This window comes from Salinirubrum litoreum (genome assembly GCF_020567425.1).
Lineage (GTDB): Archaea > Halobacteriota > Halobacteria > Halobacteriales > Haloferacaceae > Salinirubrum > Salinirubrum litoreum.
On sequence record NZ_JAJCVJ010000001.1, the window covers coordinates 1236334 to 1347150 of the forward strand.

The window sequence follows — 110817 nt, forward strand, 5'->3', positions numbered from 1 at the left end:
TCAGTGCGTGAGAACTCGATCGAACGCGGCGGCGGTCAGTCGTGGACCGCACTCGCCGCGCGCACGATGGTCTCCTCGCCGAACTTCGGGCCGATGAGTTGCAGGCCGACCGGGAGGCCGTCCGTCTCGCCGGCCGGCACCGAGATGGCCGGGACGTTGGCGAGGTTCACGGGGACCGTGTTCGCGTCCGCGAGGTACATCTGCAGGGGGTCGTCCAGACTCTCGCCGAGTTCGAAAGGCGTCACCGGCATCGTCGGCGAGGCCAGCACGTCCGCGTCCGAAAGCGCGTCGTCGAAGTCCTGCTTCAGCCACGCGCGAGCGTCCTGTGCCTGCTTGTAGTACTTGTCGTGGTACCCCGCCGAGAGGGCGTAGGTGCCGAGCAGGATGCGGCGCTTGACCTCCGGCCCGAAGCCCTCGTCGCGGGCCTTCGCGAAGGATTCGTTCCAGTTGCCGTCGTAGCCACCGGAGACACCGTAGCGCACGCCGTCGAAGCGCGCGAGGTTCGAGGACGCCTCGGACATGGCGATGACGTAGTAGGCCGCGACCGCCGTCTCTACCGAGGGCATGCTGACCTCGTGGTACTCCGCACCCTGTGCTTCGAGGTCGGCGATGGCGTCCCAGAACGTCTCGACGACGCCCTCCTCGGCTCCTTCGATCAGTTCGGTCGGGACGCCGATGGTCAGGCCGTCCACGTCGCCGTCCGCGGCGGCGGCGTAGTCAGACGCTGCTCCCTCGTCGTGGGTCGTCGCGTCACGCTCGTCCGGGCCGGCGAGCACGTCGAGTAGTCCGGCGGCCCCCTCCACCGTGGGTGCGATGGGACCGATCTGTTCGAGACTGTTCGCGTACGCGACGAGGCCGTACCGCGAGACGAGACCGTAGGTCGGCTTGATGCCGACGACGCCACAGAAGGCGGCCGGACACCGGATCGACCCGCCGGTGTCGGTGCCGAGTGCGAGGTCCGCCTCGCCGCCGGCGACCGCCGCCGCGGAGCCACCCGAGGAGCCACCGGGCACGCGGTCGGTGTCCAGCGGGTTGCGCGTCGGGCCGAAGTGGGAGGTCTCCGTGGTCGTGCCCATCCCGAACTCGTCCATGTTCGTCTTCCCGACGATGGTCGCGCCCGCCGCCTTCAGGCGCTCGACGACCGTGGCGTCGTACGGCGGGACGTAGTCTTCGAGCATCGCCGACCCGCAGGTGGTGCGCACGCCCTCGGTCGAGATGTTGTCCTTCACCGCGACCGTGGTGCCGGAGAGCGGTCCCTCGTCGGTCGGGTCGATCTCGGCGTCGGTGACGAAGGCGTTCAGATCCGTGCTCATCTACGACACCTTCGGTCCTTTGAAGAAGCCGTCCTCGGTCTCCGGGGCGTTCGCCAGCGCCTCCTCCTGGCTGAGGCCCTCACGGACCTCGTCTTCTCGCATGACGTTCACGAGGTCCGGTTCGGACTCCACTTCCGGCACCTCGTCCAGCGCCTCGAAGTAGTCCAGGATGTCGCCGAACTGGTCGGCGAACTCCGCGACCTCCTCGTCGGCGAGGTCGACGCGCGCCAACTCGGCGACGTGGCGCACGTCCTCGGCGTCGACAGACGATTCGCTCATACTTCGGGCGTGCCCCGGACCGGGAGTAAGGGTTTCGGTCGGTCTCCGAGGACGGCCACGCCGACTCACGAGGGACAGATTCATACGACCGTGCCGACTCGGTACTGGAAACCGTCCGTTACACCCATGACCGCAACCGTCACCAGCCAGTCCGGGTATCGCCGCCTGTACGTGCTCAGTTGGGTCCTCGGGACCGCCGGCTACGTCGGCCTGCTGTTGGCTGGGCAGGTCGTCGCCGGGGTCGTCGTCTTCCTCCTCGGTGGGGCGGCGGCGGTCGCGCTCTCCCGTCGGGCCGGCACGACGCTGTTGGACGAACGCGACGCCTCGGTGCTCGAGACCGCCAGCGCGAACACGCTACTGCTCGTCGGCGTGGCGTCGGCCGTCACCTTCCCGACCGTCGTGGTGTTGGACGCCCTCGGGAGACTCACGTTCCCGGCGTGGCTCGCTCCCGTCGGACTGTTCGTCGCCGGACTGTTCGGCCTGTGGGCCGTGATGCTGCTCCTCGCACGGGCGGAGTACCGATGAGAAACAGGGTTCGCGCCCGTCGGACCGAGGCGGGCCTGAGTCAGGCCGACCTCGCCGAGGCGGTCGGCGTGACCCGACAGACGATCAACGCCATCGAACGCGAGCGATACGATCCCTCGCTGGATCTCGCCTTCGCACTCGCGGCGTTCTTCGAGACGGAGGTGGAGTCGCTGTTCACACCCGAGAATCTGCCGGAGCGAACCGTCTCCGAACTCGAGTAGCGTTTCCCACGAAGGTCGCAAGTCACGCGCTCGTCAGGGCCAGTTGCCGCCCTGCGTGTACGCTCGGACGACACGCTCGATGGCGACGACGTACGCGGCGGTCCGGAAGTTCGGCAGGTCGTTCGTCTCGTAGGCGTCCACGAGGTCGTCGAAGGCGCTCGTGATGACCGTCTCCAGTTCGTCGTTCACTCGCTCCTCGGACCAGTAGAACCGCTGGCGGTTCTGGACCCACTCGAAGTACGAGACCGTCACGCCGCCCGCGTTGGCGAGGATGTCCGGGAAGACGTACACGTCGCGGTCGGTCAGCACGTCGTCGGCGTCGGGGGTGAGGGGGCCGTTCGCGGCCTCGACGATCACGTCGGCCTGCACGTCTTCGGCGAGGTCGCCGTCGATGGCGTTCTCGAGGGCGGCCGGCACGAGCAGATCGACGTCCAGCGTCAGCAACTCGTCGTTCGTCAGTTCCTCGTCGGCGTCGGCGTAGCCAGTGACGCTCCCGGTCTCGTTCTTGTAGTCCTTGACGGCGACGGCGTCGAGTCCCTCGGGGTCGTAGATCGCCCCGGAGGAGTCCGAGACGGCGACGACGTTCGCGCCGAGGTCCTCGACGAGTCTGGCGAAGACAGACCCGGCGTTCCCGTAGCCCTGCACCGCCACGCTCGCACCGTCCATCTCCTTGCCGAGGTAGTCGAAGGCCTCGCGGGCGGTGAACATCGTGGATCGGCCGGTCGCCTCGACGCGCCCCTCCGATCCGCCGGAGTCGAGCGCCTTCCCGGTGATGACGCCGGGGGCGGTGGTATTCTCCAGTGTCTCGTAGGTGTCCTTGATCCAGTTCATCTCCCGGCCGCCGGTGTTCACGTCCGGCGCGGGGATGTCTTTGTCCTCGCCGATGAACGGGCGGAGTTCTTTCGCGAACGAGCGGGTGAGTCGTTCGAGTTCGGCCTCGCTGTAGTCGTCGGGGTCGACGACGATACCGCCCTTCCCGCCGCCGTAGGGGATGTCGACGACGGCGCACTTGTAGACCATCCACCCGGAGAGGGCCTTGACTTCGTCGCGGGTGACGCCGGGGTGGTAGCGGATGCCACCTTTGTAGGGACCGCGGTCGCCGTTGAACTGCGAGCGGAAGGCTTTGAACACCTCGACGGTGCCGTCGTCGCGTTCGACGGAGAGGTTCGTCTCGAGCACGCGTTCGGGGTGTTTCAGGCGGGTCAGTACGTCGGGGGCGACGTCGAGGTACGCCGCCGCGTCGTCGATCTGCTCTTGCAGACTCTCGAACGGGTTCGCTTCCTCGGACATACTCGCAGAAGGCAGGGGGGAGCCGATAAACGTGCCGAATCTATACCAATCTTTAATCCTAATATTCCTTATACAGATCCGCCGGCGTCGAGGTGGTCGGCTCAGACCAGTTGCGACACCTGCGCCATCAACTCGTCCGGCGTCGTCGCCGACCTGACCTCCTCGCCGCGCACCACGGAGGCCCCCCCGGCCGACAGGCCCTCCTCGACATCGGCCGAGAGCAACTCTGCCACGTCCGTCGCCTCGGGCACGACCACCTTCTCGTGGTCAGCGACCCGGAGGGCGGCCCGATGCAGGTCCGACCCGGACGGTCCGGCGACTGCAATCACGAGTGGTGCCCGACAGCACCGGGCGGCGACACCCCCGTAACCGGCGACCTGCGCGCCCATCCGGTCTGCCGCACCGGCGAACGCGCCGACCGTCTCCTCGGCGACCGCACGGTAGCGCTCCTCGCCGGTGACGCCCGCCAGTTCGAGCAACGCGTCGGCCATCTCGACGTTCCCGTCGAGTGGGCGGAGCGGACGATCCAGCAGACCCGCGCCCTCGGCCGGTCCGTCGCGGAACGACCCCGACTCGTGGAGGGTCTCGATAGCGTGGTCGGCGACGGACCGCGCGGTGGCGAGTGGCTCCGGAACCGCGTCGGTGCCGAGCACCTGCCGCGCGCGGACGAACGCCGCGACGACGCGCGCCTGATCCTCCAGCAAGCCCGCCTCGACGACCGGGTCGGTCCCGGCGTCCGCCGCCGTCGCGTCTCGGTTGGGGTCGTGGACGTGGGTCACGACGCCGTCGTCGATCAGTTGCTCACGGAGGAACTCGAGGATGCGACCCGCGTACTCGCGGGCGCGGTCGTCGTCGGTGTAGGCGTGGTAGGTGAGCAGGGCGTCGGCCGCGAGGGCGTTCCCGCCGGCGTAGGCTGTCAGGTCTCTCCGGGGCGACCGCATCGCCGCTCGCTGCTCGGCGTCAGCGGCGTAGTAGTCCCGGCCCTCGCCCGGTCCCTCGCTGCCGCCGACCGCGACGCCCGACCAGAGGTCGTCCGTGAGATACCGGACCGTCCGGCGTGCCGGGTCGCGGTAGGCGTCCTCGCCGGTGTAGCAGTACGCGTGGGCGAACGTCCGCAGGAGCGAGGCGTTGAGGTCGGCGACCTTCTCGTAGTGGATGCCGCCCCAACTCCGACTGTCGGCGTACCGGAAGAAGCCACCCGCCACCGAGTCGTGGAGGTGGTCCCGGATCGCGTCCAGCGTCCGGAGTGCCTGCTCGCGGTCGCGCTTGAGGGCGAACTCCACCGTTCGGGGGAGCGGGAACTTCGCGTCGGTCCCCCACCCGGCGAACTTCTGGTCGAACTGCCGGTCGAGTTGCCCCGCGACGTACTCCTCGATCTGTGGCGTCACCTCGCCGGCCGGCGTCGGTTCGTCGCCGAGAGCGCGCGGAACTCTGCCGGCGGACGCACCCTTCGCGTCCCAGACCTCCCGGACGCGGTCGAGGATGCCCCGGAAGCTCTCGGGGTCGAGGTAGCCCGCGCCGGTGATGACCTCGCCGGCGGGCGTGGTGAAGACGGTGGAGGGGAACCCGCCCATGTTGTAGCGCTCCCGGACGCGCGGGTGGCGGTCCACGTCGACCCGGATCGGGACGAAGCCGTCGTTGACGTTCGCCGCGATACGCGGGTCGGCGTAGGTCTCGGCGTCCATCTCGTGACAGCCGTCACACCACGTCGCGGTGAGCGCGAGGAGCACCGGTTTCCCGGCCTCGTCGGCCTCGTCGAACGCCGCCCGGCCCCAGTCGCGCCACTCGACGCGCGTCCCGTCGTCTGTCATACCCGACGCTCGGGAACGCGGGAGGGTAAGGGCTTCGAGTCGCCGAGATGCTACAGGTATTTAGCCTGACAGAGCGTATCACGTGGTATGCACGATCAACACAATCCGTCGGACGTTCACGTCCCCGCGCCCGACTTCGCCCCCGCCGAAGTCGTCTCGCTCCACCTCGACGCGTTCGGGCGGGTCGGCGTGGCCGACACCGGCGCCGATCCGGCGACGACTCGCGGTCTCGACGACGCGGCGGTCCAGACGGCGTTCCGCTTCGCCAGCCCCGCAGTCCGGCGTCGGATCGGGTCGGCTGGGAACCTCCGGACGCTGCTGCTCAGTCGACTGTACGAGCCACTCGTCACCTTCGAGCGGTCCGCGACCGCACCGATCGAGGTGACCGGCGACCGCGCCAGACAGGAGGTGACGGTGATGACGCCGGACCGCGCGGAGGCAGTCTACGAGTTCCGCCTGGCCCGCGCCGACTCGGGACCGGAGGTCGGCTGTTGGTTGGTCGACGCGGTGGATCGGATCGCGTGACGATGACCGGCGAGCCACCTGCCCGCCCGGACGGCGGGTCCGCGACCGACGGCGAGTCCGCGACCGACGGCGACGTGACGGGCGGCGAGAGCCCGCCGTCCGAGCGCTCCGCGACCGACGGCGACGACGCACTCCCACCCGAGGTGCCCGGCGAGTCGGTGTACGTCGAGACGAACGGGATCACCCTCCACACGGTGCAGGCCGGGCCGGAGGACGGCCCGCTGGTGGTCCTGCTCCACGGCTTCCCGGAGTTCTGGTACGGCTGGCACGACCAGATTCGGCCCCTCGCGGAGGCGGGGTTCCGGGTCGTGGTCCCGGACCAGCGCGGCTACAACCTGAGCGACAAGCCGGAGGGCGTCGACGCGTACCGCATCGACGAACTCGCGGCGGACGTGGTCGGCCTGATCGACGCACAGGGGCGCGAGCAGGCGGCGGTGGTCGGCCACGACTGGGGCGCGGCGGTCGCGTGGTGGACCGCACTCCACCACCCCGAACGCGTCTCGAGACTCGTGACGGTGAACGTCCCACACCCCTCGATCATGAGTCGGACCCTCCGTCGGAGTTGGACCCAGCGGTTCAAGAGCGTCTACATGCTGTTCTTCCAGGTGCCGGTGCTGCCGGAACTGGTGTCGTCGGCGCGCGACTGGGAGACGGTGGTCCGGACGCTGAAGCGCAGCAGTCTGCCGGGGACGTTCTCGGAGACCGACCTGGAGCGCTACCGGGAGGCGTGGTCACGGCCGGGGGCGTTCCGCGCGATGCTCAACTGGTACCGGGCGATGGTCCGCCGGCGCGACAGCCCGCGAACCGAGCGCGTGACGGTCCCGACGCTGGTGCTGTGGGGCGCACAGGACCGGTTCCTGAGTCGCTCGATGGCCCGCCCGAGTGCCGACCTGTGTGACGACGGCCGGGTGACGTTCTTCGAGGACGCGACCCACTGGGTGCAACACGAGGAACCGGTGAAGGTCGCGGCGGCGCTCGTCGAGTTCCTGTCGGAGTGACCCTGCGACTGCACGGCGACCGCAGACCACGACAGCACAGCGACCGCCACCCGTCGTCCCCGACCGATTCGACCGAGTGCTCTCCGACGTACCAGTTACTCCACCCTCACGTTCACCACAGAAACGCACACACCAGACCGAACTCAGATCACACCGGTCACGCTCGCCACCTCGCGGGCGGCCGACTCGCTCATCCCGTCGCCGAGGATGGTGTACCGGTCCCGGATCCGGTGTGCCGTCGTCAGCGCCTCGATCACGGTCTCGCCGTCGATGCCCAACTCGTCGGCGGTCGTCGGCGCGTCGATGCTCGTCAGCGCGCGCCGGATGTCGTGCCACTCGCCGTCCTTCCCGCCGTGGAGGTACGCCGTCATGATCGACCCGACGCCGACCTGGTGACCGTGGAGCGCCGCGCCGGGCGCGATCCTGTCGAGTTGGTGCGAGAAGAGGTGTTCCGCGCCCGAGGCGGGTCGGGAGGAACTGGCGATGGACATCGCGACGCCCGAGGAGACCAGCGCCTTCACGACGATCCAGGCCGACTCCTCCAGTCCCGGCTTGATCGAGTCCGCGCTGTCCACCAGCATCTCGGCGGTCATCTCCGAGAGGGCGGCGGAGTACTCCGAGAACTCGACGTTCTTCAGCCGTTTGGCGAGTCGCCAGTCCTTGACAGCCGTGTAGTTCGAGATGATGTCGGCACAGCCGGCGGTGGTCAACTCCCACGGCGCGTTCGCCAGGACCTCGGTGTCGGCGATCACCGCCAGTGGCGGGTCTGCGGCGACGCTGTGGCGGGTGTCACCCTCCGGGACCGACCCGCGCCCGGAGACGATGCCGTCGTGGCTCGCGGCGGTCGGCACCGAGACGAAGCCCATCCCGAGGTGGTCCGACGCCATCTTGGCGATGTCGACCGGTTTCCCGCCGCCGACACCGAGCAGGTAGCCCGCGCCCTCGGCGCGGGCGGTGTCGATGACCCGCTCCACGGCGGCGAAACTCGCCGTCTCGACCGTGACCGTGATCGGTTCGGCGTCGGCGAACTGTGCCCGGATGCTGTCGCCGACCATGTCGTCCGGCGTCGGACTCGTGACGATCAGCGGTCTGCCCGTGACCGGCAACTCGTCGACCGCCTCGCGCAACTCCTCGACGACGCCGTGCCCGACCACGACGTTTCGCGGGAGTTTGATCCACGTGGTCTTTTCGAACATACTGGATCGTCTCACGGAGTGCTTGAAACAGTTTGGCCTTCGGTCCCCGGTCGGCGACCTCGGCACGGTGCCGCCCGGCGAGACTCTCGCCTGCTGTCGGTCACTCGCTCCACAGCGACGCGAAGGAGTCGAAGAAGTCCGCGCCGGTGTCCACCAGCACGTGGTCGGCCCGGAGCGTGTCGGCGCGTTCGGCCACGTCCTCAACGTGTGCCTGAAGTCGGTCGCGGTACGACTGTGCGAGCGACCCGCCGAAGTAGGTCCGGGTCGTCTCGTCGGTCTCCGGGTCGTGGAAGACCGTGTCGCCGGTCGCGTCCGGATCGAGTTCTGCCGGCGAGAGCACGTGCGCGAGGAGGGTGTCGTTACGGGCCAGCGCCCCGACGCCGGCGTCGATCTCGTCTGCGTCTTCGAGAAAGTCGCTGACGATCACGACGAACGCCCGCGAGTGGATCGACTCGGCGTACTCCTCGAAGACGCTCCGGAAGTCGGCTTCGCCCGCCGGGTCGGTCTCGTTCAACAGGTCGATGATCTGCATCAGTTCGGCCCGGTTCGACTTCCCGGTGTCGAGGCGTTCGAGGTCCGCGCCGAACGTCGAAAAGCGGAAGTCGTTGTTCTCCTCGGCCGTGAGGTACGCGAAGCCGAGGCCGAGTTTCGCGCCGTACTCGAACTTGTTCGTCTCGCCCTCGCCGAACGCCATCGACTCGCTCCTGTCGAGGAGGACGTGGACCGTCAGACTGCGCTCCTCCTCGAACTGTTTGACGAAGTACTCCTCGGTCCGGGCGTACAGTTTCCAGTCGATGAGTCGGGTGTCGTCGCCGGGGGCGTACCGGCGGTAGTCGGAGAACGTCAACCCCTCGCCGAGGTTGCGCGACTCCTGTTCGCCCTGCTGGATCGAACTCGCCTCGCGCTTCATCGCGGACTCGAAACGGTCCAGTTCGTCGAGGAAGTCGGGATCGATCATCGTCTCCCCCTCCTCGTCGCCACGACCGGGTCGGTCATGCTCGCTCTCACTCCAGTCCCGCCACCATCCGCGAGACCACCTCGTCGGTCGTCAGCCCCTCACGTTCCGCGCGGAAGTCGAGGATGATCCGGTGGCGCAACACCGGCGGTGCCATCGCCTCCACGTCGTCCCACGAGACGTGGCTCCGACCCTGCAGGAACGCCCGCGCCTTCGCCGTCAGGACGAGTGCCATGCTCGCACGCGGAGACGCGCCGTACTCGATCTGGTCGTCGCTCCGCGTCTGCTGGACCAACTCGACCGCCCGGTCGCGGATGTCGTCGGCGACGGGCACCTCCCGGGTCAACTGCTGGGCCTCCTGGATCTCCTCGCGGGTCAGGACCTGTTCGACCGGTTGCTGTGGTTTGCCGGTCGTGTACATATCGACGATGGACACCTCCTCGTCGAAGGAGGGGTAGTCGACGAGAATCTTCAGCAGGAAGCGGTCGGTCTGTGCCTCCGGGAGCGCGTAGGTGCCGCCCTGGTCGATGGGGTTCTGGGTCGCCAGCACGAAGAACGGGCGCGGGAGGTCGTACGTCTCGCCGGCCGCCGTCACCTGCTTCTCCTGCATCGCTTCCAGCAGGGCGGCCTGCGTCTTCGGGGTCGCGCGGTTGATCTCGTCGGCCAGCACGACGTTGGCGAAGATGGGGCCACGCTCGAAGACGAAGTCCCGACCCGAATCGGTCTCCCGGATGATCTCGGTCCCGGTGATGTCCGAGGGCATCAGGTCGGGGGTGTTCTGGATGCGCGAGAACTGGAGGTCCGTCACCTCGGAGACGGTCCGGATCATCGAGGTCTTGCCGAGTCCGGGGTTCGACTCCAGCAGGGCGTTCCCGTCCGCGAGGATGCAGACGAACAACTGTTCCAGTACGTCTGTCTGGCCGACGATGCGTTTGCCCACCTCCTCGCGCGCAGCGCCGAGTTTCCGCTGGAGGTCGTCGATGCGATCCGTCGTCACGCCGTCTCGTTGGTCTGTCATGGTGTCGTCCCGTCCTGCGTCGTGAATCGCGTGGTCATTCCTCGTCGTCCTCCTCTCTGATCGCCAGGTTGTACTCCCGGATCAGGTCGGCGTCCTCGATCTCCTCGTCCGGCGCGAAGCCGGCCTGCTGGCTCTCGACCGCCCGGTCGCCGGCGAACCCGCCGTCGTCGTAGGAGGCGGGCGACTCGCCGCCCTCGTTCGATCCCGCCCCACTCGATCCGACCGAGACGTTCTGTTCCGTGTCGCCCGCGCTCACGTCCTCGGGGTCGCCGAGCACCTCGCTCCCGTCCTGCAGGCCGCCGAACTCGTCGTCCACGCCACCGCCGCCACCGCCGGTGACGCCGCCGCCGCCCAACTGGAGGTCGACGACCGCGACCTGCACCGTCAGCACGCTGGCGAGCAACAGCAGGACCATCGGGATCGCGAGTCGCTTCCCGTCGAGCAGACCGACGCTGGAGGTCTGCTTCAGTCGGGTCAACACGTCCCGGTAGAGCCGAACCGCCATCGCCGACTCCGCGCCGTCCTCCACGGCGTCCCGGGCGGTCCGGAGCGCCTCGCGCACCTCGGGGTTCGCACGCTCGAACAGTTCGACTGCGGGCCTCCGCGCCCGGTAGACGAACTCGCCGACCCCCACGACCAGGCCGAGTCCAGCACCGATCACGGTGCTGGTGGCGATCCGAACCGGGCCGAACTGTCGGCCCGCGACACGCTCCGCGAGACCGACGAGGACGCCCGGCACCGACACCTCGGCCGGAAGCGCGTCGAGTGCGAGCACCGTGAGCAGGAGGTTGACGACCAGTGCGACCGCCGCCGCGTCGATGACGGCGTAGACGGCCGCGAGTTTGTAACCCTCTCTCCGGACCTCCTCGATGGCTTCGCGGACGCGCTGGGAATCGGATTTCGTCTCGGGCATCAGCACTCACTCGGGAGCGGTTCGTCGTTCGGCCACTGGTTACAGACGCTGTTCAGGTCGTCTTCGAGGTCGTCCCGTTCGTTCTGCAACTGCGTGATCTCCGTGTTCAGATCCTCGATGTCCTCGTTGAGCCGTTCCTTGTCGCGTTCCAACTCGGTGACGCTCTCCTCCAGTTCCTCGACGTCGTTCTCCAACTGGTTCCGTTCGCTCCGGAGCTGTGACACCTGCGCTTCCAGCGTGTCGGACCGACTCTGTGCCTCCCGGAGGTTCTCTCTGGTCGCCTGGAGGTCTTCTTCGGTCTCCGCGAGGTCGTCGCGTGTCTCTTTCAGGTTCTCCGAGACCTGCGAGACGTCGCTCTGGGTCGTGTTGAGTCGTTGCTGGAGTTCGGAGAGGCGCTGTCGGCGCTGGTCGAGTTCCGACTGCGTGTCGTCGAGTCGGCTACTCAGTTCCGCGTTCCGGTCACGCAACTCCTCGTTCTGCCGCTCCAACTGCTCGACCGACCGCTGGTAGAACATCGTCGCGCCGGCCGTGCCGACGACCGAGGCGACGATGAGGAGGACCAGCAGGAGGTTGATCGACTTGCCGATGTAACTCACGGGAGACCACCTTCGTTCCGAGTGCGACCCCTGTAGACTTGAATCCGGCGGGCGACCACCTCCAGCAGGTACAGGAGCAGCGCGGCCGTCAGCAGCGCCCACGTCAGGTCGGTCTCGACGCGCCGGACCCGCGTCGACTGCTCACGTGCGTACTCGGCGATCTGACTCGCCTCGTTCGGGGCGAACGTCCGCCCGTTCGTCGCCGCGACCGCCTGCGACAGCGCCGGATCGCTCCCGAAGCCCGCGTACTCCGCCTCGTAGTTGGCGGCGTACTGCGCGTCCAGCACGTCGACGAAGCCGGTCTCCTCGGGTGTCACCGACGCGCGGTAGACGCCCTCGCTCGTCTGCCGGAAGTCGATCCCCTCGGCCTCCGGACGCTGGTCGCCCCGGTAGACGACGACCGTCTCCTCGCCGACGCGCGTGTCGCCGATCTCGGTGACGCCGGTCGCGCGCCGCTCCGGATCGCCGATTGCGTAGTTCGTCGATTTCGTCAGGAGCAGCGAGTCCGGCCGGGAGAGGAGGCCGTCGAGCGTCCCGTCCTCGCCGTAGGCCGTGATCGTGACGACCCGACCGAGGCCGTAGCGCCACGAGGCGACCGCCGGAGTCCCGTCGTCCGACGCGACGAGGAAGTCCCCGCCGGGTTTCATCGACACGTCGTTCACGCGGGCGGGACTGGCGGTCAACTCCACGCCGGAGGTGATGAACGTGTTCCCGTCCACCACGGTCAGCCCCTCGCCCTCGAACTGGCGAGAGGCCCCCCCGAACAGGAGGCGGAGGCGATCGGTCTCGGTCGCCCGGAGATACGACCCGCCGGACTCGCGGGCGATCTCGCCGAGCACCTGCCCGTTCGGACTCGGACCGGTCCCGACCGAGACGACGCGGGTCCCGGCGGTCCCGAGTTGGGAGGCGATCCGGTCCGAGTTCGAGGCGGTGTCGGCACCGTCCGAGATCAGGATCACGGTCCCGCGGTCGCCGCCGAGCATCTCCTGTGCGCCCTGCAGGCCGAGGGCGATGTTGGTCGCCCCGCCGGCCTGCAAGCGCCTGATCCGATCCTCTAACTCGCCGCGGTTGTCCGAGAGCGACCGGATGTCGGCGACCCGGTAGGCGTTCTGGTTGAACGCGACGAGGCCGACCCGGTTCTCGTCGCCCAGTTGGTCCAGCACGTCCAGCGACACCGCCTTCTGGACGGTCATCCCCTGTTCGGCACTGCCGGAGACGTCGATCAGCAGGACGATGTTGGAACTGCCGCCGCTCCCCTCGCCGACTCGCACCGGGAGCATCGACGCGACCGGCGACTGGTCGTAGTCGCCGCCCTCGAAGGCGTTGTCGCCGCCGACCATCAGCAGGCCCCCGCCGTCGATGACGAACCGCTGGAGACTGTCGACGTTGCCGAGGTCACGCGCGGCGGTGTCCTGCACGACGACCGCGTAGTACGGCGAGAGGTCCTCGGGCACCGAGTCGGCACGCTCCACGTCGTACAGGTCCGAGAGGTAGCTCCGGAAGGGGTACGAGCCACGCGAGACGTAGAGGATCTTCGGGCGCTCGACGACCCGGACCGACTTGTAGAACACGTCGTTCGTGTCGAACTGGTCGCTGGTGGCGACCTCGGCCCGGATCTCGTGTGACCCCACGTCCTCGAAGGTGTGGGTGAACTCGACGCGCCCGCCGCCCTCGGTGAGTGGTCGCTCCAGCACCTGCTGGTTGTCCACCTCGACGCGGAGTGTCGCGTCGCCGGCCGGCAGGTTCACGCCGTCGACCGACACGAGGAACTGGCTCTCGATGCCGACGCTGGTCTTCGCCGGGCCGTTGACCGTCACGTAGCGCTCGGTGCGCTCCGGTTGAATCCGGACACGACTGATCGTCGCGTTCAGTCCGCGAGCGCGGTCGGCAGTTTCGGCAAGGGTTCGCCCACCGGTGACGCGACCGTCCGAGAGGACGACCACGGTCCCGTTCTCCCGCAGGTTCGCGCCGATCGCGTCCCCGAGTCGCGAGTCGGTCCCCTGGCCGATCGTGGCGGTCCGGACCGGGACACCCTGGCTCTCGATCCCCTCGGCCAGTGCCGCACCGTCGGCGTCGGTGACGCGCATGCTGTCGGACTCGTCGACGAGGAGCGTCACCTGCGGTTGGCCGGCGGTCTCGCGGGTGGCGACTGCGTAGGGTGCAGTCGCCGAGAGCACGACGAGCACGACGATCAGCAGTCGGCTCACGGCGAGCAGTCGTCGGCTCCGGGTGGACGCGGAGCCGATTCGTCGGTCGCCGTCCTCGGCGTCGTCTCGCCGGAGGATCAGCAGGTACAGCAGACCGACCGCGACCGGGAGCGCGAGCAGGGGCCAGAGCTGTTCGACCCCGACGGTGACGCCGTTCGGGAGGGTGTAGGTCGTCTGCAAGGGGAGTCCGTCGAGGCGTGTCGGGAGTACCGACCGCATCACAGATCACCCCGCCGACGCAGGTAGGCCAACTCGCCGAGTGCGACCACCAGCGCCCCGAGCGCGAGGTACTCGGTGATCGGATCGGGGACACTGCGTTCCTCGGTCCGTGCCCTGACACCGGCCTCGCCGCCCGCCACGTCCGGCGCGGTGACGGTCGACTCCGGTTCGCTCAGCAGGGCGACCGCGATGCGTCTCCCCTCGACGCCGGTGTCTGCGCTGGTGTCGCCCGCGCCGGGGCCGGCACCGTCGCCAGCAGTCGGCGTCGTGGTCGTCTGTTGTCCCTCACCACCACCGGTCGCACTCCCGATCCGGTAGAGGCCGACCTCGGTCAGCGGGACCGTCGTCGCGCTCACCGATCCGGAGGGTGTCTCGACGCGTCGCTCTGCGGTGAAGTCGAGACTGCCGCCGGTCTCGCGGTTCAGCGTCGGGAGCGTCTCCCGGTCGGCGAGGTAGAAGACGGCACGCTTCCAGAACACCGGGTACTGGTAGTTGAACTTGAACGACGACGACGCCTCGATGTAGCCGTAGTAGAGCAGGCGTCCCTCGCCGCGGTCGGCGGTGGCGAGCAGGGGGTCACCGTCGTTGACCGCCACTTGGAGCGTCCCCTCCCGGAGCGTCCCGTCGACGTACTCGGTCGGGGCCTGGAAGTCGATGCCTCGCGTCAACTCGGTCTGTGCCCGGATCTGGGTCGTGGAGCCGGTTCGAAGCTGGCCCGGTTCGATCAGGAGCAGGTCGCCGTACTGGCTCGGGAACGGCTCCTGTGCCTGGATCGCCACGCCGCCGCCGCGCTCGACCGTCTCCCGGCCGGCGGCGACGTTGCCCGGCAGGAGTTCGTCGGGGTCGACGTTGCTGTAGACGATCACGTCGTACTCCTCGCTGACGGCGGTCGGCGGGTTCTTCACCGTCAACTCCACGTCGTCGATGACCGACAGCGCGGTCGTCAGGTAGCGGTTCCGGTCGTTCGTCAACACCAGCACGTCCACGGTCGGGTCCTCGGGCGCGGACAGCGGGAGTCTGTCGTCGGTCGGGAACGAGTCGCCCGGCGTCAGTCGAACCTCGCTCGCGCCCGCCGGGACGGTGAAGGTCCGGGTCGTCACGTCGTCCGGTTCGAGGGTGACGGTCGCGGTCTGCTGGCCGAGTTGGAGTTGGCGTGTCGCCTCGCTGTCGCCGAAGTTCTTCACCGAGACCGTCACCTCGGTCCCGGAGAACCGTCGGTCCACGATGCCGACGTTGTCGGTCCCGCCGCCGGCGAACTGCCGGAGTTCGACGAGGAGGTCGCGGGCGCGGGCCGTCTCGACGGCCGACTGCCAGTCGGTGTCGTCCGCGAAGTCGCCGACGACGACGATCCGGGCGTTCTCGCCGGCGACGGCCGTGGCCTGCGAGATAGCGGCCCGGAGGTTCCCTTCGGTCGCGGTCGGGGCGAGTCCGTCGAGCGTGGTTCGCGCCTCGTCTGCGGTTCCGCCGCGGAGGGCAACGTCGGCGTCCGGGGCCGTGACCACCACCGAGGTCGTCCCGCTGACCGCGCTTCTGGCCGACGCGAGCGCCTGCCCGAACCGGGTGTCGCCACCCGCCTCGGTCGCCATCGACGCGCTGGTGTCGACGACGAGCACGGTCTCCTCGACGGTCGACTCCTCCGAGACGGTGACGTAGGGGGACGCGAGCGAGACCGCCAGCAGGACCAGCACCGCGATCTGGAGGAAGAGGAGGAGATTCCGGCGTAACTGTTCGAGCAGGGGGTTGGTCGTATCCTGTCGGGTCTGTTCGACCAGAAAGCGGAGTGTCGGCAGATCGACCTCCATCGGGTCGGGGCGGATCAGGTACAGCAGGATCACGGGGATCACCGACGCGAGGGCCAGGAGACCGAGGGGGGAGAGCACGAAGTCGGAGAGGGCCATCGTCCACCGTGAGAACCCGGGGGCCTATGGCTGTTGTGCTGGTAGCCCCCGCCTACGACTGCGGACGACGACGGCTCAGTACAGTTCGTCGAGTTCGTCTTCGACGTGGCTGTGTTCCTCGGCCGGGTACGCGCCGGACTCGACCGCCTCCTTGTAGCCGGCGACCGCCGACGCCATCTCGCCGCGCACGTCGCCGAACTGCTTCGAGAAGGGGGCGGCCGACTCGCTCAACCCGATCACGTCGTTGACGACGAGCACCTGCCCGTCACAGTCCGGCCCGGCACCGATGCCGACGGTCGGGATGTCGATGCTCTCGGTGATCTGCCGGGCGACGTTCGCCGGCACGTGTTCCAGGACGAGCGAGAAGGCCCCCGCGTCGGCGTGCTGGCGCGCGAGGTCCAGCATCTCGCGGGCCTCGTCGCGGGTCGTCCCCTGCCGGAACAGGCCCGTCTCCTTCACGTGCTGGGGGGTCAGACCGAGGTGGGCCTGTACCGGGATGCCGAGTCGGACGAGCGTCTCGGTCAACGCGACGGTGTGCGGTCCGGACTCCAGTTTGACCGCGTCGGCGTCCGCTTCCTTCAGCATCCGGCCGCAGTGCTCGACGCTCTGGGCCTCGCTGACGCCGTAGGAGAGGAAGGGCATGTCGGCGACGACGAGGGCGTCGTCGGTCGCGCGGGCGACGGCGGCGGTCCGACTCGCCATCTCCTCGACGGTGACCGGGAGCGTGGAGTCGTAGCCGAGCGCCTCGTTGCCCATGCTGTCGCCGACGAGGATCACGTCCACGCCGGCCTCGTCGACGACCCGGGCGGTCGGGGCGTCGTAGGCCGTCAGCATCGTGATCGGCTCCTCGCCCGCCTTCGCGCGCAGTGATCGGACGGTGGTCATACTCGGCAGAGAGACGGCCCGTGTGGTAAACTCATGCGATTCCGGGGCGTGCCGACGCGGGTCGGAGGGTCGGCGCGGAGCGGACCGGACGCCGGAGACCGGCAGACCTTAGCCGGTTCGCCCGAAGCGTCGACCGTGCCCACACGAGTCGAGACCACCGATCCGGAGGGCGTGGACTACGGCTGGGTGATGCAGGTGACGTTCGTCGTCACCATCCTCCTCGGCGCGCCCGTGGTCGCGCTGGCGTCGACAGCCGTGACGCTCCCGACGTGGGGCGCTCGGGTCGGCTTCGTCCTCCGGGTCGGCGCGGTCGTCTGGATCGTCGTCGCGGTCGGCGTCTTCCTGTACGCGAAGCGGACCGACGCCGGGGACGGTGGCGACGACCCAGACGAGATCGAGTCGGCGGACGACACCGGACGCGAGTCGACCGATAGCGAGTCCGACGTGGGGAGTGGGACCGGCGACCGCGAGACGGCCGCCGGAGAGTCGGAACGTCACCCCGACGCCTGACGGTTCTCTCCGGTATTTTTAATACCGAAACGCGAGGTGTTCCCGATATGAGTGGCCGACCGCTGGACGTACTCGAAGAGTCGCTGAACACCACCGTCACCGTCGAGTTGAAGGACGGGTCGTCGTACTACGGACTGCTGGCCGGCTACGACCAGCACATGAACGTCGTGCTGGAGGCCGCCGAGAGTGACGTGGCCGCGGACGACGCCACGCTGGGCGAGTTGGACGTGGAATCGGTCGAAGACACAACGATTATACGCGGCGATAACGTCGTCACGATCAAAGCATGACGGGCGCAGGTACTCCCAGTCAGGGCAAGAAGAACAAGAAGACGCACGTCAAGTGTCGACGCTGCGGCGAGAAATCCTACCACGTGAAGAAGAAGCAGTGCTCCTCGTGTGGCTTCGGCAAGTCGGCGAAGCGACGCGAGTACGCGTGGCAGTCCAAAGCGGGCGAGTAAGCGACGTTCTCTCTCCGTTTCAGCACCTCCCGAGCGACCGCGCCGACGCTCTCCTCCGACGGCCGTGCCGGTTGCTCTCGACCCGGTCGACGTCACCGTGGATGTCCACGAACGTGCACATCTATCGCCGACCCAACCGGTGATTCGACCACGAAGGCGTACGTTTTTACGGGTGGACTGCACAGCCTCGCGCATGGATCACGGGCGGGATCAGACGGGTGGCCCGCGAGAGAAGTGCGGTGTCGTCGGCGTCTCGCTGTCGGAGCGAAGTGCCGCGCGGCCGCTCTACTACTCGCTGTACGCGCTCCAGCACCGGGGCCAGGAGTCGGCCGGCATCGTCACTCACGACGGCTTCCAGCAGCACAGCCACGTCGAGATGGGACTGGTCGGCGACGTGTTCGCCGAGGACGACCTCGACCAACTGAACGGGACGGCCGGCATCGGGCACGTCCGGTACCCCACGGCTGGCGGGGTCAACACCTGCTGTGCCCAGCCCTTCTCGGTGTCGTTCAAGTCCGGGTCGCTCGGCTTAGCCCACAACGGGAACCTCGTCAACGCCGACGAGATCCGGGACGAGTTGGAGGGCCTCGGTCACGCGTTCACCTCGACCGGCGACACCGAGGTCATCGCCCACGACCTCGCGCGGAACCTCTTGGAGGCCGACCTCGTTCGCGCCGTCAAGAAGACGATGGAGCGTATCCACGGCTCCTACTCGCTGACTATCTCCCACGACGACGTGGTGCTGGGTGTCAGAGACCCCGAAGGCAATCGCCCGCTGTGTATCGGCGAACTGGACGACGGCTACGTGCTCGCCTCCGAGTCGGCCGCCATCGACACACTGGACGGGGACCTGGTCCGGGACGTCCGACCGGGTGAACTGGTCGTCCTCGATCGGGACGGCACAGGCTTCGACTCCTACCAACTCGTCGACCGCGACAACACGGCGCACTGCTTCTTCGAACACGTCTACTTCGCTCGCCCGGACTCGGTGATCGACGACTCGCTCGTCTACGAGGTCCGGCGGACGCTCGGCCGGAAACTCTGGGAGGAGTCCGGCATCGAGACCGACGTGGTGATGCCGGTGCCGGACTCCGGGCGCGCCTTCGCCTCCGGCTACGCCGAGGCCGCGAACGGCACGACCGCAGAGGGCGAGGAGCGTCCCGAGGGCGACGACGGCGTCGAGTTCGCGGAGGGACTGATGAAGAATCGGTACGTCGGCCGGACGTTCATCATGCCGACGCAGGACGAACGCGAACGCGCGGTGCGACTGAAGCTGAACCCGATCAAGTCCACGGTCGAGGGGAAGACCGTCACGCTGATCGACGACAGCATCGTGCGCGGGACGACCTCGACGCAGTTGGTGGAACTGCTCCGGGACGCCGGCGCGGAGGAGGTCCACCTGCGGATCGGCGCGCCGCCCATCGTCGCGCCGTGTTACATGGGCATCGACATGGCCAGTCGCGAGGAACTGATCGCGGCCGGCCAGTCGGTCGACGACATCGGCGAGCAGATCAGCGCGGACAGTCTCTCGTACCTCTCCATCGACGCGGTCGCCGAGGCGCTGGGTGAGTCGCGGGCGGACCTCTGTCTCGGCTGTGTCACCGGCGAGTACCCCTACGACATCGAGGGCGAGACCACCGATCGGGACGTCGAGCGCCCGCAGATCGGGGACACGTCGCTGGTCGCCGACGACTGAGTCGTACTCGATCTGGTGGTTTTCTCGGTGACTGTGCTGATGGATAGGGTTCTGGTCGACAGTTCCAGACGGGAGCGTGTACTTGTGACCGATACTGCACCGCAGACCGCGACCACGACAGCACCGAACTGCATCGACGACCGCGACAGCACGGCAACCGCGACTCGTGCGAGGCGAGGAACCGCGACCGCAGACAGCACCGCGACAGCCACCGCAGACGACACCGCCACCGGCACCGCTACGATTGCTAGCGCACGGAACCGCCACCGCACAGCACCGCACCTCGGTCCTCCCCAGCCTCGCGGGGCGCACGAGAGCGCCCCGCTCCCTCGCACGCGTCGGAGTCGCGCGCGCCGGATTTTGAGTCGAATTACACGCAACTCGGGGTTTATAAGCATCCTCGAACGTCTTATTCCTCTGACAGACGACCGGCTCGTCACCCGTTCCGGCCAACTTCGGAACCCCGACAGGAAGCGATCTGCTGGCGACCGACACCGAGCAGTGTCCGAGCGACAGTGAGGACCTGCTCGCAGGTCGCGTCGCCAGCAGTCGGGGAGGTTCGGGGACGACTGCGACGACCGGGTTCCGAACCTTCCGACGACTCGCCGGGTGACGACCAGTGACGACACGATGGGGTCGCACATCTCGGGTGGGACTGAAAGGGGCCGACCGCTCGATCCATCCCGGACGACGCAAGCCGGGCGGGACCGGAGGTCCCGCTGGAAACCGGCGCGCCGCGCCGGTGACAGAGCGAGACCGGAGGTCTCGCCAGCAGTCGGGCGACTCTCGGGTCGCCCGACGACACTGGACTGAGGGCGGTCAGCGAGCTGACCGCCCGAGGGAAGCGCGCAGTGGAGTCCCGGATGCCTTCGTGAGTTTGCGAACAGGGCGAGAGCGAAGCCCTCGCCAGCAACCGGCGCGGAGCGCCGGTGACGAAGGCTCGGGAGAGCTTGTCTCTCCCGGTGGTCGAGCGGTCGGGGGCTTTCACCGCTCGTCGTCGTCGACCGACCTAACCAAGTTCGCTTCGACCGACTCCACAGAGTTCTCTACGACCGATCCAACCGACTTCATGTCGCAGACCAACTCGACCGAGTTCACGTTTCAGACGTATCCACCCGAGGTCACCCAGAAGTCTCGACAGCTTTACGCCGGCGTCGGCCGGCGGTGCACGTATGGCCGAGGACCACGCTGACGGCGAGCGAACCGACTCGGGACTCCTGCCCGGTCGCTGGGTCGAGTACTACCTCGGAAACGGGCCGAGTCTGGTCTGGCTCCTCGTCGTCAACGCCACCGCGTTCCTCGTCGGAGTGAGCTTCTACGTCCACTCCGACCCCTCGCTCCGGGAGATTCCGACCTTCCTCTACCCGCTGTTCGGCGACTCCCCGACCGCGCTGGCGCTCGGGACGCTCTCGCTGGTCACCCTCCTGCCGACTCTCGGGTTGCCGGTGCGGGACGCTCCACAGAACCGGGCGCTGGCGTACCTCCACACGCTGGCGTTCGTCTGGCTGGTGAAGTACGGCGTCTGGACCGTGATCGCGCTGAACCTCCGGCCCGAACTGTACATCGGCTTCTCCGCGAGCGCGCTGTGGGACTACTGGGGCATCATGCTGACCCACGCGCTGTTCCTCCTGGAGGCGGCCGTCATCCCGCACTTCGGCCGGACGACGCGGGGCGCACTCGCCTTCGCACTGGTGCTCGCGCTGGTGAACGACGTGTACGACTACGGCTTCGGCTTCTACCCACCCCTTCGGTACGACGCGTCGGCGACGCTCCTCCCGGCGATCACGGTCGGTCTGTCGATTCTCTCGGTCGCGCTGGCAGGTCGCGTCTTCGACCGGTTGTGAGGCGGTGCCGACCGACCGGACACCCGTACCGACACGGCGGTAATCGCACCTTTTCCGGACCGCGACAGTGGAACGGAGAGCGTACCGGCCGTCCCGCGCCGTTGTCGGCGACTGAACGGAACGAACGAAGCTCCGACTTTATGTGTGGTGACGAGTAAGCGTCTCACGATGAGAGTGTCTTCGGTGCTACTGGTGGTCCTCGCGGTCTGTCTCGCGGGCGTCACCGTGCCGGTCGCGGCGGTCGGCGGGTCGTCGGGTGCGTCTCCGGCGACCGCCTCGCCGATCGCACCAGCGACCGCGCAGGCCGACGCTCCGCAGGTCGCACAACAGGAGACGCCGAACGGAACGAACGAGACGACCGACGAGGGCTCGGACGGTTCGACCGCCGGCGAGGAGTCGGCCGGCTTCGGGAGTCGAATCTCGTCGTTCATGCAGTCGAGTTCGACACAGACGAGCGGTGCAGTCGAGAGTCGCCTCTGGGAGGTCCGGGTGAACCGCACCGCCGGTGAGATCGGGACGACCGACGGCGGTGTGTCCGGTCCCGTGGTCGAGCGCCGAGTCTCGGTGCTGGAGTCCCGCCTGACGGAGGTCCGAGAGACGAGACAGCGACTCGCCGAGGCGCGGGCCAACGGGAGCCTCTCTGCGGTCGAGTATCGGGCACGGCTCGCTCGCGTGAACGGACAGCTCTCGGCGCTCGAAAGCGCCGTGGATCGAACCCGCCCGGTCGCGGTCGACGCAGGGCTGAACGAGACACGGCTCTCCGACCTCAGCGCAGAGATCGAAGCCGAACGCGGACCGCCTGACTGGGCCGGCAACCGCTCCGCCGGAGACGAGTCGGAGGGAAACGGGAACGGGCCGCCCGAGGGTGGTGACGGTGGTCCCGGGAACGGTGCCGGGCCACCCGGAAACGGGAACGGTGGCGACCGTGGGAACGCCGGCAACGGAAACGGGAACGACAACGCCGGCAACGGGAACGGCGACGACCGTGGGAATGCCGGAAACGGGAACAGCGGAAACGACGGGAACGGCAACGGTGGCGATCGCGGCAACGGCGGCGGTCCCGAAAACGGACGTCTCGGTCCGACCGGGAACCGCTGAGTCTCACGTCGACCGGCATCGTCCACGAGGTAGTCAGCCTTTTCACTGCACGTAGCGTAGAAGGGCCGTATGGATTCCGCCGTCCTCCTCGATCTCCTCGGCAACGAGAACCGGCGGCGTATCCTCCGGCTACTGTCGCACAAACCGTGTTACGTGACCGAGATCAGCGAGTATCTCGGCGTCAGTCCGAAGGCGGTCATCGACCACCTCCGGAAGCTGGAGGACGCCGGCCTGGTCGAGAGCCGCACCGACGACCAGCGCCGGAAGTACTTCCACATCTCCCGGAACCTCCGCCTCGAAGTGAACGTCTCTCCCTACGGCTTCGGCGCGAAGAGCGCCTACCCCGCGAACCCGAGTCTCGACATGACCGGCCGGTGTCCCCACCTCACGCTGGACGCCGACCTCTGTGAACCCGACGACGGCGGCGAGGACGTGACGGAACTCGCCGACGAACTCGCCCGTCTCGAAGAGTTGGAGAACGAACTCTCACTCGCCAAGCGGTGGGTCCACGGCCGGATGACCGACGTGCTCGACCGACTGAACGAGAAGGTCGGCGCGGAGGCCGACAGCCGGTTCTACGCCGACGTCCTCGCGGCCATCGCTCGCGGCAAGCGCACCCCACGCGAGATCGACGGCGACGTGGACGCACCGCCGGAGGCCATCGAGTCGGCACTCGGGACGCTCGCCGACCGTGGACTGGTCGTCGAGCGAAACGGTCGCTGGCGACTGCGCTGACGGACGGCCGGGCCGCCTCAGGGAATCTCGCGGGTCAGACCGCTCCGGAGATCACGGCCGAAGTAGACGCCGATCAGCGCCGCGACCGCACCGATGCCCGCGCCGACGGCCGCGAACTGCAGGCCGACGTCGCTGACGAAGGTGAACAGCACCGCGTTGGCGACGAACGCGAGGCCGGCGGCGGTCGCGCCACCCAGCGCACCTTCGAGGTATCTGCGGCGCTTCGCACCGAGTCCGAGGACGAAGCCCGCGAGAAAGACCCCGAGGAAGCCGAGGAACTGTCCGACGAGCGGGAGTTGGCCGAGGATGGGTACCGACTGGCCGAGCGCGAGCCCAGCGACCGAGAGCAGGAGTGCCGCGAGGAACGCACGCGGGGAGAAGACGCGACCGAGTCTGGTGCGGAGCCCCTCCGAGTCGGCGGCACCGTCCGACCCGGTCGTCGCCTCGGAGTCGCCCGTCGCGGTGGTGTCGCCGGTCGACTCGGTCTCGGCGGCCGTCTCGCCGAGGGAGGTGTCGGCGAACACGTCGGTCTCGAGGGCGGCGAGGTCGTCGTCGGCCGACGACTGTTCGTCACTGCGTTGCATACGCCGGGGTACGATGCCCCGAGGCTTGGGTGTTGTGCCGGCCGTGGGGCGACGACTCACAGACCGACGCCAGTCCTCGTGTCGTCGACAGCGCGCGGGCGGTCGGCCTGTGAGTCGTCACTCGGCGGGTTCTGGCGCGGCCGAGGTTCGATGCGACTCGGGGTCAGCGCAGGTCCGGTGCGTCCAGTTCCGATGCGTGGTTTCGGGTCTTCCCGGTTCTTGTTCCGGTCCTCCTGATCTTCGGCGCGCGCGAACAGTCGTCCTCGTGAGCTTGCGAACAGGGCGAGACCGAGGGTCTCGCTGGCAGTCGGCGCGGCGCGCCGACGACAGACCGGGACCTTCGGTCCCGCCGGCAACCGGCGCGAAGCGCCGGTGACGAGGGTCAGCGAGAGCGTGTCTCTCGCCGGACGTGCGAAGGAAGGTCGCGTGCGGTGCGGAACGCGACCCGAGGCTGGGGAGGGACCGAGGAGCGGTGCCGGTGCTGTTGCAGTGCGGTCGTGGTGGTGCTGCGGTGGCTGGTAGGCTGCCGGTGCGGTCGTGGTGCCGGTGCTGCTGCGGTGGCTGGTAGGCTGCCGGTGCTGTTGCGGTGGCCGGTGTGGTCGCAGCCGAGAACTCTGCCACACGTACCACCACGGTTCGGTCGGCCCGTGCTCGATCCGTCGCCACCCGAGCCACGCTTCCACCGGAGACACCCGACACCGTGCGATTGATAGCCACGACGGCACACCCCCCGCTATGGACGACAGCCCACGGGAGTTCCTCTACGAGTTGCTCGACACGCCAAGCCCCTCCGGGTTCGAGACGCCCGGTCAGCGCGTCTGGGTCGAGTACGTCCGCGCGTTCGCCGACGAGGTCCGGACCGACGACTACGGCAACGCGGTCGCGGTCCACCACGGCGCGGAGGACGCCCCCGAGATCGCATTCGCGGGCCACGCCGACGAGATCGGCTTCATCGTCCGGCGGATCACCGACGACGGCTTCCTCCGGATCGGCCCGATCGGCGGCTCCGACCGGACCGTCTCGAAGGGGCAACACGTCACGGTCCACGCCGAGAGTGGTCCGGTCTCGGGCGTCGTCGGCCAGACCGCGATCCACATCCGCCGGGAGGCGGACGACGAGTACGACGACCTGAAAGAGCAGTTCGTGGACGTGGGCGCGACCGACCGCGCCGAGGCCGAGTCGCTCGTCGAGGTCGGCGACCCGATCACCTTCTCGACGACCACCGAGTCGCTCCACGGCGACCGCATCGCTGGCCGGGGCATCGACAACCGCGTGGGCACCTGGGCCGCCGCCGAGGGACTCCGACAGACCGTCGAGTCCGACGCCGACGCGACCGTCTACGCGGTCAGCACCGTTCAGGAGGAGGTCGGTCTGCAGGGCGCGCAGATGGTCGGCTTCGATCTCGCGCCGGACGCAGTCGTCGCGGTGGACGTGACCCACGCGACCGACTCACCACAGTTGAAAGAGTGGGAACGTGGCGCGGTCCAGCTGGGCGCGGGACCGGTGATCGGTCGCGGGAGCGCGAACCACCCGACGGTCGTCCGGGTGGCCCGCGAGGCGGCGAGCGAGGCCGGTATCGACGTGCAGTTGCAGGCCGCCGGGGTGCGAACCGGCACCGACGCCGACGCGTTCTTCACTGCGCGGGGCGGCATCCCGTCGCTGAACGTCGGCGTTCCGAACCGGTACATGCACACGCCGGTCGAGGTCGTCGACACGGGTGACCTGGACGCGGTGGCCGACCTCCTGGGGGCGGTCGCCCGCGCGGCCGGGGACGTGGAGACGTTCGGCGTCGACCTGTAGCCGGCGGAGTCGGGGGCCGGGACCGCCTCGTGACGGTCGGCGTGTATCGCGCTCCGACGACTCGCCGTATCGGGCGGTATCTCAAACTTTTACTACCAGCCGAAGAACGATCGGGTATGGGAGTCGACTACTCGGACCTTCACGATCCGAACGCGGAGTACACGATGCGGGAACTCTCCGCCGAGACGATGGGTGTCACACGCGAGCGCGGCGGCGGGCGCGACGTCGAGATCACCGACGTCCAGACGACGATGGTCGACGGGAACTTCCCGTGGACCCTCGTGCGCGTCTACACCGACGCGGGCGTCGTCGGCACCGGCGAGGCCTACTGGGGCGCGGGCGTCCCGGAACTCATCCAGCGCATGAAGCCGATGATTATCGGCGAGAACCCGCTGGACATCGACCGCCTCTACGAACACCTCATCCAGAAGATGTCCGGCGAGGGCACCGTCGAGGGCGTGACGGTCACCGCCATCTCCGGCATCGAGGTCGCACTGCACGACCTCGCGGGCAAGATTCTGAACGTCCCCGCCTACCAGTTGCTCGGCGGGAAGTACCGCGACGAGATGCGGGTCTACTGTGACTGCCACACCGAGGAGGAGGCCGACCCCGAGGCCTGCGCCGACGAGGCAGAACGCGTCGTCGAGGACCTGGGGTACGACGCCCTGAAGTTCGACCTCGACGTCCCGAGCGGCCTGGAGAAGGATCGCGCGAACCGCCACCTCCGACCGGGCGAGATCCGCCACAAAGCCGAGATCGTCGAGAAGGTCACCGAGCGCGTGAAGGACCGCGCCGACGTCTCCTTCGACTGCCACTGGACGTTCTCGGGCGGTTCGGCAAAACGGCTCGCGGACGCCATCGAGGACTACGACGTCTGGTGGCTCGAGGACCCCGTGCCGCCGGAGAACCTCGAGGTGCAGGAAGAGGTCACGAAGTCCACGACGACGCCCATCTGCGTGGGCGAGAACCGCTACCGCGTGACCGAGGAGCGTCGCCTGATCGAGAACCAGGCGGTCGACATGATCGCGCCGGACCTGCCGAAGGTCGGCGGGATGCGCGAGACCCGGAAGATCGCGGACGTGGCGAACCAGTACTACGTCCCGGTCGCCATGCACAACGTCGCCTCGCCGGTCGCCACGATGGCCGCCGTCCACGTCGGCGCGGCCATCCCGAACTCGCTGGCGGTCGAGTACCACAGCTACGAACTCGGCTGGTGGGACGACCTCGTCGAGGAGACGATGATCGAGGACGGCTACATCACGGTGCCCGAGAAGCCGGGACTGGGTGTCACGCTGGACATGGACGTCATCGAGGAGCACATGGTCGACGGCGAGACGCTGTTCGACGAAGCGTAAGCGAAGGCGAGCCAGCGAATCCCCGATTCGCTCTGTTCGACTGAGCGAAGCGAACTCAAACTCGAAACTCTCCGAGTTTCGGTGTTCAACGAGGCGTAAGGGGATTCTCGTCCGCTCCGAGGACACAAGACACTTTGTTCGGACACGATTCGAGTCGGTGTGACAAACCGCCGAAAGGCCCTCGCCCTGCTGTTCGTCGGTCTCCTCCTCGTTTCGCTGCCGGTCGTCGTCCCGGCGGTCGTAGACGTTCACCCCGAACCGGAGTACCCCGGCGTCGTGAGTGCCGACGTCGTCGATCCGACCGACCCGGACGATCAGCGGACGGTGATCCGCAGCAACGGGGAGGGGATCGTGCTGGACGTGTCCGACCTCCGGAACGAGCGAGAGTCTCGCCCGATTCCGGTAGACGCCCCGAACGAGACGACCGAGACCCTCCGGAACGCGACGGTCCGAAACGTGACCACCAACGACGAGACCGTGGCGGGCGACCTCCGGCGGATCGACACGGAGTACGAGTTCTACACGGGCGGTGACGAACGCCGGTGGTATCGACTCACCGTCACCGAGACAGAGAACGGAACCGCCGTCTTCGGGCGTGCGGTGGACGGGGAGGACGTCACCCGACACGTCATCGACGAGCGAACCGTTCCGGCGAGTTCGCTGACCGCCGCCGAGCGTCGAACGCTTGATCGCGTGATCGACGGCGGTGACGGGTCCTACGACGGCTACCGGCCCGACGCCGACGACCCGCTGCTCGACGACGTTCCTGCGCTCGTCGAACGCGACGGGACGGTCTACTGGGTTCGCACGACGGTCCACATCGACGACTTCGGTCCGTCACCGGCGCAACTCGTCCTGTTACTCGCCGGCGGCGTCGGTGTCGTCCTGCTGCTGGCGTCGGTCGCAGTGGCGGTCACCGATCTCCGTGCAGATCGGTAGCGGCTGGTGTCTCTCCCCTCGTTCGACGGACTCCCACGGTCCCGACACGCTTATACCGATGTACGGATTTGTACATCGTAAGACGAACTCGTACATCGGTGACTCACAATGCAGGACTACATCGAACGCGTGACCGAGGGACAGGACCTGACACTCGACGAGGCGCGCGACGCCGCGCGCCTGATCTTCGAGGAGGCGACCGAGGCGCAGATCGGCGCGCTCCTCACGGCACTCCGGGCGAAAGGCGAGACCGAGACCGAGATCGCCGGTTTCGCACAGGGGATGCGCGACGCGGCGCTGACCATCGACCCACAGCGCGACCCACTCGTGGACACCTGCGGCACCGGCGGCGACGACTACGACACGATCAACGTCTCCACGACCTCCGCCATCGTCGCCGGCGGGGCAGGGGTCGCGGTCGCCAAGCACGGCAACTACTCCGTCTCCTCCTCCTCCGGCAGTGCCGACGTGTTGGACGTGGCCGGCGTGAAGGTCGACGCCGAACCACCGGCCGTCGAAGCGGGGATCGAGCGCGACGGGATCGGCTTCATGCTCGCGCCCGTCTTCCACCCGGCGATGAAGGCCGTCATCGGTCCGCGAAAGGAACTCGGGATGCGGACCATCTTCAACGTGCTCGGACCGCTGACGAACCCCGCCGGGGCCGACGCGCAGGTGCTCGGCGTCTACGATCCCGACCTCGTGCCGGTGATCGCTCGCGCGCTCTCACACATGCCGGTCGAGCACGCGCTCGTCGTCCACGGCTCCGGGATGGACGAGATCGCCATCCACGACGAGACGGCCGTCGCCGAGATCCACGGTGGAGAAATCACCGAGTACACCCTGACGCCGGCCGACATCGGAATCGACCGCGCACCCATCGAGGCGGTCACGGGCGGGACACCCCAGGCGAACGCGGACGACCTCGTCGGCATCGTCGAGGGCGACGTGACAGGCCCGAAACGCGACATCATCCTCGCCAACGCCGGCGCGGCCGTCTACGTGGCGGGCCTCGCAGACAGCATCGAGGAGGGTGTGACGGTCGCAGCGCAGGCAATCAACTCCGGCGACGCCGCGGAGAAACTCGACGCCCTGCGGGACGGGAGTCGGCTCGGCGGGGACGCGGTCGACGCGCCGGCGGATGCTCCGGAGGCGGTGGAGGCCGACGAGTCGTGACGCGCGTCAAACTCTGTGGGGTCACGAGCGCGGCGGACCTCTCGCTGGTCGCCGACGCCGGTGCGGACGCGGTCGGCGTCATCAGCGAGGTCCCGGTCGACAGCCACCGCGAGGTGGCACCGACGACCGCCGCCGAACTCGTCGCCGCCGCGCCGCCGATGCTGACGACGACGCTCGTGACGATGCCGGAGGAACCGGGCAACGCGGTCGGTCTCGCCGGCGCGATCCAGCCCGACCTGCTCCAGCTCCACGCCGACTTCACGCCCGACGAACTCCGGGGCATCCGCGCCGAGACCGGGACGAAACTGGTCGTCACGGTCGACGCCGACGACCCGGAGCGCGCCCACGAACTCGACGGGGTGGTCGACGCCGTCCTGCTCGACTCGACGACCGAGGAGGGTGCCGGCGGCACCGGCGAGACACACGACTGGGCGGCGGCCGGGGACCTCGCGGCCGACCTCGACACGCCGGTCGTCCTCGCCGGCGGGTTGACCCCCGAGACGGTCGGCGAGGCGGTCGAGACCGCCCGGCCCTACGCGGTCGACGTGGCGAGCGGTATCGAGGGCGACGACGGGACGAAGGACGCAGAGACCGTCGAACGATTCGTCCGGCAGGTCCGGGAAGCGGACGCGAGACTGGCCGAGACCGACTCGCCGGAGGCCCAGGGATGACGTTCGACCTCACCCGTGCCGAGTTCCGGGACCTGGCCTCGGAGGCGGACGACGACAGGCCGGTCGTCGTGCGACTGTCCGCCGACCTGGACGTAGGTGTGACGCCACTGTCGGCGTACGACGCACTGTCAGACCGGAGCGAGTACAACTTCCTCCTGGAGAGCGCGGAGAAGGTCGCCTCCAGCGACCCGGACGGCGCGTTCTCGCCCGACGGACAGGGTGCCGACAGACACGCCCGGTACTCGTTCGTCGGCTACGATCCGGAGGCTGTCGTCAGCGTCGGTCCCGAGGGAACCGAGGTGCGGACACTCCGCGACCGACTGGACGACCTGCTGGCGACCGACGGGGCGACCGCCGACGGAAGGGCGGGCGAATCGGCCGGCGACGCCGGCGACACACTCGACACGCTCCGGCGTGTGATGCCCGACGTCCGACTGGCCAACTTCCCCGACTCCGAGCGTCAGCAACTCGCGGGCGGACTGGTCGGCTTTCTCGCGTACGACGCGGTGTACGACCTCTGGCTCGAAGAGGTGGGCGTCGAGCGCCCGGAGACGTCACTGCCGGACGCGCAGTTCGTGGTGACGACCCGGACGCTCGTCTTCGACGACGCGGAAGGCTCTGTGTCGCTGGTCTGCACGCCGGTCGTCCGGCCCGAGGACGACCCGGACGCGGTGTACGACGACCTCGTCGCGGAACTGACCGAGGTCGTCGACAGTCTGGGGAGCGCCGAGCGGACAGCGGCCACCGGCGCGGGCGACGACAGCGAAGGTGGCGACCCGGGCTTCGTCCGGACCGGCGAGACCGCCGGGCCGCGTGAGGAGTACGAGGACGCGGTCCGCCGCGCGAAGGAGCACGTCCTCGACGGCGACATCTACCAGGGCGTCATCTCGCGGAAACGCGAACTGACCGGCGACATCGACACGCTCGCCTTCTACCGGTCGCTCCGGGCGGTCAACCCCTCGCCGTACATGTACCTGCTCCGCTTCGGCGACCGGTCCATCGTCGGTGCGTCGCCGGAGACGCTGGTCTCCGTCGGCGGGGAGCGTGTCGTCGCCAACCCCATCGCGGGGACCTGTGCGCGTGGCTCCTCGCCGGTCGAGGACCGCCGTCTCGCGGGGGAGATGCTCGCCGACGCGAAGGAGCGGTCGGAACACACGATGCTGGTCGACCTCGCCCGCAACGACGTGCGGCGCGTCTCCCGTCCGGGGAGCGTCCGCGTCGAGGAGTTCATGAACGTCCTGAAGTACAGCCACGTCCAGCACATCGAGTCGACCGTGACCGGGCGACTCGCGCCGGACTGTGACGCCTTCGACGCGACGCGGGCCGCGTTCCCGGCCGGGACGCTCTCGGGCGCGCCGAAGGTCCGGGCGATGGAGATCATCGACGCTCTCGAACTGACCCCGCGCGGGTTGTACGGCGGCGGCGTCGGCTACTACTCGTGGACGGGCGACGCCGACTTCGCCATCGTGATCCGGACCGCGACGGTCGAACACGGCGTCGAGACCGAACGCGGCACCGAGGACCGCGTGACGGTGCAGGCCGGCGCGGGCATCGTCGCCGACAGCGACCCGGCCAGCGAGTACGAGGAGACCGAGAAGAAGATGGGCGGGGTGCTGGACGCACTGCTCCGCATCGAGGGCAACGGGGGAGACGCCGACGGCGACGACCCGGGTGCTCCCACCGAATCCACCCCGGAGGCGGGCCGATGAGACTACTCGTCGTCGACAACTACGACTCGTTCACGTACAACCTCGTGGAGTACTTCTCAGAGCAGACGGTCCCCGGCACCGACGAACCGCTCGACATCGAGGTGCTGAAGAACACCGCCACGCTCGACGACGTTCGGGCGTTCGACCCGGACGCCATCGTCGTCTCGCCGGGGCCGGGCCACCCGAAGAACGACCGCGACGTGGGCGTCACGAACGCGGTCCTGACCGAGATCTCGCCGACGGTGCCGACCCTCGGGGTCTGTCTCGGACTGGAGGCGGCCGTCTACGCCTACGGCGGGCACGTGGGCCACGCGCCGGAACCGATCCACGGGAAGGCGTTCCCGGTCGACCACGACGGGCGTGGGGTCTTCACCGGTCTCGAACAGGGCTTCCAGGCCGGGCGCTACCACTCGCTGGTGGCGACCGAGGTGCCGGACTGCTTCGAGGTGTCGGCCACCACGGACCACGACGGGACCGAACTCGTGATGGGCGTCCGGCACCGCGAGTACCCCATCGAATGCGTGCAGTTCCACCCCGAGAGCGTCCTGACCGCGGTCGGCCACGACGTGATCCGGAACTTCCTGGAGTACTGTGTGCCCGACGAGGGACGGGTCGAAGCCGAGTAGATCGTCCCGGAACAAGTCGCGGCTGACCGATCTCGGCCGGATCGCCTCAGAACCCGCCGAAGAAGAAGGTGAAGAGCAGAATCGCCCCGAGGACGACGGCCGCGATGGTGACGAGTCGCCACGCGACCTTGAGGACGATGCGCCCGACGAGGACGACCAGTCCGATCACGACGACGACCGCGAACAACTGGCCGACGAGGCTGTCGAGCAAGCCGCCGAGTTGGAGAATCGGCGCGAGGAGTGTCGGGTCCATGCGCTGGAGAAGTACCGGACGGGCGATAAATCTGTGGGCCGGACGCGGACGGTGGTGTGGGTTTCGTCGACGAGTGGTCGGTCGAGTATGTCACCAACAACGAGCGGTGAAAGCCCCCGGCGTCTCGACCGGCCGCGACTTGGTGTCGTTCGAGAGAGCGAAGCTCTCTCGTGATGACGAGAGACGCCGACGACGTCTCTCGAACCACGCTCCTCGGTCGGCGAGCCAGCAGGCTGGCTCACCTCCCTGCGGTGCTGACGGGCGAGCCTCGCCCGTCTGCTGGCGAGACCTCCGGTCTCGCTCTGTCACCGGCGCGGCGCGCCGGTTTCCAGCGGGACCGCCGGTCCCGCCCGGCTTCCGGCGTCGGGGCCGGACCGAGACGCCGGCCCCGTTCAGTCCCGCCCGGTGTACGCTGTCGAGGCGCACGCAACTCTGACAGACCAGTCGGTTTCAGCGCGAGCGCCTCCCTGTAACCGTCGGCTCGCCTGAGGCGGGTGCATCCCGCCGAAGTGCGCGACACGAGGCTCGCCCGAGGCAGCCCTACGCCGCCGAGGTGTGGTGCCCGAGGCGACCCTCCGTCGCCGAAGTGTCGCGCCCGCCCGTTCGACTGGTCGCGTGTCGTCTGCCGTCTCTCTCGCCGTCCGACCGAGACCGACGACAGTTAACCCACGTCGCCACAATCGGCGGGTATGACCCAGCGTCTCGTCTTGTCGACGATCACTCGCCCGCGCCGGGAGGGTCGCGCCTGATGCGCGAGGCCCACCCCATCGAACAGGCGGTCGGGATGGAGTTCTACGTCAGCGACGGCGACGGCATCGGCGGCCACCTGCGGGAGTCACCCGAGGACTTCCGGGTCCGCGAGTTGGAAGCGTTCGACTGGCACCCGCTCGAGGCCGACCCCGGCGACTTTCACCACCTCGTCTTGCGGGCGACCCTCCGGGGCTGGGACACCAACGACTTCGCCTCCCGGCTCTCCGATGCACTCGGCATCAGCAGAGAGCGCGTCTCGTGGGCCGGGACGAAGGACAAACACGCCGTCACGACCCAGTTGTTCACCGTGAAGGGTGCCGACCCCGAGGCGCTCCCGGACGTCTCCGGCGTCGAGATGGAACTGCTCGGCAGGGCCGGCAGAGGCCTCACCTTCGGCGACCTCGCGGGGAACGCCTTCGGTATCGTCGTCCGGGGACCCGAGGCTCCCGAGCACCTCGACGCGATCACCGCCGACCTCCGGCAGTTCGCGGGCGACGGACCGGCCAGCGACCCCGGCGACACCGTGACGACGCTCGCGGGGGCAGTCACGGCAGACGACGCGGTCGCGGCCGCAGAAGCGGAGACCGGAAGCGACGCCGACCTCGTCCGGATCGGCGTGCCGAACTACTTCGGCCAGCAACGCTTCGGGAGCCAACGGCCCGTCACCCACAGAGTCGGACTGGCGGTCCTCCGGGGCGACTGGCGCGAGGCGGTCCGGCGGTACGTCGGCGACCCGGCAGAGACCGAACCCGAGGGCACGCAGGAGGCCCGCGCCGTCGCGGACGAGCAGTTCGCCGCCGCACAACCAGACTGGCAGACTGCCCTCGACGCGATGCCCGGTCGCCTGCGCTACGAGCGATCCATGCTCCACCGCCTCGCGGAGACGAACGCCGGCCGTGACGACGAGACCGCACCCCCCGCGAGCGCCGACGCAGATGACCCCTTCCGCTACGCGCTGGAGGCGGTTCCGTCGAACCTGACGCGCCTGTTCGTCAACGCCGCGCAGTCGTTCGTCTTCAACCGCATCCTCTCGGAGCGTCTTCGCAGAGGACTCCCCTTCGACCGCCCGGTCGCGGGCGACGTGGTCTGCTTCGCGGACCGCGAGGCCCCGGCCGGCCTCCCCCTGCCGGACACCGACCGCGAGCAGCGTGTGACCGACGAGCGAGTGGACACGGTCACCCGGCACTGTGAGCGCGGGCGGGCCTACGTCACCGCGCCGCTGGTCGGCACCGACACCGAACTCGCAGACGGTGAGCCGGGTGCGATCGAACGGGAGATTCTGGCCGACCTCGACCTCGCGCCCGCCGACTTCGACCTGCCGGGCGACTTCCGGTCGCGGGGGACGCGCCGGGCGGTGCTCTGCCGGACCGACCTGCTCGTGACGCGCGACCCGGTGCGGTTCGAGTTCGCCCTGCCCCACGGGAGCTACGCGACTGCGGTCCTCAGGGAGTATCTGAAGTCCGGACCGCTGTCGTTGTGATCGGGACTCGATCGAGTCGACAGGTACGCTGACTTCCAGTTCTGCGACGACACGAAACCAGTCAGACGGGCTGGCGCGAGTTCATTTCGCGCCGATGGTTGCAGGTAGGCCATCGCTGAAACCGACTGGTCCACCGCAGTTGCGTGCGCTTTCACAAATTCGGGTGGGACTGAAAGGGGCCGACCGCTCGATCCACCTCCGACGATTCAAGCACTGGACTGAGGGCTGGCGGGCTTGTCCCGCCAGCCCGAGGGAAGCGCGCAGAGAGTCGCAGGTGGTCGAGCGGTCGGGGGCTTTCACCGCTCGTTCTCTGCGACCGATTCGGCAACCCTCACGTCTCCAACTGATTCGACAGCATCCACATCATCGACCGATTCGACCGAGTTCACACCTGCTTTCTACCCACCACCAGACCCGTCTTCACAGTCCTTCCGAGCAGTAAGCGGTTGTCTCGACACCAGATCACAGTCGAACGCCGGATGCTCGACGAAGTGCCGCAGGAGGATGTGCCGCCGACCACCGGTCACCCCCGACCGGCCGACAGTCTCGGCGGTGAACTCGGTCGGCAACTCGGCGAAGAGCGCCTCCAGGGCGGCGAAGCTCTCGAAGACCTTGCTGTGGCCGGCCGACTCTGCGCGTCGGCGCGCGACGACGTAGCTCCCGTCGGGGCGGTGCTCGCCGGTAGTGCGCAGGAACTCACGCCGGCCGGTCAGCGCGTCGGCCAGTTCGTCTCGGAGCGCGGTCGCGGCGCGTCTGGAGAGGTGGTGTGTCTCGCCGGCGAGCGTGACCGCGACCGTCTCGCTGTCGCTCCGGGTCTCGACGGAAGACTCGGCGTCTGCGTCGCCGTCGCTGGACGGTTCGGCTCTCGTGTCGGTCGATACGGCAGTCGCAGTGTCTGACTCGGCGTCCGGCGCGTGCGTACCGGCCGAGTCGAGGGTCTCACTGCGGGAGAATTTCTCGATCAGGAGCGTGGGTACTCCGTTGCATGTGCAGCTATCTCTGTCGGCACCCGACAAAACGGTTCGGGTCGGACAGATCGACTGTCGGACCGCCGTGGCGACCCGGAACGACGGGACCACCGGGTCCGAACCGTCACGCGAGGACCGTCGAGACGCCCACTCGTCACGGTGCTGTTTTACCGCCGCCGATCCAACCGCCGAGCATGAAGATTCGGGGTCAGCGCGAGTGCACGTCCTGCGGGACACGGTGGTCGTACTACGACACCGGGAGCGTCGAGTGTCCGAACTGCGGCGCGCTCCGGAGCGTCGGCGTCGACGACCGGACGCGCCACACCGCCACGCCCACCGACCTCGATCTGTCGGCACACCGCCACGCGCTCGACGACGGCGAGATTCCGGACATCGCCGACGACGTGAAGTCGGACTGCCGGGCGTACGTCCGCGAACGCGGGTTCATCCACGGCGGCGACCTCCTCCCGCTGGACGACACCTTCCTCTCCGCCAGCGAGTTGATCCACGTCGTCGACCTGTACGCCCGTCTGCGCGACCCGACCGACGCCGAACAGCTCTACGTCCTCGATCTGCTCCGCGGCGCCGATCAGGACGAACGCCCGCCGGCCGACCGCGTGCCGGACTCGCTCGCCGAGGGGCGTGGACTCGGCTACGCCGAGGCCGTCGACGAGTACCGCCGGGAGGTCGTGACGTGGCTGAACGACAACCCCGATCCGGCCGCCCGGCGGACGCTCGGGACGGTCGCCGAGCAGGTGAAACGCGTCGAAGCGCTCCAGGGCGACGTGACGCCGGCGACCGCAGAGGCGCTCGTCACCGCGACCCGTGAGATCGTCCGGTATCTGATCGACGACGACGAGACCGCGCTGGCGTCGGCGCAGGACCGGCTCGCACGACTCGGCTGACCGCTCCTTCTGGTTGCGACGCTGTTCAGAGATCGCCAGCGACGTCGGTCAGGATGGTTCGGCCGGCCGGTACCGACCACTCACCGAGCATACTCGCCGCGCCGTGAATCTGGTCGGGGTAGTGGTGGTGTGTGACGCCGACCCCGGACTCGGCGAGTGCCTCGGCGTAGGCGATGCCCTCGTCCCGGAGCGGGTCGAAACCGCAGGTGACGACCGACGCTGGCGGGAGGTCGCCGAGATCGGTCGCCTCCAGGGGGCAGGCGTAGGGATGGTAGCGGTCGAGGTCGTGGCCGAAGTACTGGTCCCCGAACCAGCGCATGTCCGGGCGATCCAGTCCGTACCCCTCGCCGTTCTCCGTGAGTGAGTCCCAGTCGTTCCGTCGGCTGACGGTCGGGTATATCAGGAGCTGTCGGTCGAGTTCGGGGGCTGACTCGCCGTCTCGCCGGCGGTCGCGTGCCCACAGACCGACCGCCGCCGCGAGGTTCGCGCCGGCGCTATCGCCCGCGACGACCAGTCGAGGTTCCTCGCTGGATACGCTCACACCGTCGCGGTCGCCGATCAGTCGCCGGGCGTTGTCGGCGACCCACTCGGTCGCGGCGCAGGCGTCGGCGACCGGTTCCGGGAAGGGGTGTTCCGGCGCGCGTCGGTAGGCGACCGAGACGACTGTCGCACCCGACTCGCGGGCCAGTACACGACAGAGTTCGTCGTGACTGTCGAGACTGCCGACGACCCAGCCGCCGCCGTGGAAGTAGACGAGGACGGTCGACTGGCTGTCGCCGTCGTCGCGGTTCGCGTCCCCAGCGTCGGACAGCGGTCGGTAGACCCGCGCCGACAGGTCGACAGCCTCGTCACCGCCGGGGACGGACAGATTTTCGACCGACGCCATCGGCGTGGGTTCCGGCACGCGGTGGACCGGATCGGCGTCGAAGCCGGCGCGGAGTCGGCCGAGTGTGACCTCGGCGATCGGACCGTCACTGCGCTCGGCTTGCTTGGCGAGGACGGCCCGCGCGTCCGGGTCCGGTTCGTCGCTCCGGAGCGGGCCCGTCACACCGGCGTCGTCGGAACTCGTCATGACGCGCGGTTCCGGGGCCGTCGGGATAAACCCGGACGTCGGCGACTCGGGGGATCAGTCGGTGGTCGTCCCCGTCGATCCGTCGTTCGCCTGGTCGAGTGCCGCCACCAGTTCCGCTGCTCGCGCAGAGCCGACGTGAACCGGCCGCCCGTCGGCGCGGTCGACGTGGACACACTCGCCGTCGCCGACGCCGTAGGTGATCGAATCGAGCCACCAGGCGTGCCGGCCGCTGCCGAGCGCGATGCCGTGGCCGGTCGGCGTGTCCGGTTCGACGCGGTAGTCGGTGATCTCGGCGTGCGTGACGGTCAGCGGCCGCCTGTCGAACGGTTCGACGTGGACCGTGAGGCCGTCGTCGTCGACGGTGACCACGAGTCGCGTCGCGTAGGCGAACGCGAGGCAGGCGGCGACGACGAGGGTGATGGCGGCGAGGCCGGCGAGCGCTCGCGGGTCGGTCGGGGCGCTCCACAGGACCGCGCCGGCGACGAGGACGAGTGTGGGGAACAGGGTGACGAACAGCGAGACGAAGAGGTCGGTGTCGCGGACGCGCTGGACGTCGCTGAACCGGGGGGCCGGCGGGGGCGACGGGTGCTCGGAGTCGGCCGACGACGGAGTGGCGTCGGCTGATACGTCGGGGTCGGCTGGCACGTCGGGGTCGCCCGGACTGTCCGAGTCAGCCGAGGTGTCGCCGTCTGCGAGGAGTCGCCGGGCGTCACGTCTGGAGGACCGCATCACCCGACAGTTCGACAGTCGGGAACAAAAAGCTCCGCCGGAGGCGTTGGTGAGAGTGAGCCGGTGTGGACGTGCCGCGACCGACTACGGGAGGTCGACGGCCACGCTCGCGTCGTCTGCGGCGGCCTTCACGGTGTTCCACAGGAGCATCGCGCGGGTCATCGGCCCGACGCCGCCGGGGACCGGCGTGATGGCACTCGCCTTCGCCTTCGCGCTCTCGAAGTCCACGTCGCCGACGAGTTCGTAGCCCTTCTCCGTGTCGGCGTCGACGCGGTTGATCCCCACGTCGATCACGGTCACACCCTCCGAGAGCATCTCGCCGTCGATCATCTCCGGGACGCCGGCGGCCGCGACGAGGATGTCGGCCTGCCGGGTCTTCGCGGCGAGGTCGGCGGTCCGGGAGTGACAGACCGTCACGGTCGCGTTGCCGCCCGCGGCCTTCTGCACGAGGAGGTTCGCCATCGGCTTGCCGACGATGTCGGAGCGACCGACGACCACGGCGTCCTTCCCCTCGGGGTCGACGCCGACCGAGTCGAGGAGTTTGACGATGCCGTGGGGCGTGCAGGGGATGAATCGCGGGTTGCCGGCGACGAGGCGACCGACGTTTTCGGGGTGGAAGCCGTCGGCGTCCTTCGCGGGGTCGATGCGCCGGAGGACCTCGCGCTTGTCGACGTGCTCCGGCACGGGCATCTGGACGAGGATGCCGTCGACGTCGTCGTCGGCGTTGAGGTCGTCGATGGTGTCGTACAGTTCCTCGGCGGGTGCCTCGGGGTCGATGTCCACGTCGACGGTCTCGATGCCGACCTCCTCGCAGTCACCCTGTTTCATCGAGACGTAGGTCTCGCTGGCGGGGTCGTCGGTCATCAGCACGGTGGCGAGTGTCGGGCGGACGCCCGCGTCGGCGAGTCGGTCGATCTCCGAGGCGAGGTCGGCCCGGATCGACTCCGCGACCGCGTTGCCGTCGATGATCTCTGTCATACGTAGGTGGGCGCTCCGATGGCTGAAATACTCTCGGATTCGTGCGTATCTCTCGGTCGACAGTGGGTGAATCTGTCCACGATCGTGTCGATCTCGTGGGCGACGTGTTCGGCGGTCTCGCGGGTGCGGCGTGAGCGCCCCGGTCGTCCGTGACGACTCAGACTTTGGGAATGTACGAACGTAACGATCTCGTATTTTTGAATCGGTGACCGTGTCACAGCGTTTCAGAGACGTGTCACAGCGCTTCGGGACTCAGCACTGCGGCAGCGCGTGCGATACTGCAGTGGTGCGTACGAACTGCGGTGGCCCTGTGCGAACTGTGGTGGTGCGTACGAACTACGGTGGCGCTGTGCGAACTGCGGTGGCGCGTGCGCGACGAACGCGCACGCGAGGGAGCAGGGCGCGCGGTGCGGAGCGCCCTGCGAGGGTGGGGAGGACGAGGTGCGGTGCTGTCGTGGGTCCGGGCGCTCCTCCCAGTCGCGGTCGCCGTGTGTCGCGGGTGCTGTGCTGGCTGTGGTCGCGGTCGCGGTCGCTGTGTCTCTCCACGAATGACGCGCAAACCACACGCGAATCACACACGAATCACACGCGAACGGGCGTCTCGGCCCACCTCGACTCGGCTCGGAGGGTTCCACCGCGTCTCAGGCGAACAGGAAGATCAGCACACTCACCGCCATCGCCGCGAGGATGACCGCCGCCGCCAGCGCACCGCCCAGCGACACCACCGCGTTCGCGTGACTCGCCAGCGTCTCGGTCCGGTCGTTGCCGAACACCGTCACCTCACACCGCTCGCTCGCCATCCCGCCCGACACCGGTTCCAGATCGGCGACCGCCTCCTCGGTCAACTCGTCGATCAACGCGATCAGGTCGTCCTCGGGCAGTGCCGCGCCGACCTGGTTGTCCGCCTCGACCGTGTTCACGATGTGGGTGTCGGTCGTCATCGCCTCGGCCTCGTCGATGCGGTCGGGGAGCGAGTCGAGGATACGATCCCGCAGGCCCGGTTCCATGTTGTTCCCGTCGACCAGCACGTAGGCGGTGGTCGTCTCGCCGACCTCGGTGACCGCGACCCGAATCCCCAGCGGTCCGATGCCCTCCGCTGGCTCCCACGGCGTCGCGTCCCACGCCGTCCCGAGGCGGAGGTCCCCGCGTTCGGCGTCGGCAAGCGCCTCGCCAGCCTCGCCCGCCGCCGTGATCATGTCGAACGAGCGCTGACTGCCGGGCGTGACGTGGCCCAGATCCGGGCCGGACAGGCCGTCGTTGGAGTTGTGCGCGTCCACGAGCAACACGTCTTCGAGCCCCGTGGTCCGCGCCTCGGCGGCCGCCGACAGCCCTACGGCGTACTCCACGTCGTCCGCGAAGTTCGGCGCGTACGAGGAGACCAGCAGGGCGTCGTCGCCGAACGCCTGGCCGAGCATCGTCGCCTCGCCCGACCCCACCCGGACGCTCTCCGAGGCCTCGTCGCCGTACTCGATGTGGTCGTACGCCTCGTCGGCCGTGTCGAGGATGGTGTCCACCTCCCGCTCCGTGACGAGGTTGAAGTCGTGGCCGGCGGTCGCGTGCGGCGGGAAGGCCAGTCCCTCCGCCCGGCGGGCGACTCGTTCCGGGAAGTTGCCGCCGCCGATCTCGCCCATCGGGCCAGGGTGGATCATCGGGAGGACGAACCGCGCCTTCTCGGTGCCGTCCGGGCGCTCGAACGAGCAGACCGTGACCGGGACGACCGCACGCTCGCCCAGGTCCTCGAAGAAGTCCTCGAGTTCGCGCGACCCCTCGGCGACGTGGCCGATGAACCCCCGGAGGAAGTCGAGCATCGAGACGCCCATGCTCTGTCGCCACGGCCGGTCGATGACGATGACGAAGGCGTACACCGCCAGCGCGTAGACGACGCAGGTCACGCCCAGGAGGAGGAAGTGGTTCGGGCCGATGACGGTGATCTCCGTGGGAGCCTCGCCCGCGCGGTTCAGGTACGGCATCAGGTACGCCCGGAGGAGCGGTCCGCCGACCTCGAGGAAGGTGACGGTCCCGCTGTAGACGAACAGCAGGACGGCGGAGGCGAGCGTCTGGACACTCGCCGGGATGGCCGCCACGAGCAGCGAGGAGCGCGAGACGGCCATCACGACCAGCAGGCGGAACGCGAAGATGGACGCGAGCGCGATGATCAGCGCGTCGTAGACGAACGTCTGGCCGAGCGGTGCGATCCCGGGCACGACGCCCGAGAGCGTCGAGATCAGCGCCGCGAGGGTGACGATGGTGACGATGATGACCTCACAGGCCAGCGCGAGCAGCGAGGACCGGTTCGGCGTGAGTCGACCGCCGACGAACCGGTCGACGCCGGTCGTGAGCACCGAGGCGACGAGAGTCGGGATGCCGATGAAGAAGACCCCTTCCCACGCGTCTCTGCCGACGAACAGCAGGCCGCGCCACGAGTCGGTCGCGGTGCCGGTGTCGAAGGCGGCGACACCCGCGAAGGCGGCGAGGAGGAGGGCGAATGCGAGACTGGCGTACCAACTCGGGGCGCGGAAGATGTACCGCGAGAGGCCCGCCAGGTTGCTCTGCGTCGCAGTCATACCTCGAATCTCACGGCGAACGTTCGTAAAACCACCTTACTCGGTACAGTCGGGTGGGTCGTTCGAATCCGCCCGACAGCTTCGGCCTACTCGCAGATCTCGCGGAAGTTCTCGAACACGGCCTGCCCCTCCTCGGTGTGGGCGACCTCCGGGTGCCACTGGACCCCGTACAGGTCGTGCTCGGTGTCGCTGATCGCCTCGATCTCACACACCTCGCTGCGCCCGGTGTGGGCAAAGCCTGGCGGGACTTCTTTCACCTCGTCGGCGTGGCTGGCCCAGACGCGCGTCTCGGGGGCGAGCGAGCCGAGCAGTGGGTCTTCCTCGTCCAGAATCTCGACGGTCACGTCGGCGTAGCCGCCGTACTCGCCGCCGCCGACTCTGCCGCCGCGCTGGTCGGCGATTATCTGCATCCCGAGACAGATGCCGAGGACGGGGACGTCGAGATCGAGGTAGTCCGCGGAGTTGCCGATTCGTTCCATGCTGGGGCCGCCCGAGAGGACGATCCCGTCCGCGTCGATCTCCTCGGGCGGGGTGGTGTTGTCGACGATCTCGGTCTCGATCCCGAGATCGCGCAGCGCCCGCCCCTCGAGGTGGGTGAACTGGCCGTGGTTGTCGACGACGACGATCCGAGTCATTGCTGTGGGGTAGCCGAGAGGGGATGAAAAACTGCCCGGTCCGCGGTGATAGCTGTCCCCGGCGTCTACGTGGACGAGACCGCCGAGGAGACACGGGAGTTCACAGTCAGCAGACAGGTGCGACCTGTTAAGCACCTGCACTGCGTGTTCGGCGGTGGTTCACCATGACAGACGGTCACACAGACGGGGAGATTCGGTACAAGGACAACGGGGTCATCAAGAAGAAGGACTACAAACGGGAACTCGAACGCCTGCAGGAGGAACTCGTCAAACTCCAGTACTGGATCGCCGAGAACGACCTCCAGGTCTGTGTGATCTTCGAGGGCCGGGACGCGGCGGGGAAGGGCGGCGTCATCAAGCGAATCACCCGGCGACTGAACCCGCGTGTCGCCCGGGTCGTCGCACTCGGGAAGCCCACCGAACGGGAGAACCGGCAGTGGTACTTCCAGCGGTACGTCGAGGAACTGCCCGCGAAAGGCGAGATGGTGCTGTTCGACCGGAGTTGGTACAACCGGGCCGGCGTGGAGCGCGTGATGGACTTCTGTACCGACGAGGAGTACGAACGTTTCCTCCGCACCGCCCCGGAGTTCGAGGACATGCTGGTGCGCTCGGGGATGACCGTCATCAAGTACTGGTTCTCGATCAGCGACGAGGAACAGGAACGGCGGTTCCAGAAGCGGAACCGCGACACGAAACGGCGCTGGAAGCTGAGTCCGATGGACCTCGAAGCACGCGCTCGGTGGGCCGAGTTCTCCAAGGCGAAAGACGACATGTTCGAGCACACCGACACCGAGGTCGCGCCGTGGTACGTGGTCCACGCCGACGTGAAGAAGCACGCCCGCCTGAACTGCATCTCGCACCTGCTGGACCAGATCGACTACGAGGACCTGACGCCGGACCCCATCGACCTGCCGCCGCGACAGGTGGACGCCGACTACGAACGACCCGACATCGACAGCCAGACGTGGGTGCCGGCGCGCTACGGCGAGAATCCCGACGGGGTTGTGTGAGAGACGGTGAGCAACTGAACGACAGACCCTCGTAACCCTGCTGTCGGCGCGCGCGAGGAACGTGCGCGAGGGAGCGGGACGGGCGGTGCCGAGAGTCCCGCGAGGCTGGGGAGGACCGAGGTGCGGGTGCTGTCTGCGGTCCGGGTGCGGGTGCTGTCTGCAGTCCGAGTGCGGTCGTGGTTGTAGTCCGGGTGCGGTCGTGGTTGCAGTCGGCGGTGCGGGTGCGGTCGCGGACGCTGTCGCGGTGCGGTTCCTCGCGCCAGCACGAGTAGCGGTCGCAGTGGCGGTTGCAGTCGCTGTCGCGGTCTGCGGTGCGGGCTTCTCGTCGGTGCGCTACGACGAGTAGCGGTGCCGTCGCGGAGCTTCAGGCGGTCGATCCCTCGTTCGGAGCGGATTCAGAGGCCTCACCCTCGACTGTCACGCCCTCCGACTCGGCCATCGCTTCGGCACGCTCCTTCAGCGCCGCGTTCATCTGCTCGAAGCCCGCCTCGAAGTCCTCACGACCGAGGCGCAGGATCAGCCCGGCCAACAGGCCCGCGAACTCCTCCGAGTGGTGGACCCGACTCGTGCCGTCCTCCAACTCCTCGATCCGGAAGGCGTGTTCCCCGTCGAAGAGCCCCGCCATCCAGAGGTGGCCGAGCCACCGCAGTTCACGCGGCTTGGCGACCGTCACGAGCTCCGGCCGGAACGTCGTCGCCCGGCGGTTCGGCGGGCGGAGTTCGACCACGACGTGTGCGCCCTCGTTCGCGCGACCGACGATGCGCATGAAGGGGTTCCACTCGTCGTAGCTGTCGAAGTCCGTGAGCACCTGCCAGACGACCTCGGGGGCGGCGTTGACGTCGATGGAAGTGGTGATCTCGTGCATACCGGAGATACGACGCGCGAGAACGTGAATCGTACTGACACCGTGGTAGCAGTCCGCAGTCGGTGTGGGCCACATCGGGCGACCACGACTCCCGGGGGCAGGCGGCAGACTCATCCACGACGACACCCAACCCCGAGCCATGACGACGGTGCTGTTGGTCCGCCACGGCGAGACGACGTGGAACCGCGACCGGCGCGTGCAGGGGTGGGTCGAGTCGGCGCTGACCGACCGCGGGCACGAACAGGCCGAGGCACTCGGTGGCGCGCTCGCCGAGCAGTACGACCCGGACCGACTGCTCGCCTCCGACCTCCGCCGGACACGCGAGACCGCCGAACACGTCGCCCGCGCGACCGGTCTCTCGCCGGCCTTCGACCGCGACTGGCGGGAGCGCGACTTCGGCCGCCTCCAGGGGATGGCCTACGAGGAACTGTTCTTCGGCCACCCGCAGTACGCCGTCTCGCAGTCGGGCCACTGGGCCGCGATGGAACAGCCACCCGGTGGCGAGAGCCTGCTGGAGACTCGCAGACGTATCCTCGGCGCGTGGCAGATCCTGCTCGCCGACGCCGACGAGGACGAGACGGTGGTCGTCGTCAGCCACGGCGGTCCGCTGTACCTCGTTCTCGGGGCGGTGAAGGAACTGGACATCGTGGCGACGATCATGGACCAGGAGCAGGACAACTGCGCGCTGAACGAACTCCACGCCTCCGCTGATCCCGTGATCGTCCGCGAGAACGACACCTCGTTTCTGGCCGACTGAGCCGACGCGGTGATTACGCCGGCTGTGGACCGCGCTCGGCGAGGTCCCGATACAGTCGGTAGCACCGCTCCAGCACGTCGATGCCGACGCTCTCGGTCTCGGTGTGTGCTTCGCCCGGCTCGGAGGCTCCACAGACCACGCAGGTCGTCCCGGCCGCTGCCAGCCATCCGGCGTCGGTCGCGTGGGGTTTCGTCACCAGTTCCGGGTCGCCGTCCTGCGCCGCGCGGGCAGACGCCAGCACCGCGTCGGCGAAGTCCGGGTCGTCACAGGCCATCGGCGGGAGGTCCTGGTCGACGGTCCACTCGACGCCCGCGACCGACTCCACCTGCCCGAGGTCGGCGCGTTCGCCCGGCACCGTGCGCTCGTCCACGGTCACGGTGCAGGTGTCCGGGATCACGTTCCACGCCGACCCGCCGTCGACCTCGGTGGCGGCGATCGACCCCCGGAGCGACTCGCCGACGACCTCGGCCTCCGGAAAGTCCAACTCGCGGACGATGTCCACCGCGTCACAGGCCCGATAGATGGCGTTCTCGCCCGCCTCGGGTTCGCTGGCGTGCGCCGACGCCCCACGGGCGGTGATCGTACTCCCGCGCCGGCCTTTGTGCGCGACCACCACGTCCGTCACGCCCGGCTTCGAGTAGTTCGTCGATCCCTCGGCGACGAGTGCGTAGTCCGGCGCGAACCCCGCGTCGATGGCGGCCCGCGCGCCCACCCCGCCGACTTCCTCGCCGACGAAGCTGGCGACCACCAGTTCACAGGCGGGGTCGGCGTCCCGGAAGGCGAGCAGGCAGGCCGCGACCGCACCCTTCATGTCGGCGGTGCCCCGGCCGTAGAGTCGGCCGTCGCGTTCCTCGACGACGTACTCCTCGCCGTCGAGTTGGCGCGCTGCTGGGGGCACCACGTCGTGGTGGCCGACGAGTGCGAGCGAGGTGTCTTCTCCTCTCCCCGCCGCGCCGTCTGCCGGCGACTTCCGGGCGATCACGTTGCCGGTGTCGTCTCTGGTGACGGTCGCGTCGGTCTCCTCACGGAGCCAGGCTTCGAGGAAGTCGCCCGCCTCGGTCTCGTCCTCGTGGCTCGGGATCGAGACCAGATCGCGGGTGAGGTCGGTGATTTCTGCCCGATGGGTCATGCTGGTCGCGTCGTCGGCGGGCGGGTTAGTGCTTCCCCTCGCGGCGGTCCCGGCCGACGGTTGGCTGGAGAGGGTGTGAGCGGCGAGTCTGTGAGTTAGCGATCCGGGACGCCCTCGCCCGCCAGCGAGTCGTCCACCTCGCCGACGAACCCCGACAGGTCGCCGAAGCTCTCCGGGTCGACGCTGACGACGACCCCACTCCGCCCGTAGCTGTGGATGCGGACGACTGCGGCCTCCTCGAACAGGCGCAGTGACGCCTGGAGGTCGCCGAGTTCGCGGGGGTTCATCCGGCCGCCGCCGACCGACTCGACCGGGAAGTCACGCGAGAAGGCGGTGATCCGGCTCTCGGGGTCCTCGCGCGTCTCGGCGGTGTCTTCCCGGACGTACCACACGTCCTCGGTCGCCTCGCCGCCCTCGACGCGGTAGAACAGCACGGAGCGCAGGGTCGCACCGAAGGTCGCCCGCGCTCGGGTCACCACCGCGTCACGAATCGAGTCCGTGTCCATCGTTCGTGACGAACGCGGCCGGTCGTGAAAACCGTTGGCCCGGTCGACCGGGTGAGCCGTCGCGTCGGCGTCGGGCGACTCACCCCCGACCGTTCGACGCGGCCACGATGGCTCGTGTTGAGCACGTTTATACGCGTCCCGTTCCGAGAGAGCGACATGAAGCTAGTGCCGGACACCAGCGCGGTCATCGACGGGCGCGTGTCCGAGCGGATCGAGGACGGCGAGTACGACGGGGCGACGGTGCTCGTCCCGGAGGCGGTCGTCTCCGAACTCGAATCGCAGGCCAACGACGGTCGGGACAGCGGCTGGGAGGGACTCGAAGAACTCCAGCGACTCGTCGAGTTCGACGAGGCGGGAACGGTGACGGTCGAGTACGTCGGCCGGCGACCCTCCGGCGGCGAGAGGGGTGCGGCCCACGAGGGCGACATCGACGCGCTCATCCGCGACCTGTCGGCCGACCACGACGCGACGCTGTTGACCTCCGACGTGGTGCAGGCCGAGGTCGCCCGCGCGAAGGGACTCCCGGTCGACTACGTCGAACCGCGCGGTCGCGTGAAGGAGACGCTCGCAATCGAGGAGTTCTTCGACGAGGGGACGATGTCGGTCCACCTGAAGGTCGGCGCGAAGCCCCGCGCCAAGCGTGGCTCGATCGGCGACATGCACTACCAGGTGATCGACGAGACTGTCTCGACCGAGGCGGACCTGAAAGAGTGGGCCCACGACATCGAGGAGTCGGCGCGGGGCCACCCCGACGGCTTCGTCGAACTCGACGAACCGGGCATGACCATCGTCCAGTTCCGGGACTTCCGGATCGCGGTCGCCCGCCCACCGTTCTCGGACGCCCTGGAGATCACGGCAGTTCGGCCCATCGTCAAGACCGACATGGAGGAGTACGAGTTCGCCGGCGAGTTGAAAGAGCGACTCGCCGACCGCCAGCGCGGCGTCCTCATCTCCGGTGCGCCGGGGGCCGGGAAGTCCACCTTCGCGCAGGCGGTCGCGGAGTTCCTCGCGGACTCCGACTACTCGGTGAAGACGATGGAGAAACCGCGGGACCTGCAGGTCGGCCCGGACATCACGCAGTACACCGCCCTCGGCGGGCGGATGGAGAAGACGGCCGACTCCCTCCTCCTCGTCCGGCCGGACTACACCATCTACGACGAGGTCCGCAAGACCGACGACTTCGAGGTGTTCGCCGACATGCGCCTCGCGGGTGTCGGGATGGTCGGTGTCGTCCACGCGACGCGAGCAATCGACGCGCTCCAGCGACTCGTCGGGCGTGTCGAACTCGGCATGATCCCGCAGGTCGTGGACACGGTCGTCTACATCGAAGCCGGTCAGATCGACACGGTGTACGACGTGAGTACCGAGGTGAAGGTGCCGGAGGGCCTGACGGCCGAGGACCTCGCGCGGCCGGTCATCCAGATCTCCGACTTCGAGACCGGTCGCCCGGAGTACGAGATCTACACGTTCAACCGGCAGGTCGTCACGGTGCCACTCGGCGACGAAGACGGCGAGTCGGAGACCGGCGTCGGCAGGATCGCCAAACAGGAGATCGAACGCGAGATCCGGTCGGTCGCCCGCGGCCACGTCTCGGTCGAACTGAAGGGGCAGAACGACGCGGTCGTCTACGTCGACGAGGACGACATCTCCTACGTCATCGGGAAGGGTGGCGGCCGGATCCAAGAGATCGAGAACCGCCTCGGCATCGACATCGACGTGCGGACCCACAGCGAGAACCCGAGTTTCGGCGGTGCTGGCGGGTCCGGCGGTGCCGGCGGCGGCGCAGGCGGCGCAGGCGGCGCGGGCGCGTCCGGCGGCCCGGCACGCGAGGGGACGGTCGTCCAGCCGGAGATCACCTCTCGGCACGTCGTCGTCCGGATGGACGACCACGTCGGCGAGACGGTCGAGGTGCGCGCGGACGGCGAGTACCTGTTCACCGCGACGGTCGGCAGAGGCGGCGACATCCAGGTCTCGCGCGGCAGTGCCATCGCGGACGAGCTGGAGGACGCCGTCGACCGGAAACAGGAGATCAGAGTCGTCCCGGCCTGAGGCGGCCAGAGACTGCGGGCCCGTCCCCGACTCGCTCGTGTGGGGCCGAGCAGGCTCTCCCGGGGTCTTTTCACACCCTTCGTCGTACCGCAGTCCATGTCACCAGCTACGCCCACCATCGGCGTCCTCGGCGGGATGAGTGCGACCTCGACGGTCGAGTACTACCGCGAACTGAACAGCCGCGTCAACGACCGACTCGGCGGTCACCACGCCGCAGAGGTCGTGATCCACAGCGTCGACTTCGGCGAGTTCGAGCCACTGATCCAGGCCGACGAGTGGGGCGAGATCGGCGACCGACTCGCCGACGACGCCGGGCGACTGGAGGCCGCCGGGGCCGACTTCCTGCTGGTGGCGAGGAACACGATGCACCGAGTCGCACCAGCCATCGAGGAGGCACTGTCGATCCCGCTGGTCCACATCGTGGACGTGACCGCCGACGCCGCGACCGAGGCCGGACTCGACACGCTCGGCGTCCTCGGCACCAAGCCGGTGATGGAGGCGAACTTCTACCGGGATCGCTTCGCCGACCACGGGATCGAGGTCGTCGTGCCGGACGCCGCCGGGCGGGAACTGGTCGACTCGGTGATCTTCGACGAACTGACCCACGGCGTCTTCACCGACGCGTCGCGGGACGACTACCGCGACCTGATGGACGACCTCGTCGACGCCGGCGCGGAGGGCATCGTCCTCGGCTGTACCGAGATCGGCGAACTCGTCTCGACCGACGACTACGACCGGGTGCCACTGCTGGACACGACCGACCTCCACGTCCAGCGCGCGGTCGAGCTACAGCTCGGCGATCGGTCGCTCCCCGAACGGTAAGTCGCCGAAACGCGGCGACGGACGGCCGACTCAAGCTACGTCCACGAACCGGCCGTCGACCAACTTCGGCACGACCTCGTGTGCGTCGAAGTCGGTGATCCGGTCGTCCAGATCGGCCCGGCGCGTCGGGTGGGCGTCGGCGTGGTAGGCGTCACCCTTCGCGGTCGGCAGCTCTCGGCGGAAGACCGTCTCCTCGGCGTTCGTCAGGCCGACGTCGGCGATCTGCCGGCCGATCCGGATCGCGCCGATGTGGTCCTCGACGGCGATGTCGCCCTTGTAACCGGCGCTGACGAGGTAGGTGTCGCGGTCGGGGAGGTGGTCGCCCAGTGCCTCGGCGTTCGTCGTCGACCCGAGGTAGACCGACACGTCGTCGCGGTCGCCGGCACCGCGCTCTCTGAGTCGGTTCACCGCACGGCCGCCGTTCGTCGAGGTCATCGCGGCGTGGCGGCCCTCGGCGTCGAGACCCCGGACGAACGTCGGCGAGTTGTGGAAGTCGTAGTCGCCGGCCGCGTCGTAGTCGGGGTCGTGGTCGCCGCCGGCCAGCGAGTCCGGGCGGTCCTCGCGGAAGGCGAGCGTGTCCTCTCTCTCGGCGACGACCGTCAGCGACGCGAGGCCGTCGGCGAACAGTTCGACCACGGTGGTCGAGAAGAAGATCACGTCGATGACGACGTAGTCGCCCGGCGGGAGGTCGTCCGGAAGTGCCTCACAGCGTTCGACGTGACGGGTCGCCAGCGGTTCCATCGTCCTCACGTTCGCCGACCTGCGGTAAGCGTCTTGCTACAGCAGACGGTGGTGCGCAGTTCGCCGCCGACAGCGACCGACAGAACGCGTTCGCCGACCGAGGCTACCCTCCCGGGAGTCACTCGGCACAACAAGCTTCGGTGCCGCCGTCCGCCTCCGCCTTCGGTTCGGTGAGTTCGTAGAGATTCTGTCGCGCGTCGGCGAAGTACACGTCCTCGTCGACGATGCCGATCCCTTCGAGTCGTTCGAGCGCGTAGCGCACCGTCCGTGCCGACAGCATCGACTCCTCGACGATTCCCTTCTGTGTCAGTGGTCCGTTGTACTCCAGAACCTTGAAAACGAGTTTCGCACTCGGTGGGAGGTCGTCCAGACTCTCCCCGTCTGTTCCAGCCATCGTTACGAATCGAAACAGCCCACGGGCTTAAAGATTGATACCCGCTGGCACGGAGCGTCTGTCCGATGTCAGATTCGAGGCGCGGGTGGTGGACGGCTGTCGCGTCGGCTGTCGGCGTCGACCGACACCTCGTCGAGACGGACGGACGACGGCGAGTCGCCAAGCGAACGCCTTTTGACGCAGGGTGCCGCACCGTGGAGTATGGCAACCGAAACAGAGCAGGGGCTGTCGGGCCACCTGCGCGGTGTCACGGTCACGACGCTCGCCTGTCTGGCGGGTGTGATCGCGGCACTCGTGTCCGGGGTCGTCCTCGGGACGACGGCCGAGGCCGCCCAGAGCACCCTCGGAGTGGTGATCGTCGGCGGGTTCGTCGTCCTCCAGTTCCCGATCCTCCGGGTGCTCGGCGTGGACGTACAGGACTTCTCGGCGAAAGACTACATCTACGTGGCCTTCATGACGGTCACGCTCTGGTTCATCGCGTACACCATCCTCCTGACGAGCGGTGTCCAGCTGTAACCATGGCGGACGACAGTATCGCGGTCGTCGACCTCGACAGGTGTCAGCCTGACCGCTGTAGCTACGAGTGTTCGAACTACTGCCCGCCGAACCGCACGGGCAAGGAGTGCATCACGCTGCGTGGCGAGGACGCCGACGTCGGTGAACCGGACCAGATCCACATCTCCGAGGAGATCTGTCTCGGCGAGACCTGCGGCATCTGCGTCGAGAAGTGTCCCTTCGACGCCATCGAGATCATCAACCTCCCCTCCGAGTTGGAAGAGGACCCCGTCCACCGCTACGGCGACAACGCGTTCGCGCTGTACGGCCTGCCGGTCCCGGAACCGGGGTCGGTGACGGGCATCCTCGGGCCGAACGGCATCGGGAAGACCACGGCGGTTCGGGCGCTGGCCGGCGAGATGATCCCGAACCTCGGGCAGTGGAGCGAGGAAGCGAACTGGGACGCGGTGCTAGATCGGTACCGTGGCTCGGAGCTTCAGAACTACATCCGGCGCGTGATGGACGGCGACGTGACCGTCGCCCGCAAGCCGCAGTACGTCGACCAGATCCCCAAGCAGTTCGACGGCAACACCCGGCAACTGCTCGAACGAACCGACGAACGCGGCGCGCTGGACGAACTCGTCGACCGCCTCTCGATCCGGGCGGTGCTGGATCAGAACATCGACAACCTCTCGGGCGGGGAGCTCCAGCGTGTCGCGCTGGCGGCGACGCTCGCACGGGACGCCGACTTCTACTTCCTCGACGAGATCACGCCGTACCTCGACATCGGCCAGCGCGTGACCGCCGCGCGACTCATCCAGGAACTCGCCGAGGACGGCGACCGGTCGATGCTGGTCGTCGAACACGACCTCGCCGTGCTCGATCTGCTGGCGGACACGCTCCACGTCGCCTACGGTGAACCCGGCGCGTACGGTGTCGTCACGTCGCCCAAGTCCACGAAGAACGGCATCAACGAGTACCTGAACGGCTACCTGAACAACGAGAACATGCGCATCCGGCCGAGCGCGATCGAGTTCGAGGAGCACGCGCCCCGCGAGAGCGCGAAGGGTACGCCCCTGCTGGACTACCCCGACCTCGAACACTCCTACGGCGAGGGCGAGTTCTCGTTGTCTGTCGAGGGCGGCACCATCTACCACTCGGAGGTACTGGGCATCGTCGGCCCGAACGGGATCGGGAAGTCCACGCTCGCACAGTTGTTCACCGGCGATCTGGAGCCGGACAATGGCGAACTCGACTTCCTCGTGGACATCGCCTACAAGCCGCAGTACATCCAGATCGACCAGCCGATGCGCGTCGACACGTTCCTCTCGTCGATCACCGACGACTTCGGCTCCTCCTACTGGAACACCGAGGTCGCCCAGCCGCTCCAACTGGAGCGCATCATGGAACAGCAACTGACGGACCTCTCGGGCGGGGAGCGCCAGCGCGTCGCCATCGCCGCCTGCCTCTCGGAGGACGCCGACCTCTACCTGCTGGACGAACCGTCGGCGCACCTCGACGTCGAACAGCGCGTCCGCGCGACTTCGGCCATCCGGCGGTACGCCGAGAACCACGACGCGACCGTGATGGTCATCGACCACGACATCTACATGATCGACCTGCTGGCGGACCGCCTGATGGTCTTCGACGGCGAACCCGCAGTCGAGGGGCACGCCTCGACGCCACAGGAGATGCGCGCCGGCATGAACGACTTCCTCGCCGACCTGGAGGTCACCTTCCGCCGCGACGAGCGGACCGGCCGACCCCGGATCAACAAGCCGGGGAGCCAACTCGACCGCAAGCAGAAGCGCGAGGGCGAGTACTACTACGCGCCCTGATCGTCCGACTGCGCGACAGTCTCCTCGTCTCTTTCCCTCTTTTCGGCCGGCTCCCGCCACAGATCGACGCCGAGAACGACCAGCCCCGCGACGGTCGGCAGGACGACCAGTAGGCCGCCACCGGTCGGTAACTCGACGAAGGTAGCGAGGACGACGAGTAGGAGTGTCGCGAGTGGGACGACGACCAGCGTGACACCCAGTCGACGCCGGCCCCGCCGGAGGTAGCCGATCCCCCAGAACGCGCCGGCGACGATCACCAGCAGGCCCGCGAGCAGGCCGCCGAGGACGGCGACCGTGACCACCAGCGCGCCGATGACGTCCGGTTCCCCCCCGGAGAGGCTCCCCGTGCCTGCGAGCAGCAGACCCACGAACAGGAGCATCGCGGCACCGAAGGCGGTCAGCCCGCCGGCCACGTCGTGCCAGTGTCCCTCGCTCCGGTCTCGGCGCAGGAGGCCGACGACCGCCGCGAACACGCCCAGCAGTGCGAGCACGGCGAGCACCGGAACCACGACGCGCTGGACCCACAGCCCGCTGAACAGCGGGGGGTCGAAGACGTAGGAGTCGCCGGGCGGGCCGCGGTAGAGCCGCCCCGGCACGCCGGCGAAGAACAGACAGAGTCCGCCGACGATGGCCAGCGCGCCGGTGAGGCGGTCGACGCGCTCCGGTTCGGTCGGTGCGCTCGAGTCGGCCGAGTCGGTCGATGCGCTCGATGCGGCCGATTCAGCCATCGAAACCGCCCCCCAGCGCGAGAACGCGCCCGTCCTCGTCGGTCAGGACGACCGCCCCGTCGAGGATGGCGGGCGGGAGGACGCGGCTCCGGCCGCCGAGCCCCCACAGCGCGTCGCCGAAGCCGGCGGTGAACGCGACGAGACTCGGTGCCACGTCGTCGATGCCGGCCGACCCTTCGAGGACGAGTACGTGGTCGTCGGTGCCGGCCGGGACCGTCGCGTCGCCGAGCGCAGAGCACCAGCGCGGCGTCGGTTTCCCGTCGGTGCGGTCGAACGCGAAGGCGGCGTCGCCGGACTCGCCCGGTCGTTCCGCGAGGTAGAGCGTGTCGGGCGTGACGACCGGCGACGAGAGACCGCGCCCGCTTCCGCGGTCGATCAGCCAGCGTCGCGTGCCGTCGTCGAGTGCGTAGCAGGCGAGGCCGTCGTAGCTCCCGAGGTAGGCGTTCCCGTCGACGACGACCGGGTAGAAGTCGGCGACGGCCCCGGTTCGCCAGCGTTCCGTGCCGTCTGCGAGGTCGAGTGCCGCGGTGGCGAGCGTCCGCTCGCCGGCCAGCCCCTGTGCCTGCAGGACCACCACGCCGTCGCCGACGGCCGGGAGCGAGCGTCCGCCGCCGACCGTGGCGGTCCACCGTTCGGTGCCGTCGCTCGCGTCGAGAGCGACCGTCTCCCGGTCCGTGTCGAGGACGACGGTCCCGTCGACGACGACGGGGATGCCGACCGGCGCGTCCGCCGCGTAGCGCCAGCGTTCGGTGCCGTCGGCGAGCGCGAGGGCGACGAGTTCGCTCCGGCCGGCGACGAAGACGGTGTCGCCGCCGACGACCGGGGGAGCTATCTCCTCGTCGTAGCCGTGGGTCGGCGGGACGGACGCCGGCGAGACGGCGTCGGTCGTCCAGACCTGCGTGCCGTCCCGGAGGTCGAGTGCGGTGACGCCCGCGCCGGTCGAGACGAACACGCGGCCGCCGGCGACGACCGGCGAACTCGCCTCGTAGAAGACCTCGTTCACGGGTGCGGTCGGTGGGGTCGCCTGCCACCGGACCGCGACCGAGTCGGTCGGAATCGCGCCTTCGGGCGTGTAGCCCGCGTTGCCGGGGTCGTAGCGCGGGGCGGGCCAGTCGCCGGCCGGAACCGAGTCGAAGCCTGCGGGGTCGCTCGGTCGGCGGACCGAGGCGTCCGGGTCGGGGTCGTCCGAATCCGGGCAGGAGGAGGAACAGCCCGCGAGTCCGGCGACCGTGCCGGTCGCGAGGAGCGCGAGCACGTCGCGTCTCTGGAGGGACTGCATTCGAACGTTGTGGTCGACGTGGGAGGTGAAAAAGGTAGAGCCTGAGTCGGACTCCGTTACTGCGCTCGTACTATGAGCCGCAGACTGGAACTGTACAGTAGCGCAAACCGCGACAACATCGACACCGCTACGATTGCTAGCGCGGCCACCAGCGGAACCGCGACAGCATCAGCACCGCAACCGCGACAGCACCGCACCTCGAACCTCCCCAACCTCGCGGGGCGCTCCACACCGCGCGCCCCGCTCCCTCGCGCGTTTCTCGCGCGCCGACCGCAACCGCACTGCGACACCCGAGTTGAGAATGTTGCTCACGTCACACCCACCAGTCGAGTGGGCTGGCGCGACACCTCGGCGACGGAGGGCCGCCTCGGGCACCACACCTCGGCGGCGTGGGGCCGCCTCGGGCGAGCCTCGTGTCGCGCACTTCGGCGGGATGCACCCGCCTCAGGCAAGCCGACGGTCGCAGGGAGGCTATCGCTGAAACCGACTGGTCCACCGAGAGTTGCACGATGGATCGCAGGTTCACCGGGTGGGACTGAAAGGGGCCGCGTTCTCGATCCACCTCCGACGACGTAAGCAGAGCGAGAGCGAAGCTCTCGCGCCAGCAGTCGGGCGACTCCCGTGTCGCCCGACAACACTGGACTGAACGAGGGCGCGGAGCGAAGCGACGCGTCCTCGTGAAGGAAGCGCGCAACGAGTCGCAGGTGGTCGAGAACGCGGGGGCTTTCACCCCTCGTCGTCCGCGACCGATCCGTCCGAGTTGTCTGTGAGAGATTCGATAGAAGTGTCTCCAACCGACCCACCCGAGTTCACACCGACGATTCCGAGAAGAACCACCCCGCCACCGCACCGCTAATCAGCCGCGCGTGCTCTATTTCGCGCGTCCTCCACGCTCTCCCCGTCACGCACCAGCGCCTCGACGAACAGCTCACCCGCCTTGTACGACGACCGGACCATCGGCCCCGAGGCGCAGTACAGGAAGTCGAAGTCCTCCTCGGCGACCTGCCGCCACGTCTCGAACTTGTCCGGGTGGACGTAGTCGAACACGTCCAGATGCGACCGCGAGGGCTGGAGGTACTGCCCGAAGGTCACCACGTCCACGTCGATCTGCCGGAGGTCGGACAGCGTCTGGTACACCTCGTGGTCGTACTCGCCGAGACCGAGCATCAGACTCGTCTTCGTGTAGATATCCGATTCCCGCGAGACGCGCTCCAGCACGGAGAGACTCTGTTCGTAGCCCGCGCGCCGGTCCCGGATCGGCCACTGGAGGCGCTCGACCGTCTCGACGTTGTGCGCGATCACGTCCGGGCCGGCGTCGATGATCTGCTCGACCAACTCCGGTTCACCCTGAAAGTCCGGGATCAGACTCTCGACGAGGATCGACGGGTCGCGGCGCTTGATCTCCCGGATCGTCTCCGCGAACTGGCCCGCGCCCTGGTCCGGCAGGTCGTCGCGGTCGACCGACGTGAGAACGACGTAGTCCAGTCCGATCTCCGCGACGGCGTCGGCGACTTTCGTGGGTTCCTCGGGATCGAGGGCCTCCATCCCGCCGGTCTGCACGTCACAGAAGTTACAGCCGCGCGAACAGCGGTCGCCGAGCAACATGAACGTCGCCGTGCCCGGCCCGTCGCGGCCACTCCAGCACTCGCCCATGTTCGGGCAGTTGGCCTCCTCACAGACCGTGTGGAGGTCACGGTCCCGGAGCGAGGACTTGATCTCGGTGAACCGCTCCCCGGCCGGCGGTCGCATCTTGAGCCAGTCGGGCTTCCGCCGCCTGCTACTCATGCCCGGACCTTCGGGAGGGACGGCAAAAAGTTGTGGCTTCTGCGGTGCGGTCCCGCCGGTGTCGTCCCGACTCGCCGCGAGTCTTCGACCCCACCGCCGAGTTCACGCACGCCGAGTCAGATCCACGACGAGTGACCGATCAACCTATCGAGAAATGTGCTATGGTCTCATACCGATAGAAATTTATTATCATTCTCCCAGTCGAAAAGTAACAGTCGATGTTCGACCTCTCGCAGGAGGAGATCACGGAGGGTTCGATCTCTCGTGCGCTCGTCCTCCTCGCCGCCCCCCTCGTCGTGCAGAATCTCGTGCAGGTGGTCCAGCAGGTCGTCGACACGTTCTGGGTCGGGCGGATCGGCGAGACGGCGGTGGCGGCGGTTGGACTCAACTTCCCGCTGACGGCGCTGTTACTGTCGGTACTCACGACCCCCTTCGTCGGCGTGCAGGTACTCGTCTCCCAGCGCACCGGTAGCGACGACCGGGCGGGGGCACGCAGTGCCGGCTTCCACGGACTCGTCCTCGCACTCGTGCTCGGGGTGGCGATGGCGCTCGTCACCGTCACCTACGCCGAAGAGTTGATCGCGCTGTTGAACCCCGGCGACGAGGTCGCGCGCCTCGCCGTGCTCTACCTCCGCATCTACATCGTCGGCGTGGTCGCCGCCGCCGCGAGCGACGCGCTGGAGGCGGGCTTCATCGGCTCCGGCGACTCGCGGGCGGCGCTCTACATCAACCTCACCGTCGTCGCCGTCAACATCGTCCTCGACCCCTTCCTGATCCTCGGTCTCGGTCCGTTCCCGGCACTGGGAATCGAGGGGGCCGCCTACGCGACCGCCGCCGGCTTCCTCTGTGGGTTCCTGCTCGCGGCCGGACTGACGCTCGGCGGGCGCGACAGCTACACGTTGACCCGCGAGTCGGTCGGCTTCGAGGTCGACGAGTTCCGCGAACTGATCGACGTCGGCGGGCCGACGACCGCCCAGCGACTCGGCGGCCAGTCGGTCCGCGTGGTACTCGTCAGTATCGTCGCCATCACCGGCGGGGCCGCCGGACTGGCGGCGTACACGGTCGGCGCACGCATCGCCGCCATCGCGTACATCCCGGCGAGTGGCCTCCAGCAGGCCGCCCAGAGCATCGTCGGCCAGAACCTCGGCGCAGGCCAACCGGGGCGGGCGAGTCGAGTCACGTGGGTCGGCGTCGGCATCGCGGCCGGTGCGCTGTCTGTCGTCGGCGCGATCCAGTGGGTCGTCCCGGAGTTCATCACCACCGTCTTCGTGCCGGATCTGACCCCTCTCGGCTTCGAGTACACCGTGACGTATCTGGAGATTCTGGCGTACAGCTACTGGGCCATCGGCGGCACCTACCTGTTCCTCGGCGGGTTCAACGGCGCGCGCCGGACCCGGACGAGTCTGGTCGTCGACCTGCTGAAGTACTGGGGCATCAGGTTCCCCATCGGCGTCCTCGCGCTCCCGACGACGTTCGCGGTCTCGCTGCTCGGCGTCTCGCTCACTCCCGGTGTCGGCCTCGGGGTCACGGCCATCTTCTGGGCGGTGACCATCTCGAACGTCGTCACCGTGGTCGGCGTGGGCGCGTACTACTGGTACACGACGAACGACGGGATGTTGGAACGGGCCGCAGACAGCGTCTCGAACTCGGCGTCGGGCGACTGATCGGGCCGAGCGTTCGACCGTCCGGGTCGGCTCACTCCTGGCGCGACGGCGGGATGTCGGGTTCCCACGCGACCGCCTCGACGGCCGCGTCGAGGACGCCGTCGACGTTCTCGTCTGCGGTGACGCTCATGTACGCGTCGGCCGCGACGTCGCGCGACTGGTCGCTCTTGTTACAGACCGTGAGGACGGGCACGTCGCGGCTGGCGAACCGGCGTTCGACCGCGTCCCGCAGTTCGAGTTGGACGTCGATAGGGTAGCCACAGTCACCGGAGGCGTCCACGACGAAGACGACCGCGTCTGCGAGGTGCTCTAAGGCGGAGACGGCCTGGCGTTCGATGTCGTTGCGCTCGTCTTCCGGGCGGTCGAGCAGGCCGGGCGTGTCGACGATCTGGTAGCGGACCCGGTCGTGCTCGAAGTGGCCGATCTGGACGCCGCGCGTGGTGAAGGGGTAGGTGGCGATCTCGTTCGAGGCGCGGGTGACGTGGTTGACGAACGAGGATTTGCCGACGTTGGGGTAGCCGGCGACGACGATCGCGGGTTCGTCCGGGCGGATGTCCGGCACGGTCTTCAGTGCGTCGCGGGCCTCGCCGATGCGCAGGAGGTCGTCCGCGATCTGTTCCACGATGTCGGCCATGCGGGCGAACGCCTGCTTGCGGTGTTTCCGGGCGGTTTCGGGGGTCGTCCGCCGGAGTTTCGGCTGGTACTCGCGTTTGATCTCGTCGATCTGTCGGCTGGCCCAGGTGACCCGCGAGAGGGCCTGCCGGAGTTCGTCCACGTCGACGATGGCGTCCGCGAGTTCGTAGTAGAAGGGGTCGACGAGTTCGAAGTCGGGCCACTGGGTGACGACGTTCTCCAGGTTGTCCGAGAGGATGTTCGCCGAGGTGGTCAGCATCGACTGCTGTGCCTCGAGTCCCTCCTTCGCTCGCCCGGACCGGGCGGCCCTGGAGAAGGCCTTGTCCACCAGTTCCTCCGCGCGTGGGGTGGTGGGGAGATTCTCGAAAATCATTTGCCGACTCTTGCGCGTCGGGCCGTATAAGCGCGTTCGTTGCGCTTCGTGGGTGTGTGAGTGTGTCTCGGGTTGGAAGTGGTGTGTGGCGTGGAGTACGGATTCGGGGTGGGCGAGGTCGGTGCTTCGGTCGCGGCGGAGACTGCGACGGGACTTGATTAGTTGCTGTGACAACGCTCGTACCGCAGACCGCGACCATGACAGCATCCGCACCGCAGACTGTGACAGCATCCGCACCGCAGACCGTGACAGCATCCGCACCGCAAACAGCAACGCTACTCGATCCGGGACAACCGGAATATTCGACCGCATCCGCGACCGCGACAGCACCGCAGACCGCCACTGCACAGCACCGCAACCGCGACCGCACCTCGATCCTCCCCAGCCTCGTGACAGAGCGAGAACGGAGCTCTCGCTAGCCCTCGTTCGGTTTCCTCACGAGGACGCACTCCGCACCGCCCGCGTCACTCCCTCGCACGCGTCAAGTCGCGCGCGCCGACAGCACAGCACCGCGACGACCGACTTTCCACCACAACTCGCGCTACACTTACCAGTCGAGTGGGCTGGCGCGAGTTCATCTCGCGCCGACGGTCGCAGGTAGGCGCACACGCTGATCCGACTGGTCCACCCCAGTTGCGTGCGCTTTCGCAGATTCCACCGGGTGGGACTGAAAGGGGCCGGCGTCTCGACTGGTCCCCGACGCACCAAGCAGAGCGAGACCGGAGGTCTCGCCAGCCTGAGGGAAGCGCGCAGGAAGTCGCGGGCCATCGAGACGCCGGGGGCTTTCATTTCTCGTTCTCGCCGACCGACTCAACCGAGTTCTCTGCGACAGATTCGACCGAGTTCTCTGCGACAGATTCGACCGAGTTCTCTGCGACAGATTCGACCGAGTTCTCTGCGACAGATTCGACCGAGTTCTCTGCGACAGATTCGACCGAGTTCTCGCCGACCGATTCGACCGAATTCTCTCCAACAGAGATTCACCCACGCGAGTCGTCCACCACGTCTCGTCGGTAGACAGACCGAACCCCTAAAGTCGAGTGCGGACTTGCGTCCAACAATGACCACGCTCGGAACTGCGAGTGCGGCCCCCGGCGAGATGGACACGGGCCGCCTCGAGGTCGGGGAGACGCGGGACGGGAGCCCCGTCGAACTCCCCGTCGCCGTCGTCAACGGCGCACGCGACGGCGAGACGCTCTACCTGCAAGCGGCCTCGGATGGCGACGAACTCAACGGCGTCGGGGTGATCCAGCGGGTCGTCCCCCGGTTGGACCCGGCGGACCTCGCCGGCACCATCCTGATCGTCGGCATCGTCAACTACCACGCCTTCCAGGTCGCGGAGCACCGCAACCCGATCGACGACACGAAGATGAACCGCGCGTACCCCGGCGACGCGAACGGCACCTCCTCGGAGCGCATCGCCGCCGCCACCTTCGAGGCGGCGACGCGGGCCGACCTCGTTCTCGACCTCCACCAGGGCTCTACGAGTCGGATGATCGACGAGGTGCGGGTCCGGTGTGGGCCGCGCCACCGCCTCCACCGTGAGTGTCTCGAACTGGCGAAGACCTTCGGCTGTGGCTACGTCCTCGATCAGAAGGGCCCCGACGGGCAACTCGCCCGCGCCGGTCCCGACGAGGGGATTCCGACCGTCGACCCGGAACTCGGCGGCTGTGTCGGCTGGGACGAGTCCAGCATCCAGCGCGGCGTCGAGGGGGTGTTCAACGTCCTCCGGGGGTACGGCTTCCTCGACGGCTCCGTCGACCGTCAGCGACAGACGCGCGCCACGGGCTTCGATCAGTACGGCTCGCCGGCGGGTGGCCTCGTGCGGTTCCAGCAGGAACTCGGCGACGAGGTGCGGGCCGGCGACACGCTGTTCGAGGTGACGGACACCTTCGGGAGCCTGAAGGCCCGTATCACCGCCGACTCCGACGGCATCTTCTGGCGCTCCCGGCGACTCCCGCAGGTGGCGACCGGCGAGTACGTCTGCTCTGTCGGGATCGACATCGACAGTTACTGACACCCCACCTGCGAACCGTCTCTCATGCTCCGCTGTGCCGACTGCGGCCGAACCGACGACCACCGCTGGCGCTGTCACTGCGGCGGGCCACTGGACTTCGCAGACTCGGCGGTTCCCGAGGGTCAAGCCCCCGATCCCGCCAGTTTCGACACCCGCGACGGTCTCTGGAGTTTCGCCGACTTCCTGCCGGTCGCCCGTGAAGTGAGCCTCGGCGAGGGACTCACCCCACTCGTCTCGGCATCCGACTGGGACGCCCAGTTCAAACTGGAGTACGTCTTCCCCACCGGGAGCTTCAAAGATCGCGGGGCGACGACGACCCTCTCGCGGGCCGTGGCTGTCGGCGCGGATCGGGTCGTCGAGGACTCCTCGGGCAACGCCGGGGCCGCCATCGCCACCTACGCCGCCCGTGCCGGCCTGCCGGCGGACATCTACGTCCCGGCCGACGCCAAAGCGTCGAAACTCCGGGCTATCGAGCGCGCCGGGGCGACCGCGATCCGCGTCGAAGGCGACCGACAGGCGGTGACCGACGCCTGCATCGCGGCGGTCGAGGGCGAGTCGCGGGCCGCAGGCGACGAACGGGTCTACTACGCCAGCCACGCGTGGGACCCCGCGTTCTACGCCGGTACCGCGACGATGGCGTACGAGATCGCACTCCAGCGTGACTGGTCGGTGCCCGACGCCGTGGTCTGCCCACTCGGTCACGGCACCCTGTTCCTCGGCGCGTATCGCGGCTTTCGCGCGCTCCGCGAAGCGGGGTGGATCGACCGTGTACCGCGACTGCTCGGCGTGCAGGCCGAGGGGTACGCACCCATCGCCGAGACGCTCCACCCGGTCGAGTCGGCGGCGGGCGACAGCAACGACCGCGCGGACGGTATCCAGATTCGCCAGCCAGCGCGCCGCGAGCAACTGCTCGACGCCGTCGACGCGACCGACGGCGACGTTGTCGCACTCGGGAGCGAGGCGGTCGAGACGGAACTGGACCGCCTCCACCGTGCCGGGTTCTACACCGAACCGACGTGTGCGGTAGCTCCTGCTGGACTCCGCGAGTACCGCGAGCGTGGCGTGCTGTCGGCCGAGGACGACGTGGTCGTCCCGCTGACCGGGAGTGGGCTGAAGAACTGAGTCGTGGTTCTGCGTCGAAAGTTTCGTGGTTCGATTCGGGACCGGCGACGTGATCAGGACCGCGCCAGCACCAGTCCGGCGAGGACGAGCAGACCGCCGACCGCGAGTGCGACGAGTGGGACCGTGACCGCTTCGACCGAGACTGCGACCGCTACTGCGAGTGTGCCGACCGACACCCCGGCGACCGCGAGTTCGACACGACTCGGCGCGGTCCCGTCGGCGTGCCACGCACTGACGACGGCGTGTCCGAGGACTGCCAGCGGAAACGCGGTCCCGACGACGACCGCGAGGTGGACGGCGACGACACCGACCGCGTCCACTGCCGGGAGTGTCCCGCCGACCGCACTCCCCACGGCGTAGGTCGTCAGGAGTGCGAGTAGCGAGACGGCGAGTGTGCGTTCGACACTGCGGGCAGAGGGGTGGAGGAACGTCGCTGGCTGGACCATGCACTCGACTTCTCGGGCGAGTGGGAAGAGCGTTCGGGAGACCGGCGGCGACAGACGCGTGAGCCTCGATAACTGGTCGCAGATCGCACGAGGGTCGGGAGATTCGTAACGTATTTCAGTTCGACCGGAGTACCAGTAGGTGCGTGTCCGGGTTGGGGTAGTGGACCATCCTTCAGCCTTGTGGAGGCTGAGACGCGGGTTCGATTCTCGCACCTGGACCTTCCTTCCGACGCCGACCGACGAGCGACGCGACTCTCCTGTGATCGCCCACAGCGACTTGTGCCGGCCGGTCGAACTCGGCCTGTGACCGACGACCGGGACGACCCCGACACGGAAGCCGAGTCCGACGCCGACGGATCGGTCGACGACGCGGTGCCACTCACCGACTGGCGCCGCGTCGAATCCGCACTCCGCGACCTCGACGGCACCGTCACCGCGACCGACGACCGCATCGAACTCCGATCCGGGAGCGCTCGCTTCGCCGTCACCCGTGACGGTCGCGTCGAGGCCGGGATGCCGCTCCACGACCTGACGACCGGGCGCGTGACCGCACTGGCGGTCGACCACGACCGCGGTGCGATCCGACTGGTGACAGACGACGGCGAGATGGCGTACGAGTTTCGGCTCCCCTGAGTGACGACTGGGCGGGCCGCGACCGGACCCCGGAGGCGGCTCAGGACTTGTGCGTGAACAACACCGGCCGGTCGTCGTGGACCGAGACGCAGATGTCCAGCAGTTCGGTCTGCCGGAGACTGGTGGACTGCTCCTTGCAGACGACCAGCGAGTCGAACGAGTCCTCACAGATCGGACAGGCGACTGCAGTCGTGTTCTGGTAGAGTTTGATCTCGGGGTTGTCCTCCCGTGGCGTCAGCGACGAGACGAGGTTCTCGAAGTCGTCCATGTGCAGTAGTGCCGAGGCCGGGAGGATAAATCTACGGCGCGTCCGCAGGGCGTGCCGACGACTCGGCTCGACGACGAGCACCGTCGATTCGACTTCCGGAGCCGGTACGGTGATGTGTGTCGGCGACACTGTGTGGGACGATGACAGGCGAGAGTCGGCAGAGAGGAGTCGCAGGCCGACCGACGCGGGGAGCGGGACCGTGACCGATCCACTCGCGGACGCCGACGTGCACCGGGTGCTGGACGCCGACGGGCACGTCCTGCCGGACGCCGAGGTGCCGGACCTCTCCGACGAGACGCTAGTGGACGTCTACCGCGACATGCGCGTCACCCGGCGGTTCGACGAACGCGCCGTCAGCCTCCAGCGACAGGGCCGGATCGGCACCTACGCGCCCTCCGCCGGGCAGGAGGCGTCGGCGGTCGCCTCGACGCACGCGCTGGCCGACCGGGACTACGTGAGCTACCAGTACCGCGAACACGGCGCGGTCGTCGTCCGGGACCTCCTCTCGGAGTACCTCCCCTACTGGATGGGCCACGAGTCCGGCAACGCCGCGATGGTCGAGGGGAACGTCGTCCCGCTAAACATCGGTGTCGGGTCGCACATCCCCCACGCTGTCGGCCTGGCGTGGGCCGCCAGCCTCCGGGGCGACGACACGGTCGTCGCCTGCCACTTCGGCGACGGCGCGACCTCGGAGGGTGACTTCCACGAGGGGCTGAACTTCGCGGGCGTCTTCGACACGCCGAGCGTCTTCTGCTGTCACAACAACGGCTGGGCCATCTCCATCCCCGAGGGCGAACAAACTGCGAGCGACACCTTCGCCGAGAAGGCGGTCGCCTACGGGTTCGATGGCATGCGCGTGGACGGGATGGATCCACTCGCCAGTTACGCCGTGACGCGTGAAGCGGTCGAGCGCGCTCGTAACTCGGATTCCGATGCCGAGGGACCGCGCCCGACGCTGATCGAGTTCGTGGAGTACCGGTTCGGTGCGCACACGACCGCCGACGACCCCGGCGTCTACCGCGACGAGTCGACGGTCGACCACTGGCGCGACCTCGATCCGATCCCGCGCTACGAGACGTTTCTGCGGGAGACCGGCCGCATCGACGACGAGGGCGTGCAGGCCATCGCGGACGAGGCCGACGAGGTAGTCGCCGAAGCGGTCGACGTCGCCAGCGAAGTCGACGCCGATCCGGCAGAGATGTTCGCGGATGCCTACGCCGACCTCCCGCCCGAGGTCCGGCGACAGCGCGACGAGTTGCTCCGACAGGTCGAAGCGTTCGGTGACGACGCCTTCCTGCGCGAGGAGTGAGGTGGAGGTAGTGAGTCGGCGACGGGCGGGTCCGCGACCGGATCAGTCCGCGGCTCTGCGGGCGACGACCGCGTAGAAGGGGTCGCCAGTCGCTGGCGTCTCGCGGAGCGTCTCGACCGACTCGAAGCCACCGGCCGCGTCGCAGTATCGTCGCACGAGGTCGGCACGCGCGTCCATCGACGCCGCACGCCACGCGCGGATCGCCTTCTGCGGGAACATCCGGTTCGAGAAGGAGACCGCGAGGACGCCGCCGGGGGCGAGTACGCGAGCGATCTCGCGGAAGACGGCGGTCGGATACTGGAGGTACTGGACCGAGACCGCGATCAGCACCGCGTCGAAGCTGTGGTCGTCGAAGGGGAGCGACTGGTCGGCGTTGAGGTTCTGGACGAACGAGTCGTCCAGTCGGTCGTTGGCCGCCAGTTCCGCGCGGTTCAGGCCGTGGCCGACGACGCGGGGGTAGCTGGCGTCCGGCGGCAGGTGTGAGACCCAACTGCTCATCAGGTCGAGGACGCGGGCGTCGGCCGGAAGCTCCCGGCGGTAGAGCGCGGTGAGTCGCTCGCGGAACTGCTCGTCGACGTGGTGGACGAAGCGCGGACTGACGTAGAAGTCGCGGTCGTCGCCGTCGAGGAGTTTCTGGCGGTCGGTCGCGTCCAGCACCGTATCCATATCGAAGCGCAGGATGCGGGCGGCTTCAGGCTGTCGGCGGGCACGGGAGGCTTCGGTCGGCTGCGGACGCGACGACCAGTCTTATTCTCGTCGCGTGCGTCCCTCCGCGCATGCAGGTCGCGCTCCTGACGGTCGGCGACGAGATTCTCGCGGGGGACATCGAGAACACGAACGCGACGTGGCTCGCCCGCCAGTTGACCGAGCGCGGTGTGACCGTCACCCGAATTCTGACGGTGCCGGACGACCGGGGGCTGATCGCCGAGACGCTCCGCGACTGGACCGCCCAGTTCGACGCGGTGGTGGTCACCGGGGGACTGGGCGGCACGCCGGACGACGTGACCATGGACGCGGTGGCCGACGCGGTCGGGGTGGAGATGGCCGTGAACGACGAAGCGAAGACGGACGTGGAGGCGACGATCGCCGCGTACCGCGAGCAGTACCCCGACCTCGCCGAGCGCTACCCGGATCTCGATCTGGACGTGACCCAGCACGCCTCGATTCCGGCCGGCGCGCGACCACTGCTGAACACGGTCGGCCTGTCGCCGGGGTGTGTGATCGGCGGGGTGTACGTCTTCCCCGGTATCCCCGAGGAGATGAAGGCGATGTTCGACGCGGTAGCGGAGGAGTTCGGCGGGAGCGTCGTCTCGGAGACGCTCTACACCGACGCCCCGGAGGGTGCCCTGACTGAGCAGTTGCGGACTGCACGGGACGAGTTCGGCGTCGCCGTCGGGAGCTACCCGAGTCGGGGCGAGCCGAATCGACTGAAGATAGTCGGGGAGGACGCCGAGGCGGTGGCCGCGGCGACTGCGTGGTTGCGGGAGCACGTCGAGACTGTGGACCGGTGAGTGAATGTCGAGGGGTGTGTCGAGGTTCGGGAAAGGGTTGTTCTCGAGTGGTGATCTGTTGTCGTGGTCGGTGAACGCGCTGTTCGTGTGAGGGACTGCGACTACACCGTGAACAGCGATAGCACCGCTACTCGTGCTAGCGCACCGACGAGATGACGCACCCGCGACAGCACCCGCAGACCGCGACAACACCGCAGACCGCGACAACACCGCAGACCGCGACAACACCGCAGACCGCGACAACACCACTACTCGTGCTAGCGCGAGGAACCGCACCGCGACAGCACCGCACCTCGGTCCTCCCCAGCCTCGGGGTTCTCTCCGCACCGCCCGAACCCCTCCCTCGCGCGTTTCTCGCGCGCCGACCGCAAACCGCACCGCGACACTGAACTGAAGCGCCGACTCACGACACGTTTACCAGTCGAGTGGGCTGGCGCGAGTTCATCTCGCGCCGACGGTTGCAGGGAGGCGCTCGCGCTGATCCGACTGGTCCACCGGGAGTTGCGTGATGGGTCGCAGATTCCACCGGGTGGGACTGAAAGGGGCCGAGAGCGCGGGGGCTTTCACCTCACGTTGTCCACGACAGCTTCACCTGAGTTCTCTGCGACCGATTCGACAGCAATCACATCACTCAGAGACGTTCATCGCTCGTCCTCTCCGACACACTCGACCGAAGTCACTTCTCGCAGAGGATTTCACCCCTCTTCGTTCACGACGCATCAGTCAGGAGAGACAGCCGTGAGCGTTCGGGGGGTCGTCCACACCACCAGTCCATTCTCCCGAGTACGCCACGTCGTACCGAGGTCGGACAAAAGACAACCGTTAAAAAGCGCGGCCCGGACAGAGTAGATATGAGCGAAGCCCAGCAACGGCGGGCGCGCAAGTGCGTGTCCTGCGGGATCAACATCTCCGGCACGACGGCCGCGCGGTTCAAGTGTCCGGACTGCGGTCAGGAGATCTACCGCTGTGCGAAGTGTCGCAAGCAGAGCAACCTCTACGAGTGCCCGGACTGCGGGTTCATGGGGCCGTAACAATGGGGAAAGTCGCAGCCAAGATGAAGGTCATGCCGAAGAGCCCCGACATCGACCTCGACGCACTCCAGGAACGTCTGGAGGAGTCGCTCCCCGAGGGTGCGAAGATTCAGGGCTTCGGCCGTGACGACGTGGCCTTCGGTCTCGTCGCACTCCTGCCGGCCGTCATCGTCCCCGACGACGCCGGCGGCACCGAAGCCGTCGAGGAGGCCTTCGCCGGCGTCGAGGGTGTCGAGTCCGTGAAGGTCGAAGAAGTCGGTCGTCTGTAAGACCGCGAGCCGTCCGGTTTTCAGTTCACCGTTCCGCCAGCGACAGCGCCGGGTTCGCCTCCCCAGCCGGCGTCTGGCGTCTCCCGTGGCACCGCGAACTCAGGCCAGTCGCCCGAACGCGAGGCCGAGGAGAGCGCCGACGACGATACCGCCCGCGACACCGAGCGCGATGCTGTTGATCAGGACGCCGACGACGCCGCCGAGCAGGACGCCGACGACGAACCCGAAGCCGAACATCTCGGCGTAGTGGGCCGTGTCACCTTCTTCGTGGTCCGGGACGCCAGTAGATTCGCTTTCGGTACTCATACGCCGCCGTTCGACGCCCTCGTATTAAGAACTTAGTTACTCGCGGCGAGCGAGTCGGCACCCTCACCGACCAGCGCCGAGACGCCGACCGGACCGGAGCCGCCGGTGCCGCCGGGTCACTCCAGCGCGGTCCCGATGGCCTGTTGGAGGTCTGCCCGCAGGTCGTCGGCGTGTTCGATGCCGACCGACACCCGGATCAGCCCGTCCGTCAACCCGGCCGCAATGCGCTCTTCTCGGGGAATCGCGGCGTGGGTCATCGCCGCCGGCTGTTCGATCAGGCTCTCCACGCCGCCGAGCGACTCCGCGAGCGTGAACACCTCGGTCTCCTCGACGACCGTGCTCGCCTGTTCCAGCGTGCCGTCCAACTCGAAGGAGAGCATCCCGCCGAAGTCGTCCATCTGCCGGGCCGCGAGGTCGTGCTGTGGATGGGAGTCGAGACCAGGATAGAACACTTCGCTCACGGCGTCGTGGTCGTCTAACCACTCGGCGAGCGTGCGGGCGTTCTCACAGTGGCGATCCATCCGGACCGGGAGCGTCTTCGTCCCCCGCAGGACGAGGAAGCAGTCGAAGGGGCCGGGCGTCGCGCCGACCGAGTTCTGGTAGAAGCCGAGGCGCTCGTCGAGGTCGGGGTCGTCGGTGACGAGTGCGCCGCCGATGACGTCCGAGTGGCCGCCGAGGTACTTCGTCAGCGAGTGGGAGACGATGTCCGCGCCGTGTTCGAGGGGTCGCTGGAGGTACGGCGTGGCGAAGGTGTTGTCGACGACACAGAGCGCGTCGTTCGCGTGAGCCACGTCCGCGAGCGCCGAGATGTCGTTGACGCGCATCAGCGGGTTCGTCGGCGTCTCGACCCAGACGAGTTCCGTGGCGTCTCGCATCGCGTCCTCCACCGCGTCGTGGTCGGTGGTGTCCACGAAGTCGAATTCGAGGTCGTACTCCTCGTAGACCTGCGTGAAGATGCGGTGGGTGCCGCCGTACACGTCGTCGCCCGCGACGACGTGGTCGCCAGCCGACAGCAGGTTGAGGACCGTGTTGATCCCGCCCATCCCCGAGGCGAAACAGCGGCCGAACTCGCCACCCTCCAGCGAGGCGAGGTTCGCTTCCAGGTCGGTGCGGGTCGGGTTACCGGTCCGCGAGTACTCGTAGCCGCGGTGGTCGCCGGGACCGTCCTGCTGGTACGTCGAGTTCGCGTAGATGGGGGTCATCAGCGCGCCGGTCTCGGGGTCCGGTTCCTGCCCGGCGTGGATGGCGCGGGTCTCGATCCGGCCCGACTCGCGTGTGTCGTGCGCGTCGTCTCGGGGCTCGTCGTCCCCGTCGCTCGTGTCGTGGGCGTCGTCCATGCCGGCAGGCACGCAGGGGGGCCACCTGAGGATTCCGACTCGTGGGGCGACGGTCGCGTCCTGTCGGGGTCGTCGGCCGTGTCACTCCCTGCCGTCCGCGTCGGGGAACGCACCATTTATAACCGAAAGCGGAGTAACCCTTCCCAAGACAATGCCGAGTTCGAACGGACCCCTCACCGGCACGCGCGAGAAGTTGTCGAACAAGCCACGAGAGCGCGGGACCTCCCCGCCCCAGCGGGCGATCCAGGAGTACGACGAGGGCCAGAAGGTCCACCTGAAGATCGACCCGAGCGTCCCCGAGGGACGCTTCCACGCCCGATTCAACGGGCACACCGGCGAAGTCGTCGGCAAACAGGGTCGCGCGTTCCAGGTGAAGATCGTCGACGGCGGGAAGGAGAAGACGCTCGTCGTCCGGCCGGCCCACCTGCGCGCCCAGCAGTGAGATGACGATCTTCAAACAGAAGCTCGACGAGGAGTACCTCACGATCCCCGAGGTGAAGGAGCTCCTCGAAGAGGTCGAAGCGGACCGCGCCGCCGACGAGGAGCGTGAACTCCGGTACGAACTCGCCCGCGCGATCGAGCACGTCAACGCCTTCGCCTTCCTCGACCCCGAGGAGTCCCGCGAACTCGTCGCGGAACTCCAGGAGTTGGAGAAGGTCGACGAGGCGACGGCGTTCAAGATCGCCAACCTGCTGCCGCACGACCGCAACGAACTCCGCGCGGTGTTCGCACAGGAGCGGTACGCGCTGGACGGCGACGAACTCGACGCGATCCTCGACGTGGTCGCGAAGTACGCCTGAGTCGAGTCGTCGCGACTCCCGGTCGCGGTCCCGACCGGAGCCCCCGACCGACCGTGGGCCACGACACCGGGCGACGCGCGTGCCTACTTTTTAAATAGACAGTGACCGTAGACGACAGACATGACTACGAGCGAGAGCGGTGAGGCCGACGGCTCGGACCCCGAGTACGCCGTCGTCCTCGACTACCTCCCCCACGGCCGGCCGGACGACGACAGGCCGCAGTACAAGAAGCCGCCGCTCGCGTACGGCATCGGCGAGTCGGCGTTCCGGCTGGTGGAACTGACGCTGGCCGACGACGCCGACGTGGGGATCGGCGACAGAGTCGTGATCGAACCGGCCGACGAACGCGAGTCGGTCGATCGCCTGCGCGACATCGACTACGGCGATCTGTCGAACAGCGCCGTCTCCGAACTCGACTACGTCGTCGAGGAGATCGTCGAGCGCGAAGAACAGCGGTTCGTGGACTTCTACAACGACGCCCAACCGATCACGCTCCGCCTCCACCAGTTGAATCTCCTGCCGGGCATCGGGAAGAAGCTCCGGAACAACGTCTTAGAGGAGCGCAAGCGCAAGCCGTTCGAGAGCTTCGCGGAACTCGAAGAGCGCGTCTCGGGACTCCACAACCCGAAGGACGTGCTCGTGGACCGGATCATCGAGGAACTGCGCGACGACGACCTGAAGTACAAGACGTTCGTCCGCCGCGAGGAGTGAGCGAGGGGGACTCCCGCCGAGCGGTCGATCCGGCGGGCCGTGTCTGCCGAGCGACCGATCCCGAGAGCGCGGGGTTTACGACCGCGTAGCCAGTAGCACTCGCCAATGACCGACGCCGACGGCGCGGCTGGCGGAGCCGCGAACACTGCGGACGCGGCCGAGGACCGCGAGTACCGCGACCCCGACGCCCTGCTCCGCCGGGCGGGGGTCCGTGGCAACCCCGACCGCGACCAGCACTTCCTCGTCGACGACCGCGTGCTGGACCGCATCCCGACGTACCTCCCCGACGAGACCGACACGAGTCACCTGCTGGAGATCGGTCCCGGCACCGGCGCGCTGACCGACCGACTGCTCGCGGTCGCCGACCGCGTGACGGCCATCGAGCGCGACCCCGATCTGGCCGACTTTCTCCGCGAGGAGTTCGCCGACGAGATCGAGTCGGGTCGACTGACCGTGATCGCGGGTGACGCACTCGACGTCGAGTTGCCCGACTTCACCGCCTGCGTGTCGAACCTCCCGTACGGCGTCTCCTCGCCGATCACGTTCCGACTCCTGCCCGAGGGCAAACCGACGGTTCTGATGTTCCAGAAGGAGTTCGCCGAGCGCATGGCCGCGAGCGTCGGCGACGACGACTACGGCCGTCTGTCGGTGAGCGCGGGCCACTACGCCGACGTCGAAGTCGTCGAACCGGTGCCGAAGGGCGCGTTCGCGCCCCCACCGGACGTGGAGAGTGCGGTGGTGCGGACGACGCCGCGCGATCCCGACTACACCGTCGACGACGAGCAGTTCTTTTTGGACTTCGTGAAGGCGCTCTTTACGCAACGTCGGAAGAACGTCCGGAACGCGATCCGGAACACGGCACACATCTCGGGACTCGCGGAACCGGAGGCGGTGGTCGAGGCGCTGCCCGAGGAGACGCTCCGGAAGCGACCGGGCAAGTTGGCCCCGTCGGCGTTCGCCGAGATCGCGGGGATCGCGGCGGAACACGGGGGGCCGACCGATGGTTGACGTGAGCGTCCTCGGGCAACTCCAGCCGTATCTCGACGAGATACTGCTCTCGGCCGTCGTCATCACCCTCGTTCTCGGGATCCGGTACGCCGCTCGGCGGTGGCGGAAGTCCCACCAGTCGGCGATGGCGAACCGTCGAATCCGAGTGGTCGTCTCCGGCAGCGTGGCGCTCGTCACCGGCGTCGGCCTGTTCAGCCTGATCGTCGTCTGGGGGCTGTGGGACATCCTCGTCTCCGTCGTCGACGGCCTCTGGAACTCCGATGCCAACTCGGGTAGCAGTCTGATCGCTCGGGTCACTCTCGCGGTCGTCCTGCTGGGGACGGCCTACGCCCTCACGAGCTTCATCGGGCGAGTGATCAGCGAGTTGACCAGCGGCACCGACAGGATCAGCGAACACCAGCGGGAGATCATCTACCGCCTGACGCAGGTGACGCTGTACGCGGTCGTCGGGTTGGTCGTGCTGTCGATCTTCCTGGAGGACCTCGGCAGTCTGCTCGTCGGTGCCGGCTTCCTCGGCATCGTGGTCGGGATGGCCGCGCGACAGACGCTCGGTGCCGTACTCGCGGGGTTCGTGCTGATGTTCTCCCGACCCTTCGAGATCGGCGACTGGGTGCAGATCGGCGACCAGGAGGGCATCGTCACCGACATCACGATCGTCAACACGCGACTCCAGACGTTCGACGGCGAGATGGTCGTCCTGCCGAACGACGAGGTGAGTTCCCAGGCGATCACGAACCGCACCCACAAAGGTCGCCTGCGACTGGAGGTCGAGATCGGGGTCGACTACGACGCCGACCCGCAGGAGGCGGCCGAGATCGCCCGCGACGCGCTGGACGAGGTCGAGGAGATTCTGGACGTGCCGACGCCGCAGGTCGTCCTGAAGCGGTTCGACGACTCGGCGGTCGTCCTCGGTGTCCGCGCGTGGATCGGCGAACCGAGCGCCCGCCGGAAGTGGCGCGCCCGGACCGCGATGATCTCGGCGGTGAAGACCGCCTTCGAGCGCGAGTCGATCAAGATCCCGTTCCCGCAGCGGGAACTCACCGGCCGGGAGGAGTCCGGCGGTTTCCGGCTCACGGGCGAGCGCCCGGCGCGTGAGGTGCGCTCCGAGGCCGCACCCGACGGGGGCGAGGAGTGACCCGAGAGCGCGACACCGGTGCCGGCGGGTCCGGCGGGGCGGAAGGGCCCGCCGACTCGGCGCGTGATCTCGCCAGCAGACGCGGGATGGAGACCAGCGTCTACCAGCCGGCCGAGGACTCCGAACTCTTGGCGCGGGCCGCAGTCGGCCACGCCGAGGGGCGGACGCTGGAGGTCGGTACCGGGTCCGGGTGGGTCGCCGAGCAGGTGGCGAGCGAGACGGCCGCGTCGGTCGTCGCCAGCGACGTGAACCCCGGTGCCTGCCGGCAGGCCCGCGAACGCGCCGAGCGTCTGCGGGCGGAGAGCGAGTCGGGGACCGGAGCCGAGAGCGAGAGAACCGACGCCGGCTTCGAGGTCGTGCGGGCCGATCTGCTCGCCCCCTTCGCCGACGAGGTATTCGACACCGTACTGTTCAATCCTCCCTACTTGCCGACCGACCCGGACAACGAGTGGGACGACTGGATGGAGACCGCGCTGTCCGGCGGGGAGTCCGGCCGGGAGTTGATCGAACCGTTCTTAGACGACGTGGGGCGCGTGCTCGCGCCGGGCGGCGAGGTGCTCCTGCTGGTCAGCAGTCTGACCGGCTACGAGGACGTGCTGGCGTACGCCGAAGCCCGTGGGTTCTCACACGAGGTCGCGGTACAGGAGTCGTACCCCTTCGAGACGCTGTCGGTCGTCGTCTTCTCGCAGAACTGATACTGGCGGCACCCGACGACGACGCGGCCGCGTCGGGGCGTCCTCACGGCGGAGCGGTCGTTCCGTGGGCCATCCTGTCACACGTCCGTCTGACGCAGGTTTATGGAGCACGCGCCACGCCGTAGATGCATGACCGGCAACAGGGTCGAGGAACTCGAATCCCGCGTCGCGGAACTGCAGGCCACCGTCGACGGCCTGACCGAGGAACTCGTCGAGACGAAAGAACGCCTCCGTCAGTTGGAGGCCGACGAGGAACCGGCACGCGTGTCCCGCACGACGGACGCGAACACCGAGGTCGTCCGCACCGAACGCGAGCAGTCTGCGGAGGCCGAGCCAGACGGCGAGTCGGAGACGGCGGCCGAAAGTGATACCACCGAGGCGGCGGAAGACGCAGAGGACGAGGCCGAGTCCGAGAGCAGCGACATCATCGTCGCGTAAGGGGACTCGGCGTCCGCCACGAGCAACCCATGCACATCAAAAAGCTCGTCCTCGACGACTTCAAGAGCTTCGGCAGAAAGACCGAGATTCCGTTCTACGAGGACTTCACCGTCGTCACCGGCCCGAACGGGTCGGGCAAGTCGAACATCATCGACGGGGTGCTGTTCGCGCTCGGACTCGCCCGGACGCGCGGCATCCGCGCCGAGAAGCTGACCGACCTCATCTACAACCCCGGGCACGCCGACGAGTCGGCGTCCGGCGGCGGCGCGCGCGAGGCGAGCGTCGAGGTGATCTTGGACAACGAGGACGGGCGACTCGACCGGTCGCAGGTGGTCTCGGCGGCCGGCAGCGAGAACGTCGGCAGCGTCGACGAGATCAGCATCAAGCGCCGGGTGAAGGAGACCGAGGACAACTACTACTCCTACTACTACCTCAACGGGCGCTCGACGAACCTCTCCGACATCCAGGACCTGCTCGCGCAGGCCGGCGTCGCGCCCGAGGGGTACAACGTCGTCATGCAGGGCGACGTGACCGAGATCATCAACATGACCCCGTACCAGCGCCGGGGCATCATCGACGAGATCGCGGGCGTGGCGGAGTTCGACGCGAAGAAGGAAGACGCCTTCGAGGAACTGGAGACCGTCAAGGAACGCATCGGCGAGGCGGACCTCCGCATCGAGGAGAAACAGGACCGACTCGACCAACTGGCGGACGAACGCGAGACGGCACTGGAGTACCAGTCGCTCCGCGAGGAGAAAGAGGAGTACGAGGGCTACCTGAAGGCCGCCGAACTGGAGGACAAGCGCTCGTCGCTCAACCGCGTCACCGGCCAGATCGACGCGAAGGAAGACGAACTCGCCGAGAAGCGGTCGGAACTGGACGAGCGACAGGGGCGCGTCACCCGACTCGAAGCCGAGTTGGACGACCTCAACAGAGAGATCGAGCGCAAGGGCGAGGACGAACAGCTTCGCATCAAAAGCGAGATCGAGGAGGTCAAAGGCGAGATCAGCCGGCTGGAAGACGCCATCGAGACCGCCGAGGGGCGCATCGAGGACGCCGAGTCCGAGCGCCGCGAGGCGTTCATGAAGATCGACCGGAAGCAGGAGCAGATCGACGAGTACGACGACGAACTCCGCGAGATCAAAGTCGAGAAAGCCTCCGTGAAGAGCGACATCGCGTCGAAGCGCGGCGACCTCGCGGAGGTCCAACAGGAGATCGAGAGCGTCGACACCGAGTTCGACGAACTGAAAGCCGACCTCGCGGACGCGAAAGACCGGCTGGAGGAGTTGAAGACCGAGCGAAACGACGCGCAGCGCGAGAAGGACCGCCTGTTGGACGAGGCCCGCAGACGCTCCGAAGAAGTCGAACAGGCGCAGGCCGACCTCGAGGAGGCGCACGGTCGCATCCCCGATCTGAAGGCCGACCTCTCCGATCTGCACAGCGAACTCGACAAGGCACGCAAGAACGAGTCGAAGGCCGACGAGGCGCTCGCGGATCTGAAACAGGAGAAGCGCGAACTGCAGGACGAACTCGACGACGTGAAGGCCGACATCAACGCCAAACAGTCGGAGTACGCCGACCTGGAGGCGAAGACCGACGACGGCGGGAGTTCGTGGCCGCGAGCGGTCTCGACGATCAAGAACGCCGGGATGTCGGGCGTCCACGGTGCGGTCGGCGAACTCGGCAGTGTGCCGGCCGAGTACGCGACCGCCTGTGAGACGGCCGCCGGCGGGCGACTGGCGAACGTCGTCGTGGACGACGACCAGGTCGGGTCGGACTGCATCGACTACCTGAAGCGCCGGAACGCGGGGCGGGCGACCTTCCTCCCGATCACCGAGATGGACGACCGCGGGCTGCCGCGACTCCCGAACCGACCGGGCGTCGTGGACTTCGCCCGGAACCTCGTGGAGTACGAGTCGCAGTACGAGGGCATCTTCTCGTACGTCCTCGGGTCCACGCTGGTCGTGGAGGACATGGACACCGCCCGGTCGCTGATGGGCGACTACCGGATGGTGACGCTGGACGGCGACCTCGTCGAGAAGTCCGGCGCGATGACCGGCGGGTCCGGCGGCGGATCGCGCTACTCGTTCTCGAAGTCCGGCGGCGGGAAACTCGAACGACTCGCCGCCGAGATCGGCGACCTCGAAGACGAGCGCCGGTCGCTGAACGAGGAGATCCGCGAGGTGGAGTCCAAGTTGGACGACGCCCGCGACCGCAAGAGTTCGGCGGGCCAGCAGGTCTCGAAGATCGAAGGGCGGATCGACGCGACCGAGGACGACCTCGCCGACGCCGAGAGCGAGATCGACGGTCTCGAAGAACGCCTCGAAGACCTCCGCGAGGAACGCGCCGAGGTGGACGAGGAGATGCAGACGGTCGAGGAGACGATCGCCGAGAAACAGGAGGCGGTCGCCGAGGTCGACGCCGAGATCGACGACCTCGAGGCGGAACTGGCCGACTCGCGCGTCCCGGAACTGACGAGCCGAAAAGAGGAGATCGAGTCGGCCATCGCCGAGCACGAGGAGCGGATGGACGATCTGGACGGCCGACTCAACGAACTCCAGTTGGAGAAGCAGTACACCGAGGAGGCCGTCGACGACCTCCACGACACCGTCGAGTCCGCCCAGAACCGGAAGGCCGAACAGGAGGAGACGATCGCCGAGTTAGAGGCCGAGATCGACGAACAGGAGGACCTGCTCGCCGAGAAGCGCGAGGCGGTCGAGGAGTTAGAAGAAGAACTCACCGAACTGAAAGACGACCGGCGCGATCTGCAGGGGACACTCCGGGAGGCGAAGGAGAAACGCGACGACGCGAAGGAGACGGTCTCGACCGTCGAGTCGACGCTCTCGACGCTGACCGACCGGCGGGATCGACTGGAGTGGGAGATCGACGAGTTGGAGTCGCAGGTCGGCGACTACGACCCCGAGGAGATTCCGAGCCACGACGAGGTGGAGGCGACCGTCGAGCGACTCGACGGCGAGATGGAGCAGTTGGAACCGGTCAACATGCTCGCCATCGAGGAGTACGACGAGGTGCAGAGCGATCTGGACGACCTCCAGGAGGGCCGCGACACCCTCGTCGAGGAACGGGACGGGATCAGAGACCGGATCGACTCCTACGAGGCCCAGAAGAAGGCGACGTTCATGGCGGCCTTCGAGAGCATCGACGAGCAGTTCCGCGACATCTTCGAGCGTCTATCGGACGGTACCGGCGAACTCCACCTCGAAGACCCCGAAGACCCCTTCGATGGCGGCCTGACGATGAAGGCGCAACCGGGCGACAAGCCGATCCAGCGGCTGAACGCGATGTCCGGCGGCGAGAAGTCGCTGACCGCACTCGCCTTCATCTTCGCCATCCAGCGACACAACCCCGCGCCGTTCTACGCACTGGACGAGGTGGACGCCTTCCTCGACGCCGCGAACGCCGAGCGCGTCGGCGAGATGGTGGACGACCTGGCGGGCGAGGCGCAGTTCGTCGTCGTCTCCCACCGGTCGGCCCTGCTCGAACGGTCGGAGCGCGTCATCGGCGTGACGATGCAGGAGAACAACGTCAGCGCCGTGACCGGCATCCAGTTGGCCGAGGCCGACGGCGAGGAGGTGCCGGCGGATGACTGACGACCCGGTCCCCGGGGAGCGCCTGTGGACGCCCGGCGACTCGGTCGTCGGGGAGGCGGCGCGATGACCGAACCACCCGAGACGCTGGCGGCCGCCGGCGTCGACCCGGACGCGGCGGTCGGCGTCGAGGCCGGTGACGGCGAGGGGGACGAGGAGGTCGAACCGGTCGAACTGCTCGTCACGCTCGCCGAGGAGGGTGAGATCGAACCGTGGGACATCGACATCGTCGCCGTCACCGACGCCTTCCTCGACCGACTGGACGCGACCGACCTCCGGACCTCCGGCCGGGCGCTCTTCTACGCCAGCGTGCTCCTCCGGATGAAGAGTGACGCCCTGCTGTCGGACGACGACGAAGCGGAGGAACCCGAGGCCGAACCGTGGGAACTGGCGATGCAGGGCGGGCCGGGCGGAGACGGCGGTGCGGGTGGACCCGGCGGGGCGGACGGTGATCCGGGCTTCGACCCCGTCGACGCACTCGAAGACGAGATGGACCGCCGGCTGGAACGGAAGTCGGCACGCGGCAACCCGGAGACGCTGGACGAACTCGTCCGGGAGTTGCGGGAGGCCGAACGCGGGTCGTGGTGGAAGGAGCGCCGTGAGTACGACACCAGCGAGTCGCCGAAGGGGTTCTCGCGCGGGACACAGACGCTCGACTACCACAGCGCGGACGACCTGCGGCGCGACGAGGAACCGACCGAGGGCGACGTGACCGGGACGACGCACAAAGAGGACATCGAGGAGACGATCTCACACGTCCAGCGCAGTCTGCGCGAGCAGTACGATCAGGGGCGCAACGAGGTACTGTTCGCCGAAGTCCGGGACGTCGGCGGGACCGTCGTGGCGACGTTTCTCGCCCTGCTGTTTCTCTCACACCGGGGGCACGTGCTGCTCCAGCAGGACGACCTGTTCGGCGACCTGTGGATCAGGAACCCGGCCGTCGACTGGTCCGACGAGGAAGCGGCCGACGGTGACGAAGCGAGTGCCGGTGAGGAAGAGACGACACCGGCAGAGACCGGCGAGTCGGCGGTGGTCGCGGAGACCGACGACGACTGAGCCGGTCGCTCTTTTCGGCAGTGGTCGGCGGTCAGTGCGGCGTGTGTCGATCGTGATCCGACGCGAGTCAGTCGTGATCCAACGGGAGCCAGTCGGTCTGGAGGCCGGCGTCGCGGAGCGTCCAGCGCTGTTGTGGCCCGTCTACCGTCGTTCGGACCTCGACGGTCGCGTCGAACAGCGGACGGACGGTCCTGATCGTCACCGCGTCGGCGGCCCCCGAGAGGTGGAAGTGCGCCATCGCCTCGGCGGCGCGCAGTCGGTTCGTGAGGACGTGGAGAAAGCGGAACAGGTCCCGCTGGTCGACGGTGTCTACGAAGGGGTCGAGCGAGTCGAAGCAGACTCTGATCTCGCTCGGATCGGGGTCGTACGCCTCGAACCGCCGGAGGTGTCGGTGCACGTGTCGAGCCACCCCCGGCAGGTCGTCGAGTGTAGCGAGTCGACTGTACCACACCGCCGACTCCCGCGGGCCGATCGGTCCTGCTCGGTCCGGAATCGGGAGGTCGGCGGTCGCGTCGAGCACCCTCTCGTTCGGCGTCGGACGCGCGACCGGTTCGCTCGACGAGCGTGTCGGATCGCCGGTAGCCTCCACGACGCCGAGTCGACTCGGGTCGGGAACCGGACGCTCGCCCGGCGTGTCGCCGCGTCCGGCCGAGACGAACAGTCGTCGCCTGACCTCGCTGTCGTCGCCGAGTAGGTGGTCACAGATCACCGGCGACGACCCCGGATCGCTGAGGACGAGGAGACTCACACCGCTCTGCTTGAGGTTCTCTAACTCCGTGCTGAACGCTGCGACGTCTCCCTCCATTCGTTAACCGATTCAGGGGCCCGGTATTTAGAGTTTGGGCGGGTTCATGTCACGGCCGTCACAGACTGCACGCAACTCCGCCGGATCGAGTTACAGACGTGTCACGTTCGAGCGCGCGATGGCCGTAATCGACCAGTTCCGGGGTCGTGCTGGACTCTCTGGACGCGTCGGTCCCGACAGAAAAGAGTACGTCGTCCCGCGTCGACTCAGTCGAGGTACTCGCCCGCGAGCAGATCGACACGCGACTTCGTCTCCTCGGGGATGGCCTCGCTGGGGGTGTTGATCGTCCCGGCGAGCGCAGAGCCACAGTCGCAGTCGCGGTCTTCGGGGAGAGTCCGGATCGCCTGCTCGACGACCTGCTTGATCGCGGTCTCGTTGGCGGCGGCGTTGTCCAGGACTTCACCGAGACTGACCTCGGCGTCGGTCTTCCAGACGTCCCAGTCGGTGACGCCCGTGATGGTCGCGTAGCAGATCTCGGCCTCGCGGGCGAGTTTCGCCTCCGGGATCGTGGTCATCCCGATCACGTCCCAGCCCTGCGCCCGGAAGAACTCGCTCTCGGCGCGGGTGGAGAACTGCGGGCCCTCGATACAGACGTAGGTGCCGCCGTCCACTGCGCCATCTTCGGTCGCCTCGTCGGCCGACTCGACCAGGTGCTCGGCCATGTGCGGACAGTAGGGTTCGGCGAAGCCCATGTGGACGACCATCCCCTCGTCGAAGAAGGTGTACGGGCGACTGCGCGTCCGGTCGAAGGCCTGATCCGGGACGAGGAGCGTGCGCGGCGGCAGGTCCTCGCGGAGGCTCCCGACGGCGTTCGACGACAGGATGCGCTCGACGCCGAGTTGCTTCAGCGCGTAGATGTTCGCGCGGTACGGCGCGTTGGTCGGGTTGTACTCGTGGTTCTCGCCGTGGCGCGGGAGAAAGGCGACCTCGGTGCCGGTGTCGGCGAACTCCCCGACCGTGACCGGGGCGCTCGGGTCGCCGTAGGGCGTGGTCACGTCCTCCTCGCGGGTGTCGTTCAGTGGCAGGGCCTCGTAGATGCCGCTTCCGCCGATGAAGCCGATCATACGTCGTGGTGGTCGGTGTGTCGTAGTAAACGGTGCGATACTGGGATGAATACGTTCGATACGATTCTGGTGGATATACTGTGGTGAACTCGGGTGGATCGGCTGGAAATAGTCCGGGTGAATCGGTCGCAGATAGTTCGGATGAATCGGTCGCGGGCGACGAGAGGTGAAAGCCCCCGCGCTCTCGACCGGCCGCGACTTCCTGCGCGCTTCCCTCAGGCTGGCGGGCAAGCCCGCCAGCCTTCAGTCCAGTGCTTGGTGCGTCGGGGCCGGATCGAGAGCGCGGCCCCTTTCAGTCCCACCCGACTGTGCGACTCATCATGTCGTCACTGGTCGTCACCCGGTGAGTCGTCTGCGAGTCTGAAACCGCCGGTCGCAGTAGTCCCCAACCCACCCCGACTGCTGGCGACTCGGACTGCGAATCGGTCTTCGCTGTCGCTCAGACACGATTCGGTTCCGGTCGCCACCAGCTCGCGTCCAGTGCGGGTTCCAGAATCGGCCGGAGCGGGTGACGAGCCGGCCGTCTGTCGGTGGTATAAAAACGTTCGAGAGTGCTTACAAATAGAGAGTTGCGTGCGATTCGGTTCAGAGTCCGGCGTGCGCGACCCCGACGCGCGCGAGGGAGGCGGGCGCTCTCGTGCGCCCGCCGAGGCTGGGGAGGACCGAGGTGCGGTGCTGTCGCGGTGGCCGTGCTGTGCGGTCCCGTGCGCTAGCAATCGCGGCGGTCGCGGTTGCTGTCGCGGTCGAATATTCCGTTTGTCCCGGATCGAGTAGCAGTGCTGGTGCAGTCGCGGTGCGGGTTGCGGTTCGTGGTGTCGTTGCAGTCGCGGTCGCAGTGCGGGTCGCGGTTGAGGTTCGCGGTCCCGGCGTCGTTGTAGTCACGGTCGCGGTTCGCAGTGCCGACATCGTTCCACCCACAACCACAGTCACAGTTCGCAGAGTCCACGTCACACGCTATCAACCCGTCATAGAACGGAACCGATATACGACCCGGACATCTACGCCGGACGTATGCAGCGTGCCGCCCCGCAGGAGTTCACGCGCGTCCTCTCGTCGATGTGTACCGAACCACATCCCGTGGCGCGCGAGGCGGCCGAACGCTTTCTCGCCACGAACCCCGGCGACCCCGCGACCTACCAGCAGATCGCGGACCTCGAACGCCGCGCCGTCGAGACGCTGGGTGAGATCACCCGACTCGACGCGCCGCACGGCTACATCGCCAGCGGGGGCACCGAGTCGAACATCCAGGCGGTCAGGGCCGCCCGGAACCTCGCCAGACGGGACGACCCGAACGTCGTCGCCCCGGAGTCCATCCACTTCAGTTTCCAGAAGGCCGCCGAGGTACTGGGCGTCGAACTCCGGATCGCCCCGGTGGGCGACGACTACCGCGCGAACCTCGACGCCATCGCCGAGCACACCGACGAGGACACGGTCCTCGTGGCCGGTGTCGCCGGCAGTACCGAGTACGGGCGCGTCGATCCGATCCCCGACCTCGCCGACGTCGCGCACGACCACGACGCACTCATGCACGTCGACGCGGCGTGGGGTGGGTTCGCGCTCCCCTTCACCGACTACGCGTGGGACTTCGCCGACGCGCCCGTCGACACGATGGCGATCGACCCTCACAAACTCGGCCAGGCGGCCGTCCCCGCCGGTGGACTCCTCGCCCGCGAGAAGCGAGTCGTGGACGCGCTGGCGGTCGACACGCCGTACCTCGAATCGACCTCGCAGGCGACCCTGACCGGAACGCGCTCGGGGGCGGGCGTGGCGAGCGCCGAGGCCGCGATGCGGGAACTGTGGCCCGGCGGCTACCGGACCCAGTTCGAGGTGTCGATGTCCGACGCCGCGTGGCTGGCCGACCAACTGGCAGACCGTGGCTTCGAGGTGGTCGAGCCGACGCTCCCGCTGGTCGCGGTCGACGTGCCCGAGTCGCTGTTCTCGGCGCTCCGGGAGCGTGGCTGGCGCATCTCCCGGACCGCCACGGGCGAGTTGCGCGTCGTCTGTATGCCCCACGTGACCCGCGAACAGCTCTCGGCGTTCGTCGCCGACGTCGACGCGCTCCGGTGAGGACGCCGTGACGCGGCCCGAGCCGTGACGTGACCAGACGAGGTGGGGCCGCGACCGCGTCGGTCGCCCGGGAATCCTTCGACCGACCCGAAACCTGAAAGCTTACATCCGAGCGACTGCGAGCGACAGTCGTGCCACTCCCCGGTGTCCCCGAACTCGCGGCGTCGGCCCCCGCCCTCCTCGGTACGATGTCGGAGTTGTCGCTCTCGTTGCCGTTGAGCACCGGCGGCCCGTTCGGCTGGCTCGAACGACTCGTCGAGACCGCGACCGGGTGGTTCGGTCTCGTCATCATCTTCGTCTACTCGTTTCTGATCGCCTTCGCGCTCCCCGGCGTGAGCGAGGTCGTCCTGCTCGCGCCGCTCGATCTGGGGCTGCCCTACTGGGCGAAGATGTCGGCGATCATCCTCACCAGCGGTCTCGGGAAGGCCGCCGGGAGCGTCTTCGCGTTCCACATCGGGCAGGAGGCGAAAGACTCCGGGCTGATCATCGGCTGGCTCCGGCGGTCCCGGTTCGACATCATCGAGTGGTCCGAGAAGCAGACGGTGAAGATCGCCCAGAAGTGGGGCTACCTCGGACTGGCGCTGGCGCTGTGTGTGCCGGGGTTCCCGGACACGCTGTCCATCTACGCCTTCGCCGTGCTGGAGGAGGACTACTACAAGTTCGCGCTGGCGACCTTCTTCGGTAGTGTCGGCCGACTCGTCCTCTGGCTTGCGGGCGCGGAGACGCTCGTCACGCTGGTCGAGTTCCTCTGAGTCGGTCGTCTCGGCGACCGCTCACGACGCAGTAGATCGATTCTCACCCGGTGAGTCTCGGCTGGCCGGCTTATCGTCTCGTCCCGCGTACACTCCGGTATGGCATACACTCGTCTCTCCCCACGCGTCCTGTTCGGTGCGGTCGTCGTCCTCGTCGGCGTCCTGCTGCTGGCGAGTACGACCGGCGTCTACGACACCGGCCGACTGCTGGTGTACGTCCCCTCGCTCCTGATCCTCGTCGGACTCGTCTCGCTCGTGACCGACTGGCGCGGGAACCTCGGTGGCTCGCTCCTCCTGATCGTCCTCGGCGGGGTCTGGCAGGCGGTCGCGCTCGACCTCCTCACCTGGGGCGAGGCGGTCGCCTACTGGCCGGTCCTACTGATCCTGTTCGGCCTCTCGCTCGTGCTCGGGCGACTCGGGACCCGCGCCGTGGGCACCGACGACGACTGGCTGGACCTCCTCGCGGTTCTCGGGGGGCGGGTCGCACGGGCGACCTCCCAGACGTTCCGAGGTGCGGACACGACGGTCGTCTTCGGGGGAATCGACCTCGATCTGCGCGACGCCGAGGTCGTCGACCCGCCGGCCCGCATCGACGTGCGGGCGGTGTTCGGCGGCGTCGAACTCGCGGTCCCGCGCGACTGGAACGTCCGACTCGACGTGGTGCCGGTGCTCGGCGCGGCCGAGGACGAACGACTGCGGACCGAGCGCGACCACGAGGCGGTCGACCTGGTGGTCGGGGGGTTCGTCGCCTTCGGCGGCGTCTCGGTGACGGATTGAGCGGTCCCGGCGGCCGCCGACGGTCGTCACGAAAAGAACCTTCTTAACCCTCTCCCCGGTAGTGAGTGCTATGGGTCTGTTCGACCGGCTACGCGGGCAAGACAACCCGCGTGTCGCCTTCATCGGTATCGACGGGGTTCCCTTCAGCCTCCTCTCTCAGCATCCCGACGAGTTCCCCAACTTCGCCCGGATGGCGGAGGAGGGGAGCGCCGGGGCCATCGACAGCATCGTCCCCCCGGAGTCGTCGGCCTGCTGGCCGGCGCTGACGACCGGCGTCAACCCCGGCGAGACGGGCGTCTACGGCTTTCAGGACCGGGAGGTCGGTTCGTACGACACCTACGTCCCGATGGGCCGTGACGTGCAGGCGACTCGCCTCTGGGATCGCGTGATGGACGCGGGGATGGACGCGACCGTGATGAACGTCCCCGTCACCTTCCCGCCCCAGCGCAACGTCCAGCGGATGGTCTCGGGCTTCCTCTCGCCGGGCGTCGACAAGGCCGCCTACCCCGACGACTTCCGCGACTACCTGGAGTCCATCGACTACCGGATCGACGTGAACGCGAAACTCGGGCACAGAGACGACAAGTCGGAGTTCATGGCCGACGCCCACGAGACACTCGACAAGCGGTACGAGGCCTTCCAGCACGTCATCGAGGAGGACGACTGGGACCTCTTCTTCGGCGTGTTCATGACCACCGACCGCGTCAACCACTTCCTGTTCAAAGACTACGAACAGGAGACCGACGACAAGCCCGCCTTCGTCGAGTTCTACCAGAAGGTCGACCGCTACCTCGGCGAGATTCGGGACATGCTCCCCGAGGACGTGACGATGGTCGTCGCCTCCGACCACGGGTTCACGTCGCTGGACTACGAGGTCCACTTCAACACGTGGCTCGAGGAGAACGGCTGGCTCTCCTACGCGGACGACGACCACGAGGGACTCGACGACATCGCCGACGACACCGAGGCCTACTCGCTGATCCCGGGTCGCTTCTACATCAACCTCGAAGACAGAGAACCGCGCGGGAGCGTCCCCCAGTCGGAGTACGAGGCGAAGCGCGACGAACTGAAGGCCGAACTCGAAGCCCTCGAAGGGCCGGACGGCCGGAAGGTGTGTGAGCGCGTCGTCGAGAAGGAGGAGGCGTTCCGTGGCGACCACGACGACATCGCGCCGGACCTGGTCGTCATCCCGGCGCACGGCTTCGACCTGAAAGCCGGCTTCAAGGGCCACGAGGACGTGTTCGGACAGGGCCCGCGAAACGGGATGCACAGCTTCGACAACGCGACCCTGTTCGTGGACGACCCCGATGCCCACATCGACGACGCCGACCTCTACGACATCGCCCCGACGATTCTCGACTTACTGGAGGTCGACTACGCCCGGACCGAACTCGACGGCGCGAGCCTACTGTAAGTCGCTGTAGCCGCGACCGGTCGGCCCCCGCCGCCGGCGTCGAATTTTAGCCGTGATTCCCCCACGAACACCCACCGAGAGGTGGTGTTTTAAGTATCGGACTCTGTATCTTCGGGTATGCAGCTCTCGGTCGTCGTCCCGACACTCAACGGTCGGGACCAGCTCGCCACGAGTCTCGACTCGCTGGCCGAGTACGCACCCGACGCCGAGGTGATCGTGGTCAACGGTCCCTCCGCAGACGGGACGACCGGGATGGTCAGAGCCCGCGACGACGTGGACGCGCTGATCGAGATCTCCGATCGGACGCTGAACGTCGCCCGCAACGCCGGCATCGAGACGGCCAGCGGCGACGTGGTCGCCTTCCTCGGTCACGACCTCGCCATCGAGGAGACCTGGCGCGAGTCGGTGGAGACGGGACTCGCAGACGCCGATGCCGTGACCGGCCCGACCCACCGGACGCTCCGGGCCGGCATGACGACCGAGGAGGCCGAACACCGCGACATCGCGGGCCGCCACGTCACCTACTTCAACGGCTCGAACGTCGCGGTCCGCCGGGACGCACTGGAGACGATCGACGGCTTCGACGAGTACCTGGAGACCGGCGGTGCGCGCGACGCCGCCCACCGACTCGCCGGGGCGGACTACGCGGTCGACTGGCAGTCGAAGATGAGCGTCCGGTGTGAGTACGAGGCCGACGGCGGCGTCACTCGGCGCGACTGGGGCTGGAAGTACCGCGCGCTGACCTACCGACTGGTGAAGAACTACGGACTCCGGCCGACGGTCGCGCTCCGGACGCTCTCACACGCCGGGAGCGACGCGGTGGCGACCGCCAGAGACGTGGCTCGCGGCGACGCGGTGCCCTCCTCGTGGTTCGGCAACGGCCGGGACGTCGTCGTCGGTATCGCCACCGGCGGCTCCGACGGCCTGGTCGCACGAGCACGCGACCGCTCCTCGGCCCGGAATCCCCACGGCGTCTCGAAGCGCGGTGATCGCGCGGTCGCACGCTACGACTGGCGCTGAGTCGATCCGGCGATCACTCCACTGCCGCGTCCGGGTCGCCCTCGCGCAGCATCGAGACCATGACGTCCGTGAACGCCTCGGCGTCCGCCGAGTGCCAGACGGTCGTCCGTGCCTCCTCGTCCAACATCCCGGTCTCGTCGACCGCGCTGTGGCCCCGCGTCACGCCCTCGCGTTCGTCCACGTCGGCGTAGTAGGTCCCCGACTCGCCGCGCAGTTCCGGGTAGAACAGCAGGGCGGCCGCGAGCGAGTCCGGTTGGGTCACGCCGTCGAGTCCCTGTTCCGCCTTGGTGAACTCCCGGACCGGTTCGGTGATCTCTCGGAAGAAGGTCGCGTATGGCGTGTCGGCGTCCGCGATGCGGTCGTACTCCGCCGGCCCGAAGGTGGAGGCGTCGACCGTCAGTCCCCAGTCCACGAGGTGACAGTCAAGGTCGCGGACGACGAGTTTCGCGGCGTCGGGGTCGACCCAGAAGTTGTACTCCGCAGAGGGGATGACGTTGCCGAGACAGTTGACCGCGCCGCCCATGATCCACACCTCGTCGACCAACTCGTCGAGGTTCGGTTCCCGCTTGAGCGCCAGCGCGATGTTGGTCAGCGGGCCGATACACAGCAGGCTGACCTCGCCCGGCGACTCCCGAACCGTATCGAGGATGAAGTCCACGGCGTGGTCGTCGGCCGAGTCGATGCCCGTGTCCGGAAAGCGGTCGCCGCCGAGACCGCCCTCGCCGTGGACGTAGTCGGCGTACTCGTGCTCCTTCAGCAGTGGTTCCTCGGCCCCCTCGTACACCGGCACGTCCTCGCGGCCGGCCAACTGGAGGGTGTACTTCGCGTTCTCGACCTCGTACTCGAACTCGACGTTGCCGGCGACCATCGTCAGTCCCTCGACCGTCGCCCGGTCGGAGAGTAGGCTCAGCAGGATGGCCTGTGTGTCGTCGCCAGCGGTGTCGGTGTCGACGATCACTCGTCGGCGCTCGGCGTCCATACCACCCATCGCGCGACCGGCGGCAAAGTCGTTGCGGGCTTCCTCGCCAGCGTCGTCCGCACCGTCTCGCTCGGCGCGAACGAAAGAGTCACCCTGCTCGCTGTCGTCGCCCCGGACGTGTCACGGGTCGTCAGCGTCGGGAGCGTCAACGTCGATCACGTCGCCTACTGCGACGCCGAGACGGTCGAGTCGCTGTCGGCGACCTACGACTGGTTTCCCGCGCCCGGCGAGACGGTTCGCGTCGAGTCGATACCCGGCGAGATCGAACAGTACGTCTCCGAGACCCACGTCGGCGGGAAGGGTGCGAACCAGTCGGTCGCGGCCGCACTCGCTCGGCCTGCCGAGGAGCGTGGGGGTGACAACCCGGCGGCGGAGAGCGTCTTCCTCGGGAAGGTCGGCACCGACGACGACGAGTGGAGCGTCCGCGAGACACTCGCCGACTACGGCGTGGACGTGTCCGGCGTCGGCGTCGCGGACTGCCCGACCGGGAGCGCGCACGTCTTCGTCGACGAGGCGGGCGAGAACTACATCGCCATCCGGGCCGGCGCGAACGGCCGGGTCGACGCCGACTACGTGGCGACCCACGCCGAGTCGATCCTGTCTGCCGACTGTCTGCTCCTCCAGAACGAGTTGCCGGTCGCGACCGGCGCGGCGGTTCTCGATCTGATCGCGGACGCGCCGGCCGACGTCGGTGCCGCCGCCACCGCTACCGCCGCCGATGCCGCCGACGCCACTGCTACCGCCGCCGATGCCGCCGACGCCACCGCTACCGCCGCCGATACCACCCCGACCGTGCTTCTCGACCCAGCCCCGGCGGACGGCGCAGGGCGACTGGTCGGTCATCCGGCGGTCGATCTGCTCACGCCGAACGAGTCGGAGTACGCGTGGCTCTCCGGTGAGTCGACGGCACCGGGCGCACCCGAGTCGGATCTGCTCGCGGACTTCGCGGGTGTCGTCGTCCGGACGCGCGGGGCGAAGGACGTGCTGGTCGAAGATCGGTCTGTGGGAGAGACGTTCGCCGTCACGCCGCCGCCGGTCGACCCGGTGGACACCACCGGCGCGGGCGACGTGTTCGCGGGCTACCTCGCGGGGGAACTCGCCTGCGGGCGGGACCTGCGGGCGGCGTGTCGCACTGCGGTCGCGGCCTCGGCCTGTTCGACCGAACGCGAGGGTGTCCAGACCGCGACGCCGACGCGGGCCGAGGTCCGGGAGTTCGCAGAGCGCGTCGGCTTCACGCTCCGCGAGTGAGTCGAGACGAGTCTACGGGCTGAGACGTTGGGATACGGTTAATCTCTCGAAGCGCGTAGTTCTCTCGGAGAGTTCCGGCGAATCACACGATTCGGCCGGGAATCTCGGGAGATACCAATGAACGGAATCAGTGGCAAGGTTGCGCTCGTGACGGGTGGTGCATCGGGGATCGGCCGGGCGACCGCGATGCGGTTCGCCGAGGAAGGTGCGTCGGTCGCGGTCGTCGACGTCGCGGAAGACGGTGGCGTCCAGACGGTCCAGTCGATTCGGGACATGGGCGGCGAGGCGGCCTTCTACAAGGCCGACGTGAGCAGTGAAGCCGACTGGACCAAACTGGTCGCGGACGTGGTAGACGACTTCGGGTCCATCGACTGCTTCCACAACAACGCCGGGATCGAAGGCGACCAGGCACCCCTGATCGCACAGACCGAAGACAACTGGAACCGGGTGATCGACATCAACCTGAAGGGCGTCTTCTTCGGGCTGAAACACGTCATCCCGCAGATGCAGACCCAGGGTGGCGGGGCCATCGTCAACACCTCGTCTGTCGCGGGCCTCGTAGGGTACGAGAACATCGCACCCTACGTCGCCAGCAAGCACGGTGTGGTCGGCCTGACGCGCACCGCCGCGCTGGAACACGCGACCGAGAACATCCGCGTCAACTCGGTGAACCCCGGTGTCGTCGACACGCCGATGGTCCAGCGGTTCGTCGGCGACGATCCGGAGGCGCGAAAGGCGTTCGAGGCCACCGAACCGGTCGGCCGGTTCGCCGATCCCGAGGAGATCGCGTCCGCGGTCGTGTTCCTCTGCTCGGACGACGCCTCGTTCGTCACCGGCTACCCGCTGGCGGTCGACGGCGGGATGGTCGCACGCTGACGGTGCGGTGACCGCGTGCTCGTCGGCGAATTTTCACTCGGAATTACTCGGAGTGTTTCGCGGCCAGCACCTCGATCTCGTCGATCTGCGGCGGTTCTGCGAACAGTTCGTCGGCACGGCTCAGCAGTTCCTCTGCGATCTCGCCGTCGAGGTGCGCCTGCCGACCGTCCTCGTCGGCGAAGGTGTCGAAGATGCCGAAGGTGGTCTCGTCGAGTCGGAGTGCGAACCACGTGGTGGTGTCCTCCTCGGCTTCGGCCTTCGGGAGTGCCGATTCGAGGAACTCGGCGACCTCGTCGGCCTTCTCGGGTTTCGCGTGCAGGTGCGCCTGGAGTGCGTAGTTGGACTCGGCCATCGCGATGGGATGCAAGGGTCGTAGCTGGTTAAGTGCGGCTTCGGGGTGTGTGGGTCGCCGGAATCGGAGGAGCTATTCGACGCGACATCTCGACTGCCGGTCCGCGACGACGAGTTCGTCGAAAGAGGGCACCGCGTCACTTCCACCGTCCGAGCCGACACCGAGCTACCGAGTACAGCACCCGACGACCGGAACGTCCGGTAAGTTCCGGATCGAGAGCCACTTTTAGTTTCACCGTTCGGTGACGGCTCGGCCTTTTATGCACCGACGAAGTAGCCGAAGGTGGAGTCGGACCACACACTCCACCCCGACCGACCATGCACACCGAGACCATCCACAGCGACGGCTGTCCCGGACGCGACCGACACCAGAACCGCTCTCGACCACCGACCTCGACTACGGGAGACGAACGATGACACCCGGACTCAGTCGGCGACTGCACCGGCAGACCCGCCGAGGCGACAGCGCCCGCGCCGACCCCGAGACACAGGCCGACCCGCCGGACGACGACACGGCCCGGACACGGTGGCGCGACCTCTCGGGGTTCCAGCGCGACTGCCTCGAAGCCATCGCCACGCTGGACGAGCGACCCGGCCACCCGCCGACCGGCGTGCGACTCATCGAGTTTCTCGGAGCGAGCTACGACGCGGCCGTGAACCGGAGCCGCGTCTACCAGAACCTCGACCGACTCGTCGCCGACGACCTCGTCGTGAAGGGCGACATCGACCGCCGGACGAACGGCTACTCGCTGTCGCCGACTGGCCGGCGCGTCCTCGACGCCGGTGCCAGCGCGCTCGCGGACGCGGTCGACGGCGACCGGCGTGATCCGTGACCCGAGCCCGAGGCGTCGGCGACTACGACCGAGAGACCGCAGGCTGGTCGGCGTAGAACAGCACCGCAGGGGCCGCCCACTGCCCCTGCGGGGCGTGGTAGGATGACAGACCGCGCTTCGCGTGCGGCGTGCTGGCATTCCACGTTGGACGATATAAGACTACCGCTCAGACAGTCGCTACTGTCGAATCAGTCGCCCTGCCCGATAATCGTGGAACCGAGCCGACCTTACAGTCGGGTCAGGTTCTTCGCGCGCGGTCCCTTGTCCGCCTGCTCGATCTCGAACTCTACCTCTTGGCCCTCTTCGAGGTCGGGACCCCCGACGTCTTCCATGTGGAAGAACACGTCGTCGTCCGCATCCTCTGTCTCGATGAAGCCGTAGCCGCCAGTGTCGTTGAAGAACGCAACCGTTCCTTTCGCCATTGATCGCAACTCCACCCACCCGTAGACAGGCCGACAACATATACTCGTCGCCGACTCAGACGCCGACGACCGAGAGATACGTCACCGCGAGCAGGGCGGCATTGTACCCGCCGTGCATGACGACCGGGACGAGCAGGTTCCCGGTGCGCTCGTAGCCGTAGCCGAACAACAGCGAGACCAGCGTGATCGCCAGCGTGGGCGCGAGTCTGGCTGCCAGCGGGCCGCCGAAGTTCAGGAAGTGGATCGACCCGAAGAACAGACTCGCGCCCACGACGGCCGCCACCGGGCCGAACGACTCCCGGAGTCGACCCTGGATCACACCTCGGAACAGCAGTTCCTCGGTCGGCGCGATGACCAACACCGACAGCGGGATCAGTACGAGGAAGACCCGCGCGTCGAGTTCGCCGAGGTCGGAGATGCCGCTCGTCGGTTCCAGCCCCAGTTCGGTCATCACGACACCCGCGGCGGCCGCCACGAGGAGCGCCGCGACCACACCGCCGCCGACCCACAGCGCGTCCCGGCCAGTCGGTCGCCGGACGACGACCGCACGCCTGCCGGTTCGTCGCGCGTACACCAGGCTCACGCCGACGAAGCCGACGACCTGCACGCCGAACACCGAAATGCCGACGAGCAAAAGCGGCGAGATGCCGCCACCCAGGAGGAGCAACGGTACCAGAACCACGAGGGCGACGAGGTTACCGAGAACGAGTGCGGCGACGGTCAGGCCGGCCGCGACGGCCACGGCGCGGGCTCGTCGATTCGGGCCCCGCCCGCCGCCCGCATCGAGTTCGTCTGTCGGCGGTGTCTGCGGACCGGCGTCGGCCGAGGGGCTGTGGACGGGGTCGGCCGACTCGTCGGTGTGGGAGGTCATAGTCGAGCGTACGACGCCGAACCGTATCAATCCGGAGCGTGACGTGAACGCTTTTGCCACGCTCGGCCGTACCACGGGGTGTGTATCGACGACCTCGGATCGGTGTGGGAACCGGTGACGGCCGAGTCGGAGAGGTGTCCCAGGTCAGGAGTCGGAGGACGGTCGCGTGACCGACGAATCTGAGGCACCCGGCGTCGCCAGCGACGACCCGCGCGTGATCCGCTCCGTCGCGGTCACGACAGCGGACGTGGTGACGGCACTGGAGGCGAACAGCCGTCGAGACGCAGGGGCCGTCCTCCGGATCACGCCACCGTTCGCGCCGCGGATGCGTGCTCGACTCCACCGCGCCGGCGGCGAAGGCGACTACGGCGACGGGCCGCGACCGATCCACGTCGATCCGGCGGCGCTGGTTCGAGACCGCCCGCCGTTTCCGACGCCGGACGACACAGAGCAGGCGCTTCGGGCCGACCCCGACACCGAGTACTCGGCCGACCGACACCGGGAGCGACACGTCGAGCGTGTCGAGCAGTGGCGCGAGGCGGTCCGGGAGCGCGTGGTCGAGTCGGTGACGCTGTCGCTCGTCGACGGCGACCACGAGGTGACGGTGAAGGCGCTGGGGTGAATCACACGAGACGGTGACGTCACTCGGCCGACGACCGCGTTCGGCGATCGGATCGACCGCGAGCGCCGTCGCTGGTGAGCGGTGAAATAAGGGAAGAAGGTGGTGAAGAACCGAGTTACAGCCGCGTCAGGTTCTTCGCACGCGGACCCTTGTCCGCCTGCTCGATCTCGAACTCGACTTCCTGCCCCTCTTCGAGGTCAGGGCCGCCGACGTCCTCCATGTGGAAGAACACGTCCTCGTCGGAGTCCTCAGTTTCGATAAAGCCGTAGCCGCCAGTGTCGTTGAAGAAGTCCACAGTTCCGGTTGCCATTGGAATCCTCACTTGCACAACCTCCCGTCCCACATAAATACCTGTGGATTCAGCCCCGGTTGGGGTGTGAGTCCCTGCCAGACCGGCGTTCGGCACTCGCGGCTCGTCTCTCACCGTCGCACCCGTCGTCGGGCTTATGTCGACGCGGTGCTCCGATACACCGGATGGCAATGAGTCGGCAACAGGTCGCGGGCGATCTGTCGCTGTTGACCGGCGTCGTCACGCTCCTGCTCGGTGCTCACCTCCTCCTGCCGCCCGCAGTGCAGGCGACGCTCTCGTTCGACGCCCGGACGTTCGCCCCGATCACACTCCTGACGGGCGCGTACCTCCACGTCAACGACGCCCACCTCGTCGGCAACGTCGTGGGTTTCTGCTCTGCCGGGCTGGTCAGCTACATCGTCTGTCTCCAGTTGGACGAACGCGACTGGTTCCACCGCACCGCGGTCGTCTGTCTGCTGGGGCTCCCGGTCGTCGTCAACCTCGCCAGCTACGCCGCCTTCAGTCTGCGGTACCCCGGCCTCCCGCTGACGACGCGGGGGTTCTCGGGTGTCGTCGCGGGGTTCGCCGGGTTCCTGCTCGTGGCGACACTTGCACTGATCCGCCGGCGACACACGCGCGGGACGACGCTGTACGCCGGCTACCTGATCGTGCTCACGCTACTCGGGGCGGTGCTCGTCACCTACACCGGCGTTCCCTCGGTCGCCAGCACCGGGCTGTTCGTCCTCGGGGCCGGCGTCTCGACACTGGGCCTCTACGGGGAGGCGCGCCGGGCGGGCCTGCCGACCGACCGGACTGCGCGAGTGCGACTGGCGGTCGAGGTCGGCACGGTGCTGCTGCTGGTTTCGGTCCTGCTGTCGCTCGTGCTCGGGTTGTTTCCGGCGACGCTCACTGCTGGTGGCTGGCTGACGAACGTCGTCGGGCACGGGGTCGGCTTCCTCGCCGGCGTCGTCGTGGCGGTGGTGGCGCGGTAAGGGACTCTGTGCAACATACTGCCACGGCGAACGGCTTTTCACTCCCCCCGCGCTGACTGGGAGTATGGCAGGCGACGAGTACCGGCGCGGCGAGCAGGTGGAGAAGCTCAGAGAACGCGAGCCGCCGGTCAACTCGCTGTACCGCCCGGTCGTGCTGTTGATCTGGCTGACCGGCATCCCGATCTTACTGGCCGCCACCTACCTGTTCGGGCCGTTTCTCGGACTGGTCGTGATCGCGGTCGTTCACATCTTCGTCGGCGGGATGATCTTCGCGGACATCCGACACCTCCGGAGTCAGGGACTGAACTGGGGGATGAGCCGACACCTCTGGTTCGGTGCCGGCGTCGGACTCCCGCTGGTCGGTCCGGTGTACTACCTCTACGCGAAACGCCGGATCGACGCCGAGAACCGGGCGCGGGGGTACGACGTGAGCAAAGACGGGCCACTGCGCCCCTCCGACAAGATCGAGAACTTCGACGCAGACGACGCGGACGACGCGAGCGACGATTGATCGTCACGGGTCGGGTCGACGACACGAGACCGCGACTCGGCGACACGAGACCGCGACCCGGCGACACGAGACTGCGACTCGGCGAGACGCCGACTCACTCGCGGTGGTCGTAGACGCGCTTCACCTTCCCGGTCTCCTGTCGCTCGATCCCGCCCGGCTCCACGATGGTCAGCGCGTCGGGCGTGAAGTTCAGCACGGTCTCCAGCCGCGACAGGATTCGCTCGCGGAGGTCGGTCGAGTCGCTCCCGTCGATCGCGTCGCGCTGGTCGGTCGAGTCGCGTTCGAGCGTGATCTGAATCTCGTCCAGTCGGCCCTCCCGCCTGAGGTCGATCCGGTAGTGGGGGGCGATCTCGTCGAACTCCAAGACGACCGACTCGATCTCGCTCGGGTAGAGATTCACGCCCCTGACGACCAGCATGTCGTCGGTCCGGCCGGTCACGTGCTCCATCCGAACTGCGGTGCGCCCGCAGTCGCACTGTTCGCGGTGGAGCGTCGTCAGGTCGCCGGTCCGGTAGCGCATCGTCGGGACCGCTTCCTTCGTGAGGCACGTCAGGACGAGTTCACCCTCCTCGCCGTCCGGCAGGACCTCGCCGGTCGTCGGGTCGATCACCTCGGGGTAGAAGTGGTCCTCCCAGACGTGCAGGCCGTCTTTCTCGGGACACTCCATCGACACGCCCGGGCCGATGATCTCCGAGAGCCCGTAGATGTCGAGTGCGGTCACGTCGAGTGCGTCCTCGATCTCGGCGCGCATCGGTTCCGTGCAGGGTTCCGCGCCGACGACGACCGTGTCGAGAGCGAACTCGCGGGGGTCGTACCCCTCTTGCTCGGCCTGTTCGGCGAGGTACAGCGCGTAGGAGGGCGTCGAGGTGTAGACTTCCGCGCCGAGATCGGCGAGCAGTTCGATCTGTCTGCTGGTCTGCCCGCCGCCGATCGGGACGACGTTCGCGCCGAGGTCTTCACAGCCGGTGTGGATGCCGAGACCACCGGTGAACAGCCCGTAGCCGTAGGCGTTCTGCACGGTGTCGTCGGGCGTGACGCCGGCCGTGGCGAGCGAGCGACCCATCACCGCGCTCCACACGTCGAGGTCGTTGGCAGTGTAGCCGACGACCTTCGGCTTCCCGGTGGTGCCGGAGGAGGCGTGGATACGCTCGATCTCGGCGTCCGGCACCGCGAAGTGCTCGTCGGGGTACGCGTCCCGGAAGTCCTCTTTCGTGGTGAAGGGGAGTTTCGAGAGGTCGGCGACGCTCTCGACGTCGGCGGGAGTGACGCCGGCGTCGTCCATCTTGGTCCGGTAGAAGTCGACGTTGTCGTAGACGTGCTGGATCGTCCTCTGGAGTCGGTCGTCTTGGAGGTCTCGGAGGTCGTCCCGACTCGCCGTCTCTACGTCGTGATAGACCATGATGAATCGCTCGGCGGGGGTGTACTAAACCGTTGTCGTGAGTGAGATGCCGGTGGTCGGCTCGATTCGGTTCGGGGTTGTGACGACCGCAGACCGCGACTGCACCGCGAACAACACAGCGACTCGCGCTAGCGCACGGAACCGCGACCAGACGGGAGACCGCGACAGCGACCGCACGACAGACCACGACAGCGACCGCACCAGCACCGCAATCCGCGACCGCACCAGCACCGCTACTCGATCCGATACATCCGGAATATTCGACCGCATCCGCGACAGCACCGCGCGGCACCGCGACCGCACCGCCATCGCAACCGCATCAGCACCGCACCTCGTCCTCCCCAGCCTCGACCGCCTCTCCGCACCGCCCGGCGGTCTCCCTCGCGCGCGTCGGGGTCGCGCGCGCCGAGTTCTGAGTCGAGTCGCACGCTACAGACCGTTTATAAGCGATTTCGAATATTTTTATACCCCCGACAGACGGCAGGCTCGTCACCCGCTCCGGCCGATTCTGGAATCCGGTCCGGACGCGATCTGCTGGCAACCGGAGCCGAATCGTGTCTGAGCGACAGCGAGGACCTCATCGCAGTTCGGTCGCTCAGCAGTCGGGGAGGTTCGGGGACGACTGCGACGACCGGATTCCGAACCTGCGACGACCGACCGGGTGACCACCAGTAACTGCGTGATGGGACGCCGATTCGGGTGGGACTGAAAGGGGCCGGCCGCTCGAACCCCCTCCGACGACGAAAGCACTGGACTGAGGGCGACCGGGCTTGCCCGGTCGCCCGAGGGAAGCGCGCATCGAGTCGCAGGGGGTCGAGCGGCCGGGGGCTTTCACCGCTCGTCGTCTACAACTCGCTTACCAAAGGTCACCTCTCACTGGGAGTTTCACCTCTCGTCGTCTACGACAGACTCGTCAGGATCCACATCTCAGACCGAGACAACCACACCCACCACACCGTTCACGCGATGTCGCGCGAGGTGTCGATGGTGACCTGCTCCGTCAGCTGGAGCTTGATCGTCTCGTCCAGTGCCCGACCGCCCCGGAACTTCGGCACCGCGAGCCGGTTCTCGATCTCGGAGCCCGACACCGTCGTCTCCAGGTCGAAGATGACGTCGGCCATGTGCTCGGACATGTCGCGGTTCTCCGGGACGCTCCGGCCGTTCAGCGCGTGCAGAACCGCCAGCCCGCCGGTGTTGACCATGTGGGTCTGGAGTTCGTTCAGGAAGTTGCGGTAGCGCGCTCGCGGCGTGCGTTCGAGGATGTCCGCGATGTCGATGATGAGGTTCGCGCCCGAGGGGAGCGCACGGATCAGCCGGTTCGCGTGATCCAGGGGGGCGTCCCCGCCGATGTCCCGCACGGTCGGGTTCCCCGTGCGGGTCGTCGTGCGCTCGAAGGCGTCCTTCACCGCCTGGTCCGACCGGACCGTCGTGAGGTAGAGCGTCCCGCGCGCGGCCGTCAGTTCGTACAGCAACAGCTCCGACTGACTCGCCGGACTGGCCGTGAACGTGACGATGCTCCCGGCCGGGATGCCACCGCCGAGTTGGCGGTCCAGCACCGTGATCCCGGTGGGAAGCCGGCCGGACGACATGGGTGTGGCTACGGGAGTGCGTCATAATATGTTTTGCTCCACCTGTATCCAGTCTGCAAGACGCACGTATGCCGCACGCACGCCGTCGTCGGCCAGCACAGGCGCTGTCCCGCGTGGAACGCTCGCCGCGACCGGACAGTCGAGCAGGCGTGTCACCGACGGCGGCGCGAGTCGGGTTCTGGTCAGGACCGCGCCGTGGACCGCCGTCCCGAGCGCCCGCGACATCGCGGCCGTCTTCGCCGTGTCGCGCAAACCCGGCGCACACAGCGTCCCGACGAGGAGTGTCCCGTCTGCCACGCGGAGCGGTGCCGCCGCGTCCGGCCCCGCGCCCGCCGGGCAGTCGAGGAGGATCGGGGCGTCGGTCCCGGCGGCGAGTCGCGTCAGCGCCGCCGCGAGATCACAGTCGGCCGACCCCGGCGGCGCGGGGACGACCGAGACGGAGGGGTCGTCGGGGTACGACTGTGTGACCGAATCGACCGAGTCTGTCTCCGACTCCCGCGTTCGGCGCGTCAGATCGGCGAGCGTGGGGTGGCGGTCGACGCCGGCCAGCGCGTGGAGGTTCGGCATCGCGCGGTCGGTGTCCACGACGACTGCCGGGCCGTCGAGTGCGGCGGCGAGGCCGAGGGTCGTGGTCGTCTTGCCACAGCCACCCTTCCCGCCAGCGAGTGCGAGCATGGGGGCGGTGGTCCCGTTCTCGTACTTGGACCTACGGCCGGGTACGCTCGCTCGGCACCTTCGAGGATGAAAACCGGTTTCCGACACGCGACCCATCGACGTTCGATGGCTCTGTGTGCAGTCGGTGATCGCCGATGAGGACAGGGACCGACACCGACGGCGTCCACGCCCGGATCGCCGTCGAACCGGCCCGCGACTGTCCGCTCCGCGACCTCGCCGAGTCGTTCCCGATCCGCGATCTGATCCCGGCCGACGCTGGCTCCGCGCCACAGTTGCTCCTCGACACACCGCACTCGTCGGTCGTCGCCGACCGCGAGGGCGTCGATCCGGTCGTCTCGACCGACGGCGTGACGATCTGTCGCCTCCCCGACCTAGCACCGACCGTCGACGACGACCCCTGTCGCCACGAGCACTGTCTCGCGCAGGGGTTCGGCTTCCTGCCGATCGAACCGTACTCCCACCGCTGGGCCGGCAGCCAGTTCCTCGTGAACGTCGCGGCGACGGACAGCGACCAGATCGAGGCGACGATCGACCGGTTCCGCGAGGCCGGGTTCTCGGTCTCGACCGAACAGTTGAGCCGAGGGGCCGGCGGCGTCGACGTCGAGGCCGAGCGTGCGGTCGTCGACCTCACGACGCTCACCACACGGCAGCGTGAACTGGCGCGCGTCGCCGCCGAGCGCGACTACTTCGACCCCGACGGTCCCTCGGCGGAGACCATCGCTGCGGAGTTGGACATCGCCAAGGCGACGTTCTCCGAGCATCTGCGAACCGTCCAGGCCGAGGTCGCTGGCCAGTTGTTCTCCGGGGGAGAGTGAGCCGTCGAGGAGGGAGCAGACGGTGCGAGCGAGTCCGCGCCGTCGCCGGTACAGCCGGCACACTTTTGTCGGGTGCCCCGGTGGCACGTCTCATGACAGAGAGCGCGGAGGCGGACGCCGAGGCCGACGCCGAGGCAGACGAGGCGCCGCAAGCCGACGGCGGTGAGGACGACGCGCCGGCCGGAGAGCGACCCGGCGAAGACGGAGAGGAGGACGCGGACCGCGACACCGTCCCGGAGGTCAAACTGACGCTCTACCAACTGTCGGTCGGCGTGACCGGCCAGACGACCGACGACCTCGAAGACGTGGAGGCGTCCGCGACCCGCCTGATGGACTACCTCGTCGAGAAGGCGGGCGACCTCGAAGACCACCCCGACGACCGTGGACTCGGCTGAATCCGACTGTTTTTGGCGAACCTAAAAGTTCAAGCGTGTCGAGTGGCAACGCCGAGTCGATGACCACAGCGACCGGGCACGACGAGCGCGAGTCGGCCGCAGACGACACAGTAGACGAATCGGCAGACTCCGAGCAGACAGTCGAGCACAGCGACGCGGACGACGAGTACACCTTCGACGACCTCAGCGTCGTCATGGGGACGTACAACGAGGAGGCGGCGATCGGGACCGTCCTCGACGACATCGACCGCGTGACAAACGGTCGCGCGGAGGTCGTCTGCGTCGACAGTTCCTCGGACCGGACGCCGGAGATCGCCCGCGAACACGGAGCACGCGTGATCGAACAGCCCGCGATGGGCTACGGCGTCGCGGTCTCGAAGGCGCTGCAGTCGGCGAGTCGCCCGGTGATCGTCACGACCGACTGTGACGACACCTACCCGATGGAGGCGCTGCCGGAGTTTCTGGAGGCGATCAACGCCGGCCGGGACGTGGTCAGCGGCGACCGCCTCTACTGGGGTGCCGAGGCGATGCCAGACTTCAACCGCCTCGGCAACGCCGGCTTCGCACTGCTCGCCTCTGCACTGCTCGGCGAGCGTGTCCACGACACGACGACCGGGATGCGGGCCTACCGCAAGGACGTGATCGAGTCCATCGAGTGGACCGAGAACACCGGCCTGTCGGCGGAACTGCTGATCCGACCGCTGGCGCGCGGTTACGACGTGCAGGAACGGCCCATCGCCTACCGGGAACGCGCCGGCGAGACGACACTCGATCCGATCAAGGGTGGACTGGCTATCGCCAAGTCCATCGTGAAGGTCTGTCTCGCAGAACGGTGAGTCGGGCGGAACACTGAGTCGGGTTGACGCGTCGAAGCGGAGACGTTCAGGGACGGAGAAGCGTCCGGTAGAGAGTTGGGGTGCGTGACGCCCGGTCGACAGTGGAGAACTGGGGCGTGCGTGAACCGGCAGCGCGGTCGTGGCAGACGATAGCGCCCGGTCACGCGGGCCGCGGTCGGAGTCCCGGTCGCGGCCGGCAACGCCGTGGGGACGGTCGGGGGTGTCTCGTTACTTCTCCAGGACCGTCCCGCCGGCACCGACCGTGACGTCCGGCGCACCGTTCGGCCCGCGCACGACGGCCTTCAGATTCTGGCCGACTGGCGTGGCCTCCGCGGTCCACGACCCGGCGAGTTCGTCGAACTTCGCGGCCGTGGTGTCGACGCTGTAGACCGTCCCGCCACCGCCGACCACGTAGCCGTCGCCGTCTTCGACCTCCACGTCGAGGAGACTCTTGTCGCCGGTGGAGTCGGCCGTCCACTGGGACTCGGCGAGGTGGAACACCATCCCGCCGCCGCCGACCACGGTCGCCTCGCCGTCGCCGTCGCTGTCCACGCCGTAGAAGTTGACGTTGGCGTCCTGCAGGCCGACCGGATTCCAGGTCGTCCCGTCGTCGGTGGCGAACACCTTCCCGTTGCCGTCGACCGCGTGCCCGGAGCGCGGGCCGTGGAAGTCGATCGCCTGGATCGCAGAGCCGGAGCCGGGAGTCACGTAGTTCCACGTGCCCGTCTCGCCGTTCTCGAAGCTGTAGTAGATCTTCCCGGAGTCGCCGGCCACGTAGACGTTCGCCGAGCCAGTCTCGCCGGTGACGGCCACGTCGTTGTAGTTGTTCGTGTTGTCCATCGGGGCGGAGTGGTCGTTCAGGTTGCCCGTCCGGACCGCGTACTCGCCGATCGCACCCGAGGACCCGACGAACCAGAGCGCGTCGCCGTCGTCGGTCACGTCGGAGCCGTAGAGACTGTTGCCGTTGCCGGTCGGCCCGCCGTCGACGATCTTCGTCCACTGTGTCGGGCCGCGTTCGAGGACGACACCGCCCGCGCCGACCGCGTAGGCACCGGCGTTCGTGTACTCCACGTCGTACAGCGAGGAGTCCGTCCCGGTCTTCGCTGTCGTCCACTCCGCCTCGGCCGCAGTCGTGAGTCCGGAGAAGCCGCCGACGGCCAGCGATGCACCGATTCCCTGCAGCATCGTGCGTCGCGTCGTGGAGGTTTTCTCGGACATCTGTCGTCACCTACCTGTAGGGTGGGGTGGAATCGGGTTACGGGTGGTGGCTAACAATTCGGCGCTTGAAGTGGGGAGAGGTGTTTGTGACGTGGGATTGGGGGTAGAATCGTGTGACAGCGTAGCGATGGTGTGAACGTGTGGCTCGATACTGGTGGTGAGACGACTGCTTTCACATCGTAGATTGCGGCGGTACAGCAGACTCCTTTTCTGACCGCATCAGCACCGCTACTCGATCCGGTGCATCCGGAACAGTCGGCCGCGACAGCGACCGCACCGCGAACAGCACAGCGACTCGTGCTAGCGCACCTCCCAGCGGACCCGCGACCCGCGACAGCACCAGCAACGCGACGATTGCTAGCGCGAGGAACCGCGACCGCAACCACACCGCAATCGGAGTAGCCACGAGCCTCCCCAGCCGACTGCGTTGTCGTCGGGCGACACGGGAGTCGCCCGACTACTGGCGAGACCTCCGGTCTCGCTCTGCTCACGTGGCGCGCCCACGAAGGACGCGCCGGTTGCGCTACTCATCCACCGTCAGAGGCAAGCTCTGACGAGCCTTCGTCACCGGCGCTGTGCGCCGGTTGCTGGCGAGAGCTTCGCTCTCACTCTGTCGTCGGCACGTCGCGCCGACTGCTGGCGGGACCTCCGGTCCCGCTCTGTTCGGTCCCCTCACGAAGACCTCGCACGCGTTCCTCGCGCGCCGACTGCAACCGCGACAGCTCAGCATGGTTTCGTCTCACGCTACAGGTCCCAGTCGAATGGGCTGGCGCGAGTTCATCTCGCGCACTTCGGCGGCGTGGGGCCGCCTCAGGTACGCCGACGGTCGCAGGGAGGCACGACGCTGAAACCGACTGGGCCACCGGGTGTTGCACGAGCTTTCGCCGATTCCACCGGGTGGGACTGAAAGGGGCCGACCTCTCGGTCTACCCCCGACGACGTAAGCACTGGACTGAACGAGAGCGCGGAGGGAAGCGACGCGCTCTCGTGAGGGAAGCGCGCAACGAGTCGCGGGTAGCCGAGAGGTCGGGGGCTTTCACCCCTCGTTGTCCACGCCCGACTCGACTGAGTTGTCCACGACCAGTTCGACCGAGTACACCTCACCGACCAGTTCGACCGAGTACACCTCACCGACCAGTTCGACCGAGTAGACACCACAGTCCACGTCGTCCTGGCAAACACCCAAGCCCCCGGCGTCCGACCACGCGATATGCACACCGCAGAGCGCATCACGCTCGCCAGACTCCCCTCGGGCGTCCCACTCGTGACGACCGTCCACCGGTACCACGGACCCGAGGGACCGACCGCCGGACCGACACTCTACGTCCAGGCGGCCCAGCACGGCCGGGAGATCAACGGAAGCGAGGTCCTGCGCCGACTCCACGACCGTCTCCGGAACGCCGACATCGCCGGCACCGTGATCGCCGTGCCGGTCGCCGACCCCCTCACGTTCGACCGGAAGTCGTACACCACGCCGGAGGTCCTCGACTCGGTTCACTCGAACATGAACCGCGTCTGGCCCGGCGACCCCGATGGGACGCTCCACGAGCGCATGGCCGCGAAACTGTGGGAGTACGCCGAACGCGCCGACGCGGTGGTCGACCTGCACACCGGCAGTCCCGACATGCTGACCCACACCGTCTACCAGCGGGACGCCCAGGCGTGCCGCGAACTGGCGGAGGCATTCGGGACCGACCTCCTGCTGGCCGAAACGGCGGGCGAGGACGCCGACGACGAGTGGGCCGACCGCGACTTCGGCGGGAAGTTCCGGGTCGCCGCGCGGGACGCCGGCATCCCGGCGATCACACCCGAACTCGCCCACAGCAAGGAACTCGTGGAACCCGCAATCGAGACCGGCCTGCGCGGGATGGAGAACGTCCTCCGACACCTCGGCGTCCGGGAGGGCGACCCGGAGACGCCTAACGAATATCAGCGCGCGCGGAACCACCTCGGCAGAGCGACCGCCGACGCCTCCGGACTGTTCCACCCGGAGTCCGACCTCGAACTGGGCGCGAGCGTCACGGAAGGCGAGCGACTCGGGGAGATCACCGACCCCACGACCTACGAGACGCTGGCGACCGTCACCGCCGAGGAGTCCGGCGTGGTCTACTCCGTGACCCGCGAGGCGACAGTCTGTGCCGGTGACACGTTGGTCGGCGTGGCGATGCCGCTGGAGTGACACGACCGGTCGCGGAGCAGACCGATCTCGGAATCGACCACCGAGCCGACAACACTTATTCGTCGTGCGACCGTGCGTGCGAGTGATGTCAGGGGAGCAGGCGCTCGGGGACGACCTCGACGAGTGGCTCGACGAGAGAGCCGACGAACTGGGGACCGATCGCGAGCGACTGCTGGCCCGACTGGTCGCAGCACAGCGACTCGCGCTGTCCGAGACCGACGGGGGTCTCGCCGAGCTATCGACCCTCGAATCGCGGGTCTCGGCGGTCGAAGACGACTTGGACGAGAAGATCGCCGACGTGCGCGAGCGCGTGATCCAGATCAAACGCGAGACGGACGCGAAGGCCCCCGCCGACCACGGCCACCCCGAACTCGCCGACCGACTGGAGACACTCCGAGCAGAGATCGACACGCTCCGCGCGGAGTACGACGACCTTCGGGACAGCCACGACGGGCTACGGCAGGACCTCGACGCCGGCTTCGAGAACTACGAACTGGTCCTCGACGACCTCGACTCGGACACGACCGACCTCGCGGCGAAGGCCGACACGCTGGCGCGGGTCGCGCTCGGCCTCCGGGAGCGGATCGCCTCGCTGGAAGGCGAGTCGGCGGTCCAGCGTGCCGTCGCGGACCTCCAGCGCGAGGCGAACCGCGCCGGCGTCTCGTCGGCACAGTGCCGGAACTGCGGGTCGTCGGTCCACGTCGGCCTGCTCGGTGCGCCGGCCTGCCCGCACTGTGAGGCGACCTTCGACGGCGTGGAACCGGCACGCGGGTTCTTCGGGTCCCCGAAGCTGACGACCGGCGAGCGCCCGGCACTCACGGACGGGACCGACGGCGGGTCGACGCCGAGGAGCGACGAGGTGGCCCAGACGGCCGACGATCTGTTCGCGGAGGACGACGATGACTGACGACGCGGACGACGGGAGAGAGACGGCACACGACGAGCAGAGCGACGGTGACCCGGACGCGCCACTGGGCGACCTCGCGAGGCGTCGCCGAACACGACGCGAGGAGCGCGAGTCGGCGGACGCAGACGGAGACGAAGACGACCCCTTCACGGCTCTCGGCCGAGACGCAGACGCGAGCGCAGCCGACCACGTTACCGCGGGCGAGTCGGACGACGCCTTCGAGGAGATGGACGTCGATCCGGTCGACAGCGAGGACGTGTGGTCGGACCTGCTGGAGGCGGACACCGCCGACACAGCCCGGACTGGCGACTCGGAGACGGAAGCCGCCGGAACCGTGACCGCAGTCGATGAGTCGGCCGAGGCGGTCGGTGCGGAGGTGGCCGACGCCGACAGCGAGGTCGGAGAACCGGACCCGGCCGCAGTCGACGCGGCCGAGGTCGGCGAGGAGACCGACCCCCGCGAGGAGCACGTCATCCGGAAGGCCGACTACTGCCAACAGTGTGAGTACTTCACGGATCCACCGGCGGTCGCCTGCGAGAACGAGGGGACCGACATCGTGAGCGTCGAGGACTTCGAGCACTTCCGGGTTCGGGGCTGTCCGGTCGTGGAAAACGAGTTCGAGCCGGGCGAAGGCAACTACTGAGCGCTCGGTCGTATCGCCCGCCGGTGTCAGTCCGACCCTGATTTAGGGCTCGACCGACGAGTGGCGGGTATGCAGTTCTGTGACGACTGCGGGTCCATGATGCACTCCCGCGACGGCGAGATGGTCTGTACCGACGACGACTGCGGTGGCTCTGCAGAGCGCGACGAGGACCTCGCGGCACAGTTCGTCTCGACCGAAGCACAGACCGACGACGACGTCATCGAGACCGAGGAGGGCGCGAACTTCGAGGGGAAGCCGACCGCCAACGACGTGATCTGTGACGAGTGTGGCCACACGAAGGCGTGGTACACCATCAAGCAGACCGGTGCCGCCGACGAACCGCCGACGCGCTTCTTCAAGTGCCAGGAGTGCGGCTATCGGTGGCGGAGCTACAACTGAAACCCGAGAACTCGACTCGACGGCTCACCCGTCCATCGAGATGTACGTCTTCGTATCGGTGACGCCCTGCAGTCCCTGCACGTCACCGGAGACCGACTTCAGCACGTCGTACACCTCCTCGGTGTCCATCTCGGCGATGATGTCGTAGTTGCCCGCGACGATGTGGGCCTCCGTCACGCTCACCACCTGCCGGATCGCGTCGAGCAGTCGCTCACCCTCCCCCGCCTCGGTCTTGACCATGACGAACGCGTGTACCATCTCGACGTGTGGTACTCGGGCACACAGTAAAAGCGTTCCCCCGACGCCGGGGGCGTATTTCCGCCGGGTCGGGGTAAGGTTATTACCGCCCCCTGTCGTAGCCCTGCTCATGCGATTCGTTATCATTGGTGCTGGGCGTGTCGGCTTGCGGACGGCACGGGTGCTCCGCGAGGAGGACCACGAGGTCGTCCTCGTCGAGCGTGACGTAGACCGAGTCGAGCGCGCCCGCTCTGACGACTTCGAGGTGATCCAGGGCGACGGCTCCCGTGAGGACATTCTCGCGCAGGCGGACCTCGAGTCGGCCGACGCACTCGGCGCGCTGACCTCCGATCTGAACACGAACTTCGCGGCGTGTATGATCGCCAAGCACCACGGCTGCCGGACCGTGATGCGGATCGACGAGGAGTACCGCGAGGACATCTACCAGAAGTACGCCGAGGAGGTCGACGAGATCGTCTACCCCGAGCGACTCGGTGCGATCGGCGCGAAGAACGCCCTGCTCGGCGGGTCGATCCGCGCCATCGCCGACATCGCCCAACACCTGCAGGTCGTCCTGCTGACCGTCAGCGAGGACTCGCCGATGGCCGGCTACAACCTCACCGAGGTCGCCCTGCCGGCACAGGCCCGCATCCTCGCGTTCGGCAAACACGAGCAACCGATGGGCATCCCCCTGCCGGACGACTCGCTCGACGTCGGCGACCGGGTCGCGGTCCTCGCGGACTTCTCTGTCCTCGAAGACGTGCGCCGGCTGATCGTCGGCGAGAGCGCCGAGGCGGCCGTGGGAGGTGCCTGAGATGGTGACCGCCTACGTGATGGTGAAGGTGAACACCGGCGAGGCCGACCGCCTGAAGGAGTCGTTCGAGTCCATCGAGGGCGTCGAGAGCGTCCACATCGTCGCCGGCGACGTGGACTTCGTGGTGAAGGTCGTCGTCGACACGCCGAACGACGTGAAAGACATCGCGGCCACGACGATCCAGAACGTCGAGGGTGTCGAGGACACCCAGACGTACCTCTCGATGGACTGAGTCGGCTGTCGGCTCGCGTACTCGGGTTCTTTTTCGCTTCCCTACTTCCGTACTTCCTCGCTTCCTCAGACGCCGTCACGTCCTCAGACGCCGTCGCTTCCGGCGGTCTGCCGCGCCCGGTCGATGAGACCCGTCACCGGGTCGGTGTAGTCGTAGCCGGGGATGATCCCCTGCACGTAGGTTCCCTCGACGAAGTCGATCAGCGCCCCGGCGTCGTCCACGCCCCGACGCTCGTCGATGTCGGTGAACGCCGCCTCCACGACCGCGACCCGAGTGCCGTCGTGGATCGTCTCCGACACCTCGGATGAGAGGTCCCGTTCTCTGCTCGTGACGCCCGACACGTCTACCGCTCGCAGTTCGAACGTCTCGAACCAACCCTCCTCGACGATTTCGGCGACCTCTCCTTCCACCACCTCGTTCAGCATCGGCACGCGCACCGTCACGTCGAACCCGATCTGGCCGCCGTCGGCACTGCTCGCGTCGACCACGCCGTCGAACGGTGTCGTCACCGACTCGAACGTGCCGTCGTCTCGCTGTTCGAAGGAGCCGTGGTCCCGAAACGCCCGGCGGACTCGTCCGGGGAGTTCACTCATGGACGACTGCAGGCGCGGGACCGGCAAAAGCGCGTCGTGTCGAGAGAGCGTGGCAACGTGCCGAGGGCGGCGTCGTCCGACTCGGGACCGTGACGTTCCGGAATCGCGTCACGTCGGCGGGCTTCAAACGACTGCGACGCGTCAAGTTCGACCGAATGGGACCCACCGTCACGGCCTACGCGCGGACGGTCGAGCGCCTCCGGCAGTTCCTCGGTCGGTTCGACCCGGTCGTCGTCGCGTGGATCGCAGTCGTCACCGGCGCCGTCCTCGCGGCGGTCTCGCTGGAGTACGACGTGCTCCGGAACGGCGCGCGGGTGCTGTTCTACGCGGTGCTGGTGGAGTTGGCGATCACGATCCCGGAGGAAGCGACGACCGAGGATCGAAACGCCGAACAGGCGTTTCTCGTCGTGACCGGACTGACCACGATCGGGAGTGGGTTCCTGCTCGAAGGAGCGATCGGTCTCGTCTTCGGGTCGCTCTCGGCGACCCAGTTGCTCGCGCTGGCCGGACTGGGGAGTCGTCTCTACGCGAACCTGTGTCACGAGGGGTCGCTCCGCCGAGCCGTGACCGCCGACGACCGGGTGACGCGACCCTTCGCGACCGTCTCGTGTGGTGTCGCACTGGTCCTGCCGCCGGTGCTGGGCGGTGTCGTCGCACTCGGTAGGGGAGTGGGACCGGTGCCGGACGCCGACAGCGCGTGGTTCGTCGCGCTGGCGGTGGTCGCGAGCGTGACCGCCGGACTGGTCGTGACTCGGCGTCGTGCGTCGTGAGTGGTGAGTCGTGCTCCGCGGTGGACCGTCCGGACAGCGCGTCGTCACGTCGTCTCACGGCGCGGACACAAGAGAACGCATTTACCGCCGGGTGTCGTTCGTGTAACTATGGCTGAATCATCTGTGGGGAGCAATCTGCCACGCCTCGTCGAACTGCTGCACGACCGTCTGAAACAGTCGGAACTCGACATCCTGCACGCGCTGGCCGAGGCCGACGGCGACTCGCTGTCGGTCGACGAACTGGTCGAGGAGACGGGCTACACCGAGCGAACCGTGAAGAAGCGAACCGAGACGCTGGAAGAACAGGTCCACGGCGGGACGCTGATCCGCCGGACCGACGAGGACGAACCGGCGCTACACCCGGCCTTCGCGCGTGCGGTGCGCGAGTACGAACACTGAACTACTGCTCGCTGGCGTGACCGATTCGGGGTCTGTCGGCCGTGAGTTCTCGGGACGTGTGTCGTTCGAGTGGTCGGACTCCCGAACCGCGAAGTGACTGCTACTGGGGGGAACATCTGTCCGAGGCGACTACAGACCGCAATCGTAGCCCGCGACCCGAAGGAGTGTCTACCCGAGACGACCACAGACCGCAATCGTAGCCCGCGACAACACCCACAACCGCTACGAGCGCTAACGCACCCCCAGCGGAACCGCAACCGCAACCGCACCTCGGTCCTCCCCAGCCTCGGCGAACGCTCTCCGCACCGCCCGCGTTCGCCTCCCTCGCGTGCGCGTCGGGGTCGCGCACGCGCCGACCGCATCCTCCGCAGACGGGGGGCTTCGGTTCACGTCGACGGACGACTCACAAGAAGCAGATAGCTACTCCACCATCTCCTCGTCTAACGTCTCGTCGCTCACGTCGGCCGCGATCTTGACGCCGACGAGGCTCACCACCAACCCCGCGACGACGAACAGTCCCAGTCTGAGGCCGGGCGAGATCACGACGGTCCCGAACTGCGGCACGACGAACTCGATAGTCTGGAGTGCGTCCTCCCGTTCCAGGAAGAACCCCGCGAAGCCCCGGAGCACCAGCCCGAGCGCCACGACGCCGAACGGGAGGTTGAGGTACGGCATCCGGACCGCGTCGTCCCGGATGAACTCGTCGACCAGTCTGCCGGCAGAGGCCGCCAGCGCCGCCAGCGCGAGCCACGGGACGCTGGCGTAGACGAACCGCACCGCCGGGATGAACGCCGGTTCGACCGTGCCGGCGTCCCGGACCGACAGCGCGCCGAGGAACACCCCGACGAGCGCCAGGCCCGCGCCGACGACGTAGGTGACGACCGACACCTGCCCGGAGTACAGTGCCTCGCGCGTCCGCTCCGGCAGGTCCTCGAGGAGTTCGTCGATAGCCAGCCCCTTGTAGAGCAGCGCCGCGCCGAGCAGCGACGCCAACCCGGCCAGTGCGACCGCCAGCGAGAACTGCAAGAGCAGAATCGGCATGAGCAGCAGGCCGATGCCCAGCGGCACGAGCACCGTCTGGCGGAGTTCCTCGTCGCCGAGGAACTGCTTCAGCAGGTAGTACGTGGACTCGATGTCGCGGGCCTGCCGGACGATCACCCGGTCGACCGAGTCGACGCGCAGGCGACTCTCGATGATCGGGACGAGCCGTTCGTCCTGCGCGCTGTCGATGACGACGACCGCCGACTCCGGGTCGTACTGGTCGATGAGGTCGTCGAGTTGCTGGGCGACCGACCGGTCCGCGCCGACGACCGACTCGCCCGCCCCGGAGACGACCGCGACGACCGCCTCCTCGCGGTCGTCACGCAGGTCGCGTGCGACGCGCAGTGCCTCCAACAGGCAGTTGACACTGGAGTCCTCCGGATCGGCGAGTCCGACCTCGACGACGAGCGACCGGACCGCCTCCCACCCCGCGACCGGCGTCCGAAGCCCGGTCTTCCGACCGATGTCGTTCGCCCGGTCGACACAGACGACCAGCGTTGTCACGGTGTGAACGAACACTGCACGGAATAAAAACCTCCCGTCCGGCGAACCCGCAGAGAGCGGACCCGACACCGGACGAGGGCCGCGACGAACCCGGACGGTCAGAGCCGCAGGTCGACGTCGCCGTCAGC

117 protein-coding genes and 1 tRNA gene (2 of these 118 cut by a window edge) are annotated in these 110817 nt (G+C 68.1%); 68 read left to right on the plus strand and 50 right to left on the minus strand.

Annotation, left to right across the window (positions count from 1 at the left end):
* Nucleotides 1-11 carry the 3' portion of a KAP family P-loop NTPase fold protein gene (locus LI337_RS06190; RefSeq protein ID WP_227228930.1) on the plus strand. 2203 nt of this gene lie to the left of the window's left edge, so the window shows 11 of its 2214 coding nt (coding positions 2204-2214); the start codon falls outside the window, past its left edge; its stop codon occupies nt 9-11.
* Between the two features lie 24 nt (nt 12-35).
* On the opposite strand, the gene gatA is transcribed toward LI337_RS06190, so the two are convergent.
* Together gatA and gatC are read right to left on the minus strand one after the other, a co-directional pair.
* On the minus strand, nt 36-1313 hold the full coding sequence (gene gatA, locus LI337_RS06195) for an Asp-tRNA(Asn)/Glu-tRNA(Gln) amidotransferase subunit GatA (RefSeq protein ID WP_227228932.1): 1278 nt from the start codon (nt 1311-1313) through the stop codon (nt 36-38).
* Nucleotides 1314-1592, minus strand: coding sequence for an Asp-tRNA(Asn)/Glu-tRNA(Gln) amidotransferase subunit GatC (gene gatC, locus LI337_RS06200; RefSeq protein WP_227228933.1), 279 nt, complete (start codon nt 1590-1592; stop codon nt 1314-1316).
* A 126-nt stretch (nt 1593-1718) separates the two neighbouring features.
* On the opposite strand from gatC, the gene LI337_RS06205 reads away from it, so the two are divergent.
* Together LI337_RS06205 and LI337_RS06210 are read left to right on the plus strand one after the other, a co-directional pair.
* A complete protein-coding gene (locus tag LI337_RS06205; RefSeq protein WP_227228935.1) occupies nt 1719-2117 on the plus strand; it encodes a DUF2178 domain-containing protein in 399 nt (132 codons plus the stop codon).
* Complete coding sequence (locus tag LI337_RS06210; RefSeq protein ID WP_227228937.1) at nt 2114-2338, plus strand: helix-turn-helix transcriptional regulator; 225 nt, start codon at nt 2114-2116, stop codon at nt 2336-2338. The genes LI337_RS06205 and LI337_RS06210 overlap by 4 nt, the downstream gene beginning before the upstream one ends.
* Before the next feature lie 33 nt (nt 2339-2371).
* Here the strand turns inward: LI337_RS06210 and LI337_RS06215 are convergent, their stop codons facing one another.
* Nucleotides 2372-3628 (minus strand): Glu/Leu/Phe/Val family dehydrogenase, encoded by a 1257-nt coding sequence (locus LI337_RS06215; RefSeq protein WP_227228939.1) that lies wholly within the window; start codon nt 3626-3628, stop codon nt 2372-2374.
* Nucleotides 3629-3729: 101 nt separating this feature from the next.
* A complete protein-coding gene (locus LI337_RS06220; RefSeq protein WP_227228941.1) occupies nt 3730-5439 on the minus strand; it encodes a DUF255 domain-containing protein in 1710 nt (569 codons plus the stop codon).
* A gap of 87 nt (nt 5440-5526) precedes the next feature.
* On the opposite strand from LI337_RS06220, the gene LI337_RS06225 reads away from it, so the two are divergent.
* Both LI337_RS06225 and LI337_RS06230 read left to right on the plus strand, forming a co-directional pair.
* The gene (locus tag LI337_RS06225) at nt 5527-5964 is read left to right on the plus strand and encodes a DUF4864 domain-containing protein (RefSeq protein ID WP_227228943.1); all 438 of its coding nucleotides are present in this window, start codon (nt 5527-5529) and stop codon (nt 5962-5964) included.
* A complete protein-coding gene (locus LI337_RS06230) occupies nt 5931-6962 on the plus strand; it encodes an alpha/beta fold hydrolase (protein WP_303645203.1) in 1032 nt (343 codons plus the stop codon). Before LI337_RS06225 ends, LI337_RS06230 begins: the two co-directional genes overlap by 34 nt.
* A 143-nt stretch (nt 6963-7105) precedes the next feature.
* On the opposite strand, the gene LI337_RS06235 is transcribed toward LI337_RS06230, so the two are convergent.
* The 8 genes from LI337_RS06235 to panB form a co-directional block, all read right to left on the minus strand.
* Nucleotides 7106-8158: an NAD(P)-dependent glycerol-1-phosphate dehydrogenase gene (locus tag LI337_RS06235; protein ID WP_227228944.1), complete on the minus strand. Its 1053-nt coding sequence runs from the start codon at nt 8156-8158 to the stop codon at nt 7106-7108.
* A 100-nt stretch (nt 8159-8258) separates the two neighbouring features.
* Complete coding sequence (locus LI337_RS06240) at nt 8259-9116, minus strand: DUF58 domain-containing protein (protein WP_227228945.1); 858 nt, start codon at nt 9114-9116, stop codon at nt 8259-8261.
* Between the two features lie 46 nt (nt 9117-9162).
* The gene (locus LI337_RS06245; RefSeq protein WP_227228946.1) at nt 9163-10131 is read right to left on the minus strand and encodes an AAA family ATPase; all 969 of its coding nucleotides are present in this window, start codon (nt 10129-10131) and stop codon (nt 9163-9165) included.
* A gap of 34 nt (nt 10132-10165) precedes the next feature.
* The gene (locus tag LI337_RS06250; RefSeq protein ID WP_227228947.1) at nt 10166-11044 is read right to left on the minus strand and encodes a DUF7502 family protein; all 879 of its coding nucleotides are present in this window, start codon (nt 11042-11044) and stop codon (nt 10166-10168) included.
* Nucleotides 11044-11640 carry a chromosome partitioning protein gene (locus tag LI337_RS06255; RefSeq protein WP_227228948.1) on the minus strand — a complete coding sequence of 199 codons (597 nt, stop codon included), beginning with the start codon at nt 11638-11640 and terminating at the stop codon, nt 11044-11046. The genes LI337_RS06250 and LI337_RS06255 overlap by 1 nt, the downstream gene beginning before the upstream one ends.
* Complete coding sequence (locus tag LI337_RS06260) at nt 11637-14066, minus strand: vWA domain-containing protein (protein ID WP_227228949.1); 2430 nt, start codon at nt 14064-14066, stop codon at nt 11637-11639. Before LI337_RS06260 ends, LI337_RS06255 begins: the two co-directional genes overlap by 4 nt.
* A complete protein-coding gene (locus tag LI337_RS06265; protein ID WP_227228950.1) occupies nt 14066-15964 on the minus strand; it encodes a vWA domain-containing protein in 1899 nt (632 codons plus the stop codon). Before LI337_RS06265 ends, LI337_RS06260 begins: the two co-directional genes overlap by 1 nt.
* A 75-nt stretch (nt 15965-16039) precedes the next feature.
* Entirely contained in the window at nt 16040-16849 is an 810-nt protein-coding gene (panB, locus tag LI337_RS06270) for a 3-methyl-2-oxobutanoate hydroxymethyltransferase (protein WP_227228951.1), read from the minus strand.
* 135 nt (nt 16850-16984) lie between these two features.
* Here panB and LI337_RS20075 point away from each other — a divergent pair, with 135 nt between their 5' ends.
* From LI337_RS20075 to LI337_RS06305, 7 genes are all read left to right on the plus strand, one after another.
* A complete protein-coding gene (locus LI337_RS20075; RefSeq protein WP_380699148.1) occupies nt 16985-17359 on the plus strand; it encodes a DUF5822 domain-containing protein in 375 nt (124 codons plus the stop codon).
* Between the two features lie 47 nt (nt 17360-17406).
* Nucleotides 17407-17649 (plus strand): LSM domain-containing protein, encoded by a 243-nt coding sequence (locus tag LI337_RS06280; protein WP_227228952.1) that lies wholly within the window; start codon nt 17407-17409, stop codon nt 17647-17649.
* Entirely contained in the window at nt 17646-17819 is a 174-nt protein-coding gene (locus LI337_RS06285; RefSeq protein WP_227228953.1) for a 50S ribosomal protein L37e, read from the plus strand. The genes LI337_RS06280 and LI337_RS06285 overlap by 4 nt, the downstream gene beginning before the upstream one ends.
* A gap of 193 nt (nt 17820-18012) precedes the next feature.
* Entirely contained in the window at nt 18013-19515 is a 1503-nt protein-coding gene (gene purF, locus LI337_RS06290; protein WP_227228954.1) for an amidophosphoribosyltransferase, read from the plus strand.
* A gap of 1172 nt (nt 19516-20687) precedes the next feature.
* Nucleotides 20688-21359, plus strand: coding sequence for a DUF1405 domain-containing protein (locus tag LI337_RS06295; RefSeq protein ID WP_227228955.1), 672 nt, complete (start codon nt 20688-20690; stop codon nt 21357-21359).
* 168 nt (nt 21360-21527) lie between these two features.
* Nucleotides 21528-22457 (plus strand): hypothetical protein, encoded by a 930-nt coding sequence (locus LI337_RS06300; RefSeq protein WP_227228956.1) that lies wholly within the window; start codon nt 21528-21530, stop codon nt 22455-22457.
* A gap of 69 nt (nt 22458-22526) precedes the next feature.
* Nucleotides 22527-23192 (plus strand): ArsR/SmtB family transcription factor, encoded by a 666-nt coding sequence (locus LI337_RS06305; protein WP_227228957.1) that lies wholly within the window; start codon nt 22527-22529, stop codon nt 23190-23192.
* A 17-nt stretch (nt 23193-23209) separates the two neighbouring features.
* Here the strand turns inward: LI337_RS06305 and LI337_RS06310 are convergent, their stop codons facing one another.
* Nucleotides 23210-23776, minus strand: coding sequence for a hypothetical protein (locus tag LI337_RS06310; RefSeq protein ID WP_227228958.1), 567 nt, complete (start codon nt 23774-23776; stop codon nt 23210-23212).
* A gap of 735 nt (nt 23777-24511) precedes the next feature.
* Between LI337_RS06310 and LI337_RS06315 the strand changes: the two genes are divergently transcribed.
* From LI337_RS06315 to trpG, 7 genes are all read left to right on the plus strand, one after another.
* Nucleotides 24512-25576, plus strand: a complete 1065-nt coding sequence (locus LI337_RS06315) for a M20/M25/M40 family metallo-hydrolase (RefSeq protein WP_227228959.1) — start codon at nt 24512-24514, stop codon at nt 25574-25576.
* Nucleotides 25577-25692: 116 nt separating this feature from the next.
* On the plus strand, nt 25693-26931 hold the full coding sequence (locus tag LI337_RS06320) for a mandelate racemase/muconate lactonizing enzyme family protein (RefSeq protein ID WP_227228960.1): 1239 nt from the start codon (nt 25693-25695) through the stop codon (nt 26929-26931).
* 159 nt (nt 26932-27090) lie between these two features.
* Complete coding sequence (locus LI337_RS06325) at nt 27091-27870, plus strand: hypothetical protein (protein ID WP_227228961.1); 780 nt, start codon at nt 27091-27093, stop codon at nt 27868-27870.
* Nucleotides 27871-27978: 108 nt separating this feature from the next.
* Nucleotides 27979-29043, plus strand: a complete 1065-nt coding sequence (gene trpD / locus LI337_RS06330) for an anthranilate phosphoribosyltransferase (protein WP_227228962.1) — start codon at nt 27979-27981, stop codon at nt 29041-29043.
* Nucleotides 29040-29714 (plus strand): phosphoribosylanthranilate isomerase, encoded by a 675-nt coding sequence (locus tag LI337_RS06335; RefSeq protein ID WP_227228963.1) that lies wholly within the window; start codon nt 29040-29042, stop codon nt 29712-29714. Before trpD ends, LI337_RS06335 begins: the two co-directional genes overlap by 4 nt.
* Nucleotides 29711-31423, plus strand: a complete 1713-nt coding sequence (trpE, locus tag LI337_RS06340; protein ID WP_227228964.1) for an anthranilate synthase component I — start codon at nt 29711-29713, stop codon at nt 31421-31423. Before LI337_RS06335 ends, trpE begins: the two co-directional genes overlap by 4 nt.
* A complete protein-coding gene (gene trpG / locus LI337_RS06345) occupies nt 31420-32049 on the plus strand; it encodes an anthranilate synthase component II (RefSeq protein ID WP_227228965.1) in 630 nt (209 codons plus the stop codon). Before trpE ends, trpG begins: the two co-directional genes overlap by 4 nt.
* A gap of 46 nt (nt 32050-32095) precedes the next feature.
* Here the strand turns inward: trpG and LI337_RS06350 are convergent, their stop codons facing one another.
* Nucleotides 32096-32302: a DUF8029 family protein gene (locus LI337_RS06350; RefSeq protein WP_227228966.1), complete on the minus strand. Its 207-nt coding sequence runs from the start codon at nt 32300-32302 to the stop codon at nt 32096-32098.
* Nucleotides 32303-33050: 748 nt separating this feature from the next.
* Here LI337_RS06350 and truD point away from each other — a divergent pair.
* Nucleotides 33051-34532: a tRNA pseudouridine(13) synthase TruD gene (gene truD, locus LI337_RS06355; RefSeq protein WP_227228967.1), complete on the plus strand. Its 1482-nt coding sequence runs from the start codon at nt 33051-33053 to the stop codon at nt 34530-34532.
* Nucleotides 34533-34930: 398 nt separating this feature from the next.
* Here the strand turns inward: truD and LI337_RS20150 are convergent, their stop codons facing one another.
* Nucleotides 34931-35611 carry a DUF7528 family protein gene (locus tag LI337_RS20150; protein WP_227228968.1) on the minus strand — a complete coding sequence of 227 codons (681 nt, stop codon included), beginning with the start codon at nt 35609-35611 and terminating at the stop codon, nt 34931-34933.
* Between the two features lie 83 nt (nt 35612-35694).
* Here LI337_RS20150 and LI337_RS06365 point away from each other — a divergent pair, with 83 nt between their 5' ends.
* Nucleotides 35695-36405 (plus strand): DUF7117 family protein, encoded by a 711-nt coding sequence (locus LI337_RS06365; protein WP_227228969.1) that lies wholly within the window; start codon nt 35695-35697, stop codon nt 36403-36405.
* Between the two features lie 25 nt (nt 36406-36430).
* Here LI337_RS06365 and LI337_RS06370 read toward each other — a convergent pair whose 3' ends face one another.
* The 5 genes from LI337_RS06370 to LI337_RS06390 all read right to left on the minus strand — a co-directional run bounded on the left by LI337_RS06370 (nt 36431) and on the right by LI337_RS06390 (nt 42383).
* Nucleotides 36431-37477, minus strand: a complete 1047-nt coding sequence (locus LI337_RS06370) for an alpha/beta hydrolase (protein WP_227228970.1) — start codon at nt 37475-37477, stop codon at nt 36431-36433.
* A 54-nt stretch (nt 37478-37531) separates the two neighbouring features.
* Entirely contained in the window at nt 37532-38206 is a 675-nt protein-coding gene (locus tag LI337_RS06375) for a 6TM ABC transporter family protein (protein ID WP_227228971.1), read from the minus strand.
* A gap of 84 nt (nt 38207-38290) precedes the next feature.
* Complete coding sequence (locus LI337_RS06380) at nt 38291-39184, minus strand: tetrahydrofolate dehydrogenase/cyclohydrolase catalytic domain-containing protein (protein ID WP_227228972.1); 894 nt, start codon at nt 39182-39184, stop codon at nt 38291-38293.
* A gap of 641 nt (nt 39185-39825) precedes the next feature.
* A complete protein-coding gene (locus LI337_RS06385; RefSeq protein WP_227228973.1) occupies nt 39826-41748 on the minus strand; it encodes a DUF2070 family protein in 1923 nt (640 codons plus the stop codon).
* A gap of 86 nt (nt 41749-41834) precedes the next feature.
* On the minus strand, nt 41835-42383 hold the full coding sequence (locus tag LI337_RS06390) for a GMP synthase subunit A (protein WP_227228974.1): 549 nt from the start codon (nt 42381-42383) through the stop codon (nt 41835-41837).
* 164 nt (nt 42384-42547) lie between these two features.
* Here LI337_RS06390 and ppk2 point away from each other — a divergent pair, with 164 nt between their 5' ends.
* Both ppk2 and LI337_RS06400 read left to right on the plus strand, forming a co-directional pair.
* Nucleotides 42548-43393, plus strand: a complete 846-nt coding sequence (ppk2, locus tag LI337_RS06395; protein ID WP_227228975.1) for a polyphosphate kinase 2 — start codon at nt 42548-42550, stop codon at nt 43391-43393.
* Nucleotides 43394-43592: 199 nt separating this feature from the next.
* Complete coding sequence (locus LI337_RS06400; RefSeq protein WP_227228976.1) at nt 43593-43739, plus strand: hypothetical protein; 147 nt, start codon at nt 43593-43595, stop codon at nt 43737-43739.
* An 18-nt stretch (nt 43740-43757) separates the two neighbouring features.
* Here the strand turns inward: LI337_RS06400 and LI337_RS06405 are convergent, their stop codons facing one another.
* Entirely contained in the window at nt 43758-44258 is a 501-nt protein-coding gene (locus tag LI337_RS06405; protein WP_227228977.1) for an SRPBCC domain-containing protein, read from the minus strand.
* Between the two features lie 139 nt (nt 44259-44397).
* On the opposite strand from LI337_RS06405, the gene LI337_RS06410 reads away from it, so the two are divergent.
* Entirely contained in the window at nt 44398-45015 is a 618-nt protein-coding gene (locus LI337_RS06410) for a histidine phosphatase family protein (protein WP_227228978.1), read from the plus strand.
* A gap of 13 nt (nt 45016-45028) precedes the next feature.
* Here LI337_RS06410 and LI337_RS06415 read toward each other — a convergent pair whose 3' ends face one another.
* Both LI337_RS06415 and LI337_RS06420 read right to left on the minus strand, forming a co-directional pair.
* Nucleotides 45029-46144 (minus strand): M20 family metallopeptidase, encoded by a 1116-nt coding sequence (locus LI337_RS06415; protein WP_227228979.1) that lies wholly within the window; start codon nt 46142-46144, stop codon nt 45029-45031.
* 95 nt (nt 46145-46239) lie between these two features.
* Nucleotides 46240-46650 carry a DUF7522 family protein gene (locus LI337_RS06420; RefSeq protein WP_227228980.1) on the minus strand — a complete coding sequence of 137 codons (411 nt, stop codon included), beginning with the start codon at nt 46648-46650 and terminating at the stop codon, nt 46240-46242.
* A 156-nt stretch (nt 46651-46806) separates the two neighbouring features.
* Between LI337_RS06420 and LI337_RS06425 the strand changes: the two genes are divergently transcribed.
* Nucleotides 46807-48699, plus strand: a complete 1893-nt coding sequence (locus LI337_RS06425) for a PINc/VapC family ATPase (protein ID WP_227228981.1) — start codon at nt 46807-46809, stop codon at nt 48697-48699.
* 96 nt (nt 48700-48795) lie between these two features.
* Nucleotides 48796-49521 carry an aspartate/glutamate racemase family protein gene (locus LI337_RS06430; RefSeq protein WP_227228982.1) on the plus strand — a complete coding sequence of 242 codons (726 nt, stop codon included), beginning with the start codon at nt 48796-48798 and terminating at the stop codon, nt 49519-49521.
* A 30-nt stretch (nt 49522-49551) separates the two neighbouring features.
* Here LI337_RS06430 and LI337_RS06435 read toward each other — a convergent pair whose 3' ends face one another.
* Nucleotides 49552-50262, minus strand: a complete 711-nt coding sequence (locus tag LI337_RS06435; protein ID WP_227228983.1) for a 2-phosphosulfolactate phosphatase — start codon at nt 50260-50262, stop codon at nt 49552-49554.
* A gap of 118 nt (nt 50263-50380) precedes the next feature.
* Complete coding sequence (locus LI337_RS06440; protein WP_227228984.1) at nt 50381-50656, minus strand: MarR family transcriptional regulator; 276 nt, start codon at nt 50654-50656, stop codon at nt 50381-50383.
* Between the two features lie 201 nt (nt 50657-50857).
* Between LI337_RS06440 and LI337_RS06445 the strand changes: the two genes are divergently transcribed.
* Nucleotides 50858-51172, plus strand: coding sequence for an EMC6-like membrane protein (locus LI337_RS06445; protein ID WP_227228985.1), 315 nt, complete (start codon nt 50858-50860; stop codon nt 51170-51172).
* Between the two features lie 2 nt (nt 51173-51174).
* Nucleotides 51175-52989 (plus strand): ribosome biogenesis/translation initiation ATPase RLI, encoded by a 1815-nt coding sequence (locus tag LI337_RS06450; RefSeq protein ID WP_227228986.1) that lies wholly within the window; start codon nt 51175-51177, stop codon nt 52987-52989.
* On the opposite strand, the gene LI337_RS06455 is transcribed toward LI337_RS06450, so the two are convergent.
* The 3 genes from LI337_RS06455 to lipA all read right to left on the minus strand — a co-directional run bounded on the left by LI337_RS06455 (nt 52977) and on the right by lipA (nt 56781).
* The gene (locus LI337_RS06455) at nt 52977-53717 is read right to left on the minus strand and encodes a hypothetical protein (protein ID WP_227228987.1); all 741 of its coding nucleotides are present in this window, start codon (nt 53715-53717) and stop codon (nt 52977-52979) included. The two genes, LI337_RS06450 and LI337_RS06455, sit on opposite strands and share 13 nt — an antisense overlap.
* Nucleotides 53710-54996: an outer membrane protein assembly factor BamB family protein gene (locus tag LI337_RS06460; protein ID WP_227228988.1), complete on the minus strand. Its 1287-nt coding sequence runs from the start codon at nt 54994-54996 to the stop codon at nt 53710-53712. Before LI337_RS06460 ends, LI337_RS06455 begins: the two co-directional genes overlap by 8 nt.
* 852 nt (nt 54997-55848) lie before the next feature.
* Complete coding sequence (gene lipA / locus LI337_RS06465; RefSeq protein ID WP_227228989.1) at nt 55849-56781, minus strand: lipoyl synthase; 933 nt, start codon at nt 56779-56781, stop codon at nt 55849-55851.
* 218 nt (nt 56782-56999) lie between these two features.
* Between lipA and LI337_RS06470 the strand changes: the two genes are divergently transcribed.
* Complete coding sequence (locus LI337_RS06470; RefSeq protein ID WP_227228990.1) at nt 57000-58445, plus strand: MATE family efflux transporter; 1446 nt, start codon at nt 57000-57002, stop codon at nt 58443-58445.
* A gap of 31 nt (nt 58446-58476) precedes the next feature.
* Here the strand turns inward: LI337_RS06470 and LI337_RS06475 are convergent, their stop codons facing one another.
* On the minus strand, nt 58477-59451 hold the full coding sequence (locus LI337_RS06475; protein ID WP_227228991.1) for an NOG1 family protein: 975 nt from the start codon (nt 59449-59451) through the stop codon (nt 58477-58479).
* A 1060-nt stretch (nt 59452-60511) separates the two neighbouring features.
* Here LI337_RS06475 and LI337_RS06480 point away from each other — a divergent pair.
* On the plus strand, nt 60512-61468 hold the full coding sequence (locus LI337_RS06480; protein WP_227228992.1) for a succinylglutamate desuccinylase/aspartoacylase family protein: 957 nt from the start codon (nt 60512-60514) through the stop codon (nt 61466-61468).
* Between the two features lie 24 nt (nt 61469-61492).
* The gene (locus LI337_RS06485) at nt 61493-62590 is read left to right on the plus strand and encodes a pyridoxal-phosphate dependent enzyme (RefSeq protein WP_227228993.1); all 1098 of its coding nucleotides are present in this window, start codon (nt 61493-61495) and stop codon (nt 62588-62590) included.
* A 53-nt stretch (nt 62591-62643) separates the two neighbouring features.
* On the opposite strand, the gene LI337_RS06490 is transcribed toward LI337_RS06485, so the two are convergent.
* Nucleotides 62644-63036, minus strand: coding sequence for a hypothetical protein (locus tag LI337_RS06490; RefSeq protein ID WP_227228994.1), 393 nt, complete (start codon nt 63034-63036; stop codon nt 62644-62646).
* 146 nt (nt 63037-63182) lie between these two features.
* On the opposite strand from LI337_RS06490, the gene LI337_RS06495 reads away from it, so the two are divergent.
* Both LI337_RS06495 and LI337_RS06500 read left to right on the plus strand, forming a co-directional pair.
* Nucleotides 63183-63255: transfer RNA gene (locus LI337_RS06495), tRNA-His, on the plus strand.
* Nucleotides 63256-63339: 84 nt separating this feature from the next.
* Nucleotides 63340-63669 carry a hypothetical protein gene (locus LI337_RS06500; RefSeq protein ID WP_227228995.1) on the plus strand — a complete coding sequence of 110 codons (330 nt, stop codon included), beginning with the start codon at nt 63340-63342 and terminating at the stop codon, nt 63667-63669.
* 40 nt (nt 63670-63709) lie between these two features.
* Here the strand turns inward: LI337_RS06500 and LI337_RS06505 are convergent, their stop codons facing one another.
* Nucleotides 63710-63937, minus strand: a complete 228-nt coding sequence (locus LI337_RS06505) for a DUF7385 family protein (protein ID WP_227228996.1) — start codon at nt 63935-63937, stop codon at nt 63710-63712.
* A 199-nt stretch (nt 63938-64136) separates the two neighbouring features.
* Between LI337_RS06505 and LI337_RS06510 the strand changes: the two genes are divergently transcribed.
* Nucleotides 64137-65246: a thiamine pyrophosphate-dependent dehydrogenase E1 component subunit alpha gene (locus LI337_RS06510; protein WP_227228997.1), complete on the plus strand. Its 1110-nt coding sequence runs from the start codon at nt 64137-64139 to the stop codon at nt 65244-65246.
* A 42-nt stretch (nt 65247-65288) separates the two neighbouring features.
* Here LI337_RS06510 and LI337_RS06515 read toward each other — a convergent pair whose 3' ends face one another.
* Entirely contained in the window at nt 65289-65912 is a 624-nt protein-coding gene (locus LI337_RS06515) for a class I SAM-dependent methyltransferase (protein ID WP_227228998.1), read from the minus strand.
* Between the two features lie 110 nt (nt 65913-66022).
* Between LI337_RS06515 and LI337_RS06520 the strand changes: the two genes are divergently transcribed.
* The 3 genes from LI337_RS06520 to LI337_RS06530 all read left to right on the plus strand — a co-directional run bounded on the left by LI337_RS06520 (nt 66023) and on the right by LI337_RS06530 (nt 68057).
* Nucleotides 66023-66757: a competence/damage-inducible protein A gene (locus LI337_RS06520; RefSeq protein ID WP_227228999.1), complete on the plus strand. Its 735-nt coding sequence runs from the start codon at nt 66023-66025 to the stop codon at nt 66755-66757.
* Between the two features lie 851 nt (nt 66758-67608).
* Complete coding sequence (locus tag LI337_RS06525; protein WP_227229000.1) at nt 67609-67788, plus strand: HVO_2753 family zinc finger protein; 180 nt, start codon at nt 67609-67611, stop codon at nt 67786-67788.
* A 2-nt stretch (nt 67789-67790) separates the two neighbouring features.
* Complete coding sequence (locus tag LI337_RS06530; RefSeq protein WP_227229001.1) at nt 67791-68057, plus strand: elongation factor 1-beta; 267 nt, start codon at nt 67791-67793, stop codon at nt 68055-68057.
* A 99-nt stretch (nt 68058-68156) separates the two neighbouring features.
* On the opposite strand, the gene LI337_RS06535 is transcribed toward LI337_RS06530, so the two are convergent.
* Both LI337_RS06535 and LI337_RS06540 read right to left on the minus strand, forming a co-directional pair.
* Complete coding sequence (locus tag LI337_RS06535) at nt 68157-68363, minus strand: glycine zipper domain-containing protein (RefSeq protein WP_227229002.1); 207 nt, start codon at nt 68361-68363, stop codon at nt 68157-68159.
* Nucleotides 68364-68479: 116 nt separating this feature from the next.
* The gene (locus LI337_RS06540; RefSeq protein ID WP_227229003.1) at nt 68480-69700 is read right to left on the minus strand and encodes a cystathionine gamma-synthase; all 1221 of its coding nucleotides are present in this window, start codon (nt 69698-69700) and stop codon (nt 68480-68482) included.
* Between the two features lie 151 nt (nt 69701-69851).
* Here LI337_RS06540 and LI337_RS06545 point away from each other — a divergent pair, with 151 nt between their 5' ends.
* The 9 genes from LI337_RS06545 (at nt 69852) to LI337_RS06585 (ending at nt 79151) form a co-directional block, all read left to right on the plus strand.
* Entirely contained in the window at nt 69852-70142 is a 291-nt protein-coding gene (locus LI337_RS06545) for a 50S ribosomal protein L21e (RefSeq protein ID WP_227229004.1), read from the plus strand.
* A 1-nt stretch (nt 70143) separates the two neighbouring features.
* Nucleotides 70144-70500 carry an RNA polymerase Rpb4 family protein gene (locus LI337_RS06550; protein WP_227229005.1) on the plus strand — a complete coding sequence of 119 codons (357 nt, stop codon included), beginning with the start codon at nt 70144-70146 and terminating at the stop codon, nt 70498-70500.
* A gap of 120 nt (nt 70501-70620) precedes the next feature.
* Nucleotides 70621-71211: a DUF655 domain-containing protein gene (locus LI337_RS06555; protein WP_227229006.1), complete on the plus strand. Its 591-nt coding sequence runs from the start codon at nt 70621-70623 to the stop codon at nt 71209-71211.
* A gap of 105 nt (nt 71212-71316) precedes the next feature.
* Nucleotides 71317-72219 (plus strand): 16S ribosomal RNA methyltransferase A, encoded by a 903-nt coding sequence (locus LI337_RS06560; RefSeq protein ID WP_227229007.1) that lies wholly within the window; start codon nt 71317-71319, stop codon nt 72217-72219.
* Nucleotides 72212-73354, plus strand: a complete 1143-nt coding sequence (locus tag LI337_RS06565; protein WP_227229008.1) for a mechanosensitive ion channel family protein — start codon at nt 72212-72214, stop codon at nt 73352-73354. The genes LI337_RS06560 and LI337_RS06565 overlap by 8 nt, the downstream gene beginning before the upstream one ends.
* Nucleotides 73351-74049: a HemK2/MTQ2 family protein methyltransferase gene (locus LI337_RS06570; protein ID WP_227229009.1), complete on the plus strand. Its 699-nt coding sequence runs from the start codon at nt 73351-73353 to the stop codon at nt 74047-74049. Before LI337_RS06565 ends, LI337_RS06570 begins: the two co-directional genes overlap by 4 nt.
* A 129-nt stretch (nt 74050-74178) precedes the next feature.
* Nucleotides 74179-74487, plus strand: a complete 309-nt coding sequence (locus LI337_RS06575; protein ID WP_227229010.1) for a DUF7518 family protein — start codon at nt 74179-74181, stop codon at nt 74485-74487.
* A gap of 29 nt (nt 74488-74516) precedes the next feature.
* Entirely contained in the window at nt 74517-78098 is a 3582-nt protein-coding gene (smc, locus tag LI337_RS06580) for a chromosome segregation protein SMC (protein WP_227229011.1), read from the plus strand.
* A 63-nt stretch (nt 78099-78161) separates the two neighbouring features.
* Nucleotides 78162-79151, plus strand: a complete 990-nt coding sequence (locus LI337_RS06585; protein WP_227229012.1) for a segregation/condensation protein A — start codon at nt 78162-78164, stop codon at nt 79149-79151.
* A gap of 67 nt (nt 79152-79218) precedes the next feature.
* Here the strand turns inward: LI337_RS06585 and LI337_RS06590 are convergent, their stop codons facing one another.
* Together LI337_RS06590 and mtnP are read right to left on the minus strand one after the other, a co-directional pair.
* Nucleotides 79219-79956 (minus strand): DUF7504 family protein, encoded by a 738-nt coding sequence (locus tag LI337_RS06590; RefSeq protein ID WP_227229013.1) that lies wholly within the window; start codon nt 79954-79956, stop codon nt 79219-79221.
* A gap of 206 nt (nt 79957-80162) precedes the next feature.
* Nucleotides 80163-81020 (minus strand): S-methyl-5'-thioadenosine phosphorylase, encoded by an 858-nt coding sequence (mtnP, locus tag LI337_RS06595; protein ID WP_227229014.1) that lies wholly within the window; start codon nt 81018-81020, stop codon nt 80163-80165.
* A gap of 1011 nt (nt 81021-82031) precedes the next feature.
* Here mtnP and mfnA point away from each other — a divergent pair.
* The 5 genes from mfnA to LI337_RS06620 all read left to right on the plus strand — a co-directional run bounded on the left by mfnA (nt 82032) and on the right by LI337_RS06620 (nt 87050).
* Nucleotides 82032-83087 carry a tyrosine decarboxylase MfnA gene (gene mfnA / locus LI337_RS06600; protein ID WP_227229015.1) on the plus strand — a complete coding sequence of 352 codons (1056 nt, stop codon included), beginning with the start codon at nt 82032-82034 and terminating at the stop codon, nt 83085-83087.
* A gap of 188 nt (nt 83088-83275) precedes the next feature.
* A complete protein-coding gene (locus tag LI337_RS06605) occupies nt 83276-83839 on the plus strand; it encodes a YqaA family protein (protein ID WP_227229431.1) in 564 nt (187 codons plus the stop codon).
* 99 nt (nt 83840-83938) lie between these two features.
* A complete protein-coding gene (locus LI337_RS06610; RefSeq protein ID WP_227229016.1) occupies nt 83939-84616 on the plus strand; it encodes a LiaF transmembrane domain-containing protein in 678 nt (225 codons plus the stop codon).
* A 70-nt stretch (nt 84617-84686) separates the two neighbouring features.
* Nucleotides 84687-86030, plus strand: a complete 1344-nt coding sequence (locus tag LI337_RS06615) for an alkaline phosphatase family protein (RefSeq protein WP_227229017.1) — start codon at nt 84687-84689, stop codon at nt 86028-86030.
* A gap of 117 nt (nt 86031-86147) precedes the next feature.
* Complete coding sequence (locus tag LI337_RS06620) at nt 86148-87050, plus strand: glycosyltransferase family 2 protein (protein WP_227229018.1); 903 nt, start codon at nt 86148-86150, stop codon at nt 87048-87050.
* A gap of 13 nt (nt 87051-87063) precedes the next feature.
* Here the strand turns inward: LI337_RS06620 and LI337_RS06625 are convergent, their stop codons facing one another.
* Nucleotides 87064-88029: a nucleoside hydrolase gene (locus LI337_RS06625; protein WP_227229019.1), complete on the minus strand. Its 966-nt coding sequence runs from the start codon at nt 88027-88029 to the stop codon at nt 87064-87066.
* Between the two features lie 117 nt (nt 88030-88146).
* Here LI337_RS06625 and LI337_RS06630 point away from each other — a divergent pair, with 117 nt between their 5' ends.
* Complete coding sequence (locus LI337_RS06630; protein ID WP_227229020.1) at nt 88147-89277, plus strand: ribokinase; 1131 nt, start codon at nt 88147-88149, stop codon at nt 89275-89277.
* A gap of 117 nt (nt 89278-89394) precedes the next feature.
* Nucleotides 89395-90153 carry a glucose 1-dehydrogenase gene (locus LI337_RS06635; protein ID WP_227229021.1) on the plus strand — a complete coding sequence of 253 codons (759 nt, stop codon included), beginning with the start codon at nt 89395-89397 and terminating at the stop codon, nt 90151-90153.
* A gap of 43 nt (nt 90154-90196) precedes the next feature.
* Here the strand turns inward: LI337_RS06635 and LI337_RS06640 are convergent, their stop codons facing one another.
* Nucleotides 90197-90505: a putative quinol monooxygenase gene (locus LI337_RS06640; protein ID WP_227229022.1), complete on the minus strand. Its 309-nt coding sequence runs from the start codon at nt 90503-90505 to the stop codon at nt 90197-90199.
* A 412-nt stretch (nt 90506-90917) separates the two neighbouring features.
* Between LI337_RS06640 and LI337_RS06645 the strand changes: the two genes are divergently transcribed.
* On the plus strand, nt 90918-91337 hold the full coding sequence (locus tag LI337_RS06645; protein ID WP_227229023.1) for a helix-turn-helix transcriptional regulator: 420 nt from the start codon (nt 90918-90920) through the stop codon (nt 91335-91337).
* Between the two features lie 227 nt (nt 91338-91564).
* Here LI337_RS06645 and LI337_RS06650 read toward each other — a convergent pair whose 3' ends face one another.
* On the minus strand, nt 91565-91759 hold the full coding sequence (locus LI337_RS06650) for a cold-shock protein (RefSeq protein ID WP_227228498.1): 195 nt from the start codon (nt 91757-91759) through the stop codon (nt 91565-91567).
* Nucleotides 91760-91814: 55 nt separating this feature from the next.
* Nucleotides 91815-92630 (minus strand): CPBP family intramembrane glutamic endopeptidase, encoded by an 816-nt coding sequence (locus LI337_RS06655; protein WP_227229024.1) that lies wholly within the window; start codon nt 92628-92630, stop codon nt 91815-91817.
* 166 nt (nt 92631-92796) lie between these two features.
* Between LI337_RS06655 and LI337_RS06660 the strand changes: the two genes are divergently transcribed.
* Nucleotides 92797-93252, plus strand: a complete 456-nt coding sequence (locus tag LI337_RS06660) for a DUF8009 family protein (RefSeq protein WP_227229025.1) — start codon at nt 92797-92799, stop codon at nt 93250-93252.
* Between the two features lie 115 nt (nt 93253-93367).
* Here LI337_RS06660 and LI337_RS06665 read toward each other — a convergent pair whose 3' ends face one another.
* Entirely contained in the window at nt 93368-93562 is a 195-nt protein-coding gene (locus LI337_RS06665) for a cold-shock protein (protein ID WP_227229026.1), read from the minus strand.
* A 164-nt stretch (nt 93563-93726) separates the two neighbouring features.
* On the opposite strand from LI337_RS06665, the gene LI337_RS06670 reads away from it, so the two are divergent.
* Both LI337_RS06670 and LI337_RS06675 read left to right on the plus strand, forming a co-directional pair.
* Entirely contained in the window at nt 93727-94533 is an 807-nt protein-coding gene (locus LI337_RS06670) for a hypothetical protein (RefSeq protein ID WP_227229027.1), read from the plus strand.
* A gap of 64 nt (nt 94534-94597) precedes the next feature.
* Complete coding sequence (locus LI337_RS06675; protein ID WP_227229028.1) at nt 94598-95044, plus strand: hypothetical protein; 447 nt, start codon at nt 94598-94600, stop codon at nt 95042-95044.
* A gap of 94 nt (nt 95045-95138) precedes the next feature.
* On the opposite strand, the gene paaK is transcribed toward LI337_RS06675, so the two are convergent.
* From paaK to LI337_RS06690, 3 genes are all read right to left on the minus strand, one after another.
* A complete protein-coding gene (paaK, locus tag LI337_RS06680) occupies nt 95139-96443 on the minus strand; it encodes a phenylacetate--CoA ligase PaaK (RefSeq protein WP_227229029.1) in 1305 nt (434 codons plus the stop codon).
* A gap of 959 nt (nt 96444-97402) precedes the next feature.
* Nucleotides 97403-98032 (minus strand): RAD55 family ATPase, encoded by a 630-nt coding sequence (locus LI337_RS06685; protein ID WP_227229030.1) that lies wholly within the window; start codon nt 98030-98032, stop codon nt 97403-97405.
* A gap of 21 nt (nt 98033-98053) precedes the next feature.
* Nucleotides 98054-98707 carry a MinD/ParA family ATP-binding protein gene (locus tag LI337_RS06690; RefSeq protein ID WP_227229031.1) on the minus strand — a complete coding sequence of 218 codons (654 nt, stop codon included), beginning with the start codon at nt 98705-98707 and terminating at the stop codon, nt 98054-98056.
* 134 nt (nt 98708-98841) lie between these two features.
* Between LI337_RS06690 and LI337_RS06695 the strand changes: the two genes are divergently transcribed.
* The 3 genes from LI337_RS06695 (at nt 98842) to LI337_RS06705 (ending at nt 100753) form a co-directional block, all read left to right on the plus strand.
* On the plus strand, nt 98842-99522 hold the full coding sequence (locus LI337_RS06695; protein WP_227229032.1) for a helix-turn-helix domain-containing protein: 681 nt from the start codon (nt 98842-98844) through the stop codon (nt 99520-99522).
* A gap of 92 nt (nt 99523-99614) precedes the next feature.
* Nucleotides 99615-99917: a DUF8002 family protein gene (locus LI337_RS06700; protein WP_227229033.1), complete on the plus strand. Its 303-nt coding sequence runs from the start codon at nt 99615-99617 to the stop codon at nt 99915-99917.
* Between the two features lie 194 nt (nt 99918-100111).
* Complete coding sequence (locus LI337_RS06705) at nt 100112-100753, plus strand: dolichyl-phosphate hexose transferase (RefSeq protein ID WP_227229432.1); 642 nt, start codon at nt 100112-100114, stop codon at nt 100751-100753.
* Between the two features lie 228 nt (nt 100754-100981).
* Here LI337_RS06705 and LI337_RS06710 read toward each other — a convergent pair whose 3' ends face one another.
* A complete protein-coding gene (locus tag LI337_RS06710) occupies nt 100982-101971 on the minus strand; it encodes a WD40/YVTN/BNR-like repeat-containing protein (RefSeq protein WP_227229034.1) in 990 nt (329 codons plus the stop codon).
* A 1036-nt stretch (nt 101972-103007) separates the two neighbouring features.
* Nucleotides 103008-103136, minus strand: coding sequence for a hypothetical protein (locus LI337_RS19870; RefSeq protein WP_264474853.1), 129 nt, complete (start codon nt 103134-103136; stop codon nt 103008-103010).
* 45 nt (nt 103137-103181) lie between these two features.
* Between LI337_RS19870 and LI337_RS06715 the strand changes: the two genes are divergently transcribed.
* The 4 genes from LI337_RS06715 (at nt 103182) to LI337_RS06730 (ending at nt 106099) form a co-directional block, all read left to right on the plus strand.
* A complete protein-coding gene (locus LI337_RS06715; protein WP_227229035.1) occupies nt 103182-104150 on the plus strand; it encodes a succinylglutamate desuccinylase/aspartoacylase family protein in 969 nt (322 codons plus the stop codon).
* 85 nt (nt 104151-104235) lie between these two features.
* On the plus strand, nt 104236-105057 hold the full coding sequence (locus LI337_RS06720) for a hypothetical protein (RefSeq protein WP_227229036.1): 822 nt from the start codon (nt 104236-104238) through the stop codon (nt 105055-105057).
* A complete protein-coding gene (locus LI337_RS06725; RefSeq protein WP_227229037.1) occupies nt 105050-105700 on the plus strand; it encodes a DUF8135 domain-containing protein in 651 nt (216 codons plus the stop codon). Before LI337_RS06720 ends, LI337_RS06725 begins: the two co-directional genes overlap by 8 nt.
* Nucleotides 105701-105769: 69 nt before the next feature.
* Nucleotides 105770-106099 carry a transcription factor S gene (locus LI337_RS06730; RefSeq protein ID WP_227229038.1) on the plus strand — a complete coding sequence of 110 codons (330 nt, stop codon included), beginning with the start codon at nt 105770-105772 and terminating at the stop codon, nt 106097-106099.
* Nucleotides 106100-106123: 24 nt separating this feature from the next.
* Here LI337_RS06730 and LI337_RS06735 read toward each other — a convergent pair whose 3' ends face one another.
* Nucleotides 106124-106357 (minus strand): Lrp/AsnC family transcriptional regulator, encoded by a 234-nt coding sequence (locus tag LI337_RS06735; protein ID WP_227229039.1) that lies wholly within the window; start codon nt 106355-106357, stop codon nt 106124-106126.
* A gap of 109 nt (nt 106358-106466) precedes the next feature.
* Between LI337_RS06735 and LI337_RS06740 the strand changes: the two genes are divergently transcribed.
* Together LI337_RS06740 and LI337_RS06745 are read left to right on the plus strand one after the other, a co-directional pair.
* Nucleotides 106467-107150 (plus strand): potassium channel family protein, encoded by a 684-nt coding sequence (locus tag LI337_RS06740; protein ID WP_227229040.1) that lies wholly within the window; start codon nt 106467-106469, stop codon nt 107148-107150.
* Nucleotide 107151: 1 nt separating this feature from the next.
* A complete protein-coding gene (locus LI337_RS06745) occupies nt 107152-107382 on the plus strand; it encodes an Lrp/AsnC ligand binding domain-containing protein (RefSeq protein WP_227229041.1) in 231 nt (76 codons plus the stop codon).
* Between the two features lie 83 nt (nt 107383-107465).
* On the opposite strand, the gene LI337_RS06750 is transcribed toward LI337_RS06745, so the two are convergent.
* Nucleotides 107466-107975 carry a DUF5813 family protein gene (locus LI337_RS06750; protein ID WP_227229042.1) on the minus strand — a complete coding sequence of 170 codons (510 nt, stop codon included), beginning with the start codon at nt 107973-107975 and terminating at the stop codon, nt 107466-107468.
* A 155-nt stretch (nt 107976-108130) separates the two neighbouring features.
* Between LI337_RS06750 and LI337_RS06755 the strand changes: the two genes are divergently transcribed.
* A complete protein-coding gene (locus LI337_RS06755; RefSeq protein WP_227229043.1) occupies nt 108131-108745 on the plus strand; it encodes a hypothetical protein in 615 nt (204 codons plus the stop codon).
* Nucleotides 108746-108853: 108 nt separating this feature from the next.
* Nucleotides 108854-109144, plus strand: a complete 291-nt coding sequence (locus tag LI337_RS06760; protein WP_227229044.1) for an HTH domain-containing protein — start codon at nt 108854-108856, stop codon at nt 109142-109144.
* 420 nt (nt 109145-109564) lie between these two features.
* Here LI337_RS06760 and LI337_RS06765 read toward each other — a convergent pair whose 3' ends face one another.
* Nucleotides 109565-110689 (minus strand): DUF373 family protein, encoded by a 1125-nt coding sequence (locus LI337_RS06765; RefSeq protein WP_227229045.1) that lies wholly within the window; start codon nt 110687-110689, stop codon nt 109565-109567.
* Nucleotides 110690-110787: 98 nt separating this feature from the next.
* Nucleotides 110788-110817: the 3' portion of a signal peptide peptidase SppA gene (gene sppA, locus LI337_RS06770; protein ID WP_227229046.1), read on the minus strand. Its footprint extends 993 nt past the window's final position; only the last 30 of its 1023 coding nucleotides appear in the window; the start codon falls outside the window, past its right edge; the stop codon is at nt 110788-110790.

Bases quoted from the DNA above. Each gene is read 5' to 3' on its own strand.
- LI337_RS06385 (WP_227228973.1), bottom strand. From the start codon at position 41,748: ATGACTGCGACGCAGAGCAACCTGGCGGGCCTCTCGCGGTACATCTTC.
- purF (WP_227228954.1), top strand. From the start codon at position 18,013: ATGGATCACGGGCGGGATCAGACGGGTGGCCCGCGAGAGAAGTGCGGT.
- LI337_RS06470 (WP_227228990.1), top strand. From the start codon at position 57,000: ATGTTCGACCTCTCGCAGGAGGAGATCACGGAGGGTTCGATCTCTCGT.
- LI337_RS06590 (WP_227229013.1), bottom strand. From the start codon at position 79,956: ATGGAGGGAGACGTCGCAGCGTTCAGCACGGAGTTAGAGAACCTCAAG.
- LI337_RS06750 (WP_227229042.1), bottom strand. From the start codon at position 107,975: ATGAGTGAACTCCCCGGACGAGTCCGCCGGGCGTTTCGGGACCACGGC.
- LI337_RS06315 (WP_227228959.1), top strand. From the start codon at position 24,512: ATGGACGACAGCCCACGGGAGTTCCTCTACGAGTTGCTCGACACGCCA.
- LI337_RS06730 (WP_227229038.1), top strand. From the start codon at position 105,770: ATGCAGTTCTGTGACGACTGCGGGTCCATGATGCACTCCCGCGACGGC.
- trpE (WP_227228964.1), top strand. From the start codon at position 29,711: ATGACGTTCGACCTCACCCGTGCCGAGTTCCGGGACCTGGCCTCGGAG.
- LI337_RS06720 (WP_227229036.1), top strand. From the start codon at position 104,236: ATGTCAGGGGAGCAGGCGCTCGGGGACGACCTCGACGAGTGGCTCGAC.
- gatC (WP_227228933.1), bottom strand. From the start codon at position 1,592: ATGAGCGAATCGTCTGTCGACGCCGAGGACGTGCGCCACGTCGCCGAG.
- LI337_RS06760 (WP_227229044.1), top strand. From the start codon at position 108,854: ATGGCTGAATCATCTGTGGGGAGCAATCTGCCACGCCTCGTCGAACTG.
- LI337_RS06515 (WP_227228998.1), bottom strand. From the start codon at position 65,912: ATGGATACGGTGCTGGACGCGACCGACCGCCAGAAACTCCTCGACGGC.
- LI337_RS06420 (WP_227228980.1), bottom strand. From the start codon at position 46,650: ATGGACACGGACTCGATTCGTGACGCGGTGGTGACCCGAGCGCGGGCG.
- LI337_RS06635 (WP_227229021.1), top strand. From the start codon at position 89,395: ATGAACGGAATCAGTGGCAAGGTTGCGCTCGTGACGGGTGGTGCATCG.
- lipA (WP_227228989.1), bottom strand. From the start codon at position 56,781: ATGAGTAGCAGGCGGCGGAAGCCCGACTGGCTCAAGATGCGACCGCCG.
- LI337_RS06435 (WP_227228983.1), bottom strand. From the start codon at position 50,262: ATGGAACCGCTGGCGACCCGTCACGTCGAACGCTGTGAGGCACTTCCG.
- LI337_RS06480 (WP_227228992.1), top strand. From the start codon at position 60,512: ATGACCACGCTCGGAACTGCGAGTGCGGCCCCCGGCGAGATGGACACG.
- LI337_RS06430 (WP_227228982.1), top strand. From the start codon at position 48,796: ATGTCACCAGCTACGCCCACCATCGGCGTCCTCGGCGGGATGAGTGCG.
- LI337_RS06685 (WP_227229030.1), bottom strand. From the start codon at position 98,032: ATGTCGTCCGGCCGGCTTCCCACCGGGATCACGGTGCTGGACCGCCAA.
- LI337_RS06205 (WP_227228935.1), top strand. From the start codon at position 1,719: ATGACCGCAACCGTCACCAGCCAGTCCGGGTATCGCCGCCTGTACGTG.
- LI337_RS06235 (WP_227228944.1), bottom strand. From the start codon at position 8,158: ATGTTCGAAAAGACCACGTGGATCAAACTCCCGCGAAACGTCGTGGTC.
- LI337_RS06560 (WP_227229007.1), top strand. From the start codon at position 71,317: ATGACCGACGCCGACGGCGCGGCTGGCGGAGCCGCGAACACTGCGGAC.
- LI337_RS06645 (WP_227229023.1), top strand. From the start codon at position 90,918: ATGACACCCGGACTCAGTCGGCGACTGCACCGGCAGACCCGCCGAGGC.
- LI337_RS06350 (WP_227228966.1), bottom strand. From the start codon at position 32,302: ATGGACCCGACACTCCTCGCGCCGATTCTCCAACTCGGCGGCTTGCTC.
- LI337_RS06740 (WP_227229040.1), top strand. From the start codon at position 106,467: ATGCGATTCGTTATCATTGGTGCTGGGCGTGTCGGCTTGCGGACGGCA.
- LI337_RS06705 (WP_227229432.1), top strand. From the start codon at position 100,112: ATGGGGACGTACAACGAGGAGGCGGCGATCGGGACCGTCCTCGACGAC.
- LI337_RS06380 (WP_227228972.1), bottom strand. From the start codon at position 39,184: ATGACAGAGATCATCGACGGCAACGCGGTCGCGGAGTCGATCCGGGCC.
- LI337_RS06575 (WP_227229010.1), top strand. From the start codon at position 74,179: ATGACCGGCAACAGGGTCGAGGAACTCGAATCCCGCGTCGCGGAACTG.
- paaK (WP_227229029.1), bottom strand. From the start codon at position 96,443: ATGGTCTATCACGACGTAGAGACGGCGAGTCGGGACGACCTCCGAGAC.
- LI337_RS06485 (WP_227228993.1), top strand. From the start codon at position 61,493: ATGCTCCGCTGTGCCGACTGCGGCCGAACCGACGACCACCGCTGGCGC.
- mfnA (WP_227229015.1), top strand. From the start codon at position 82,032: ATGCAGCGTGCCGCCCCGCAGGAGTTCACGCGCGTCCTCTCGTCGATG.
- LI337_RS06280 (WP_227228952.1), top strand. From the start codon at position 17,407: ATGAGTGGCCGACCGCTGGACGTACTCGAAGAGTCGCTGAACACCACC.
- LI337_RS06665 (WP_227229026.1), bottom strand. From the start codon at position 93,562: ATGGCAACCGGAACTGTGGACTTCTTCAACGACACTGGCGGCTACGGC.
- LI337_RS06365 (WP_227228969.1), top strand. From the start codon at position 35,695: ATGAAGATTCGGGGTCAGCGCGAGTGCACGTCCTGCGGGACACGGTGG.
- LI337_RS06375 (WP_227228971.1), bottom strand. From the start codon at position 38,206: ATGCGGTCCTCCAGACGTGACGCCCGGCGACTCCTCGCAGACGGCGAC.
- mtnP (WP_227229014.1), bottom strand. From the start codon at position 81,020: ATGATCGGCTTCATCGGCGGAAGCGGCATCTACGAGGCCCTGCCACTG.
- LI337_RS06700 (WP_227229033.1), top strand. From the start codon at position 99,615: ATGACAGAGAGCGCGGAGGCGGACGCCGAGGCCGACGCCGAGGCAGAC.
- LI337_RS06300 (WP_227228956.1), top strand. From the start codon at position 21,528: ATGAGAGTGTCTTCGGTGCTACTGGTGGTCCTCGCGGTCTGTCTCGCG.
- LI337_RS06220 (WP_227228941.1), bottom strand. From the start codon at position 5,439: ATGACAGACGACGGGACGCGCGTCGAGTGGCGCGACTGGGGCCGGGCG.
- LI337_RS06695 (WP_227229032.1), top strand. From the start codon at position 98,842: ATGAGGACAGGGACCGACACCGACGGCGTCCACGCCCGGATCGCCGTC.
- LI337_RS06670 (WP_227229027.1), top strand. From the start codon at position 93,727: ATGGCAATGAGTCGGCAACAGGTCGCGGGCGATCTGTCGCTGTTGACC.
- ppk2 (WP_227228975.1), top strand. From the start codon at position 42,548: ATGACAGACGGTCACACAGACGGGGAGATTCGGTACAAGGACAACGGG.
- LI337_RS06625 (WP_227229019.1), bottom strand. From the start codon at position 88,029: ATGGACGCCGAGCGCCGACGAGTGATCGTCGACACCGACACCGCTGGC.
- LI337_RS06530 (WP_227229001.1), top strand. From the start codon at position 67,791: ATGGGGAAAGTCGCAGCCAAGATGAAGGTCATGCCGAAGAGCCCCGAC.
- LI337_RS06535 (WP_227229002.1), bottom strand. From the start codon at position 68,363: ATGAGTACCGAAAGCGAATCTACTGGCGTCCCGGACCACGAAGAAGGT.
- LI337_RS06310 (WP_227228958.1), bottom strand. From the start codon at position 23,776: ATGCAACGCAGTGACGAACAGTCGTCGGCCGACGACGACCTCGCCGCC.
- LI337_RS06690 (WP_227229031.1), bottom strand. From the start codon at position 98,707: ATGCTCGCACTCGCTGGCGGGAAGGGTGGCTGTGGCAAGACGACCACG.
- LI337_RS06540 (WP_227229003.1), bottom strand. From the start codon at position 69,700: ATGGACGACGCCCACGACACGAGCGACGGGGACGACGAGCCCCGAGAC.
- LI337_RS06245 (WP_227228946.1), bottom strand. From the start codon at position 10,131: ATGACAGACCAACGAGACGGCGTGACGACGGATCGCATCGACGACCTC.
- LI337_RS06745 (WP_227229041.1), top strand. From the start codon at position 107,152: ATGGTGACCGCCTACGTGATGGTGAAGGTGAACACCGGCGAGGCCGAC.
- LI337_RS06285 (WP_227228953.1), top strand. From the start codon at position 17,646: ATGACGGGCGCAGGTACTCCCAGTCAGGGCAAGAAGAACAAGAAGACG.
- LI337_RS06475 (WP_227228991.1), bottom strand. From the start codon at position 59,451: ATGATTTTCGAGAATCTCCCCACCACCCCACGCGCGGAGGAACTGGTG.
- LI337_RS06550 (WP_227229005.1), top strand. From the start codon at position 70,144: ATGACGATCTTCAAACAGAAGCTCGACGAGGAGTACCTCACGATCCCC.
- LI337_RS06620 (WP_227229018.1), top strand. From the start codon at position 86,148: ATGCAGCTCTCGGTCGTCGTCCCGACACTCAACGGTCGGGACCAGCTC.
- LI337_RS06425 (WP_227228981.1), top strand. From the start codon at position 46,807: ATGAAGCTAGTGCCGGACACCAGCGCGGTCATCGACGGGCGCGTGTCC.
- LI337_RS06240 (WP_227228945.1), bottom strand. From the start codon at position 9,116: ATGATCGATCCCGACTTCCTCGACGAACTGGACCGTTTCGAGTCCGCG.
- trpD (WP_227228962.1), top strand. From the start codon at position 27,979: ATGCAGGACTACATCGAACGCGTGACCGAGGGACAGGACCTGACACTC.
- LI337_RS06390 (WP_227228974.1), bottom strand. From the start codon at position 42,383: ATGACTCGGATCGTCGTCGTCGACAACCACGGCCAGTTCACCCACCTC.
- LI337_RS06265 (WP_227228950.1), bottom strand. From the start codon at position 15,964: ATGGCCCTCTCCGACTTCGTGCTCTCCCCCCTCGGTCTCCTGGCCCTC.
- LI337_RS06305 (WP_227228957.1), top strand. From the start codon at position 22,527: ATGGATTCCGCCGTCCTCCTCGATCTCCTCGGCAACGAGAACCGGCGG.
- LI337_RS06260 (WP_227228949.1), bottom strand. From the start codon at position 14,066: ATGCGGTCGGTACTCCCGACACGCCTCGACGGACTCCCCTTGCAGACG.
- LI337_RS06520 (WP_227228999.1), top strand. From the start codon at position 66,023: ATGCAGGTCGCGCTCCTGACGGTCGGCGACGAGATTCTCGCGGGGGAC.
- LI337_RS06735 (WP_227229039.1), bottom strand. From the start codon at position 106,357: ATGGTACACGCGTTCGTCATGGTCAAGACCGAGGCGGGGGAGGGTGAG.
- LI337_RS06655 (WP_227229024.1), bottom strand. From the start codon at position 92,630: ATGACCTCCCACACCGACGAGTCGGCCGACCCCGTCCACAGCCCCTCG.
- panB (WP_227228951.1), bottom strand. From the start codon at position 16,849: ATGACCACCGTCCGATCACTGCGCGCGAAGGCGGGCGAGGAGCCGATC.
- LI337_RS06455 (WP_227228987.1), bottom strand. From the start codon at position 53,717: ATGGCTGAATCGGCCGCATCGAGCGCATCGACCGACTCGGCCGACTCG.
- LI337_RS06505 (WP_227228996.1), bottom strand. From the start codon at position 63,937: ATGGACGACTTCGAGAACCTCGTCTCGTCGCTGACGCCACGGGAGGAC.
- LI337_RS06610 (WP_227229016.1), top strand. From the start codon at position 83,939: ATGGCATACACTCGTCTCTCCCCACGCGTCCTGTTCGGTGCGGTCGTC.
- gatA (WP_227228932.1), bottom strand. From the start codon at position 1,313: ATGAGCACGGATCTGAACGCCTTCGTCACCGACGCCGAGATCGACCCG.
- LI337_RS06250 (WP_227228947.1), bottom strand. From the start codon at position 11,044: ATGCCCGAGACGAAATCCGATTCCCAGCGCGTCCGCGAAGCCATCGAG.
- LI337_RS06710 (WP_227229034.1), bottom strand. From the start codon at position 101,971: ATGTCCGAGAAAACCTCCACGACGCGACGCACGATGCTGCAGGGAATC.
- LI337_RS06295 (WP_227228955.1), top strand. From the start codon at position 20,688: ATGGCCGAGGACCACGCTGACGGCGAGCGAACCGACTCGGGACTCCTG.
- trpG (WP_227228965.1), top strand. From the start codon at position 31,420: ATGAGACTACTCGTCGTCGACAACTACGACTCGTTCACGTACAACCTC.
- LI337_RS06490 (WP_227228994.1), bottom strand. From the start codon at position 63,036: ATGGTCCAGCCAGCGACGTTCCTCCACCCCTCTGCCCGCAGTGTCGAA.
- LI337_RS06565 (WP_227229008.1), top strand. From the start codon at position 72,212: ATGGTTGACGTGAGCGTCCTCGGGCAACTCCAGCCGTATCTCGACGAG.
- LI337_RS06320 (WP_227228960.1), top strand. From the start codon at position 25,693: ATGGGAGTCGACTACTCGGACCTTCACGATCCGAACGCGGAGTACACG.
- LI337_RS06650 (WP_227228498.1), bottom strand. From the start codon at position 91,759: ATGGCGAAAGGAACGGTTGCGTTCTTCAACGACACTGGCGGCTACGGC.
- LI337_RS06715 (WP_227229035.1), top strand. From the start codon at position 103,182: ATGCACACCGCAGAGCGCATCACGCTCGCCAGACTCCCCTCGGGCGTC.
- LI337_RS06640 (WP_227229022.1), bottom strand. From the start codon at position 90,505: ATGGCCGAGTCCAACTACGCACTCCAGGCGCACCTGCACGCGAAACCC.
- LI337_RS06440 (WP_227228984.1), bottom strand. From the start codon at position 50,656: ATGGCTGGAACAGACGGGGAGAGTCTGGACGACCTCCCACCGAGTGCG.
- LI337_RS06460 (WP_227228988.1), bottom strand. From the start codon at position 54,996: ATGCAGTCCCTCCAGAGACGCGACGTGCTCGCGCTCCTCGCGACCGGC.
- LI337_RS06215 (WP_227228939.1), bottom strand. From the start codon at position 3,628: ATGTCCGAGGAAGCGAACCCGTTCGAGAGTCTGCAAGAGCAGATCGAC.
- LI337_RS06545 (WP_227229004.1), top strand. From the start codon at position 69,852: ATGCCGAGTTCGAACGGACCCCTCACCGGCACGCGCGAGAAGTTGTCG.
- LI337_RS06675 (WP_227229028.1), top strand. From the start codon at position 94,598: ATGGCAGGCGACGAGTACCGGCGCGGCGAGCAGGTGGAGAAGCTCAGA.
- truD (WP_227228967.1), top strand. From the start codon at position 33,051: ATGCGCGAGGCCCACCCCATCGAACAGGCGGTCGGGATGGAGTTCTAC.
- LI337_RS06450 (WP_227228986.1), top strand. From the start codon at position 51,175: ATGGCGGACGACAGTATCGCGGTCGTCGACCTCGACAGGTGTCAGCCT.
- LI337_RS06615 (WP_227229017.1), top strand. From the start codon at position 84,687: ATGGGTCTGTTCGACCGGCTACGCGGGCAAGACAACCCGCGTGTCGCC.
- LI337_RS06405 (WP_227228977.1), bottom strand. From the start codon at position 44,258: ATGCACGAGATCACCACTTCCATCGACGTCAACGCCGCCCCCGAGGTC.
- LI337_RS06585 (WP_227229012.1), top strand. From the start codon at position 78,162: ATGACCGAACCACCCGAGACGCTGGCGGCCGCCGGCGTCGACCCGGAC.
- LI337_RS06370 (WP_227228970.1), bottom strand. From the start codon at position 37,477: ATGACGAGTTCCGACGACGCCGGTGTGACGGGCCCGCTCCGGAGCGAC.
- LI337_RS06725 (WP_227229037.1), top strand. From the start codon at position 105,050: ATGACTGACGACGCGGACGACGGGAGAGAGACGGCACACGACGAGCAG.
- LI337_RS06415 (WP_227228979.1), bottom strand. From the start codon at position 46,144: ATGACCCATCGGGCAGAAATCACCGACCTCACCCGCGATCTGGTCTCG.
- LI337_RS06225 (WP_227228943.1), top strand. From the start codon at position 5,527: ATGCACGATCAACACAATCCGTCGGACGTTCACGTCCCCGCGCCCGAC.
- LI337_RS06605 (WP_227229431.1), top strand. From the start codon at position 83,276: ATGTCGGAGTTGTCGCTCTCGTTGCCGTTGAGCACCGGCGGCCCGTTC.
- LI337_RS06755 (WP_227229043.1), top strand. From the start codon at position 108,131: ATGGGACCCACCGTCACGGCCTACGCGCGGACGGTCGAGCGCCTCCGG.
- smc (WP_227229011.1), top strand. From the start codon at position 74,517: ATGCACATCAAAAAGCTCGTCCTCGACGACTTCAAGAGCTTCGGCAGA.
- LI337_RS06525 (WP_227229000.1), top strand. From the start codon at position 67,609: ATGAGCGAAGCCCAGCAACGGCGGGCGCGCAAGTGCGTGTCCTGCGGG.
- LI337_RS06210 (WP_227228937.1), top strand. From the start codon at position 2,114: ATGAGAAACAGGGTTCGCGCCCGTCGGACCGAGGCGGGCCTGAGTCAG.
- LI337_RS06445 (WP_227228985.1), top strand. From the start codon at position 50,858: ATGGCAACCGAAACAGAGCAGGGGCTGTCGGGCCACCTGCGCGGTGTC.
- LI337_RS06410 (WP_227228978.1), top strand. From the start codon at position 44,398: ATGACGACGGTGCTGTTGGTCCGCCACGGCGAGACGACGTGGAACCGC.
- LI337_RS06555 (WP_227229006.1), top strand. From the start codon at position 70,621: ATGACTACGAGCGAGAGCGGTGAGGCCGACGGCTCGGACCCCGAGTAC.